This window comes from Blastocatellia bacterium, assembly GCA_025054955.1.
GTDB lineage: Bacteria > Acidobacteriota > Blastocatellia > HR10 > J050 > JANWZE01.
On record JANWZE010000062.1, the window covers coordinates 1 to 104,672 of the forward strand.

The window sequence follows — 104,672 nt, forward strand, 5'->3', positions numbered from 1 at the left end:
CCTCGATCACGCTCTGCCCGCGACAGTTCAAAGTATGGACCTTTGCCTGTACTTTTACCCTTTCCCCGCCAGTCAATATTGAGGACGGCCAAGCCAGCCCGAGCTAACTCAATCTCCAACTCATGATAGGCATGACGATCACTCAACCCTGAGTGAAGCAGGATCACCGCTGGCTTCTTCCCAGTTTCCCTCTCCGGTAAACGAAAATTCCCAAAGATAGTCCAACCATCCTGCGTTTGAAACGAAACCTCGCGGAGTTGCCCGGTCATCAGCAGCAAATTTGAGATCCAGTCTCCTATTTTTTCATGGAGTGGCTGCTGGTTGGGAAATTTCTGCCGATACATGCTAAACATCCATGTGCCAACACCCAATCCATCGTATATCTCAATGGTAGTGCTGGCGCTATTAGACAGAAAGTACGCATCGGTCATGTCCGCGAAGCCGCGTTTATCTTCACTGCTCACCGTTAAAAAGAGGGGGAGTTTGGGGCTAGCCGCAATGTGCTGTTTGGCTACCTCACTCAGGCGACCTGAGATCAGCGCCATGGCCTGAACACGATTGTCACCAGCCCATCCCCGGACGGCAGCATCGGCACTGTGTTCGACTCCCACCAAACCGACTCGCGATGCGTCAAGCATGGGCTGCTTTTCAATCAACGACATTGCCCCACGGACATCGAGATACATCCGAGATCGCTCCTCATCATTGAATGAATGCTGCTCCTTCATTCCCATACTTTGACCACGACCGCGCAGATCAAGACTGAGCGTGGCGACACCGCGACTCAGAATGACGGGGGCTAATCCAGGGTACTGAGAACGTCCCGGACCGGGATCACGATAGACGCCAAATGATGCGCGATCATGAGCCATGGAAGGCAGTAAGATAACGACCGGAAACTTCTGTTTGCCACTATCCGGTATGCTCAATGTACCATAGATCGTCCAACCGTCTTCCGTTTGAAAACTGATGTCTCGATCCTCAGCAGCAACGGAACTAGACGTTGATACGCACAGCCCCATTAGCAACAACAAGCAGTGTAGTTTTGGTTTCATGCCGACTCGATTTTTCAATGCAGCTCCGTTATAGTATCTACCTTCGCTATGAAATTCTACGAGTATAGCTACCCCTCACGGCGATCCGTTGTCATGAGCCGACACGCCATGGTGGCATCCAGCCAGCCACTGGCCGTCGAGGCTGCGATTCACGTCTTGCGCAACGGAGGGAATGCCATTGACGCGGCCGTGACAGCCACTGCCATGCTTTCTGTCGTTGAGCCGATGTCTACCGGGTTGGGGGGCGACTGTTTCGCCTTAATGTACATTGCTAAAGAACATCGGCTCTTTGCCCTGAACGGGAGTGGCCGAGCGCCAAGCTATGCCTCGGCTGACGATTTGATCAGACAAGGCTTGACTCACATTCCGGCCGAGAGTCCTCATAGTGTGACCGTGCCTGGTGCCCTTCACGGTCTTGTACAGTGTTTAGAACGATTCGGCACAATCACATTGGACCAAGTCCTTGCTCCCGCCATCGAGTGTGCCGAAAGCGGCTTCCCCGTATCCGAACTAGCAGCACAGCAGTGGAGCCGTGCTGCTTGCAAACTCTCACGCCATGCAGAATCGGCACGGGTTTATCTGCCACATGGCCGGGCACCACGCCCCGGCGAAGTCTTTCGCAATCCTGAGCTGGCTCATACACTCAGGCGCATCGCACACCATGGGATCACTGCGTTTTATCAAGGGGATATCGGTCATGCGATTGCTGCCTCGGTTCAGCATCTGGGAGGGTCACTAACGTTAAACGACCTTCAAGCGCATCGCTCAGATTGGGTTGAGCCAATCACCACATGCTATCGTGGACATGATGTAGTCGAATTACCACCAAACACTCAGGGACTGTTAGCTCTGATGGCCTTGAATATCGTTGAAGGCTTTCCCCTCACTCAGATGGGACATCATTCCGTTGACTATCTTCACAGCCTGATTGAGGCAATGAAACTCGCCTTGACTGACGCACAGACATATATTGCTGATCCAGATGAGCCATTGCCGCTAAGCAAACTTATCTCCAAATCCTATGCACAAACGCGACGCACCCAGATCCACCCGACACAGCCGCTGATTCCTGCAACGCTCCCACCTTACTCTGGCGATACCGCCTACGTCGCTGTCGTGGATGAACAACGAAATGTTGTCTCCATGATCAGCAGTGTGTACAAGCTCTTTGGCGCTGGCATCACTGTGCCGGGAACAGGTCTAGTACTACAAAATCGTGGCGCTTGTTTTACGCTTGAGCCCAATCACCCAAATCGCTTGGGCCCAGGCAAGCGACCTTATCACACAATCATCCCCGCCATGATGCTACGCAAGGGTCGCCCATGGGCCTGCTTTGGCATCGTCGGCGGCATGATGCAGGCCCAAGCCCATCTTCAGGTTATCTCCAACCTTGTAGACTTCGACATGAACCCGCAAGCAGCCCTGGACGCACCACGTTTTCGGATTCTTGAATCCGGTCAACTTGCTCTGGAAAAGGGCATCACAGCAGATGTGCAAAAACAACTCGCCGCCAGGGGACATCGGTTGACACCAAATGCGGCTGAAGAAGGATTCGGCGGCGGCCAACTCATTATCATCTCTAACGATGTCCTGCTTGGCGCTTCCGATCCCCGCAAGGACGGGTGCGCTATCGGATACTAACTGCTAGCACAACACAATCAACAAGTCAGGCAACTGAGGCGCTAGAAACCAAAATGTCTTGCTGGCGATCGCCTGCTTCATTTGCTTCATCCTCTTCCTATCTGGTGCGTCACTCTGCCCAAACGGTCAAAGGCGTGACGTGGAAATACTCGCCATCCTTGACGCCTTTGTCCCAACCCCGCACGCGCGGCGCCGGCCCCTCCCACCGAATATCAGCCAGATAACCATGAATGAAATTCTTCTTCCCCTCAATCAGTTCAGGTGGAGGTAGGGTGAAATGCTCATAGAACGCGCTGAAGTGATAATGTGTATTTGGCTTCAGCTCCAGTGGCAGCGGCAATCCGTATTGAGAACCTTTATAGGGAGCTTTGCCATCCCATGGGTGAAAGTAAATCTCGGTAATCGTGAGTGAGCGTTTGTCGTCAATATTCCAAATTTCTATTTCGCTGCCAGCACCGATGAGCGATTCGCCCGGCTTATCATGATGTCCAGCTTTTGAACCAAAACCGCGCATGTGCATAAATGGCACTTTGATACGTTTCGGCCCGCTCACTAACTTACTGGCTGGCACAGCCTCAGATGACCTAACCATGAAACTGATGGCGCTGGTGATGAACACACCGAACAGAAAACTCAGACTGACACGAATCCGGGTTTTGTTCATTGCTGTTTTCTCCTTCCCCTTTCCTCACCCTTTCATGATTGATGTGAGGCTATGGTACATCGCCGCGTGTGATAGGAATTTTCGCCGTTAAAATATCTTCAACACTAAACAAGATCAAACTCTTAAGGAATGCTACCACTGCTTGCTTATCCCGATGACGCAGTTGGGCAAACTTCTTTCTCGACTGAATCGCCCCGCCGCCGTGACGCATAATGGCTTCCTGAAGCGTACGCGCGCTACCATCGTGCAAAAAAGCTGTATAGCTTCCGACGCCCCACAATGGTCGTGTCAGAAAGACGCTCCTAGCTATTCCCTCCTCATCGCTTACATCCGCCATGTGTGGTCCCATCTCATGTCGCTTCAAGTCGGAATAGAGAGGCACGACAAACGGCTGCCGGCGAGGGACAGCGAGCGGCATCGGTCGTTGGCGATCCGGATCCACGTAGCCATCGTCAATGAGATCAAACAAGAAGCGACGTTCCGCCTCAAAGCGATTCGTTTGTTCGTTCCAGAAGACGGTCAGGTGCTCGATACGCGGGTCCTGCCGCACGCGCATTTCTGGACGGTGGCACTCTGTGCAGTTGATGGCATGAAAGATGCGCTCTCCACGGCGAACCTCGGCGGTGATCGGCCCACGACCGGGAATTGGATAATTCACCAACATGTTCTCTAATAGCGATAGACCGCCCTGTGTCAACTCATCAGCGACGCCGTCACCATCAGGATCAAGTCCCACTGATACAAGATCATCACACCGCCCATCGCCGTTTCTGTCACCGTTGGGACATTGAAACCGATCTTGCGCTTGAAGCCCTAGATGGAGCCAAGCAGCACGACTGGCAAATGCACGGATATGCGATTCGACGCCTTTGCGTCCAAACGGCCGAACAATCAAGTCAGGGTTGACACTCCCGCCCATGCGAACGCCAAGCCCCGTGTCGTAACGAACGCCATTGGCCGTCACGAGCGGCCGTGATGTGGCTTTCGCTAACGCTAGGTCTTCGCTGGCTTCAGCCGCTAACTGTTCAATCAAACCGGCACCAAACAAATCCGGCGTTCGAATCCTGTTGCCGGCCGTAAATGTATCCCGAGTCTTGGGACCGAAACCAGCCGAATTCCTAGGAACACTGTGGCAGGTTGCACAACTGCTGGCTTCGAACTTAGACCAGGGTGGAGACCAAGTCGCGCTCGGATTTGGCAAATCACAGGGGATGCCGTTACACCCGCTATTTGTTCTCTCGGCAAAATCTTGATGGAACAAAAAGCGTCCAAGTTGAATGGCTTGACGAGCAAAAACGGCGCGATGAATTAGATATTGAGCCGTATGGGGAGTCGTCGGTGTTCCCTCAACCATTCGCGCGAGATCAGGATCTCCAAAGCTCAACTGTGGAGCTGCCTCTGTACATGTCAGTATGAGCAGTATACCAAGCGCAAAAATAACCTGAGCGATCACCGTCCGAGTACGACTAACTGCCAGCATACTCAACGAAACTTCACCGAGACCGTTTTTAACCGTGTAAAAAACTGCATAGCCACCTGCCCTTGCTCGCGAAATGTGTCAGTGCTTGATTTCTTCACGCCGCCGAAGGGTGCGTTGATGGCCACGCCAGTCGTTGGCTGATTGACTTTCACCATCCCAGCGTTGATCATCTGGGCGAAGCGTTGTGCCCGATTCAGATCACGTGTGCAAATGGAGGCTGAAAGTCCGTACTCAACATCATTGGCCACATGGATTGCTTCATCAAAATCGCTCACCTCAAGAATGCTCAGCACCGGGCCGAAAATTTCTTCCTGAGCAATCCTCATGTGCGGTCGCACGCGGCCGAAGATCGTTGGTTCAATGAAGTAACCTCGATCGAAACCGTCACCGTCGAGCTTCCTGCCGCCGTGTAACAGTTCAGCCCCCTCTTGCTTGCCGAGCTCAACATAACTGAGAATTGTTTTCTCTTGATAGCTGTCAGCAACTGGGCCGACTTTTACACCTTCTTGCAACCCATTGCCAATCACCAATTGTTTGGTAGCACGAACAAGTTTCTCCACGTACTGTTCCAGTACGGCACGAACCACAATGGCCCGACTGGTTGCTGTGCATGACTGCCCTGTCATGCCGAATGCGCCTTGAACAGTGCAAGCCACAGCTAAATCCATGTCGGCGTCTTCAAGCACGACAATCGGATTTTTCCCACCCATCTCGAGTTGTGTACGACAAGTCGTCGCGACCCGATGTTGGATCTGATCACCCACGTCCCAGGAGCCGGTGAAAGTCACGGCGCTGACGTGCGGGTTGCTGATCAATTCAGGTCCAATCGCCGATGCCGGCCCCGTCAACACGTTGAATACGCCGTTGGGGCATCCGGCCTCCACAAGAACCTCGCCAATCTTAATGCCCATCAACGGGGTAAGAGAGGCCGGTTTGAACACAACCGTGTTACCGGCAACTAACGCCGGGGCGATTTTCCGAGTAGGGATTGTAACGGGAAAGTTCCAGGGTGTAATCACAGATATGACGCCCAGTGGTTCCCTCACCGTGTACAGAAACACGCCTGGCTCGTCTGATGGGAGTGTGTCTCCACTGATCAGATAGGCCTGGTTAGCGTAGAACCGCCAGTTGGCCACGGCTCGTTTGATTTCAAACGTGCTCTCTGCCAATGTCTTGCCTTCCTCACGCGTCAACAATTCGGCCCATTCAGCAGCGTGAGATTCCATTAATTCGGCCACGAGATACAGTAGTTCGGCTCGTTTGGACGGCGGAGTAGCAGCCCACGCCGGTTGCGCAGCCCGGGCTGCTTCGATGGCCTCTCGCGCCTCGTCGGACGTCGCTTGCTGAAAATATCCGAGAACTTCCGCTGTATCGGCGGGATTGATGCTGGCGAAAGTCGCACCACGTGACGATGTGACCCAACGGCCATCAATCAGATTGCTATAAATCTTTGCCAATCCAGACGGCATATCGTTCACTTTCCTAACGTTCATTTGCGAAACAATCACTTCCCGTCCAAAAGGTGCCGGGTGAACAATCCCACTGCCAACCAAGGCAACTTTCCTTAAGCGTCAGCCGCGGATACCAGCCGGGCAGCAAAATCGCTTCAGCAAGACCTCGTGTATGGAGACGTGACTGGTGCATCAGAATCCTACAACGACGGAATCTTGCAAACGTCGTATCGCTTTGATCAAACTCATCACCACAAGGTGACCTGTTTTCGGATTGCCCGGATACGGACGATTCTTCAATTCAAGCTTGATCTCGCCGAAATCACCGCGAGCCTGAAGCTCAAATGTGTTGTGTTCGACTGCCGGGTCAGCGTAAATTCTGACTCTCGTCTGATCCAGCCCAACACCGGCTAAGCTCAAAGCGGCGGCGACATTGACATTTTGAGGATACGAGGCAGCAGCTTCTCGTGCCGTCCCTTCAAAAAAACAGACCGGTTCTATTGCAGCGCGCAATGCAGCTTCTTCAGCCTGCGTTCCTTTCCAGGCAACGGGTGGTTTGCGAACGACCAGTGTCACTTCTTTGAGCGCCCCGATTGCAGCCGACGAGATGGCATCCAGTCCACCGAGCGCGCCCGAAGGGATCATCAGCCGACGCCCGCTCTGGGCAGCCGCCCGTTTCACGCAGGAGAGAAGTTCATCGTCCACAAAGGCGCCAACACTAACCATTAAAAAATCGCGTCCACTCCTCAATGTGCGCTCAGCATATTGACGCACGGCTGCATGTCCCGCCGCCTCGATTATCACGTCCAAGCTCGCAGCAAAGAATTGGTCGGCGCTTGTTGTGATTCGACCAGCAACCAACCCAACATCCATTGAGCTGATTTTGTTCAGATCACGAACTAACACACAGCCTAACTCAACTTGCCCAGCACGACCAGCGTGGATGGCTTGGGCGATTGCGCGACCGATTGTCCCGAATCCAATCAAACCGATATTCATCACGGCCCAGGAAATCAAAGAACTGTCAAAAACACAGATGTGACGGAAAATGCAAAGAGCGCATCGGCTCTCACTTCTTCTGTCACATCTGTGCTGCGGTGAGTTTGCAACTAAGCGATGACAGCAGCTTCAGCAATCTGGTGGTCAAGATCAGCCGGAATGCCACCACTGACGCCGACAGCGCCAATCACACATCCATTCTCGATGATCGGCACGGCCCCTTTGCCAACGAGAAATCGCCCTGGACCCAACCCAACAACGCTCATTGCAAACCATGGCCTTGCTTTCCATCGCTCTTCGAGTTCGGCTGTTGTGGCGCGGAATGCCGCGGCTGTAGCTGCTTTGGCTTGCGCGATTTCCGGTGTCACCCACAACGCATTGTCCATACGCAGCGCTCCGACGAGATGCCCAGCAGCATCAACGACAACAATCGCAGCTTCCACATTCAGTTCTTTGGCTTTGGCCTTTCCTTGTCTCAAGCACTGCTCGACTCGCTCAAGTGTTAGTTCACTTGCCATGCTTCCTCTCCCAACATGAACCATAATTACTAGCTTCGACTTTTTTCAGAGAGGCAATGGATATGAGCCAGTAGCCACAACCACTGACAGATCCACATCTCTCTTAACGATTTGGCGTATCGTCCTCTTTGCCGTAAACAGCATACCAATAAATCCCGTTCATGTGGTTCCAACGCTTCTGCGCAGCCGTTCGCACCCCTTCGATAGCCGCACGTTGCAGTTCATGTGTATTACAATACTTTTCAGTCATCTGAAATCCACGCGCACTATGAATCTCATCAGCAGCGACGTGGCCACGGAAGAATCGGATGGCTGGATCGTCTGGCTTCCAACCGTAATTATTATGGAGGCTAGGGATGATGCGCGGGTATATGTGTGGAGGTTGCGACTCAAGGCCGATCATCAAACTAGCGCATGAAACTTGCCAAGGATTCTGATAGACAAACCGCCATCCCCAATCGGTCAATGCTTGTGTCCAAGGCAGCACCTTAGCATTGATCACTTCATGGCGTGTGACGCCACATGCCTCGGCATAATCAATCAACATCTCCAGGTGACGGTCCGCCGGGTCTTCCTCTTCCTTGAGATTCTCAAGGATACTGTCTTTCACATCCTTTTCGGGACAAAGCGCCCAGATGAACGCGAGCCAGTTCAAATACTGGGTGACGAAATGATAGTGCATGACCACATAAACAGCTGTCTGCTTTTTGGTCAGTTTCCCCTCTGCCCACAAATCAATGAATGGGTGATCCTTGCTATGCCATTCGTCACGTGCCGCTTTCAGTTGATTCAAAAATGCATCTGCGTTTGACATATATGCTCCTCAGAATTAGTTTGATTTCAATTTTTCAATCACCTTCTTAGGATTGGCTTGATTTCAATTTTTCAATCACTTTTCGCACCATCTCATAATCAGTTGGATCGTCATGTTTGAACTCAAGATCGCGATAGCGCACGATGCCTTGGCCATCAATCACGTAGATGGTTCGCTTGTTGTAGCCTAATGGTGGCCCCATATAACTAGCATAAGCCTTAGCAACAGTGTGATCGTGATCCGAGAGCAGAGGAAACGTCAAGCCATGATGCTTGGCCCATTCATGATGAGAGAACACATAGTCACCACTGATACCCAAAATCACAGCGCCCAGTTTGTCCAAATCACGGAATGAATCGCGGAGAGTGCATACCTCCGTTGTACAACCCGGAGACCAATCGGCAGGATAAAAGGCCAGTACGACAATCTTACCACGATACTGTGAAAGGCTGATGCCTTTTTGCGGGTCGTATACAATCGTTTCATGTGTGGCGTATGGAAGCCGGAAGTCAGGCGCTTTCTCGCCGACGTTGGGCCCACCGTCGCTTCCCCAAACAACACTCACACCAGCAAGTCCTAGGCACGTCGCTAACAAAATCAAATGACTCACTCCCTTTGTGATCATGGTTATTCTCCTCATTGAAATTCTAGAGCGTGGTTCCTCCTCGGATGCTGCTCGATTACCGGCTTGTTCAGCACCCTGCTGCGGCTCGTTTGTCACATCAGCAACAGTTGTGACTTCACTAAATCTGCCGTTTTGACTTAACTCCTCTAGGGTCCCTTCATAGGGAACTGAGCGATATAAGCTCCACCATGTAAACATCTGCCACCTCCGGTGTATTGTTACAAAATCCTCTAAGGGTTTAACGAATCACTCATCACAGATGAGTGCCAGTTCGAACGAGAATTTAACAGGATATAAGTCGTCCCCGATAATGTGCGCTGCCCTTGAGGCGATTTCTACAATCGCTTGAACGACTTCAAAATAGCATTGTACTGCTCTTGAGTATAATAGCCCTTAATTGACGGATCGGCCTCATAAGCGGGAATCCACTCTTCCCGCAGTAGCTCATCGGGATTTCCATACTTGGCTGCGATGCGCCGAATCTCCGCATCATCGAGCGCCATCAGATGGCCATTGTCAACAATCTTTTGACCATTGACGGTGACCGTAGGAAATGGGAGAAATACATCATGATGCCAGGTCGGGAGCCCCTCCTTCACTCCATCCAATCCCGACCACCCTTTGCCAAAGCCGATGTGGATGAAACCGGATCGCTTAATCTCACACCACCAGTAGTTGTATGAGCCTTGCTCAACGAAATAAGTCGGCGTGAAATAATCGGGTCGAATCACCTTGGGGCACGTGCCGATGTAAACTCCCTCAAGCCAAGCGACACCTCGACCGTGAGGAAAGCCGTAATCAACATCTTTGTAGGCTCCAAGGCCACGACGCCATTCTTCAGCAATGGGGTCGTTACCTTCCACCTTCACGATCTGTCCACCCTCAATGTGTAGTTTCATCGGCGAGATCGGCCCCGATGGTAGTGACGTCGTCACAATCAGACCACGTCCGTCCGGTTTACGAGAGAGGCCGGGCGCGATTTTATTGTGGTGAAACATATATTCAACACGACGTGTGAGGGAAATCTCGATTCGGTTCAAATCATAAGCAAAACTCTTCCTCACCCACTCACGATCCACGTCCTGCGTGAACGTTAGGTCTGTGCCGAGCGGATCTGTAATACGAATCACTTTGGGGCCGTCATCTACATCCGTTTGATCATAGAGCTTCCGCTGGAGCGCCACATCGAGTTCAGCCGGGAAAGTTGTCCATTTGGTGAAGGCCAACTGTTCACGTGTGTAGATATTGCCTGGCAGGCCGATCCGGCCACGATTCCATTTTGTCTCGACTGTCTGTCGCCGAATGCCGTGATTGATATTAATAGGTGTGAGGACGAGTGTGACATCCGCTTTCATAATCGCATGCTCGAGCCATGTTGGCCACCAACTGGTCGGCTCAGACCCCATCGGTCCGACTTCAGGTGGCTCTCGATGCGGCGTCAGATCGAGGGTCACAACGTCAACGATGGCGCCACGCTCTCTCGCTGCTTTTGCCCAAGCCTCGGTAATAAGCGGGTCGCCTACCCTTGAATCATCCAGAATGAGTACCTGCTCTCCCTGTTTGAGCTGTGTGGCGTGTTCTAGGTAATAGCGCGTGCCCGGCAAAAGCTGTTCAACAGAGGTGACTTTGTATTTGTCGGGAATGTTTGGCCGGCCTACGCTCACGGGAAAGTAGGAGAGAATCTTGTTTTCCTTCCCCTGCTCGTGTCGGTCGGACGCACGAGCAATGAACAAACAGGCCCCTATGAGTATGATCGAGAGCATCCGATTCATGGTTTGTTGACTCCAGCGAACGTGTTTTTGACCACTAGCCCACTTTTCATCACAAACTGCACCTGTTCGAGAACAGTGATGTCGTCAAGTGGATTCCCACTAACAGCGATGAGATCAGCCAGTTTACCAGCCTCGACCGTCCCAATCTCATGAGATAAGCGCAGCATCTCGGCGGCCACCGCTGTGGCCGACATCATCGCCTGAGCCGGCGTCATCCCCCACCGGACCATCACGGCAAATTGTCGCGCATTCCATCCTTGAGGAATGATGCCCGTGTCTGTCCCAAAAGCAATCTTAACGCCGCCCTGCACCGCCTTGCTAAAACTTTGCCGTTTTCTCTCGTGCAAGTGACGGGCTTTTTCCATGGCATGAGGTGGTTGTTTATTCTTCTCGCCTTCGATCAACGTATATTCCGACGTGAAAATGGTCGGCACAAGATAAGCACCTGTTTGCTTGAACAGGGCGATAGCTTCATCATCAAGAACGCTGCCATGCTCGATAGACCTAACACCAGCTCGTAGGGCTGATTTTGTGCCGGCAACGCCGTGTGAATGCGCGGCTACGTCCCGACCAAAACGGCGTGCTTCGTCAACCGCTGCCTTGATCTCTTCAAATGAAAATTGTTCTAAATCTGGATCGTCACCCGCTGAATAGATGCCGCCCGTGGCAGAGATTTTGATCCAATCAGCGCCCCACTTGACCTCTTTGCGTACGGCTTTCCGGACCTCATCAACCCCGTCAACAATTTCACCAAACGGTGGGATATTCAATTCCGGCGCGCCACTATTGAAATCGGCATGCCCACCGGTAATCGAAAGCAGATGACCAGCGGCCAGAATCCGTGGCCCGATAAACCGACCCGCTTTGATTGCATCCCTGACAGCCAAGTGTGCATAAAAAGGATCCATGTCGCCTGGGTCGCGAATAGTGGTGAAACCGGCATTCAGGCATTTCTGTGCATGGAATAATCCTTCAAGGGCATTGCGCGCCGATGAACGTTTCAGGTAATCATCCTGCGTATATCCGATTTCAGGAATGATGTGACAGTGAACGTCAATCAATCCGGGCAACACCGTTGCACCGCGCAGATCAATCAGTGCTGCGTGCCGCGGTACCACCAGTTCATTGTTTTTGCTCACGGCTTCGATTCGTTCACCACGCACCACGACGGCCATGCCCTGTTGAGTGTGAAGCGACCGGCCATCCCAGAGCCTGCCGCATCGAATCACAACAACTTGTTCCGGCTGGGCGGCCAGAACGAATTGGCCAATGACAAGCAGGACGAGGCAGCCGACCAAGATGCCAGGAATGAGGTAATGTCGTTTGAATCTCATGACATGCACTCTTTCACCCAGTGAACAATTCGTTGTTCGAGCTCCTTATCAACTTCAAAGAGTTGATAACCAACTGCTCCACCATCATAAACAATGATCTGACTTCGCTTGTCTTTCATCAGCTCGTAAAGATCCAGCATGGCGTTCGTCACCGGCCCAAGCCCGCGACTTCCGATAAACAATACGGGGAACGTTGCCTGCACAATCGCTTCTCGCTCCTGACCTGTAGGGATGTAGCCTGACAACATCACTAAGGCACGAACTCGTTCATCCCCCAACGCCGCTGTCATGGCGAACTTTGCCCCCAGATAGGTACCAAGGATCGCCAACTTTGTCGCATCAACATCGGGTTGTGCGGCTAACACATGAAGAGCAGCTTTAGCATCTAGGTAAGCGCGATCACGATCTTCCCGCGATAGTTTGAAGTAATTACCTTTGTCTCGGCTCTTGCCACGACCCCGCCAATCAATATTGAGCACGGCAATGCCACACTGAGCGAACAATCGTTCTAGCCGATGGAAAATGTAGCGATCACTCCAACCAGAGTGAAGCAGGACGATACCCGGCGCACGCTCACCCGGTTTGAGATTTTCAGGAACTCGCAAGTTGCCGTAAATCGTCCAATCGTCTTCTGTCTTGAATGAGATTTCCTTCATACGTCCGAGCGACTTGAGTCGGGCGACAAGCCAATCACTAATGATATTTTCAATCGGTTTCTGATCGCCTGGGTCTCGCGGCACAAGTTGGATTTTATCCGTATCCACCCCCTGTTTGGCCAGAAAGCCGACGCCTATTGCATCTGGATAATGATAACGCCAGACGGTGAACATCGTCGTACCGACACCCATGTCTTGATAAACCCGAATGACGCTGTCCGGATGCTTCGACGCCGCCGCAGTCGCTGACATATCAGCAAAGCCATGCTGATCGTCTTGACTCACAACGCACAGAATTGGAACGTGCTGTCGTTCAGCCAATCGCTGGCGGGCTTGTTCGCTCAATCTGCCGGAGATGAATGCAAGCGCGATCACACGAGGATCACCTTCAGAACCCCATACGGCCCATTCGCTACCGACTTCTTCAGCCACGATAGCCAACCGCGAGGCGTCCACTTCAGGTTGTGATGCGAGAACATTCAAGGCAGCTTTGACATCAAGATAGATCCTGGATCGTTGCTCGACTGTAAACGAATGATACTCAACATCAGCAACGCTCTGACCACGGCCGCGCCAATCAATTCGCAATACAGCCACTGCTTGCGATGATAGTATCTGTCCTAGGCCTGGATAGACGAATGATGCAAACGCATCACGATCATGAGCCGCGCCATGAAGCAGCAACGCAGCCGGGACAGGACGGTCCGAACAAGCCTGCTCCGGCAGATGGAGCGTGCCATAAATCGTGACACCGTCCTCTGTTTGAAAGTGTATCTCTCTCTCGACATCAGCCATAGACATCTCATTTCTTGAAATGATTGGCCACGATGCGCTGAGCCGCTAGCACGGCAATCGTAGCAATTGGACCGACAGCATCACCTGACGCGGAGCGCGGCAACACACTGGCGTCACAGATGAAAAGGTTACTCACATCGTGTGATTCAAATTGAGAATTGACTACCGATGAACGGGCATCGGAACCCGCCCGGCATGTGCTCACGCCATGGGCAATATGATAGATAGGAGACATGTCAACGCCGACGATGCTCTTGGCACCCATTTTGTGTAACACCTCGCGCGCCATCTCGCCACCTTCGCGCAAGCGACGCTCGATAGATGCACTGCCTTCGTACTCCATCTGTGCAGTGCGCAAATTGATTCGCCCGCGATAGCCTTCGGGCTTCTTCAGCACAACCAGGAGCCCCCCCACGTGCATCCGGCCCTTCTTCATGAATTCTTTGTGCGCCTGGCCGAAATCCGGGGCAAACGGACTGAAGGCTAAGGTCCATGGCTCATGAATGCCAACCATCCCGCTGTCTTTCACTCGCAGCCGGCTGTATCCGTTCGGACCAGCATCGTCCAGAAAGAAAAACCCGGCCGGTGCAGCGCCGCGCGAGCCATCCTTGATCGGTTCATCAAAGTATGCGCTCACCACAATGGCCGCGTGAATATCCAAATGCCTTCCGATATTCGGATTCTCAGCTATGCAGTTCGTCCCTAAGTCTTCTTTTGATCCATATCCTGATCTCAAAAGCAACAGGGGAGTACCAATAACGCCAGCGCTCACAATCACGTACTGAGCGTGTAGCCTTGTAGACCGGCCAGCTTGCCGGATCACAACCCCCGTTGCCGTAGGCCGGGCCCTCTTTTTTTCGATTACAACGCGCTCGACCAGGGCATTAGGTATGATCTCGACACCATACTGCTCAGCTAGTGGAATATAGGTTGTCAGCGCGGTCATTTTGCTGTCATACCGACAGAAGTACCCGCCCTCACAAAAGCCGCAATACAGGCAGTTGCGTCGCGCGACGAGCGCCGGATGAACTTGGCGGCCAAGCGCGCGCGCCGCCTCACGAAAAAGCAGACTTCCCTTGCTCAGCACAATGTCGGGTTCAGCATGAATGTTGTACATCTGCTTGACTTCTGCCGCAGCCTCACGGCACTGTTCCTCTGTCCAGTCGGTTCCTTCCGCGACCCAATGCATATAGTCAACATCATAAGGTAAGTAGACACTCGCGCCATAGTGCATTGTTGTGCCCCCGACCATCTTCACCATGCCCCACGGCCAAAGACGATCTGAGGCGTCATCACTGAACACGTTAGTGATCAATTGTCGTCGTCGTGGATGGCCGTAGCCCGGTCGCGGCTCGCCTTTCCAGTATGGCCCTGCCTCAATCAACGCAATATGGAGCCGGTCTCCATTTCGGCTGTTGACACCTTTCTCAGCGATGCGCGCTGCCAGGATGCTGCCGGCTACGCCGGAACCTACAATGACGACATCGTAATGATTTCGTCTCGGTTTCATTTGAGATGAGGCTCCACCTCCTTTGATCTCACTGATCCCAGGTGATCGGCTTGAAATGAGCGCGACGGGCTTCTTCTTCCTCCCAGCTTAATGGTCCCTCGAAGCCGGCGATGTCCCACCCAGTTACCAACTCTTTTGTGTTTGGATTAGTGATCTGATGCAAATCACTAGGTTTGAGGATCGGCACGCCATGCCGGTCCCGCGGAATCACGTTTTCCGGATAATTTTGATAAAAGACCATAAACACTCGCGTGCGCGTTCGGCGATAGACGCGCTGCAACGTTCTCAACTGCGCTGTATCAGCGAATTGAGTGCCATCAATGATCAGTCGAAGATACTCAGCGCGCTGGGACTCAGTGAGTTGAAGGAACGTCCGACCATCAAAGAATGCGCCGCATCCTCTATCAAAGACTCCGAGGTCAGCATCAGAAATCGCCTCCAACCCTTTCATCACTTCCATCGTGATTTTGTAGGGCTCAAGGCTTCTATAACCGGGATCTCCGGGGCTTGTTGGAATCAAGGTGTCACCCAGCGCCGCAAAGATTGCATGACGATCTATGACTGGCTTAGCAGCCTGGTTACGGCCAGGCGCCAGCTCCGGCGTCACCGCTGTTACCAGGAGAGAACTGACAGCAGACTGCTTCAAAAACGCCCGACGCGAAATCTTTTTCTTCTTCGACATGATGCGTTACAGGTCTCCAAGCAGCTCCATCATTTTTGGATAGGTGAAGTGAATCGCTGGCCACATCACAACCGTTGATGCCATGCCTGAAGACCGAATCACAGCCGCTACTCGGTATGCTGATTCGACACTGGGAACATCGAGAACATCCATGAAATCGTAAGGACCAAGCAGGGCTAAATGGTGAGTGACATTCACTTCGGGACAAGCAGCTTTGTACTGAGCGCCAACTTGGCGGCCAATCTCTTCCATCGTTTTGAAATTCTTGGCCAGTTCCGGTGACATCTTGATCAGCATGACGAACGTAACCATGGTGTCCCCCTAAGTGATTTCTCTGGTTAATTCCAGCAGTTTGGCATATGGCAGTGCCGTCCACGTTTCGACTTCCGAGGCAAACCCTGACGAGAGAATGACCGAGGCCATCTTGAACACTGTTTCTTCATTCGGCGCCTCCAGAATATCCATGAAGTCATACGGACCAAGCAACGCCAAGTGAGCGGTGACATTGACCTCAGGGCACGCAGCCCGATATTTCGCGCCAACCTGCCGGCCAATCTCTTCCATCGTTTTGAAATTCTTGGCCAATTGTGGCGACATTTTAATCAGCATGACAAACGTAGCCATCTGTACCTCCTTGATTACTCGTTAACAATATCAATGACAACTTCGTCTTCAACATACGGCTTATACTGTTCATGCAACCGCATACTCTGTGGACTTTTGGCATATGCCGCCTTGGCTTCAAGGTTGATGAAATCAATGGAAATGCCATATTGATATTTCGTCCAACGACTCGTCTGCCTGCCAACCACAATGTTCGCTGCGCCCTTAATAGTCGGTAATGTCGCTTTGGTGTCAACCAGTATTTTCTCAACCATTTCCTGTGATACATCCGGCTTGAAGTTAAACGCCACGGTATGGCGCAGGATGCCTTTGGGCACCCGTCTACGTTCAGCATGAACGGCAAGCACGATGCCGACCAGACAGAGCAATATCGAACAAAGTAATATCGTTCGTTTCATATCAAGCTCCTTGTCGGTAGAACGAAAGATAAAAAACATGAAGAGCGGCACCTCGTCTCCCTTTCACTCTTCTGTCTTATGATTCTCGATGGGAATTCGGGCAAGTGGAGTCTCATTCCTGCCAACGAATTTTCTTAAAGAAATTGCGACGACGCTCCTCTTCTTCCCAAGTTAACGGTCCTGCATAACCGGCTAAATCCCAGCCTGTTGGAATCTCAGGCGTGTTCGGATTGGTGATCTGATGGGTATCCCCTGGCTTCAACAAAGGCACACCCATCGCATCGAATGGCCAACGATCCTGTGGAAAGTTTTGATAGTACGTCACGAAAACAGCCTCTCGTGTATTCGTGTACACAGTCATGAGCTTTTCATGGAGTGACTTGTCAGTGAAACCAGTCGCCGTGATAATGCGATGCAGGTACTGCGCGCGATCTATCTCAGACAACTCCGTGAATTTCTTTCCGAATAGCGGCACGCTTGCCTCATTAAACAGCTTCAATCCCTCATCTGTCACATTCTCTATTCGTCGTTCAACCTCAGCAGTAATACAATACCATTCCAAATCCTTGTACCCGGGGTCGCCGGGTGCTGAAGGGATCAAGGTGTCGCCAATAGCGAACAGAATGGCTCGACGATCTATCGTTGGCTCTTCGTCTTGTTGTGTGTTCCCTATTGCGGCCGAGATGAATGCGGATTCTGGCGCATCTTGCAGCGCCGAGTGAGCGCCCGTTGCAGCAGTTGACTTCAGCACTGTTAGACCGGCGACTGTAGCCGTTCCGGCACTGGCGCTATGCTTAATGAACTCACGTCGTGAGACCCCTTTACGGCACGTCTGCTTCTTTTTCGCCTTCTTGTTCATCGTGCTCTGCCTTTGCTTATAAATCAAACTTCGGTTTCAGCCAACTAACAATCATTGGCTGGATTTCCTCATTGAGGTCAAAGATTTGATAGCCGACCGCCCCGCCCGGATACTCGACGAGATGGCCGCCGCGGTCCCGATTGAGACGATAATAGTCACGGAATGCATCAGCGATAGGGGGCAATCCTTGACTAGACACAAACAGGATTGGGAACTGTGCCCTGGCAACATCTTCGCGATCCGGCAATCCGCCGAGTGCCACAAATGATTTCACTCGATCATCCATGACGGCTGCATCCAATCCATACTTAGCGCCGATAGATGTGCCGATGATGGCAAGTTGACGACCATTGACACCTTTCTGCGATCCGAGAAAGTCCATGGCCGCCCGAACATCTAGGTAGGTTTTCGCTCGCTCTTCGAGCGACAAATAGAAATAGGTTCCTTTACCGATACTTTTGCCTCTACCACGAAAATCCAGATTGAGCACAGCAAAACCCGCGTCAGCCAGCAGTCGCTCAAGGTGATCAAACACGTGCCGATCAGTGAGGTATGAATGTATCAGGATCGCACCCGGCGCACCGCTAGCGCGACTCTGCGCCGGCTGGCGAAACGTTGCATAGATTGTCCAACCATCCTGTGTTTGAAATGACACTTCTCGCGCGAGCCGTTGCAGCTTAGGAACAAACCACTCAGCAACATGCCATTCGAGCTGTTTCTCGCCGGCTCGCGTCGCCGCCCACATGATAAACATTGAATTACCGATGCCGAGATTCTGGTAAATCCACACATCACTCCCTGGATTACGTGAGAGTTTGTAGACATCGGTCATGTCAATGAACCCGGCCCTGTCTTCTTTAGTCACTAGACATAGCACCGGTAGATCATCGCGGGATGGGATGAGCTCTTTCGTTTTTTCACTCAGCCGCCCGGACAGCAGCACAATGGCTCGCACGCGTGAATCTTTTATCGCCGCGCGAACGGCCGCATCAGCACTGGCACCTTCTGCGACAATGCCGATGTGATCGGCAATTACCTGCGGCTGACGACTGAGAAAGTCAATGGCGCCACTTACATCTAAAGCAACACGTTCACGTTGCTCGTTGGTGAACGTATGGTACTCCTGTGGTTCAGCGCTCTTGCCCCGCCCGCGAATGTCAATGCGCAATGTGATTGTTTTGCCGAGCGCCGTCCGCAGGTTTTCTTGAGCATATCGCTCTACCCCGATTTGATGCCGTCCCAGATAAATATCACGATCATGAGCCGGAGAGTGAACCAACACCACAGCCGGGACCTTGTCACTCCCAGCGACCATCACCGGCACGCTCAATGTCCCGTGAATGACCCAGCCATCTTCTGCTTTGAATGAAATCTCTGTTTCGTGGAATCTCGTTTCCAAGCCAGTTCCCTGTGTTGTTGAGGCTAACACGAACGTATTCACCAACAAGATTACAGCCCATACACCACCTACAATGCTCTGCATGACGTCCTCATCCCAATAATGATTCACTGTCTTTCTATCATGGCGTTTACCGTTTTGATTCAACGGAAGCAAAGTGCTGAGCCAGATAGCTGACCATCACTTCACATTCAGCAACGGTCAATTGTGCCCCGCGAGCGACCATATCGTGAACTGTATGCCTCCAACCTTCAACTGTTTTTCTCTGATCTGTGACGTAGCCTAGATTGTGACATTGAACGCATGCCGTTACAACAAGCTGCTTACCTTCGCCATCAGGTAATGACTGTGAGACTCGTGCTACGGCGTTTTGCTGCATACCAACTTGATTGGTCGGAACTGCCACATTGGATGAGTGAGGGCCGAAGTTTTCGGCAAGGTAGGCGACGAGTCGGGGCACTTCTTCCGGCCTCAACTTGGCGCCAAGCCGTATCATATCTTTGACGCTACTGTGCCAGCCTGATTCATCTTTGCGATTGTGTGTTATCCGGTCCATTGGATGACACTGTATGCAGGCTCTGAGAATGATGGCCTTCGCCTCACCTTCCGGTAATTCCTGCCGAGCGGGTGCGCCGTGATAAACGTTCACCGCCGTTCCAGAGCCTGTGGATTCAGTCACCAACCTTGCGTTACGACCAAAATAGCGTGACAAGTAATCAACAATCAGGGGAATTTCCTCTGCCTGCACTTGCGCTCCGCGAGCGACCATGTCATGCACCGTATGTTTCCACTCAGTAGGCGTTTTGCGTTGAAGCGCAATTAAATTCAAAGTATGACACTGTACACATGTACCCAGAATGAGCCCCTTACCTTCGCCGTCGGGGAGCTCAACTCCTTGAGGACTTTCTACCATTTGGGCATGCAGGACGCTGGCAACGCACACCAGGCACAAGAATAGGGCCACAACTTGCCTTCTTCTTTGAAAAGGTTGCATTCGTCTTTCCCTCAAACCCGTCGCGAACGCCGCTCGGCAACAGAGTAGCGTGGAAACCAAGTTGATTCCGAACCGATCCCCGTGCGCTCGATGATTACGTCCAACAGATACGGCCGGCCGTCGCGTGTCGCGCGAATAGCTCGATTCAACGCCGCTTGAATACTATCAGGATCGCTGACTACCTCACCAGCGATTCCGAATCCGGCTGCCAGCTTGGCGAAATCCACATCAGGCTGACCAAGATAGCAGGCCATATCTTTGCCAGTTTGCCCCTGTTTGCTCATCTTACCCAAAATGCGTTGACGCGGTTCATTGTAACTGCGATTGTTGAAGACAACCGTGATGACCGGCACCTCATATCGAGCCATCGTCCACAGCGCTTCAACCTGGCCAAACAAGAATGCTCCGTCGCCAACAAACGAGACAACTTGACGATTCGGTTGGGCAAACTTGGCACCGATCGAAAGTCCTACCCCCCAACCAAGCGCCTGCTGAATGGTGCGCCCGATGCGCAGACGTCCATTCCGACTGGTTCTGATATAACTGTATGCCTTTGTCTTCTCCGTACTCAACTCATCAACGATAATGGCATCAGGATCAAGGGCACGATCCAGCTCAATAGCCAGCCGAGGCCAGGATATCGGCTTGTTGGTCCAATTTGCTCTTGCCACGGCATCGAGTGATTCGCGCATGGATTGATTAAATGCGCGGATTTCCTCCACACGTGGCTTGGCAATCGAGGCGAGACGTTCAGTAGTAGCCATGCTCCGAATAGCGGCAATCAAATCCAAGATGAACGACCTGGGGTCGGCCAAAACCGGCAGCGTTGCTGGCTGGGCTTTGTTAATTTCACCCGGTTCGGTCGTAACATGAATCGTTTTGGCCATGCCCACTCGTGGCATGAACCCACCGAAAACAAGCACTAAGTCTACGCTTGACGGAAATCGCACAGTCGGCGCAACATCAGCATTGATATAGAGGGGATGATCAGTCGGAAAACAATCTGTCCATGAATCAATCACCACGCGCATAGCAGGGATACCAAGCAATTCCGCCAGCTCGATCGCAGCCGATTGCGCACCGCTCACCCATGCCTCATCGCCGACATACAGACACGGACTTTTGGCCTCTAACAACATCCTGGCCGCTGCTTCGACGGCTCCCGGTGGCGCTTTGATGACAGTCGGCACTTTGAATTTTTCCTGTGGAATGATCACCGCCGTCGTCTCACCTGCCAGAATATCTTCAGGATAGTTGATAGATACGGGTCCGCCGGGCGCAGTCATGGCTACACGGATCGCACGTCGTGTAATGTCGGGGAGCACGTCAGTCGTCGGCACGTGCCAATGCCACTTCGATGTTGAATTGACTGCTCCGAGCAAACTCCTACCGCCATAGATCCCTTCGCGCTCCTCATACCTTGATGGCACCATGTCGGTTGCCACCATCACCGGCAATCGTGCTGTCATGGCGTTATACATATTTGACGAAGCGTGCGGTGCGCCGGCCACTGAGCAGGCAACCACACCAAGCTTTCCCGACGCCATCGTATAACCCGAGGCAATCGCCACCGCCTGCCCCTCTTCGACTGACAGAATAGGGTGAATATCGGTGCGGTCAATGAATGCATCATAGACAGTTCTCAAATGTGAAGAATTGCCAATGATGACAAATTCTGTGCCCGCCGCAGCCCATTGCTCGACCAGTACATCTGCCCCAGTTCCTTTCACAGTCTTATAGCCAATTGTCCCGTCTGTCCTCAGCGGTGCTCCCGCGACAACGAATGGGTTCAACGACTCTAACACGCTTTCAGCCGCAACGGTGCTGAATCCAGCCGCCACCATCTTTCTCAAAAAGCCGCGTCGCGATAGGTTGTGATTGAGAAATTCTGTGACCAGTTCGCGCATAGGAACTCTCCATTATAAAAGACAACTATACCAACACATACGTACCAAGTAGCGGGCGCACTTTCTGTCCTGCTTAATTCTCCCTGCGACCGTCCTCCTTGATCTCTTCAGTGGCATCAGTGCAGCCTCTGCATCTTTCTGGGTAACCCCACCACTCGTTCTTATCTGCTGATTATCGAAAACGGCTCGCTTTGAAACAAGCTGTCATGGTTGATGGGTCACGGCTGATCGCCGGCCACGCATGGTCAATTGCCTCTCCAGCCAATTCGGCCGCATGATGGTTGGCTTGGGGGTTGGAATAGAATAATCAGAATGATAGGTCATATCAACTAGCTCTCCATCTTTGATCACCATCGCGATGCGCTGCGTATGACGAATATCATCAAGCGGATTGGCATGAAGGATAACGAGGTCGGCTAACTTACCGGGCGTGATGGTGCCCAGTGTTTTTCCTTGTCCCATGAACTGCGCATTCTCTTTGGTTGCCATTGAAATGACCTTAAGCGGCGAGAATCCTGCATCAACGAGCATCGCCATCTCCCGATGAAGGCTCAGGCCCGGAATTGACAAAAATGTGTCCGACCCAGCCAGCACTTTGCCTCCGGCTCGATGGTGCTGCCGGAGAAGCTCTTGAACCTTGTTGCTGGCGGTCTCTAGCTGTGCCAGATCATCTGCATTCTTTGCCCGGAAGATGAACGACGATCTCCAGACTTGACGCACCTGTTCAGGTACGTAAGCCAGAGCAGGATTGCTTGCGTATTCAGCATCCTGGCGAGCAAAATCGTCACGACGGGGTGATGCAATGCGCCACCAATTCGACATGGTAGGAATCAGCGCGACGTTTCTGGCAGCCAGAAACTTCACCAACTCGACAGCCTTAGCTGAATCAATACGCGCATAGTTCTTTAACTCCCAGATGGCTTTTTCTAAATCATCCTTACCTGGATACTCTGGGATCGGTCCGGTAGCAGTAGCCTCCACGACTCCACTGGCATGCTCCAACCCATCAATCCCAGCGAGCGCCGCCTGGCGAGCGTCGAGATGGCCAATATGGCCAGTCACATGCATCCCCAGCTTGTGAGCCTCTTCTGTGATGGCCCGTAACAAATCGAAAGTAATCTTCTCTCTCACTTTCACGGCCGTTGCGCCGCGCTGATGTTGAAGTCGGACTGCCCGCCTGGCCATGTCGGGCGTCTGGACGGCTATATGTGAATCCCGAACCGGCGGCGGTGCATCAATCCCATATCCAACATACAGAATGCGAGGACCGCGCATGCGTCCCCGTTCAACATCCCGGCTCACACTGGAAATCCACTCGATAGGATTGCCAACATCTTTGACTGTCGTCACGCCATGAACCAAAAACAACTCCCCCATCCAATCAAAGTAATGCACGTGCAGATCAATGAAGCCTGGTAATAAGAACTTGCCGGAAACATCGAACACGCGCGCCGTCCCAGGGATGTTGACCTCATGTTGCCGCCCAACTTGAGCGATCTTTCTTCCTTTGATGACGACGGTATGCTGAAGCGGAGGGCCGCCGTGGCCATCAATGACCGTGCCACCAACCAACGCGATGATTGGTTCCGATAGCACTGGCGCTGGTGCCAGACCTGGGCAGATAGTCAGAGCAGCGAGGGCCAATGACACAATATACGAACGAACCTGCATCTGCACCTCCCTGCTGGCGGACCGATCACCGCGTTTTCTTTGTGAAGTGTCGGGCGATAATTCGGTCAGAAGCAAAAATAGAAACAATACCGACAGTCAAAAACAATCCCAGCGTTGGCGAGCGCGGAATCGAGCCGGCGTCAACGATGAATAATCCTTCCACGTCGTGCGATTCGAAATGTGAGTTAATAACAGAATTCTTTGGATCAGCTCCAGCTCGACATCCACCAACGAGCCATTTAAACGTCAGGCCGCCACTAGGAATAATTGGCTCGGCAATGATTTTCTTGGCTCCCATCTTCTGGAGAACCGTTTTAGCCAGCTCCTGCCCGGCAGCAAATTTTTTATAGACCTCCGGATGAATCTCATGATAGATCCGCTCTTGCTTACCGGTTTCCTTGCTGTGCTTAATGACCTCCTCGCCGAAGATTTGCACACGGCTGTATCGGTCAATTCTTCCGCGTGGCGCGGCACGCGGCAATTTCATATCTACGGCCAGGCGGGCGACGTGAAACAGCGGGTCGCGGGCCTTGAGCGAGGCGGCTGATGGTGTAGCCCACGGATTGCAAATCTGGCGCATGTACTCCTTGTGTTCCCAACCAAACGCTGGCGTCAATCGAATGACGTCACTAAACGCTTGACCATATGGCGGCGCAAACGGCGAAAGTGCCAGCCGTTCAGGAAATCCATTCCAAAAACTGTAAAACGGTGGCGCCGCATATCCGTTGAGCAGCACAATACGATCCTCACCGATGCGCGTCTGAAAGTGCAGTAGCGGATCAACACCCCACCCCCCATCCATGCCGCCGACCCGTTCGGAGAAAAGGCCAATCACCCCGATCTGCCCACCTTCTCCATAATGTCCGTCAACGTTACGACCAACGTTGGGGTTTTCAACGATCAGGCCACGGCCACAATCCTCCTTTGAACCATATCCCGATGCAAACAGCAGTGGGGGCGTTTCCAAATCTCCGCAACTGACAATGACTTTCTTGGCCAGGATCGTGATCTCTTTGGCCTGATTCCAATCAACGAAATCATCTCCAGGGTAAACCTCATCCGGCAAATCCAGTTTCCTGATGATCACGCCACGCGCCACGGCTTTGCCGCCGCTTCGCTCAATAATGATTTTCTGGGCACGTGCGTTGGGGATAATGTCTACACCATTTCGTTCGGCAATGGGAGCATGCGTAATGAGCGTTGTCGCCTTGGAATCGTATTTGCAAATTTGACGCTCGGCACAATGTCCACAAAAGATGCAGTTTTTCACTGCCCGCGAATGTCCCGGCCTCACCTCATATCCCATGCTCTCAGCCGCCCGTTTGAACAACTCACTCGCCCGACGATTGGACAACGTCTGCTCGGGAGGAAACTCAACATTGAAGACATGTCGCGCTTCCTCCACCGCCGATTTCATATTCTCTTTACTCCAATCCGTGCCGGTTTCTTCTTGCCACTCATCATAGTCTTCATCGAACGGAAACCAGGCGCCGCTGCCAAAGATAAGCGAGCTACCGCCCACGCCCCGCCCTCGTCCTTGGGCGGTGACAAAGTGGCTACCGAATTTAATATCTCGCGGCATGTTTGTGAATACCTGCCGGCGCAACGGAATACCATAACCCGGTTTGGGCGCGCCCCGTAGATAAGCGCCTGCCTCAACCATTGCGATCTTCAACCGCTGGCCGGTTTCAGGATTGACGCCCTTCTCGGAAATTTTTGCTGCCAAAATGCAACCGGCTGTTCCACCGCCAACGATGACCAGGTCATAGGTTCTCACATCAGCCATAATTCTATTCCATAATCTTTTTGACAGCGCCCTCAATTACTGTTCCCTTGAAGAAGTCACGATTCATTCCAGCCAAAAATGAGACAGGATTGGTGAAAACGAAGTCGCGAAAATCTTCCTCAGTAATGAGACGTTTTTCGACTAATTCATAAGCCTCTTCAACCACCTCGGCCATATCCGGCACATCCCAATGGGAAATATCCGAACTGAAGATGGCGTTGAGCCGCGCACCAAATGGATTGATTTTGTCATTAAACGCCCAGGCATTCATTGGATCATCGGCTTCGCAGCCGAAGTAGAAGTTAGTGACGAACAGATCACGAATATCCTCTGCCTCCTCAATCTGACAGAGTGACCATTCATCCAGGTTCTCTGGTTCAGGCCCCATCTCCATAACGCCCGCGCCCGCGCCCAGTTTCAGTGGGTCTCGACCAAGTCGGTCCAGCTTTTCAACCATGTGCCCGCCATAACGCTGAAATAGATCAAAGTAGAGCTGCCGGTCCAGGTTGGCCGGATTTACAGCCTCTAGAGCCCGAATATTCCTCTTCTCCCAGTGTCCGACCAGGTCCGCATACAAACGGCAGGCCCAACCAACGCCGCCTTCCAAGAAACCGAACTTCATCGTTGGAAACCGTCTCGTCACGCCCCCTATGAACAATGACTTGCATACCGCTTCACCGGCCGTGGCGAAATTGCCGATGTGATTGTACACGTATGTCGAAATGGAACTATGCCCGCCCCAACCGGTTGCTCCCGAATGGAACCCTACGGGGATACCGAGCTCGACACACTTGGACCACACTGGATCATAATCATACTCGCTATCGAGGCCGTATGTATCCACCCAAAAGACCCAGCGAGCGGCTTCGGGCGCCTCTCGCACAGCAGCAGGGATGGGGCGACGCACATAGCTTTGCATGAAGGCGATCTTCAGTCTCAAGACATTCACCACGTACTCAAGTTCTTCGATCGCTTCTTGTGGCGTGTATGTGGGAATAATTGCAGCAGCGGTGATACGATCCGAATAGTCTCGATACAGGTCAGCATAGTACGTGTTATAGGCGCGACACACTGCGCGGCGCACCTCTTCATCTTTCGGCGTGGTCGCCGTCATCCCAACGGAAGGAAACAGGATGGCAAAGTCAATGCCAAACTCATCAAGCCGCTCATACAGCAGTTTGGGCAAAGTAGCAGTGGCGCGATCCAGTGTGTTTTTTGTCGGCGCCCCCCACCAAGGCGCGCGGGGAACTCGGCGCTCACGTCGCTCCTCCAGAGTGAACTGCCCACCACCGAACAATCGGCTGCCAGCAACTGCTGAGAGATACCTATCTACGACTTTTGCGCCACCGACCTGCTTGATGTAATCTAATACATCCGGTTCAAACTCGATCATGTGTCCATCACTATCAATTACCGGATGTCCCAACCGAGCACGAACGGCCGCCGATTTCGAGGTGTGAGAATGACTCATATACCCTCCATGTGAGGTCATCAAACTCCTATATGCTCGAGACGTGCTCTGGAATCCAGAATCCACCACAAGGACGCCAAGGGGGCTAATACCAAATGCCGAGTGAAGATCAGACATTCCCGCTCAGTCAGTTTAGCTCCCGCCATGCTGTTTGACTCCATGAATTATGAACGAGGTCTTTAAGAAAAACAGGCCGGGCGTGGCTGGCCACAATCATCAGCGCAGACGATATTGACTCTCATTCCAGTGTCCACTTATGTGCGTCTCTCTTCGCTCTTGCCGCCTCTATGGAGTCTGTTCAAATCGTTTCTCATGCCGGACAGATGATTCAACTTCGTCCAGCAGTATTCTTAAATCTGCCTTGCTGAGGAAATATCCGTTCACAAAGACGCCGGCAACGCGTTGTGTGTAGCCAATATTCTCTAACGGATTGGCTTCCAGCAAGACCATATCAGCGATCTTGCCTGCTTCAATCGTGCCGAACACTTCAAGCTTACCTAAATACTGCGCCGGGTTTCGAGTCGCTGCTTGCAACGCTGCCATCGGCGATAGTCCGGCCTTGACCAAGAGGGTTAGCTCTTCATGCAAACTAAAGCCGGGAACCACATATAGCGTAGCCGTATCCGTTCCGGCCAATATGCCAACGCCCGCGCGATGCATCGCTCCGACAAGCTCAAGCTGTTTATCAAACAACCTCTCAGGCTTTTTCAGATATTCTGTGGGCAAGGAGGAGAGCAGACCGGTCCTCTGCTTCTCCCACGCCTCCCGCTTTTCCGACGAGAGATATTTCCCACCGCGCGGGAGCTGAAAGTCCTCAGGTGAAGATAGATTTCGCCAGCCGACGAGCGTCGGCACTTGCCACGTCCCGTTTTTCACCAAGCGAGCGAAAAGGGCCGTTGCTTTCTTTCTATCATAACTGTTCAAAGAGCGCATCTGAGCCTGAAGCTCGGCCCGAACAAATGCTGCAAACCCATCTCGATTGATCAATGCAATCGCTTGATCGCGCAATGCCGATTCGTTAACTGAACATGCAGCAAACATTCCAAAGAGATGTTCTATGCTCTTTTGTCCAACGTCAGACGCTTCAACGACACTCACCTGAAACGGCACATGACCGGCGAACAGCAACCCTTGTTGTCTGGCTTCCTCGGCCAGCGCCAAATAGGCATCGCGGGGGAGCATAGAATATACCTTGATGAAATCGGCGCCACTTCGCTTGAGCGTGTTGACGGCGCGTCGGGCTTCATCGCCAGTCCCTACGTTGAGCGAGTAAGGTCGTCCAATCTGTTTTGGGCCGTCCACATGAATGCCCGCCATGAGAATGCGCGGCCCGATCCGTATCCTGTCAGCAATCTCTCTGCGCCATCGTTGAAGTTGTTGGAACTCATCAGGAGAGCCTCCCATGTCACGCACGCCGGTGACCCCATTGGCGATAAGCAATGATAGATAGGTTTTGTCGCTAATGTGAGCGTGCATATCCCAGAGGCCAGGAATGAGAAATTTTTCTCGCCCATCAATCACATGCGCTCCGTCGGGAATGTTGATCTGTTTCGACGGGCTAAGTTGACTGATCCGTTCATTAACAATAACCACGGTCATGTCAGGTTTCGGCGCGGCACCGGTGGCGTCAATCACCGTCACATGCGTCACAGCAATGATTCTCGGCCTATCAGTTACCTGTTCATTGGACAGCAACACAATCGGCAGCAGCAAATACCAGAGCAATGTCCTAATCATGTTCACGGCACCTTACAATGAATCAATACAACTGGCCAACTGCCTTTCTAACCACAATGGACGTGTGAGCTTTGGTTCAGGCGTTGCAATGGAATAGTCAGCGTGATAGCTTCGATCTACAATCTGCCCATCCTTGATGACCAGGTCAATCTGCCGAATGTGGTCAATTTTCTCCAGCGGATCGGCACTGACAACAACAATATCAGCCAACTTACCCGGTTCAATCGTACCAAGTTCGTCAGCTTTCCCAAGAAAGGCTGCGTTGTCCCGTGTCGCCATCAACAGTGTCTGCATGGGCGTAAATCCAGCATCAACCAGCACGATCAACTCGCGCAGCAAACTCACGCCGGGGACAGAGTAGATCGTATCAGAACCGGCCAACACTTTTCCGCCAGCATGGTAATGGCGCTGCAATACGACCAGTAGTTTCTCAAAGCCCGAACAGACTTGCGCGAGATCATCGGCGTTCTGCACCTCAAAGATCAATGGATGCGTGAGAAACTCACGGGTCATTGGTGGAATATAAGCCAGTGCTGGGTTGTCAGCATAGATGGCATCTTCAGAAGCAAACTCCTTTCGCCGCTCCATCGCCATTCGCCACCAATTTGCCATCGTAGGAATCAACGCCACGTCTTCTCTCACTAGCAACTCGATCAGTTTGTCAACGCGGTCAAGATTGATGAGCGAAAATGCTTTCAGCTCATCAATGAATTGTTGGAGATCACTCAACCCCGGTTCGCTGCGTCGCGTCCGCACAGCCGTTGCGTCAACCACGCCAGTAGCATGCTCAAGCCCGTCAATACCCGCCAGTGCGGCAGCATAAGCATCCGTATGGGCAATGTGACCAGTAACGCGAATGCCAAGTTCGTGTGCGCGTTCACACACAGCTTGTAACAACCCGGGGGTGATTTTCTCACGGACCTTGATGGCTGCTGCACCTCGCTCGTACAAAAGCTCTACGGCTTTCTTGGCTGCCTCAGGGCTTTGCAATCCAACATGGTGTTCTCGAAATGGGGGCGGTGCATCCAGGCCATTGCCCACATAATAGATGCGCGGGCCGCGAACTTTTCCTTCATTCACGTCGGCGCTGATGGACGAAATCCATTCAACGTCATTCCCCATGTCTTTCACGGTTGTCACACCGTGAGACAAAAAGAGCTCTCCCATCCAACCCTGGTAGTGAACGTGAATGTCAATCAATCCAGGTAATATGAATTTGCCTGTTGCATCAACACGCTGAACCTCGCTGTTGATGGGGACACAGTGACGAGGCCCGACAGCCACGATGCGATTCCCCTCAACCACAACCACACCGTCTTGCAGCGGTTCGCCTCCACAACCGTCAATAATCGTTCCGCCGACGAGAGCGAAGCCCTGTTCAGACCGGGACACAACCTCCTCCAGACGTTTTCTTTGCCTTCCGATTCAACTGCTCATCCAACCAGACTGCGATCATATCCTCAAGTGGTTGCTCGTCAGGGTATTCAAACCGCCACGCGCTGAACATCGTCGTGCCGAAACCAAGTCCTTCAAATACCTTCAAGCGACTTTTGCTGTTGCGTGATGCGAGGTATAGTTCTGTCATGTCTCTTAACCCAAGGCGATCCTCCTTGCTGACCAGACAAAAAACCGGCGCCCTGACATTCTGCATCACTTTCTTAGCTGACTCACCAAGCCGGCCGGAAATGAATACATATGCTATAAGGCGCCGGTCCCTGGCGCTGGCCAATGCCGCGGCATGAGCGTTGTCCTGCTCAGCCACAATGGCTAGCCGCTCCGCATCTACACCTTGCTGGCAGGCAAGAAACTCGATGGCGGCCTCAATATCAAGAGTGACTCGCTTTTTCTCCTCCGGAGCCAATGAATCGAACACCTGCGGCTCACGACTCGCGCCACGACCCCGCAGATCAATCCTCAACACGGCTATATGATACTTGCTGAGTGAATGGGGCAGACCGCTTGAGGTCAGTTGACCATACGCATCCGCTTCATGCTTTGAGCCATGAACTAATACAACGCCCGCCACCGGCGTCACACGTTCGGGAACATACAGCATACCTACGATGCGCCAGCCATCTGTCGTTTGAAACATGATCTGACGCTCGCCCGTCATCACCCCAATCCTTGTTTGAGCCATTGGACAATCGTTGGTTCTAATTGAGGGTGCAGTTCGAAGAGTTGATACCCAATCGCCCCGCCATCATAAATCAGTAGCCGCGCCAACTTGTCCGTTGTCGCTTCATACAATTCATGCATCGCTTTGGTGACGACACGATGGCCTCGGCATGAGACGTACATCACATGCACGTGCCCCCCTGTCAGCAGCTTCCGCTCCGCCTCGCTGATTGGCACGTAGCCTGTCAGCAGCGCCAACGCCTTGACGCGTGAGTCTCCAATGGAGCAACGAACGGCATGCTCGGCGCCGTGAACGATTCCGACCAATCCAATGCGCTGTGCGTCAACGACGTCCTGAGAGGCAAGATAGTTGATCGCTGCTCTGGCATCCAACCAACCATTGGCGCGCTCCTCTTGAGATAGATCAAAATAGCGGCCCTTATTCACGCTCTTGCCTCGGCCGCGCCAATCAATATTGAGCACGGCAAGGCCGGCCCTGACCAGTAGCCGCTCCAAGTTAGCGAAAACATACCGATCGCTGCGACCAGAATGAAGCAGGACTATGCCGGGTACCTTCTTTGCTGAAGGATCAGGCAGTAGCAGATTGCCGAAAATCCTCCAACCATCTTCCGACAGAAACGACACTTCGCGGGCGCGACCGACTGAAATGAGCTCGTTACGAATCCAATTAGCAATGAACTGAGCGAGTGGTTCGCGTTCAGGAAATTGTTCAGACCACGCTTCAATCATTGCCAGGCCACGACCAAGCCCTTCAAACACCCGAATATCCGAATTCGACCGGTCTGACTCGAGGTAAACAGTCGTCATGTCTCGCAATGCGTTCCTATCTTCGCTACTGACCAAACACAGAACCGCATTATTTCGCCATTCGACCAATGTCTCCACAGCTTTTTTGTTCAACCGTCCTGACAACAACACAAACGACCGCACGCAGGATTCGGTGCGAGCGCCGAGTACGGCAGCGCTGGCTGCATCCGTTTCTACCAACACGGCCACCCGATGACTGTTTTCGCCGCATTTCCTGGAGAGAAAACGAATCGAAGAGCTCACCGCTTCAGCCGTGCGGTCGGACAGGCGAACGCGCAGCGTCGCCAATCCAGCAGCACACAGAGCTGAGAGCAATTGATCGTGTCCACCCGTTGGCTGACGATCTGACAAAAACACAACCACACCGCCGACAGGCGTGGCGTCAGGCAATAACAGCCTTTTCCTACCCAGACTCATGACTGAAAATGAGGAATGATCTCTTGGCCAAATCGCGCGATACATTTGAGTACCTCTTGATGACTCGGTCCTTGCGGATGTCGTAGCAAGAGGATTAACGTCTCGCAGCCAATCTCCGTGCGATAGCGCTCGATCTGCCCAACCACGTCATCGGGTGTACCAGCAATCAATCGGTCAGGCCCAATTCTCTCAAACGTCCAATCTGCTTCACCTCCTGCCAACATAAGATCCTTGAACAATCCCATCTTGGCATAAGGCTGGAAGAAGGCTCTGACACGAGGCCACCACTGTTCAGCAATGTCGCTACGGTTGTCACCTATCCACGCGCTGCGTGCCAGTAGCACTTCCGATTTCCTGCTGTGCTCGGCGGCCGTCTGCCGATAGAGGTTAGCCCACTCCTTGATAGTGGCGAGACTCTGCAAATTATCTGTCGGCCAACCGTCACCGAGGCGCCCCGCACGCAACAGGCCGGGTTTGGAGAGTGCGCCGATCCAGATTGGCGGCCCTCCGCGTTGAACGGGCCGTGGCGAAATGCGCACATTATCGAGCGTGAAATACTCCCCGCCATAGGAAAACGATTCGTTCGCCCATGCCTGTCGAATGATCTGGACACTCTCTTCAAATCGCCTGACAATGCCCTCTCTGGGAATGCCAAATGCTGATCGGTCTCTCTGTCCCAGGCCGACGCCGAGTGCGAATCGCCCATGTGAAATATTGTCAACGACTGCGCCCATCTCTGCCACGTGCAGGGGATGCCACATGGGAAGTTGCATCACATCAGAAGCCACAACCATTCGGCTTGTGCGTGCAGCAAGAGCAGCGCAAAATGTGAGCGCCGACGGTAAACAGCCATCCAGACTGTGATGATGCTCGCCCACCACAGCTAACTCGAACCCAGCTTGCTCGGCCGCCTCTGCTTCACGAAATGCCTCATCATAGATGCGAGCAATATCGTCTCCGCGCGGCGGGTCTTGTGTGTTTAGGACAATGCCAAATCTCATTCACCCCACCTCAACCGTCTTGACGACGCGAATCTGACGGGGCGCAGTTCGCCAAATCAACCACACCGACGTTACCATTGCCAGAGCGGCCATCACGAAACTCAACTTATATCCCTGCGTGATGTCAAAAAACAATCCGCTCAACCAACCACCCACGCCGCCAACGGTCCATCCACCGAGCATGATGATGCCAAGAATGGAACCGAAATGTTTACCTTCAAATAAATCGGCAACCGATGCCATTAACGACGGCAAGCACATGCCTCCAGCCAACCCAAATGCCACAGCGTAGCTGTATACCAGAACGGGGTTCACAAACAAGCTGCAGAGGCTCAACAATACCAGGCTGACCAAATAGGCGGTGACAGCGAGTGTTAGCGTCACCTCTCGCCCGATGCGATCAGATAAGATGCCGCCCCAAACTCGGCCCAGCATGTTGATCAGCCCTTGCACACTCATGACGGAGGCAGCCATCACCGTTCCGTAGCCGTGATCAACCAGATAGGCAACCAACTGCACCGATGTCAAGAAAAGTCCCATCGCATAGGAAGCCAACACACTCATCATAAGCCAGAACCGAGAGGTCTTCACGGCTGTCGCAACCGTCCACTCAGTGGATGCCCATGTCTGATCAAGAACGACCACCTCACGTCTGCGCGTCTGACTCCATATTCCTCCGATGGCTGATTTCTTCTGAACGACGTCGGACGCTGACTTTTCCCGCCAGGGCCATGGAAGACGTTCATCCTTGACTGACAACCCGATGTCCTCTGGTCGAGAGTGAAGCAATAGCAATGCCAACGTCGTAGGCATAAGTAATATAATCAGGCCGAGCGCGAAATAGGCCCAGCGCCAGCCAACCCGATCAATCGTGAATTGAAGTACCGGCAACAGGACCTGTCCGATGCTTTGTCCGACACCGACGAGGCCAATGGCTGTACCACGATGCCGCTCAAACCATTTTGACACAAGTGAGGTCAGTGGGGTGAAGTACAGCATTGAGCTGCCAACGGCTGCAAGCACGCCGAAGGCAACATAGAAATGCCAGATGGCGCTGCATTGGCTCATCCAAACAAAACCAATTGCCGTCAACGCCGCACCCAGTGGCATGATGATTCGTGGGCCGTATCGGTCCATTAATCCACCAGCAAACGGCGACGCAAGGCCGCTCAGCACCATGTGGATCGTCATTGCGGTTGCCGTATCCGCACGGTTCCACTTGAATTCCTCCAGCACTGATACATACAAGAGTGAAAAGCCATCAAGCACAATGGAAATCGGCGCTAGGATGATGACACACACTAGCACCACAACCCAGCCGTAGTAGATGCGATCACACCGAGAGGATACCTGAACACCGATTATATGGCCACCTGTCTCCATTCCCGGCATGACAGCGGAACTATGAACCGACCAAAACAGTCCGAACAATCCGGACTTGGCTGGGCCGTGCTTTCCAGATCAAGACGCCTGAGGCAATCATCACCGCTCCAGCAACGATGAACATAGCCTCATAAGACTTTGTCACATCATACAGGTATCCACCACCCCATACACCAAGTGCCCCGCCAGCAAATCCACCGATCATCAAAACGCCAATGATCGAGCCTAGATTTCTACCCTGAAAAATATCGCCGGCGGCAGCCATGAGCACCGGCAACGTCATTCCTGATCCAACACCGTAGAAGATCGAAAATACGTAGACGAGAAACGGGCTGACGAGTAGGCCACAAATATACAACAACACGAGGCAAATAACCGATGAGGCAACACTCAATGTGAGCGTTTTCTCGCGCCCGATATGATCCGACATCAATCCGCCCAAGAACCGGCCGAAAATGTTAATCAATCCCTGCAATCCAATCACCGAGGCCGCCAAAATCGAACTATATCCCTTGTCGGTTAAATAGGCGGCTAACTGCACAGCCATCATCATAAAACCAGTGGCAAACAGAGCCATCAAGATCGTCAATGTCCAAAACCGGCTCGTTTGAACCGCCTTCGCAACCGTCCAATCTATGCCGGCCCAATCTGGATCAACAACAATCACTTCACGCTTGCGTGCTGTTCTGGTATGGGAAGCTATGGCATCACCTGGATGAGCGTTGTGCCACGGCAACCGCTCGTCAACCAGCGTGAGTCCTCGATCCTCAGGCCTGCGCTCCAGAAACAACACAATCAATGTCGTAGGAACGAACAGCAACAGCGCGCCAATGAGCAGATAGGTTTGCCGCCAGCCAATGTGATCAATAGCATACTGTAAGATTGGCATGCAGACTTGCCCAACGCCTTGACCGGCTGTCACAATGCCAATGGCTAAGCCTCGATGGCGGATAAACCACTTCGACACGATGGCCGTGAGCGGAACGATATGGATCAATGCAGAGCCGGCAGAAGCCAATACGCCGTAGGCCAGATAAAATTCCCATTGCGCTTCTATCTGACTCAACCAGAGCAAGGCGACCGCTGTACTGACCGTACCGATGGACATAACCCACTTGGGTTTGTACCGATCAAACAGCCAGCCGGAAACCGGTCCGGCTAAGCCAGTTACCACCATAAAAATAGCTAGCGCCAGCGCAGTGTCAGCACGGCTCCACTTGAGGTCATTTAACAAAGCCACGTAGAAGATGGAGAACGAGGCTAGCAACGGAGCTGCTAGTGTCATGACCACGAGACAGACCAATACAATGACCCAACCATAATAGAATCGGCCAGAGGGCTGCGAGGTCTGTGCAGTCATGCGTTGATCAGGTGGCTGTGTTGTTCGCACAGTTTGTCCAGCGGCTTATCATTTGTCCGCGACCAAGTAAGGCTTGACCTGTTCTAGCAAGGTCTTATCAAAACCGGCCAGTCGCGCTAGTTGCTCGACCGACGTAAAACGTCGCTTGGATTGACGAGCCTCAACAATGGCATGGGCCATCTGGGAGCTAATGCCCGGCACACGAGCCAAAGCCTCGACCGAAGCTGTGTTGATATTGAGCGGCAATCGGTCAATAGGATTTTCTTCGCCAAAATGGCGGGCAAGATAGCCAACCAGCAGTGGCACATCCTGCGGATCAACTGGCGCACCATACATCGTCACCATGTTCTGAACCGTTTGGCTCCAACTCAAGCTCGTTTTCCTCTGGGTCGCAATCTGTCGGAAATCATGACAGCCCGAACATGACATGACAACCTCGGTTCGGCCATCACCTTCCGGTAGGAATACGCTCCAGTCAGGCTTCTGACCGACAGCGTGTTGGATCACCGCACGTCTATCCGACTCAATGACACCAAGTGCAATCCCCACAAACAACAATGAGATAAGAACCAGTATCGCTACTTTTGAGGCAACCATATAGACGTCCCACTTACTTATAATATTTTTTGCTCCGTTCAATCTCTGTGCCGTACACTCGGCGATGCTCTTGTTTCATGTACGACTCTGGATCGTTGGCATAGTCCTTCCAGTAATCCCCGGTCGTGTTGATCCCCGGAATCGCCGGTATCCAATCCTCACGCAGCAGCTCGTCGGGGTTCCCATATTTGGCTGCCACCTGACGAACACGAGGGTCATCCAACGCTGTCAGCCGCCCTTTGTCTATGATGTTTACCTCCCGACCATCCTTTAAGTAGCAGGTGTAGGTAGGAAAGTACAAATGCACATGAAAATGATAAAATGGAAGCTCTCGTTTCAACGCCCACACTAAATCCAACATCTGCCCGATTCCAATATGAATGATGCCTGATCGGTCGCGTTCGGCGATGAATGTTGGTCGTGCCGTGGCTGATTCAAACACGTTGAACGGCCGGATTACTTTCGGATGAGTGCCAATAGCAGCCTCAACGAAATAATCAATACCTGGCTGGGGATAGTGTGGGAATTTGACGTTCTTATTTCTTTCAATAAACTGCCGCCACAGATCACCAAATTCCCCGCCCCCTTCAATCTTGGTGACTTTGTTGTTCTTCAAATAAATCTTCAGATGAGGGTAGGGCCCCAAATGGTCACTTGTCCCAGCGACAACGCCTGAGAGGTCCGACTTCGGCAACACGATGCCCAGCGGATAGCCAGCGATGTGTCCTGAAATGATCGGATCATTCAATGCTCCATGATGATAGTGGTGCGTTCCGAACCCTTCGGTTGGAGGCTGCAGGTAACCCGGGAAATTCCCATCCATAATTTGCCAATATTCATCGAACCAGGTAAAGCTCACGTCCGTGCCTTCAGGATCAGTGATACGCACGCGTGCAGTCTTCCGTAGAATCTCCCATGTAACTCGATCAACCATTTCGATGATTTCTTCGGGATACATCACCGCCGGACTGGCTAACTGCTCCCGCGTCGGCCAATCCATGGAAAAGCTGTAGGATTTGCGAGTGCAATTATTGTTGGCCCAAAACGTCTGACCGATGACCTTATCATACCCGCCTTTTGTCGCGATATCCTCGACCCAGGCTGGGCCACCCAGAATCCACGGTCCCGGTTTTGTATTGACAATGTACCGCATGAGCTCTTCGGTGCGATACATGCGTCGTTGGCCCTGGAATTGAAGTACGTCAACCTGGCAGTGCATTTCGTCTCTCAACACCCGCATGAATGCTTGGAAAACAAGCGGATCAACATCACTATCGGTCACAAATAGGACTTTTTCTCCTCCCTTCAATCCATAACCCGGTCGTTGGTCACCGGTGTACGGCATAGGACGTTGCACGACGTGGCGCACATAGGGCAGCAACTGCTCAACCGTTGTGATATCTGGAATCTTTTGGTACCGAGGCGCCGGATAGTCGAGCGCAGGGAGCGCTGGTGCCGCCTGTGAAAATGGCCCGCCTGAGACTAAACAAGCCAATAGTATCAACGCAAACCCCACACCGACTGATAAAACATGATGGGTTTTCATAGCCTTTCTCCTCCGCTACAGCGACATTGAATCACCCTGAACACTTCTGACCAAACGGACTCGGCTAGGCCGCGCCTTCCAAACGAGCATTGCGGAGATAACCATGGTGAGCGCAGCTACCAAGAAATTCATTTGATAGGTACCTGTCCTGTCGTACAGGTAACCCCCGAGCCATGTACCGACCGCCCCACCAAGGAATCCACCGAGCAGAATGACGCCCAAAATTGCGCCGAAATGCTTACCGTCAAACAGGTCGGATGACGACGTAATCAGAGCAGGTAACGCCATGCCGTAGCCCAATCCATAAAAGATAGCGAACACATAAACCAACACCGCACTGATGAGAGTACCACTAAGGGCAAGCACTATAACGCAAGTGACGAACATGATGATGCTCAACGTCAACGTTTTCTCCCGCCCAATCCGATCGCATAGCACGCCACCGAAGAATTTGCCGCCCATATTGATGAAACCTTGAAATCCCATAATGGAGGCCGCCAACATGGAGCTGTATCCTGCATCGGTGAGATAGGCAACTAATTGAACTGAAATAATGAAGAAACCAGCAGCGAACATCGCCATCATCAGCGTTAGCGCCCAAAAGCGAAATGTCTTGATCGCCTTGAACACCGTCCAATCCGTTTCAACCCATTCTTGATCGAGAATGACTACTTCATTCTTGCGGATGAATCCGCGCTTGCGCCCAATTACTTGCCCTTCCTCTTCAACGACGATGCTGACAGGCTGTCGCTTTCGTCGGGGCTGCATCTCAGCCTCAGCCGACAGGCCGCGGTCTTCTGGAGAGTTATGTAGAAAACCGATTATCAAGACAGTTGGCACCACGAGGATTAACGAGCCAAGCACGATATATGAATTTCGCCAACCAATCTCGTTGATTAGATATTGAAGCAACGGCAGCAGCACGAGCTGGCCCGCACCTGAACCGGCTGAGAGCAAGCCAATTGCTGTGCCACGGTGTATCATAAACCAATTGGAGACGATCCTGGTTAATGGTGTAATGTGAATCAGTGCACTGCCAAGAGCGGCGACAACGCCAAACGCCACATAAAAGTGCCATAAAGCGGACGCCTGACTCAGCCACAACAGGGCACCCCCCATGACGAGGGCGCCTATCGGCATGACCCGACGCGCTTGATAGCGATCGATCAACGCGCCAGCACCAGGGCCGGCCAATCCACTCACGATCAGGTGGATGGCCATCGCAACGGCCGTGCTACCGCGAGTCCACTGGAATTCGTTCAACACCGGAACATAAAACATTGCGAATGAGGCTAGCAATGGAGCGTTGAGAGCTAGCACAATAAAACACACTGCAACGACGATCCAGCCGTAGTATACTCCGCCGGCTGATTGAACGGCTTCGCCAGCAACTTGCAAATGACGTTCTTCGCTTGGTCGCATCGCTTCAGCTAGTTCTTCTATGTGTCGTCTATCACAACCGCATCTGAACGGGTCTCCGCCCAATCAGCGCAGAGCGTCCAACGGCAAGCTGTACATCTCAAGATTGTAAACGGCGCCTTGTGAGTCTGGGCCTCCGCACTTGTAATCGAATCCATGTGTGACGTACAACCGATTACCAGCCTGAGCGTAATACACTCGCTTCAATGGCTGAGGACCAAACCCGGTGGGCACTCGCGTCCATTTACCTGAAGGATTGGCGACGTTAAGTCGCCACACCTCATTTGTTGGGTTTTGTTGTTCGCTGGCCTGATCAGTCAGGCAGCCTCCGCCATGAACGTCACCCAGGCCGATAAGAAAAGTATTGCCGATCACGGCACATGCCCCATGAGTTCGTCCGGAGATATTTGTGTTCTCTTCCGAAACAAGCACAGTGAATGTATTGGTCGGGATGTTGTACTTCCAAGTATCATTCCTCTGAATGGTATAGGTCTCCCGATAGTTACCACCGAAAATGTAAACATCATCCCCTGATTCGCTCAACTGAAATCGAAAGATGTAGCGTTTCGACGGCGACGCCGGATCATTATCCTTCTTCAGTTGTTTCCATGTGTTCGTCAGCAGATTAAATGACCACAAATCATTGTGCGCCTGGAATGACTGATCGTATCCACCAAAAGCATACAGCATGTCGTCTTTGATGACGATCTCCATGCCCAATCGCGGACCGGGTCCTTGATTGGCATAGCGGATTTCTGCCAGCGTATTAGTCTTCGGATCATACTCCCACATGTCGCCATAGACATGTGCGGGAGCCAAGTTCACCGCGTAAAACGTTCCGCCAAAGAAAATGGCCGTGCCTTTCCGAGCGTACGTTGCAGCACCAAGAAAAGCCCTTCCACCGGGCACACCGCCTGTCCGAGAAATAGGCTGTTTTTTCTCCCAACGATTCGATTTCAAGTCAAGTGTATAAATGTCGTTGAAGTAGATATGCTCGCATTTGGTTTTCTCAAAGCACTCGTAGAAGCCGCCGAACATTACCAACATGTCGCCAATCGCCACCATTTTGCCGGCGCCACGCGCTGATGGCTTCTCTCCGGTGGTTCGCACAAGTTGCCAATCAACCCGGTTGGATTCATCGGCCACAGGGAATGAGGCGTGCTCATGGATGATTACCCAACGACCTTTGCGCCTTTCAGCCACCATTGTCCAACGGCCCTGCGTCGTCCTCTTGACTCCATCATAGCCTTCCCGTTCAACATGGAATTGTGCCGCCAGCCAGCCGGTACGGCCTGTTCCGCCCGCGCGAACATCACTGATTGTCATTTTGACCTTAGCCACATTTTTGACAAATGCATCAATTACTCGATCCACATCACTCCGCGTATACGACATCTCCCGTTCCCAGAAAAAAATGGTGTTCGGCTCGGTTGCATAATGACGTTTGATCGCCGCAGCATCGAGACGCTCATAGGCATCGAGGACCTGCCGGGCGAACACTTGCATGCTCTTACTAACCGACTCTCCACCAACAACCGACCACGGTGATAATCCCGTTACAAGAAACACCAGGAAGGCAGAAACAAGATTGCCAATTCTTTTCTTCATCTGCGTTCTCCTCCTGATTGAACTCTCTCTTCAACAACAATCTCGACGCCCTGACTCTCGCTGCGCTGTACGTGACATGTACGCAGCCGTCTGACGCTACTCGGCCTGGCTTGCCACATCATCCATGCCGCAACAGCGAAGGCAACAGCCGACATTATGAAACTGACCTGATAACTCTCCGTCAAATCTCGTAATAGCCCGCCAACACTAGACCCTATCGCCGCACCAACCAGCCCGACAAAGGTTAGACAGCCCACGATGGACCCGAATCTCGGCCCATGAAATATGTCTCCATAGGCCGCAATCATCACTGGCATGCTCAAACCATATCCCGTGCTAAACAAGAACACAGCCACAAAAAACAGCCATGCAGATGGGTCAGCCTGACTCATGCTCAACGTATACAATCCCACGAGAATCAATCCTACACTCATCGCCATCGTGCGTTCTCGCCCTAGATAATCTGACACCATACCGCCGACAAATTTGGACCATCCCTTGTGTAATCCACTCGTGCCAAGAACCAGCGCAATGAGCAGGGAACGCCTTTGAAATTCAGGGCGTTCTTGCGTCAACACAAACAGTTGGGGTGAAACCAAAAAGAATCCCAACGCGAAGGCGAATGTTGTCAACGCCAATGCCCAGAACCGAAACGTTCTTGCAGCATGACGAAGTGTCCATTCGGTAGCAGCCCATTCCCGGTCAACAACAATCACCTGGCGGCCCACCGATTGCTGCTGGCTTGATTCTTGGCCATAGGGCAAGAGACCAATGTCTGACGGCCTATGATACTGAAACAACATAATCAGGAGCGCTGGAATCAGTGCAATAACCGGTGCCAACACGAGGTAAGTGGCGCGCCAGCCAATTGTGAGAATCAACCACTGAGTCACCGGCGTGAGCCACAACTGTCCTAGCCCCGTGCCCGCCAGAACAATGCCAGTGGCCGTGCCACGATGTTTCAAAAACCAGTTTGCAACGACGACAGTGTTGGGAACCGATTGTATCATCGCCATACCAACAGCGGCGACAATACCAAATGTGATGTACAACTGCCACAAGCGTTCTACTTGACTGGTCAAGATGAGCCCACTCCCAAGGATCAGCGCCCCAGCAGGCATGACTCGTCTGGTGCCGAAACGATCAAGTAGCCAGCCAACTGCTGGTGAAATGGCCCCATTCAAAAATTGATGTAGGCCAAAGACGCCTGAGATACCAGCATGACTCCATTGGAATTGCTGCTTGAATGCTTGATAGAAAAGTTGAAAAGTTGTCCCTACAGGTGAAACCAGACTCACCGTTGTAAAGGAAACGACCACAACGATCCAGCCATAATAGAATGTTCGTTTCAACAGCAATCTCTCATCGCGACCAGGTGTCACCATTATCCGTCGAATGGAACACACCGCCTGCCGTACCGGCAAACAGATCACCTGAAGGACTCACCACCAACTTAAAGACCGTCAAATTATCCAACCCCTTATTGATCGGCCACCACGTCTGGCCATTATCGCTGGAGCGATATACACCTGAATCGGTGCCGAGAAAGATGTGCCCTTTGGCATTGATCGCGATGTTGCCGATTTTGGCATTCCTCACGCCCGTATTCAACTCCACCCAGCTTTCACCATTGTCAACTGAACGAAATACCCGACATCCGCGCGCGCCGGCAAAAATATGCCCACGAGCATTCACGGCCAATCCATAAACAGTGATCGCCGGCATACCACGATTGACCAACGTCCAGGTTCGGCCATTGTTGGTCGAGCGGAAGACGCCACCGAACTTGCCTCCGTTCTCAAACTTTTCTGTTCCGGCGAACACATGGCCTCGCGCATTAACCAACAAGCTGTGAACAGTCGGATGTGTCAGACCAACATTGATTGGTATCCACGATGCTCCATTATCGGTAGAGCGACATACGCCACCATCTTTGGTCCCGACAAACAGATGACCTAATGTATTTCTGGCGAATGTATACACAACAGAGCTGGACAGGCCTTGATTTGCTGGTTTCCATGTTTCGCCGCCATCGGTAGAACGAAGAACGCCTTCATAAGTCCCCGCCAACACGACCTTTTTGTCGCTGATGAACAAGGAGAATACCATCGGGTTGGACAGCCCCATCTCAATCGGCGTCCACGTCTTGCCTTCATCGTTTGAGCGCACCACGCCGCCGCCAGTGCCGGCAAACAAATGGCCGGCCGAATGGATGGCCAAGGCGTAGACTTGCGCAACCGTCAAACCGGTATGTACAGACGCCCACAAATTGCCTTCATTGGTTGAGCGCCAGAGGCCTTCATAGCTTCCAGCTAGTAGCGAGCCGGCTGCCGTTGTGGTCAAGCAAAATACACGAGGCGTCGCCATACCTTGGTGTATCGGCGCCCATGTTTTTCCTTGATCGGTCGAGCGAAAGACACCGCTACCAGTGCCGGCATAGATGTGCCCCACCACACTAACGGCCAGCGAGTAGATATATAAATCTGTCAAGCCTGCATTGACTGGCTCCCATTGCTCTCCCGTCTCACTCGAACGCCATACACCCAACTGATGCGTTCCGGCTAATACCCGTCCAGAGGGCGTCACCACCAACGCATAGACAGCTACCTTCGACAACCGGTCATCAACTGATGCCCATGTCCGGCCATTGTCGGTCGAGCGAAACACACCACCGCCAGCGAGCCGCGAAGTAAAATCCTTACACGTCCCAGCAAACAACTCGCCAGCGGCATTGACTTTAATCGAGAAGACAATTTTGTTTGTCAAACCTGTATTGACCGGCTGCCAGCTTAATCCACCATCGGCCGAGCGGAAAATGCCGCTTCCATGCGTCCCGGCAAACAAGTGGCCAGTCGCATTGGCGGCGAGGCTGAACACTGCGACACGTTCTATCCCACCATGAGCTGGCATCCAACTGTCCCCATCGCTTGTCAATCGGTAGACACCATAGCCGTTCGTGCCCACATACAGATGTCCTGAAGGAGCCACTAGAAGCGCATGGACACTGAGCGTCGGTAAACCTGTATTGACCGGCTGCCACGTTATTCCGTCATCGGTTGAACGAATAACTCCGCTAGCATAAGTCCCGGCAAAAACGTGGCCAGCCGAATTGACTGTCAATGCAAAAAACTTTGGCGGCCCTGGCAACGGCCTGACATCCTGCCTAGCCAACCCTGTGGATGAAACATGAGGGCCAGCAGTCAACAGACAGATCATAGTTCCACCGAGCATGATAGAAAGAAACCGCAATGACTTGGTCATCAACGAGCCTCCTCCGAGGATGGATCACAGGCGTCCCGCCTATGATCCATCCTGATCGTTTCTGGGCGTCGCCACCGACGACATGAACAACGCCTCGCTCGAATACACTGGCTCAGTTTACTGAGGCGCTCAACCCAAGGAACCGAGCCCCGTTGCTCAGGATTTTCGTCTTCGACTCCTCCGTCAAATCGCTTCGCTCACGTACCCACCGGACAGCATTGGGAAATTTGCTATCTGTGTGTGGATAATCCGAACCGAACAAAATGAAATCATCACCAATGGCCTGAACAACCGCCGGCAACATGCGTTCGTCAGGCTCAGTCGAGACGAAGCAACTGCCGCTTTGGAAATACTCAATCGGCTCCCGCTTCATTAACGGTACCTCAGCAGCGCGTCGTTCATAATGTTCGTGCATACGATCAAGCCAATATGGCACCCAACTGCATCCGGCTTCCAGGAATGCAAACCGGAGTTTCGGAAACAGTTCGATCACACCACCGCAGATGATGCAAGCCAACGCGATCATCTGCTCGAATGGATGCCCAACCAAGTGCGACATGAAGTGGGTGTCAAACCGCTCCGTGCCAGCCGCATTCAAATACGCGCCATTTCCCCAATGGATGCCGATTGGAATGTTGAGCTTTTGAGCCTCTTCGTAAATCGGATAAAAATCTGGGTGATCGAGATTCTTCCCATTGACGTTTGGCGGCATCGCAATACCAACATGCCCCAGTTCCTGGATGGCCCTCCGCACCTCCTGAACCGACGCTGGAATATCTTGCAATGGTAGCGCTGCCATCGCCTTGAGCCGTTGCCGATTCACGCTGCAAAAGTCAGCGTAATAGTCATTGCAAGCGCGGCTCATGGCCACAGCAAAATCCTTGTCCGGCAGCGCGCTCAAACCCAACCCCATACTGCCAAAGATGACCTGAACATGAATCCCTTCCAGATCCAGGTCGCCAATCCGCGCAAGCGGGTCTTGCGCGCCAGGTTGAACGCCTCCCATCTTCGGTCCTTCGACTTTTTTGTGTGCCTGTTTCAATCGCGGCTCAGGGTACAGCCGCCCTTCCATGATGATCCGCGTCAACCCGTAGGTGTCCTTGACGATGATCGGCCGGCGTGAGCGATAAGGTTCTTCGAGGAACTTCTCGAACACTTCCACTGGCTCGTTAATGTGGGTATCGCTATCAACTATCATGATCTCTTTTCCTCCTTTTCAAGTTGCTTCAATTGCTTTCGGCGAGTAGACGTTCCAGATAAAGCGGCCGGACCAGCTGCGGCCGTGACGGCGGCAACGCATAGTCGGGCTGGAAACGAATTTCTATTAGCTGTCCACCCTGAAACACCTTCTCGATCTCTCGTAAATGTCTTATGTTATCGAGCGGATTGGCTCTGACGACGAGCATATCGGCAATTTGACCGGGCTCAATCGAGCCGAGGTCACGACGGTTCAAAAACCGTGCGGCAGAATGAGTGGCCGCCCGCAACGCGTGGTATGGTTCCAATCCGGCGGCCACCAGACTTTCAAGTTCTCGGTGGAGCGTGATGCCCGGCACGCCATTGAGGTTGTCTGAGCCGGCTAGCACCAAGCCACCGGCCCGGTGGAATTCCCGCACGAAACGCTCCAGCCGCCGGTAGCCTTTCCGCATCATATCCATCTCCGCGCCGCGAAATGCTTCAAGGATTTTCTGCTCAACAGGCGCCTCAATCCAATGCCGCCGCACCGACTCAGGGACATACGCGAGCGATGGATCGCGGGCATATTTGCTGTCTTCCTGACGCGCGAGCTCGGTATCCAACAAAATACGCCGGCGCACAGCCAGCGTGGGGATGAGCGCTACACGCTTTTCAACAAGCTTTTTGATGAGCGCCGTTTCCTTGGCCTTATCCATCTGTGAAAAACCGCGCAGATCTTCGAGGAAAACGGCCAAGCCCTTGGCATCTGTCTTGACCTGTCCAGGCATTTTGGACGCCGCTCGCGCCACGCCGGTCGCGTGTTCAAGGCCGTCTAAACCGGATTGCGCGGCTTCCATCGCATCCGTTTTGCCAAGATGGCCCGTCACGGGAAGGTCGAGCGCATGAGCGGCCTTCGTTATCTCAGCTAGTTGGTCAGGCGTCACTTTGTGCCGGACCTTGATCGCCGTCACGCCCAACTGATGAAGCAATCGGACCGCCCGCTCAATATCCGATGAATTGGCTATGCCGATATGATGATCACCTTCAGGCGGCGAGGCATCTAGATTGTTGCCGACAAAGAAAAGACGCGGCCCGCGCAACTGACCCGCGACCTGCATTCGACTCAATGCGGAAATCCACTCGACAGGATTACCGAGATCTTTCACGCTGGTGATGCCGTGCGCCAAAAACAACTCGCCCTGCCACTCCCGATAATGCGTGTGCATGTCAATGAGTCCGGGCACGACATACATGCCGGCGGCTTCCACCACTTGCGCATCACGCGGCCATTTCACTTTTCCTGCGCGACCGACCGTTTTGATCCTGTCCCCCTCAATGACGACTACGCCGCCTCGAATAGGAGCTCGCCCCGTGCCATCAATCACCGTCGCGCCCGTGATGACTGTGACCTGAGGTCCGGTCGCAGCCGTCGTGAGCGTCAACACCAGCAGCGTGACGAAACACGCACACAGAGCGGCAGAGGCCATCGCTTTCTGCCGATTCATTCCTTCGCGGTTATGGTGCATCGGTGTGGCTATTCCCTAGCTCCGGACGTGCTGGCAAATTCGTAGAGCACATCGCTTTTGACGATTTCCATCAACGCTTCGGCTTCCCGTTGAATATCCCGCCCCGGAAATTTCTCTTCGCAGATTTTCAACAACTCTGGAATGAGGTTGTCAAACGTCGCGAAGCCTTTCGCCTTCACGATGAGGATGTGCGAATATCCGACATTTGTCCCGAAATAAACCGGATGCTCGTAAGCTGTCCAGCTTTCAATCACACCGGCTTTGACTGCCTCCTCCCACATCGGTTTAAAAACCTGGATGGCAAACTTTCGATACTCGCGATCCCTGCCCGGTTTGGCCTGAACGAACGCGATGTGGTACAGGGGGCGGCTCTTCTCCTCAAAACCGACGCCTCGCTGAGCCTGAGATGGAATGAGTCCGCCGAAAATCAAGATGGTCACAAACGTTCCGAGTAGCTGTCTCATGTCGCTCCTCCTCCTAGAATTTCGTTTCATTCAATCGCTCTTTGAACCACTGTACAAGCGTGGAGCCGAGCGTCACGTCAACCTCAAACAACGAGTAGCCTAACATGCCACCCGGATAGACGAGGATTTTGTTTCGACCGTTTCGGGCAACGAACTCCACAAATGCTTTCGACGACGCGCCGAACGCATCGCCGGTGACGAGTAGGACAGGTTGCTTAATGGCCGCTGCGATTTCGCAGTCACCAGCCAACTCATGCGGCTTCACCACCGGCGTGAGCATGGCGATGGCTTTCACCTGCGGAATCTCTCGAGCTGCGCTCAAAGCGAGCTTGGCGCCGAATGCTGTACCGAGAATGCCGATGCGTTCCCGATCAATGCCTGGCTGGGAAAGCAAAAATTTATATCCCTCCAGAACGTCGTTCAATGCCTCAGACATGGTCTCGACGGACATATCCAACAAAGTTCCACGATTCGTACTCTGACCGATGCCACGCCAGTCCAAATTCAGCACAGCTATACCCTGTTTGACAAATGCGCGTTCAAGGTTGTAGTAGCTCATGCGGTCGGAAAGCGCTGTCGGCAACAGGATGACACCAGGGACAAGTTGATCGGTACTAGTTCGATCCGGTAATCCCAGATGAGCATAAAGAATCCAACCATCCTGCGTCTGAAGCATGACCTCGCCAATCGGCTCAGGGCGCCGCAGTGCATTGACAAGCCAGGCCCCGGCCCTAAAATCAATCGCTTGTTCGAGCGGTTGATTGGGATATTTGTTGCGCCACAGACTGCCCATCGCCAGACCGACGCCGAGTCCATCCTGAACCCAGATTTCGCTTGTCGAGGACGCCATCAGACGGTGCGCTCCGAGCAAACTGTCGAGGCTCGGCTTGTCTTCGCGACTAACGATGAACAACACGGATTTGTCCGAGTAAGCAGTCATAAGGGCTAATGCTTGTTCACTGAGACGGCCTGAAATGATGACAAAGGCTTTCACGCGCGCATCTCCAGCCGCTTCAATGATAGCTGGATCAGCGCTGAATCCTTCAGCCGCCACACCGATCTGCATCGCATTGACCTCCGGCTGTGCGGCTAGAAAATCAATGGCGGCTCTTACATCCAACCTCACCCGTTCGCGCTGCGCCGGCGAGAAAGCAGCAAAGGGAATTTGCCTCTTACTTTTCCCGCACCCGCGCCAATCAATTCGCAGCGTAACGAGTGACTCTTGAACCTTCACCCAACCAGGATATACAGCCCAAACAATCTGCGTGTGCGTAGCACCGTGTAATAACAAGGCCGCCGGCCGCTTTTCTTCATGCCGCAAATTAACCGGGATCGTCAGCGTACCATAGATCGTCCAATCGTCTTCGGTCTTGAATGAGATTTCTTTCTGTATAGCCTGAGGCGCTTGAATTATTTCTATAGACGAGTTCTGCGCAGACACCGGAGGTCCACCAGCAGTTGCGAGCCATACAAACATGAGGAAGGAGTAATAACTAAGCCCCATATATCCACCATACTATTCTAGGGTTGATTCACCCAGCGCCACTGATTGTGTTGCCGTCCGTTGTTTCGCCTGAGATTCAGGTATAACCAAGAAATAGAAAATGGCGAATGCCACGACTGCCATGGCAGCCGCGACCAGAAAGGGCAATGCCCAGTTACCGGTGGCTCTGTAAATATACCCGGCTGTTGATGGACCGAACATGCCACCGAAATTTCCTGCGCATGTCATCACTCCGGAAATCGCCCCAACCAGCTTGGGATCGAGCTCCAGCGGAACACCCCAGTAGCCACCGGTGGCGAGATTAATAATGCATAGGTAGGCAGCAAAACAGGCGACCGACACGCTGCCTGATGGCACCAGCACAGCAGCAACCAAAAACGGCACGCCCAGGATGATACACATTGCCGGTCCTTTGATGCGGGCAATGTGTGGCTGAAAACCTCGCCGCAACAGTTGATCTGATAGCACGCCACCACTCACCAAACCGATAAAGCTGGCCGCCGTCGGAATCATGCCGATCCAACTCATTTGCTGTAATGTGAACCCACGGCCTTTGACCAGATATGTCGGCAGCCACAACATGATCATCCACACACCAAACACGAGACACATGTACGATAACGACAGCATGAGCACGGGGCGCGACCTGAGGATGCCCCATGGAGAAACCATTTCGGTTGTACGACGTGGGATGACATGCTCCTGAATCATTTTCAACTCAGCCTGACTGATGCGCGGGTGCTCGGTCGGATGATTGGTGGCCATCAGTAACCAAGCAACCATCCATACCACACCGATGGCTGCATTAACGTAAAACACCATCGGCCAGGAAAACGCCTGCACCATCCAGATGGTGAACGGATAGGCAATAGCTTGCCCCAAATATGAACCGGAGAGACTGATTGTTTGTGCCCGGCTGTACTCGTGCCGAGGAATCCAACGAGCATTGAACGAAGCATAGGCCGGGAAGCTCACTGACTCGAATGCGCCAACCAAAAAACGAATGACTAACATCAACCCAAAGGCCATCGCGCCAAGCGGAGTGAGCGCAGTAAACAGCGAAAAAAACAGGCAGGACAATGCAATTACTTTCTTGGCATTCCAACGGTCAGCGATCAAACCGCCAGGAAACTGAAACAGCGTGTAGCCGGCGAGAAAAGCTGAGAAAATCAGACCAAACTTCGCCTCATCCCAACCGAGCGCCGGCATCATGACCGGTGCAGCAACGGAGATGTTCACCCGATCAGCAAAGTTAATCATTGCACCGATGGTGAGCAATCCAACCAATCGGTACCGCACAGGCCATTTCGGTTTGTGGGGATTTGGTTCGGTCATACAATAGGTCAATAAATCAGTGGAGCTGCGACCTTTCCTCCCGCCTCTTGCTTGCTACATCTTACCTCTGGCTTCCCTCTTCAATTGCTGTTCAAGCCACACAGGCCGCTCTAGTTGGGGCCTGGGAATCGGCATGGCGTAATCCGGGTTATAGCTCGTATCAACCTCCTTCCCATTTTTGATCACCAATTCAACCTGCTGAATATTTTTAATATCGTCCAGCGGATTGCTTTTCACGATAATCAGGTCGGCGAACTTGCCGGCCGCAATGGTCCCCAATTCCTTCTCTTTTCGCAAAAACTCCGCATTACCTTGCGTCGTCATTCGGATGACCTCTCCCGGCGATAGTCCCAACTCAACCATCATTTCCATCTCTCGATGCAAACTCCGCCCCGGCACCATGACACTGGTTGAACTGCCCACGAGTAGCTTCCCACCAGCGTCATGGAATTGTTTCAAGAACCGGCTCATATTCCGATAGGCGCGGCGGAACCGGTCTCGTTCCTCCGGGCTTTTGGGCTCAAACAGCACGGAGGTTCGCCATAACTTTCTCACTTCGTCCGGCACGTAGCGCAGGTTTTCATTTCTGGCGAACATTGCATCTTCCTGCGCATACGCTTGGCGGTGGTCGGAAGCTATTCGGAAGTACGTCACCAGCGTCGGCTGAATGGCTACTTTTTTTTCAACCAGCAATCTGATCAGCCGGGCGAAATTCTCCGGTTTCATTTCAGCCATCTCATTGAGGTCGTCATAATAGCCGGTGAGCTCGTTCTCTGGTTCTCGGTCCTGAATAAACTCGGCGTTTGGCCCGGTCGAACGCGCCACGCCGGTGGAGTGTTCAAGCGCATCAATGCCGGCCAACGCCGCCTGTATGGCTCCCAGACGACGTATGTGACCTGTAACGCGCAAGCCGAGTTTGTGAGCTTCATCAGCGACGACGCGCAATAACTCCAGGGTAATCTGCTGATGAACTTTGATTGCAATGGCGCCGTTTTCTTTCAGCAGGCGAACTGCACGGCGGGCCATCTGCGGACTCTCCAAACCAATATGATGATCTCTCAGGGCTGGAGGCGCTGTCAGACTATTGCCGGTATAGAACAGCCGCGGCCCTCTGACCAAACCCTCATCCAAAGCGGCACTCAACGCTTTCAACCATTCCACCGGATTGCCAGTGTCTTTGACTGTGGTCACGCCGTGCGCCAACGTTAATTCACCGTGCCATGCATCATAATGCACGTGCCCATCAATGAGTCCAGGCAGAATGAATTTGCCATCCGCCCGAATGACGCGGGCGGCCTTCGGATATGCGATGCTCCCCTTTCTGCCCACTGCCGCAATTTTGTTTCTGTGTACTACCACGACGGCGTTCTCCATGACGGGGCCGCCCGTGCCATCAATCAACGTGCCGCCTTCGATAACGATGGGATGCGGCCGATCTCCGCCAGTCTCTACCTGCTGAAAACTAAGAATTAGCGTGAGACTGACAAATGAGACTATGCCCTGTGAGGTTCTCATCCAATTTTATTCCTCGCACAAATCGGTGATCTGCGATTGCGCGATGAGGTGAACGTACTTGTTATGTGTACCGCGATGGCCTTCATCCTGACGATATCGCTTCAAAGCCGCTTCATCGTCGAAATCCATCGAGATGCCATATTGAAAGGCGGCGTTCTGATTGATCTGCGGGCCAGCTACCACATGGCGGACGCCTTCGATCTGCGTAATGTTGGCTTTGACCTCGCGAATAATTTGTTGAATCTGAGCCGGCGATGTATTGGGTTTGAAATTAAGCAAAATCGTACGGCGTATCTTTTTACTGCCGGCTGAGGTTGTTGCCGTCGTCGCCCAACTTCCGAGCAACGCGCCAATCAACACGGCTACAACGACGAATGCAAGAGACAGTTTTTGTTGCGTCATGGATCTCCTCAGATATTGAACTAACTGGGCTTGGTCACCCGCGAACTGTGAAAGTGAATGAGCGTCCACCGGCCATTCTTCCTGACGAACACATCAGTTTGCTTGCCTTCATACGCGTACAGCTTGCCGCCTTCGGCTTCCCCAGTTTCGATGAAGTGATACGTCACTACCGCCGCATCGCCAACGATCTGCACGCGCGGTTGAACCTTGTACAGACCCGTGGCAGTCGAGTATTTGTAGAACGTCTTCAATCCATCTTCAACCGTTTTGCGGTCGTCGAGGCGATATGGATTGGAAGCGTGGAATGCGCTCAATTCTTCATCAACGCTCCGAAAAAAGGCCGCCATGTCCTTGTTTAGGTAGGCAGAGGTCATGCGACTCTCAATGTCCAAAAGCTCTTTCTCGGGGCGGTTTTGACTCACCGTGCCCACTTGTTCGACGGCCAGCCCTAGCACAAACAGCAACATTGAAACGAGCGAACGTGTGATTTTTTTCATCAGATTCTCCTTGCTCACATTGTTATGCAGGCCATCCATCGCGCTGATGAAGGTGACTGAGGAACTCACGCCGTGTCCGCGGGCCATGGGTACTGAAACTCGGTTGAGGGTTTTCCATGTAGGCTATTTTGGTCTTCTCTACCTGGTCACGGCGAATTCTCTTCAGTATCTTTTTCGGATCAATGCCGTAAGGAACGGTCGCATTCAGACCGAAGACCTTAGCTTTGATTTCCTTGGTCAGTGCCGGGTAGCCGTATCGTTCTTGAAACTCCTGCGAAATCTGGAACGCCCGGAACGCCTGAATCTGATCCTGCGGCGAGCCGAACCAGATCGAATCCGTTCCCCATAAGACTCTGTCCTCACCGACAAACCTGAGCAGCTTGCCGATGACGTGAGCGGCCGCCGCCGGATTCTTCATCACCTGACGCCAGGTGCTTCCAAGTTCGGCATAAACATTGGCATTGGGGGGAATTCCGTGATCGTGGAGCGATTTGATGAGTGCGTCAATGCCTTTGGCCGTGTTGGGGTCATACGGACCTTCTGGTACTGACGGCTCAAACCCTGAATGGTAGACAATAAAAGTGACGTCCGGGAACATTTTGGCAACTGCGCCGATGTCGCGAGGGCTAGCGTAATCAAATGTGAAGCCAGGCAAAGAGAGCCCCTTATGAGCGCAAATGATCTTGACGCCAAGTTCACGGGCCTTCTCAATGAAGGGTATACCGATGGTCGGATCGTCCAGCCACCATCCTGTTTTCTTATCGGGACCCCACGGCGTATAGACTTTCCACGCCTTGATCTTCCATTGTTCGACCAGTCGTTGCATGGCCTCCAGTTGCGCCTTCTTCGGCTCGAGATTGGGCAGCGCCAGACCGTGAATCTGCAAGCGCGGTGAGCCATCTAACTTTTCGACGACAGCACGGGTGGCATCAGCTTCTTCAGTTGTCAGCGGCACATCAGCGAACACGGGCGGCACAGCACTTAAGACAGCCATCGCCGTATCACTATCGAGGAAAAGTTCCTTGATATAATGATCACGGGTCAGACAGTTGGCTGGGTCCGATTCGCCACATTTGGTTTGTCCAAAATAACTCATAAAATCAACAAACTCCTGATTCCGCTTGAGCCATTCACCACTAGGCCTGATGTGGTGTGTCTGGACATCAAAGATGAACTCATCCCCGGCCACCACAGTCGCCGCTGCTTCCGGGTCAAGCGCCATGTCCGGACTGACATCGAAGAATCCGCCGGTATTGCCCCGATGCGCAAATACCTGGTTCATGCAGAGCATCGTGGTCGCCACGCCGCATGCACTCATCAAAAACCGTCGTCGCGACCAGCCAAGCCGCCGCGCATTGGTTTCGGCTTGCTCCATTGCCAAGGACTTCACCAACTGGACGTCAGGGTGAAGGGGCACAGGATGGTACTCACCATTGGAAGTGGCGTCGAGTTTAAGAGGCAACCTCGGTTCTGGTTCAAACCGCGATTTTCGGGGCATAGGTTCCTCACCAGATGAACTTGAAGCCAAATTGAAGCTGACGCGAACTGGTTGTCGTGCGTGTCAGTTGTCCAAAGCTCGCGGGGACGATACCGTTGCCATTGGCATCCACGCCGCTGAAAACAAGGCGACTGGCTGAATCCAGAGGTCCGAAATTCGTATGGTTGAACAGATTGAAGGCTTCAAACCGAAACTCTGTATTCAACCGCTCAGTAATCGGTGTCCGCTTGATCACCGAAAAGTCGAACACATGGAGGTCGGGGCCTTCAAAGATGTTCCGACCAGCGCTTCCATAAAAACCGGCAGGCTGAAGCTGGAAGATCGAGGGATCAATATACCGCGAGGGATTCCCAGTGACCGCGCTTGCTGGGTTGCGGCCCGGCGCCAGATTGGGGCGTTGAGACTGCACATTATCAATCCCACTTCGTGCCCGGTCGAACCCAATGGCCGGACCAAACGGAAACCCGGATCGCATATTGAGAATACCGCCAAGGGACCACCCTTTGGCCAATACGCCCGCGGCGCCCGACCGATTCTTGCCCAGCGGCACATCCCAAAGGAAATTGGCAACGAAGTTGTGTCGCACATCAAAATCGGACAACCCGCGATCGCCACGTGAATTAAATGGATCTTGCATATCGGCGCCAAGCTGCGCGTTGGTGAAGGTGGAATCAATCGAAGAGTTTGTGTCAATAGACTTGGAATAGGTGTAGGCAAAATGGAACTGCAAGCCAGAGGACAGTCGTCGCGTCGCCGTCAGTTGGAGCCCGTGATAATAGGCGTCTCCATTAAACCCGAGGAGCTGAATGGCACCGTAAGCCGGATTCAACCGTGCGGCCTGGATGTTCGAAATCTGCGGATAAAACCGTTGACCGTTGACAAACTGGAAGTCACGCCGGATGTTGGTGCTGTTTCCCGTTTGTAGGTTCACACCGCGCGAACCAATGTAGCCAGCCGTGACGACGAAGTCTTGACCGAGTCCACGTTGTACGTTGAGGCTCCACTGGTAGACGGTGGATTGCTCGGCCTTGAACTGGGTCAACCACAACAAGCCAGGGACAGGAATCGGATTGTTCCCAAATACGGCAAAACAACTTGGAAAGCACGGAGCACCCGTTTGAAAATTGATCCCCGGTATCACCCGGAAACTGGAAAACGGCGGGACGCTGGAAATCTGGAAGCGATACCGCATAGGGAACAATTCCGAATAGAAAATCCCCGCGCCCGCACGGACCGACCAGTTGCCATTACCGGTCGGATCCCAGGCAAACCCGATGCGCGGCCCGAAGTTCCCCCGCGACGGGTTATCAATGTAGGGATCGCCCACCACGGGCGTGGCATCGGTGAAATTGCGGAAATTGGAGACCCGGCCATTGGCTTCCGTCGGCGTGCTGATCGTCTCATAGCGTAATCCCAGATTCAATGTCAGGTTGCGCCGCACCTTCCAGTCATCCTGGACATAGAGGGCAAACAGGGATTGACGGATAGCCCGATAGAAATCCGTTCCCGGTGTTGGGATATAGAGAACCTGAGGGCGCGCCGTCAGAAACAGGTTGAGCCCGCCGCCATACACGTAAACGCCATCCGGCACGAGCGCTGAGTTCGCATTGAGCTGGTAGCGGCGGAGCAACCCGCCGATCTTCAGATTATGCCCTCCGCGGGTGTATAGAAATTGATCGCTGACCTCATACGTGTTGAGGACAAAATTGCGCCCGGCCGTCAGGGCCGGTCGAAGCTCAGTGAACCCGGCCAGCGAGAATGCGCCCATCGGGTGGCCAGGCAGAAACCCCAGGTCCGGACTAACTGGCACGTTAAACGGGAAGTCGCTCACAAACGCCGACCGGTTGAAGCCAAATCGAGCGTTGTTGATCGCGCGCGATGTGATCAACCAATTCCCTTCGAGGGTCATGTACTGATTCCGATTGGTGAGAACCTGATTCTGAATGACGGCGGCCACCTTGGTCAGTTCGGAATCGTCAAACGTGTAGCGACCGAACATACTGAGTTTCTCTGTCAACTGATGGTCCAGTCGAATCGTGAGGAAATCCTCGTTGGTGACTTCATTGAAGTCCTTGCGAAAGATCCCCGTGTCTCCAGAGATGGGTCCATTTGGCATCGGATACAGGGCCAGATACGGCAGCACGTTGGGATGCACCATCACCTGACCGGTGGTGAGATTTCCCATACGGGCGGCTGGGCTCGGAACGTTGAAGATGGTCGACGTGCCTTCGCCCCGCCGCAATCCCTCAAAGCTGCCAAAGAAGAAGGTTCGATCTTTGACGATGGGTCCCCCCAGACTGCCTCCAAATTGATTCCGCTTGAACGGGAGTTTTTGGGCGTTGAAGAAATTGCGCGCATCCAGTGCGCTATTGCGATGGAAGATGAAGGCTGTGCCGTGAAGGTCGTTTCCGCCGCTTTTAGTCACAGCATTGATGATGGCCCCGCCGCCCTGGCCAAACTCGGCTGAGTAATTTGACGTGAGCACTTCAAACTCTCGGAGCGCATCCACGCCGAGGAACCCGCCGCTGAGGCCCCCCGGTGAGTAGCCAAACGCATCCACCGTTTCCGTGCCATCGAGATAATAGGTATTGAAATCCAACCGGCCGCCATTGACCGACAGTCGCGTCGCGCCGGGCCCAACCTCATCCTGACCGAACGTGATGGTGCTCGTGCTGATGACGCCGTTTTGCAGCGTCGCCAGTTGATACACGTCGCGACCATTCAACGGCAACTGCTCAATTTGCCGCTCATTAACCAGCCAGCGGACCGCTGAATTGGTTGTCTCCAGTAGCGGCGCGTCACCTTGCACCAGGACGGTCTCCTGAATCGAGCCAACCGCGAGCGAGAAATCAACCACGGCTTCGCGCCCCACTGTCAGCTCAATCCCACTGCGCACCTCCTGCTTGAATCCATCGCGCTCGGCTTTGATCTCATACAAGCCGGGCGACAGTTCCGCCAGACGATAGCGACCTGCTTCATCCGTGTTCGTCTCCCGCGAAATGCCTGTTCCCTTGTTCGTGGCCGAAATCCTGACATTGACCACGACTGCGCCACCCTGATCAGTGACTGTCCCTGACACCGTTGCCTTGGTGCTTTGAGCAAACGCGACAGTGGTCGATGACGCCATCGGCATTGAGATGACTACGACTATCACGGCCAGTCGCGCCCAAAACTTGATCTTAACCCAAAACTTGATCTTAAGTTGACTCATACGTTTAGCCTCCCTGAGTGGTGCTTGCCTTCGTTGAAAAGGATTCATAATGCCAATTCTAGGCAAATCCATCAATCACTCTGGTCAATCGGCGACAGCCTGATCTGAATTGAAAATCTGTCTGGCAATAATTAACCGTTGAATCTCAGACGTGCCCTCGTAGATTTGAATGCCTTTAGCGTCGCGCATCAGTTTTTCGACTGGATAGTCTTTCATGTATCCATATCCGCCAAATATCTGCACGACCTCAGTTGTAATCTGCATGCATGTGTCAGCGGCGAACGCCTTGGCAATCGCTGCTTGTCGTGTATTCTGCTGACCATGATCAGCGATCCAGGCCGCTTGCCATGTCAGCAACCGTGCTGCCTCAATCTGAATGGCCATATCAGCCACCTTAAAACTGATGGCCTGATGCCGAGCGATCGGCCGACCGAAGGTTTTCCGTTGTTGTGCATAGGCGATAGCGTGTTCCATTGCCCGCCGTGACACGCCCACTGCGGTCGAAGCGACAACGGGTCGCGACCGATCAAACACTTGCATGGCGATCTTGAATGCGCTGCCTTCGTGACCGAGCAGGTTATCTTTAGAGACGACCACATCTTCAAAGATAATCTGCGCACAGTCCGATGCCCGTTGGCCCATTTTGTCCTCCTTCTTGGTCACGCAGACGCCCTTGGTTTCGCGTTCGACGATGAATGCGCTCAGACCATTATATTTCTTCTCCCGATCTGTGCTGACAAAAACGATATAAAAGTGCGCATAGGAACCATTCGAGATGAAGTTTTTGGTCCCGTTCAACACATACTCATTCCCAACTCGCCTAGCAGTTGACTGGATAGAAGCAACGTCGGAGCCGGCAGCCGGCTCTGTAACAGCGTATGAAGCAATCTGACGATCCGACGTCATTCGTCCCAGATACTCTTTCTTTTGCTTTTCTGTGCCAGCCACAATGATAGGGATTGCTGCAACAGCATTCATCCCCAACGCACCGGCAATCCCCGGGCATCCCCATGTCAGCTCCTCATTGATGATGCATTCATCCAGTATCCCCAGTCCTGGACCACCATAAGCGTGCGGAATATTGAGATTGATGAGTCCGACATCAAATGCCGCGTGGAAGACTGGCCATGGAAACTCCGCTGTCTGGTCATAGTAGCGCGCGACCGGCGCGATCTCTCGCTCAGCAAACTCATGTGAGAGTTTTTGCAAAGCTCGTTGCTCGTCACTCAGGGAGAAATCAATCATCAGACACCTCCAACACTGAATAACCAATATGCGAGGAATGATTCCTGAAGGATGGTAGGTTGAGACCACCAGGAATTGCTACGTTGCACCCCAATTCACCATTTCACTCATGAGCCTCAAATAAATCTTCGTAGGGAATACCTGTCCTCGCGGAGTGTTCCACCAGCCGAGCTTGCTCCTGCCTGGCTTGCTGATTGACCGATTGTTTGGCATGTCGAGCCGCTGAGCGGCTGGCAAATTTGCTGAAATTGAGTGATGGAGCTGACAAAATTCGTTCAACCTGCCCACCGCACTGCACACATCCGCTAGGTGAACCAGACTTCATCGCTTGAAGGACTTCAAAAATATGACCACAACGCTGACATTCATACTCATAAATCGGCATAATATCACTCCTAACCAACGCTCACACCTCGGTGGATAAAATGGCTGTCGCATGGGTTGACATGATTCCACCTTCGGCATGAATCAACACAGTTCGTGCATTCGCCACCTGCCGCGCGCCGCATTGCCCGCGCAGTTGTAACACAGCCTCAACGAGTAAGAGTAGCGCACCAGGATTGCCCGGATGCGCATAGGCGAGCAATCCCCCATTGGTATTGACCGGCAGCCGGCCGCCTAGTTGTGTCTGGCCAGCCTCGACAAATGCTCCACCCTCGCCTCGCTCACAAAACCCTAGGTCTTCAAGAAACATAATCACGGTTGGCGTAAATGGATCGTACAACATGGCGCAATCCATATCTACAGGTCGGCGATCAGCCATCTCATATGCCTGCGCCCCAGATTCGACAGCAGCTGTCCTCGCCAGATCAATAGCCTGACTGACGTGCTCGTGCTGATGTGCTTCACCGAGACCAAGGATGTAAATGGGCTTGGATTTCAAATCTCGGGCCCGCTCTACACTGGTTAGCACCAGTGCAGCACCACCATCTGAGACCAATGCGCACTCCAGTACGTGCAGCGGATCAGCGATCAGCTTGGAGTTCAGCACGTCATCCAGCGTGATCAGTTGTCGCATCTGCGCGCCCGGATGCAGAAATGCGTGCTTGCGGGCAACAACAGCTACTTGCGCATATTGCTCTGGGCGTGTTCCAGAAGCATGACGATGAGCCTGAGCAACCAAGGCATAGAGAGCCGGAACAAATGTCCCATAGGGAATTTCAAACTGCGGATGCCCCGCATTGGCAGCCATCAACTCGATCATCTTTTCACGAGAGAAGGCGCTCAACCAGTTATCCGCCGCTGCCACCAGTACCGACTGACACAAGCCCGCAACGATGAGGCTCACAGCCTGTTGAATCGCTGCAATCATCGTACCTCCGCCTGTTCCTAGCGTTAGGCAGTAATGTGGGTTGATGCCCATATATTCAGCTATCCACTCAGCATGATAATAATGCGGCTGTGACCATGAATTGGCAGTGATCATGCCATCAATCTGCTTGTTTGTAAGACCAGCATCGTCAAGGGCCAGTCGGCAGGCCTTGGCATACATCTGTGTCGCCGTCAGGTGCGGAACACAACCGACCTCGGTTTGTCCAACCCCAACAATGGCAACCCTGCCACGAAGAAAGCTCACGTCTCCGTTACCTCTTCAGCACGATACCCGCTTTTTCACGATCCCACGTTGCTGCATTGAGCGCGTCAGCACGGAGCTTGTATTTCTCAATCCGCTGTGAAGGATTCTTCGGCAAAGCCTCTCTGAACTCCACATAACGAGGGACCATGAAATACGCCATGCGGGATTCACAATAACGGACCACTTCTTCGTGCGTCATTGACAGGCCCGGCCTAAGCACAATCACGATTTTCACATCATCCTCTCCCAGCTCTGAGGGAACGGCAATGGCTGCCGATTCGAGCACCGCTGGGTGTTGATTGACGACCCGCTCAATTTCAAAAGCTGGGATATTCTCGCCACGACGCCGAATCGCATCTTTCTTCCGACCGACGTAATACAAAAAACCGTCCTCATCGAAGTAGCCGAGGTCGCCTGTGTGAAACCATAAGTTACGAAACGCTTCAAGCGTGGCTTCAGGCATTTTGTAATACCCGGACATCATCGTATACGGTTGGCGTGGACGCACGACGATCTCGCCTGTTTGTCTGGGGGCCAGTGGTATATCATCATCGTCAACAATCTGGACTTCATAGTCCTCAATTGGCTTGCCACAACACCCAGGGCGACGAGGCTCATAGAGTTTTGGCGGAATAATCAAACACTCAGTCATGCCGAACGTTTCATAAATCACCCGCAGCCCAAACCGGCGTTCAAACCCTTCCAGATCACCAGGCGGCGGAACAATCACGGCTAACCTGACCCGATTTTCTCGATCCCTCGCAGATGGCGGGTTCTTCATCAAGATATTCCCGACTGCGCCCATCCCGAGGAAAATCGTCGCTTGCGAAGCAATGATCTCATCCCAAAACGTACTAGCACTGAATCGCTGATATAGAGCAACCTGTGCGCCGGCGTAGAGCGCCGACATAATCGAGCCAATTTGCGCATTGATGTGAAACAGTGGCATGCATGTGTAGGAAATGTCCTCTTCGGTATACCCAATGCTGTTAGCTACCATCTGGGCATAGAAGTAGTAAAAGTGGTTGGTCATCACTACGCCTTTTGACAATCCAGTCGTGCCACCTGTATAGAGGATCATGACTGGATCCGTGTGGCGTACCTCAACGATCGGTTTTTCAGCTGAAGATGCTCGCAGGGCATCCAGCGGGAGCCAATCCAGGTGAGACAAACCTGAATCGCGCTCAAACGCATGGCCGGCATGAACAACTAACAGGCGCAGGCGAGTCAGGTGAGCGGCAATCTCATTGACAGTCGAAATATAGAGATCATCGAGAACTAATATCTCAGCATCAGAATTGTTGATGATATGCACCAACCCTTCGCCTTTATAAGCCGTATTAATCGGCACGGTCACAACGCCAAGTTTGGCTGCTCCCAATAGCAAGTAGAGATATTCTGGGCTGTTCTGCAACATGAGGGCCAGCTTTTTCCCCTTCTCCAAGCCCAATGCCCGGAGGCCGTTGGCATAACGATTTGCCTCCTCATCCAGGCCTTGATAGGTGATACTCTGCTCACCTTTGAAGTTCAGAAACAGCCGCTCGCCATACGTGGCAGCACGATCTTCGAGCAACCGACTAAGTAAACGATCCTGGACTGCATGCTCCATAGCCTTCAGGCTCAAAACCGCTTTCCGGTAACGTACGTTCGATAGAGTCCATCATGCCAGAGCTGATAGGCATCAATCGCCTCAGTCGCCGCCTTCCACATGGACTCCATTTTGTCAGGTTTACCGTAGTTCCGCATTAGCATCTCGATGCTCTCACCATGATCAATGTCAGCGATAATGTGCATGTCGTAGTAGAAGGTTTCCGTCATGCCATAGTTCTTGACCAGCCCATCACGTATGGCCGTAAAGTAGCGTGGGCTTTGTGTCTCCAACCCGAAGCCAAGACAGACCATCGCCTCTTGCCAAGGTCTGTCACGCGCATAATATTCCATGACTCGCATGAACGCATTGGTCTCCGGCAACAGTGTCGCATAATAAAGCGCATGGCGGTCTGCTCCAAACGATTTCTCCGCCATATCCAATAACAAGTCAACGTGGTCAGCCGGATTACGAAACTCGCCGTACAGATTATCGAGTAATACGTTTTTGGCTTGGCGGTGCTCAAGATCAACAGGGATGTTCCCGAGCAACCATGGTAACCAGGCTTTTCCGCCTCGTTCAACATACACACAAAATTGGCCGAGATAGCCAATGATGCCTTCGCGGCTGATCGTCCCATTGACGATGGACTGAGTAAATGGATGATCGGCAACATGCCGCTCGTCGCGATAGGCTCTCAGTTTCACAATCAGTTCTTCAGCATCGGCACACTCCCATGGTTTCTTAGTTGATTGTGCATCTTCTCTCATAATCACATCTCCTTAAAAAATTGGCTCCTTGACTTGATATTGTAGCACCCCTAGAATGGCGTGCCTGTGGAAAGCGAATCCCTATCGGCGCTACGATACGCCGGAACAATCCGTCAAAAATGGCTCTGTTTGCTTTGCGTTTCACTGGGAACGTTCATCGCGTATCTTGATTCGAGCATTGTGAATATCGCGCTGCCCACATTGGCCAGGTACTTTCAGGCTAACATCCCTGACGTTGAGTGGGTCGTCACAGCGTATCTGCTGATGATCACTGGACTCACTGTCGTCTTCGGTCGAGTCGCGGATATGTACGGTCGCAAAAAAGTCTACATAGCCGGCTTTATCATCTTCACCATTGGGTCGGCTCTGTGCAGCACCGCACCATCCCTTTGGTTGCTCGTCGCATCTCGCTGTATTCAAGGTATCGGTGGGGCAGCATTACTGGCCAACGGCATTGCTCTCCTGACCGAGTCCTTTCCTCTGGTAGAACGGGGCAAAGCGCTCGGTCTCAACGCCTCCACACTGGCATTGGCTGGCATCTCCGGTCCGTTGCTTGGTGGATTCCTGACCGAGCACATTGGCTGGCCAGCGATTTTTTACGTCAACATTCCTATCGGCATTATTGCCATATTCCTATCAGCTAGATTCTTGCCAGCATCCACAACATCTCCACAAACCGAACCGTTCGACTGGCCAGGCTCGATTACCCTCGTCGCTGGCCTTAGTTGCTTTCTTCTCCTATCTAACAGCCTATCCAGGCATGAAGGCCGAAGCGTTATGATAATCGGCTTGTTGATCACGGCACTGGCTTTTGCTCTCATGTTTCTGTTGATCGAAGTGCGCAACAAACATCCACTGCTAGACCTGAGGCTCTTTCAACGTCGCGCTTTCAGCGTTGCGGCGGCCAGTTGTTTTCTCAGCTTTTGGGCCATGTCAGCAGTCATTTTTCTGGTTCCGTTTTACCTTGATCGTGTTCTCGGTTACAGCCCGACGCAAATAGGCCAGATCCTAGCTCCAGTGCCGCTGGTTCTGCTTGGAGCCGCTCCGCTGGGTGGCTATCTCGCTGACAGATTTGGAGCACGGCCAGTGTGCCTCATCGGCGCCACTATCAACTGCCTTGGACTCCTGTCGCTTAGCACCCTCGACGCCAGCATGACAAGGTTCGATGTGATGCTTCGTCTAATCCCATTTGGCTTAGGCACCGGACTCTTCCAACCGCCGAATAACAGCAAAATGGTGGGAGCTGTCCCCAGCCATCGTCTCGGTGTTGCATCGGGCCTCATCGGAGCGATGAAAAATCTTGGCTCCATGAGCGGCGTGGCCACCATCAGCTTGATTTTTACCTTCGCCCAGCTCACGGCGTTGCAACACCTGTCAACCTCTGGGGAATCATCGCTTATGTTGGAACGACAAGCATTCGTTTCGGCTCTCCAGTGTACATTCCTGATCGCTACCGCCATTGGATCATTGGTAATTCTGTCTTCAGCAATCAAGGACGAAAAATAGATTACCGGGTGAAACCTAACGCCTAAGCCCAAACGCCAACAGCTTATTCCCGGGCAAATATTGCCCAGCACCGGTGCCAATGAACACCATCGCATGAGCAATGGCTGGGCCAGCAGCGATCGGTTGATACGCAGATGACTCCCAAAGCAACTGGCCATCGCTTGCGCGCCACGCTCTCAACTTACCATCAGTCAAACCTAAGTAAACCACGCCGTTTGCCACTGACATCGGGCCGAACTGAAATGCCGGACACGTGTGCATCCAGACAATGTCTCCAGTGACGGCTTCCAATGCCGCAATCACACAGTTTCGGTCTTGATGATTATTCGATGCAAAAAACACCAGTCCATCGGCTGTAGCCGTCGGTCCCGTTTCTGGCCCCGACGTCGGCACCGATTCTGTGCCGCCAGGTGGTATCGCCGGAGTTAACTGAACGCGCCATAATCGCCTTCGCGTTACTTGATCCCAAGCACGAATACCATCTTTCCCGCCAACCACAATCAACCGCTGTTGTCGGCGCCCGCGCACCACTGTGAGTAGCATCGGCGGACAGTTCAGATCAAGATTTCTCAAATCAGGAGGGATAACCTGATCAGCCCAGCGTAGCTTCCCAGTATCGGCATCAAGCGCGATTAGGCTGCAACTGTGTCGAAGCCGGCCCGGTCGCACCCGGAATGGGCTTCCTGTCGCTACATAAACTGTTCGCGTGCGAATGTCCAGCGATGGAGCAGCAAACACAGCCCCGCCAGCAACATCCTCAGCAACCGTGAAAAAATTCCACAGTAGCCGCCCTGTCGTAGAATCAAGGCAAACAACGCGACCACGTGATTGGTGTTCACGACCACAGGAGATGCCAGCATAGAGCCGTCTGCCGTGAACCAGCGGCGGAGCCCAAAAATACTCGCCGGTATTGTCTGGGTCACCAACGACGGTTTCCCACAGCGGTTGACCCCTGGTGAGGTCTAAGGCAATGACCCGATCCGAGGCGATATACACAGCATTGCTGTCAATCGCTGGCGAAGCAAAAATACCGAGCCGGCGATCAGGTGCATACTGGCGCGTGCCGGCCTCCCAGACCCATAGGAGCTTGCCTGAATAGCGATCCAACGCATAGACGCGACCATCCCAGCTACCTATCACAACATGGCTGCCAACGACCGCCGGTGTCGCCGTAACTCCAGAGCCTGCCTCAAACTCCCAACGCAGATGCAGATGTGTTACCTTGTCTACTCCAAGTTCATGTTCCATCCGATTGTGTCGTGTCTGGTGAAGGTCGTAACCATGCGATGGCCAGTCGCTTGATGGTACTCGTCCCCTTAGTAGTGACGAGGGCACCAACACACGAGCTGCTGCTGTAGCGGAAGAAACGATGAACAACCGACGAGAAACGGCGCGCTTAATTGACACCGGCCTCATGGTTGCACTGCAATTAAAAATTAATCCTCAAGGCGAACTGAAGTTGTCGCGACGTTGTTGTTGTGCTGAAGATTTTACCTGCACTAGGAGGCCTCATTGCCGCCCCACTGGCAGTACGGCCAAGAATAATCTCAACTTCATCTGGCCCAGGTAACGTGAAGTTCGGATGATTCAGCACATTGAACGCTTCAAATCGGAACTCTACGTTAGTTTGCTCGCCGATGTATGTCCGCTTTACCAACGATAAATCGAACGAGTGAAGATCCGGACCATCCAACACATTCCGACCAACAGTGCCGTACCTTCCTTCTGGAGGCAAAACGAATGCGTTTGGATTGAACCATTGTTCAGGACGGCCCAAAATCACATTGCTCGGATTAAATCCGGGCGCCCAGTCAGGCCGTTGGACGAAATCTGTGTTGGCGTCGTTGGCATTATTGAACGTCATGATAGGGTGGAATGGTGAGCCCGATTGTGCAGTTACAATGCCATTGAGTTGCCAGCCGGCGAGGAAGAAATCAACCACACGGCGACCACCCGTCGCCCCTGCTTGCTTTTTGTAGGGTAACTCATAGACAAAGTTCAGCGAGAAGATATGCGGAATATCAAATGCCGAACGCCCTTTGTCTCCACGCAGGTTGTATGGGTCCTGTGCTAATTGCCCAGCCTCATACTGGAAAATGCCCACGGAATCCGAAGCCGTGTCGAGCGACTTGGACCATGTGTAAGCAATCTGGAATTGCACCCCTTGGGTGAACCGGCGAGCCAGGTTAAACTGAAAACCATGATAGTATGAGTCGCCGCTCCATTGTATCTGGCGAACTGACCCCAGGTTCGGGTTGACGCGTGGGTTTTGAATGATTCGCCCCATCGCATCGCGATTGACCGGATAGAGTTTGCCGCGAGCATCAACTGTGAAGTTCTGAGCAATGTTACGCTGGTTGTTGGTTGACAAATTAATACCGCGGGATCCGACATAGGCCACCGTAGCAGTGATGCCAGCAATCAAGTCTCGCTGCAAGTTGAGGTTCCATTGTTGAACGTAAGCTGGGTCTGGTTCAAACTCAATCGACTGCAACCCGAAGACAGCGCCCAGATTGCGAATGGTACTGAACGCGCCGCGAACCGAGGTCAATCCGGTAGATGGGAACGACAGTCCAATGACAAAGAATGGTGGCTGGTTCGACATCTCAAAGCGATACTCAGCAGGCACCGGATGCGCGTAGAAAATGCCATAACCGCCACGCAGACTGGTCTTCCCATTACCCATGACGTCCCAAGCAAAACCTACGCGTGGGGCAAAATCTTTCAACGAGGGGTTCTTGAAAAACGGCGCTCCCACAGTTGGCGTGCGGTCGGTGAGCACATTGCGCAAATTGGCCAATTTTTTATTAGCTTCTGTTGGGCTGGTGATGAATTCGTACCGAAGACCTAAATTGAACGTGAGATTGCGGCGCGCCCGCCAGTCATCCTGAAAGTACAGGGCATACAGTGAGGTGCGAATGCCACGATATGCATCTGCCGGTGGAATCGGAGCAGCAAACAGTTGAGGTCGGTCAGTCAAGAACAACTCATACGTACCGAAAATAAATCCACCAAATGCGGCATTCGTCGAGAGCGCGTTGAACTGCGTGCGACGCCCCAGAAACCCGAACTTGATACCATGTTTGCCGCGCACATAGCTCATCTGGTTGTTCAACTCGAAATTGTTCATGATGAGGAATCGCGGAACCAGCGTCCGATCTGAAAGGGGAGACAATCCGCCCAGATTGCGGAAAAATCCCAGCCCAGTGGCACCTGGCACGAAGAACAGCTCTTGCGGTATCGGATTGATGTCAACATCATCACCAAACACCTTTGAACGATTGTACGAAAACCGAAGACTGTTGACCAAGCTCGGTGAGAATACATGATTATCGCCGATGGTCACATACTGGTTGCGTGCTTCCAAAAATGAATTCTGGATCAAAAGGCGCGGATCAGAACGATCGGAATCGTCAAAGGTGTAGCGGACAAAGAAACTGTTGCGGGGAGAGAAATTGTGATCGCCTCGAATTTGAAAATAATCACCACGCGTTTTGCCAGAACCACTGCGAATATAAACCGCCTGACCCCCACCCAAATCTGGACCATTCGGTCGCGGATAGAGCGCTAGATATGGCAGGATGTCTGGATCAACCCTAGCGCCTCCCGGCGTCACCAGCGTATCTCGCACCTGATTTGACGGCACGACAAATCGTTGTGTTCGGGCAAGTCGCTCACGAAGCCCTTCATACGCACCGAAGATGAACGTCCGATCTTTGATGATGGGCGCTCCGATGCTGCCGCCGAATTGGTTGCGCTTGAATCCGGGTGGCTCACCTACATCGAAGAAGTTACGAGCATCCAGCGCTGAGTTGCGCAAGTACTCGAAGACAGTTCCATGGATACTATTGGTTCCCGACTTACTTACCACGTTAATGATGCCGCCTCCAGCACCACCATATTCAGCACTGTAGTTGTTCGTCAAGAGCTGGAACTCTTGCATGGCATCAACACCGACAAACGCTCCCGTCACGCCACCGGGTGTTGTGTTCTGCGCTTCGTTCACAGATGTGCCATCTAAAAGGAAGTTGTTGTAGTTCAACCGTCCACCATTAATGGACATTTTGACTGCGCCTGTGCCTGAGTCAATCTGAGGTTCCAGCAGCGATCCGACTGGATTGGCGACCCCGATCTGCAACGTCGCTAGTTGAAAAAGATCACGACCGTTTAACGGTAGTTCCCTAATCGTTCGACCATCAACAAGCGCCGAAATCTCCGATGTCGTGGTGCTGACCATCGGTACATCCCCTTGAACAACCATCTCGTCAGTAATGGCACCGACGCGAAGGTTGAAGTTGACAACAGCATCACGGCCTACGGTGAGGATGACACCCTTTCGGATCTCTTTACTAAATCCCAATTGCTCAACTTCGACCTCATACTCGCCGAGCGGCAACTCGGAGACCAAAAACCGTCCCTCAACATCGGTCATCACCGACCAACTTCGATTCGTCCCCACATTTCGTGCTGTCACTTTCGCTCCGGATATCGCCGCGCCAGCCTGATCGTTGACCACACCTAATACCCTTGCTGTCGTTGTTTGAGCAACCACCGAGAATGACATACAGAGGACACAGAGAAGAACCGACAACCTGTCGAAAAACACGTGCATACCTTTACTGAATATGCTTCCCCTTATGCTCATTATCACCTCCATGGGTCTATTGATTTCCCTATACTAATGAGGGCAGGGTAAGATTTAGAATCACGGTGTCATAGCCACTCGAAATCCGGTGCTGGCATAACGAATTAACGGATAATTCCAGTGCCTCGCAGCACATGGCAAACGCCTGGGCCCGCCCCACCAAGAACCACCGCGCAACACTCGGCGCTCACCTGTATCCGGTCCCTTAGGGTTAACCTCAGGAGACCACTGATAGTAGTGCTCATCATATCTATCCTGGCACCACTCCCAGGCATTGCCTGCCATATCGTATAGCCCGTAGCCATTGGGCAGGAAACTTCCCACCGGCGACGTGTACAGAAAACCATCTCGCTTCCGAATACGGTCATTGTCTGACTCGGATCCGACATTGGCACGATAGCACCCGCCGGCATCCACCGCTTCATCTCCCCAAGGATACATTCTCCCTTCAAGACCGCCGCGTGCGGCCTTCTCCCATTCGGCCTCTGTGGGCAGCCGATACTTCTTTCCTGTCACCTTGCTCAGCCACTGACAATAGGCCACAGCATCATTCCAGTTGACAGCAACCACTGGATGATTTGGCTTCAATCGAAACTCAGCTTCGCCGTTCTGAATTGCATCGGGATACCATTCGGCACCGGGATACACATAGCCGGTCGCGTCACAAAAGGCTTTGTATTGAGCGTTTGTCACTTCGAACTTGCCAATATAATATTCATCCAGATAGACGCGGTGCACGGGTTTTTCGGCCTCGCCAAGAAGGTCGCTTCCCATCAAAAAATAACCAGCCGGGATGCGCACCATCTCCGGCTCCAGTTGACTGATGGGCCGGGCCGCCTCCATTCCACCCTGTGACCAGGCTGGCAACGTCGCGTTATTACACCCTATGCAAACAAGGGATAAAAAAAAGATGCCCTTCCAAATCACACAGCCTCCGATGATGACACGCCAGCCCGAGTCGGTAACGCGACTGACACACCACTTCGCAGCCGTCGCACGACATCATAATTGCATGCGATAAAAAACAGATTCAGGAAAACGCCACTTAACGCTCCTTCAATATCCTCGCCAACAATTCGTCTAACTCCGATAATGTAGCCAACAATTAACGCAACCTGAATGTAACCAGCAAGCACCCAGTCAATGGCGCCCCGCTTACGTTTCAAAAGAAACACTAGATACACTATGCACACAGTAGAAATGTAGAGGTGACCAGGGGCAATGTATGGTTCAAACCATTGGCGTTCTTGATAGTCTAGCTCTTCAATAATCATCGTTTTTAATCCCACTCCAAACGATGTCATTGTCAGCCAGCTCACACCATAGTAAATACTCAACCACCAACGGCGCCGCCTGTGATTCATCTGGCTCAAGACAGGATCACGGTACAGGCGGGGATATACAGACAGAAACAGGATCGTGCCGAGGACACTGTTCACCGGAAGATGAATATAAAAACTGAAAAAACCAACGCGGTGTAGCCATCCCACCACGGGCTCAAAATAGGTAGCGAACTCCCATGTATAATGGTATTCCATCGAGCGACGCTTATATTATCAAATGTGACTGACTAATCGGTCGGAATATTAGATAAAAAGAAGAAGTCACCCCAAACCCTCTCAAAGCGACAATGAGGTAGTTGGTACTTGTCGACGTGATGTCTTCCCCTTTCCATTTCGTGCTCCACGCAATGCTGCGCGTCTAGTTTTTTTTTGTTCCCTACCGTCCACGCCAGGAAGCACACCTATGCCCCGTAAAACAAATTGAACCAACGCTTCGCCATAGCTCTCCTTCGTGACACCTTTGAGATTCCAACGCTTCAGAGCCCAAGCCGAACACATGATGGGCAGGAGATTTTCAATGACCCTTATGTTCGGAACGCGGAATACACCGCACTGCACACCTCGCTCTAATACGTCAGCGAAGAGACGAATATATCCTCGCTCTTTCTCAAACACTTCAGCCAGAAACCCAGAATCTTTCATCACGCGAGATTCCTGATAAAGCAACACTATCGCATCCTGATATTCGTCAGTATGATCCATGGCTGCCTTGATCATCGCTTTGATCTGCTCAATTGGCTCATCCGTGCTTCTAGCAGCCGCTTCTAACCTGGTGCGTAGCTCATCAAGGACGCTGTCGTAAATCAGGAACAAAATGTCGTTTTTGCTTTCCACGTAATCATAAATAGAACCATATGCCAGCCCAGCCAATTGAGTCACCTGCCGCAAATTGGTCTCGTGAAATCCATTCTTGGTAAACGCCCGAAGCGCAGCTTTATAGATCTGGTAGCGTCGTTTTTTGACGAGCGCTTCGTCTTTGACACTCGTCTTGACCAGTGGTCTTTTCTTCATATAAACGAATGATTAATTCCCAGAGTAATTTGACCCTGAGTTGGGCCAATTGGACCCAGCTGTGGTAAGTAAGAACTGTGGCAGTTCCGGTAAGCTCCCTCTCTGATGCCCTGAGGGCTCGGCAAGCTGCCGCCATCCCAATCTAAGACCGGGGATGAATCAGACACTGTTCCACTACATCGAGCCAATACTGACTACGCCTTTCCGCCTACGAGTCTCTACGACGTCTCGTTAACACTGAAAGGCAACAACCGGCTTATCAGGGTTGCTAGATTGACATGAAGCATGAGCTCGGATAAACACTGACCGTAACAATACAAACCAAATCATCCCTTCTACAACCTAACAAACCCTCACCTAAATTTTCTTACCCGCCAACGGTATCAGTAAAAAGCCGGCATATTAGTATCAGAATCGGCTCTCGATGTCAATCAATTTTCGCGCTCGCCCCTAGTTCATTCGAGCGGTCGGAAGCGTCCTTGACGACTTCAAATTCATAGTAGATCTCCTTGCCACGTATGATGAAGCTCAAATAATGCTCCCAAAACCGCCGCAAGAACCGCATCCAGGGGAATCGTTGATCAAGATTGATGAGGAATTGAATGCCGAGCAATTTCCAGAGATTTAACAGCGACACGTGAATCCGTCGCGGAACTAATCGTACCTGCGTGTAAAAAGGAAATGGCGCCTCCGGATCGGTAAAACAACGAAAAGAGAAGCTGTTCAGATGAGTCCGATGGGTTGGGTCTGTAGCCCAATCCGGATTTGTATAATGAGGGGCAAGAAACTTAATCACGCCGCCGGGCTTCGTGATCCGGTGAATCTCACTGACCACATCCAACAAACAATCTACATGCTCGATCACATGCCGACCAATGACCTCATCAAATGAGTTATCGAGGTAAGGGTACGGAACACAGTTCAAATCATAGATCACATCGGCAGCCGTGCGCGGATTGATGTCCATGCCAATGGCGCCCGGCGTCTTATGCGCTCCGCAGCCGATATCCAGAATCCTCACCTCAGACCTCACAAATGCAATGAGCCGATGTTTTCCCCCTGAGTAACGTGACAGCCGATGTCCAGCATCCTCACCTCAGACCTCACAAGTTCAGACACGGGACTGCGACCGTCTCATTCAACCATAACCAACCATAAATGAGCCGGTGCCTGAAGACTATCGCTGCCGCGTCAGCGGCGAGCCGACAAAGGCTTGCCTGCGCCGATGGACAAATGGTGGAAAGCGGCGCTCCCCGGATAGGTGGCGGCCGCGCCAAGGTCCTGCTCAATTCGCAGCAACTGATTGTATTTGGCGATGCGGTCAGTCCGGCTCAGCGAGCCGGTTTTAATTTGGCCGGCATTGGTCGCCACCGCCAAGTCAGCAATGAATGGGTCTTCAGTTTCGCCAGACCGATGGGAAATAATCGTTGTATAACCGTGCGTCTTGGCCAGCTCAATGGTTTGCAGCGTTTCCGTCAGCGTACCGATTTGATTCACCTTGATCAGAATCGAATTGGCAATGTGTTGTTGAATGCCTCGCCGGAGGAACTTCACATTGGTGACGAACAAATCATCACCAACCAGTTGCAGGCGGCTACCCAACGTGACGGTCAGGTGCGACCACCCATCCCAATCACTTTCAGCCATGCCGTCTTCAAGTGAGATGATCGGATATTGCCGCACCCAGTTGCCCCAGAACTCAACCATTTGGTCTGATGTTCGTTGCGATTGATCCGATTTAGCAAAAATGTATCGTCTCTTGGTCTTGTGATAAAACTCGCTTGCCGCTGGGTCCAATGCCAGCGCGATCTGCGTGCCAGCCTTGTAGCCGGCCTGCGTGATCGCTTCGAGAATAAGCTCGACCGCCTCTTCATTGGACTTTAAATTCGGAGCGAAGCCGCCTTCGTCGCCAACGCTGGTTTGATGCCCACGACTCTTAAGCACACTCTTGAGTTGATGAAAGACCTCCGCGCCCCAGCGTAACGCTTCAGAAAAGCTCGGCGCGCCAACTGGAACGATCATGAATTCTTGAATGTCCACACTATTATCAGCATGCGCGCCGCCATTGAGGATGTTCATCATGGGAACGGGCAACACACACGCATTGGGTCCACCCAAATAACGGTAGAGCGGTATCTGTAAGGCATTGGCCGCCGCGCGCGCTGTGGCCAATGAGACCGCCAGTATCGCATTCGCGCCCAACCTCTTCTTGTTCGGCGTGCCGTCCAATTCAATCAACAACCGATCCACACCAAGCTGATCGAGTGCATTCATGCCGATCAGCTTGGGAGCAAGAATTTTGTTCACATTACTGACCGCCTTGAGAACGCCTTTGCCACGATACCGCTTCTTATCTTCATCACGAAGCTCCACGGCCTCGTTCTCTCCCGTCGAAGCGCCCGAGGGAACGGCGGCCGTGCCGACCACGCCGTTTTTGAGATAAACGTCAGCTTCAACCGTGGGATTTCCCCGTGAATCCAGAATTTCTCTAGCAACAACTCGCTCAATGTCTGCTGTCATTCCACACTCCTTGTCGGTCCTCAATCAGCCCGCAAACAAGCCACGCCACATCTGACGATGCATCGTTGGCTTGTTTCGCGGGCTGCCTGCTCATGGTTGTTTGGATGATGGTGGACCACTGAGCCGCACAGCGACTCGATAAGTGAAGCCAGGCCCACCACGACTAGCCAGATCACGCAACCGAATCAGGTACTGCCCGGCACGCGGAATCGTCACTTGCAAAAACGAATCGCTCGATTCGCCGAAGTCGTCATTCTCGGCCAGCACGCTCCCGGCCAGATTGAATAACGTTACCAATGTATCGGCTGCCGACGCATCCACCAGTGATTGCGCATCCACATCAACTGTCAACGTCTGCCCTGCCCCAGCGCTGAAGATGAGAAAATCTTGATCGCCGGTTTTGTCGAACGCGCCGCTGACAAGGACATCGGGCGTGATCGGCATGGCGGTTTCTGGGGTATCGTTCGGTTCCACTTCAGCAACCGAACGTGCCGTCCGCAGGATGACGAGCATTTGATAGGGTGGCCTTAGATTCATCGGCGTCGTCGCCGTATCTCGAACGCGCACGAAATAACGCCCGTCTCGCGGCACGAGCAATGAGAGATAGGAATCAAACGAGCCGGCAAAATCATCATTCTCCGCCAGCGTGTTTCCTGCGCTGTCAAGCAGGGTGACAACGGTGTTGGCTGACGAAGGCGGCATCAGCGACCGGGCGTTAATATCAATGGTCAAGGCCTGGCCGCCGCGAGCGGTGAACGAATAAAAATCCACGTCACGACTGGAGCCAATCTCAGCCGTCACCAGAGCGTCAGGCGTGATCGGCGTGGCTTGATTCAGACGATCATTCGGCTCGACTTCTCTGACCGCAGTCAAGATCAATCCATCGCCCATCACCGTTACGGGAATGGCAACGACATTATTGGCCTCATCACTCTCAGCCGCTGCGTTCCCTCCATCAACGGCTAAGATCACAAACTGAGGTCCTGCCGTCGCTGTCGTCGGGATCAACACAGGCACAGCCAGTAATGTTGCTCCTTCGGCCGGCATTAGGCTCATGGTCGGGATTCTTTTTAACGTCGGGTCACCGGCTTCGAGCTTGCTATCACTCGAAAGCCGAATCTCATGAACAGTCATGCCGGCTGCTGCTGTCCCTCGGTTCCGCAGAGTAAAACTGAGCGCAGCCACCTCACCTGGCCGGACAACCGGCGGATCAATGCCAACCGTTTCGACAACCAGATCAGGCTGCCCGGCCATCAACCGCGTATCTACCACCGCTCGACGGCTGGTCAGTTGATTGAAGTAGGGTTCAAATTCGCGGCGAAACCGATCCAGTTTGTTCACCTCGCTCATCGCCGGCGAAGAGCCTTCAGGGATCACCAACACATAAGCTTGGCGTAAACGTGTCGGCGCGCTGCCAAACGCCGGCACGCGCGGCCCATTGAGCGCAATGATCTGCTCAAGTGAGATGTCCGCGCGAACGCCCCTCACCGTCACGCCGACTTCTGGTAAGTTATTCCGCGTCCTTCCATCGGGATCATTGGCCTGGCTGACGAAAAAGATGGACTTCACATCGGCAGGCGGACGCAATCCCATCGCATATTCATCCAGCACGCCATACCGCGACGTCGCATCCACAGATGTGAACGTGCCATCTCCGTTCTCCTGCCACTGATTTCCGTACATCAACGAGGCATCACTATTGAAGAAAAAACTCCAATGCGTGAAATCAAGTGTGAGCAGATTGAACGCTGGATTTCCGTTGTTCTCATACAAGTAGTAGGATAACCAACGATGAGCTGTTTCATGACCGATGGCATCCAACGGCGTGATCGTCGCGCCGATGACCTGATCAGGATTATTCGGATAAAAATTCAGTCGGTTCATGTTGATAAAACTTTGCAGCCGACCCCCACTGCCATACGCCTGAGGCCCGCCAAGGAACTCACCAACCGACTGACCGATCCCCGTAATGTCATTGCGAACGAGCCGATGATAAGCGAGCGCTCCTGCGACGCCGGTCATGTTCGTGCGAAAACCACCTGATGTGAACACGACGAGCTGATCGTAATGATCTCCGCGCGTCTCATAGAATTTGCGTGCTACAGCCTGAATATCCAGGCCGCGGCCCGGGAAGAATTCCAGCACAGCCCGATTGTCAACCGTCTGAGGCAAATCGCGACTGAAATTCACCATCAATGGACTGGCTCGTGAACTACCCGGCGATAATCCGACCAGCCCGCCGAGCGCCGATACAACTGTGCCGTAATTAAATCGAATCCGACCATCAGAAAACAAGACGATCTGAATAGTGCTGGAGTCGGCTAGCACTGAAGGGACGCTCGCCACACGAACATTACTCCAGGTCACAACCAGACGACTCGGGTCTGTCGCCGCTTTGATATGCACACTGCCCTGAACAGAAGGATTGAAGTCCGTCCACAGCCCGGCAATGCGCGGCTGCCCCAGGCGAAATTGCGCGAATGTACCGACTGCTGACGCATCAGCCGTTGGGTCGGCCCGCTCGAATGTTATATTCCCGTTAGCATTCACAAACAGCGTGTGACGTGCTGTCCCATAGAACGAGAACGGAAATGGGAGCGATTGCGACGCCGAACCGTTGTCAGTCAGCGTCACAGCCGTCCCCAGCTCAGACTCAAACTGCGCTGCCAGTGAAATGATCGCATAACCAGACTGCGCAGTCGGTATGAACTCAATTGTGCGACCTTGCAGGTCAAAATTTTGATTGAGCGTGCCGTCATCTTCGATCACAGCAATCTCGCCAATGTCCGTGTTGACAGTCGCGCCAGCGCGCAGTGGCGTCGGCATCGGCTTCCAATAAGGCCCGCTGTCAACTTGCTGCCCTTCGTCTTTAATGTGGATCACGCCACCGTCATACGTTACAGCGAGCTGTAACAGATCAGCGTTGACAAGCTCCAATTTGGTGAAGAGATGATTGCTGGGCAAATTGGCAATCGCTATCCAGTGTTCACCATCGGTCGTTTTGTACAACTTGTTTTCGACCAGATGAGAGTGAACCGGATAACCGAGCACGGCATAGACGACGCCGCTTTCTGTCGGATGATGCAGCAATAGAGGCTGATATGTTCGATGAGAGAACAATCCGGGCAAGCCGTCTGAGATGGGTTTCCAGGACGTTCCTCCATCGGTTGTTTTGTAAATACCGTTGACTTCTGTTGAGGCGTAGGCGACGTCTGGGTTTGTTGGATCAACGGCCAGATGTCGGACCGGCGTCACTGGCGCGATGCCGAGCGATTTGGGCAAGCCTTGATTGATGGATGTATAGTTTTGGCCTCCGTCATCGCTGCGAAACAGGCCGTATTGCGCCGTTGCCAGATAGAGCACACGTGGATTACTGGGCGCCACAGAACGGGTCAACACGCCAGCTTGCGAGGGCAAGCCCAGAGTGACATCGGTCTGACGGTTTGGTTGAGCGAATGGAGCGTCAGCGGCTCCTTGGTGCACGAGAACTTCTGTTTGCTGACCGGGCACAGCAAAGGAAGTTGGGATGATCGAAAGCGCTAACACGAGCAGCACACCGAGCACGACCGGCAAAATCGAACGCACACCGTTGACTGGCCGACCACGAACAACATCTAGAATCATCGTGTTCCTCCTTTGCTAAAATTTTGGCCGGACTATTCAACCACAGGTTGCCGCAGATTTCAATCATGAGCAAAAGAGTTGAGGGTTGGTCGGTCAACTGTTCTTCATCACAAAAGCGATGTGATCATCGGTACGGGTAGCGAGCGAAGAACGCCCCACATCGGGCTCCTACGGACTTGATAGCCGGCTCCATTCTTTACGGACTCGATATGAAGAGTTCTTTGGGGGATTGTTCACTAAACAAAAAGGAGGACCCTCCGGGGTTGGAGAGTCCTCCTTTCGAGGAGGTTTGAAATGGTGGGTTTCAGTTTAGAAGTCCATGTCACCACCGCCTGCAGGAGCCGGCGCGGCAGCTTTCTTCTTCTCCGGCACTTCGGAGACTAACGCTTCGGTCGTCAACATCAGCCCGGCAATGGAGGCCGCATTCTGGAGTGCCGTCCGACTGACTTTAGCCGGATCAATCACGCCATCATTGACCAGGTCGCTATATTGTCCAGTGGCCGCATTGTAACCAAAGTTCGGGTCTTTGCTGTTGCGAACTTTTTCGACCACAATGGAGCCTTCTTCGCCAGCGTTCTGGGCAATCATGCGCAACGGCTCCTCCAGCGCCCGACGAACGATATTGACGCCTGTCTGTTCATCAGGGTCTTCAAGGGTGAATTTCTCTAACGCCTTCAACGCACGAATATAGGTGACGCCGCCGCCGGGAACGATGCCTTCTTCAATGGCTGCGCGCGTTGCGTGCATGGCGTCTTCCACGCGAGCCTTCTTCTCTTTCAGCTCGGTTTCCGTGGCCGCGCCAACTTTGATCACCGCCACGCCGCCGACCAGTTTGGCCAGCCGCTCTTGCAGTTTCTCGCGGTCATAGTCTGACGTGGTCTCTTCAATCTGATTGCGAATTTGACGAACGCGGGCCTCGATCTCAACCGGCTTGCCGGCCCCTTCAACGATCGTCGTGTTGTCCTTATCCACGACAACCTTCTTGGCCCGACCGAGGTCTTCCAATCGCACGTTCTCTAACTTGATGCCGAGGTCTTCGGTGAAGCACTTGCCGCCCGTCAAAATAGCAATGTCTTGCAGCATCGCTTTGCGCCGATCACCAAAGCCTGGCGCTTTGACCGCACAAACATGGAGTGTGCCGCGCAACCGGTTCACTACTAGCGTAGCCAAGGCTTCGCCTTCCACATCTTCAGCCACAATCAAGAGAGACTTGCCCGACTTGGCGACTTGCTCCAACACCGGCAGCAGGTCTTTCATCGAGCTGATCTTCTTCTCATGCAGCAAAATGTAGCAGTCTTCCAACACGCACTCCATTCGTTCAGGATCGGTCACAAAGTACGGAGACAGGTAGCCACGATCAAACTGCATCCCTTCGACCACCTCGAGCTCCGTCTGCATGGTCTTGGACTCTTCCACCGTGATCACGCCATCCTTGCCGACCTTATCCATCGCTTCAGCAATCAGGTTGCCGATGGTGGTATCGCCATTGGCGGAAATCGTGCCGACATGAGCAATCGCATCGCCTTTGACCGGCTTAGCTTGTTTCTTGATGTTGTCCACAACTTGCTCAACGGCCTTGTCAATTCCGCGTTTGAGGGCCATCGGGTTCATACCGGCTGCGACTGCCTTGACCCCCTCACGGAAAATGGCCTGAGCCAACACGGTCGCCGTCGTCGTCCCATCCCCAGCCACATCGGATGTCTTGGAAGCCACCTCGCGCACCATCTGCGCACCCATGTTTTCCAGCTTATCTTCCAATTCGATTTCCTTGGCCACCGTCACCCCATCTTTGGTGATGGTCGGTGAACCGAACTTCTTTTCTAACACAACGTTGCGGCCTTTGGGACCCAACGTGACCTTGACGGCTTCGGCCAATTTATTCACACCTCGCAAAATAGCCTGACGAGACTCTTCACCGTGTACAATCACTTTTGCTGTCATAATGCCTTTGACCTCCTTGTGAATTACTTGCCAGCCTTCTTGGCTTTTTCAACACCCTCGATAACGCCCAGGACCTCGTCCTCGCGCAGGATCAAGAACTCTTCATCTTCAATCTTCACTTCCGTGCCTGAATACTTGCCAAACAGCACTCGATCACCCACTTGAACGTCCAAACTCAGCCGTGTGCCGTTATCCAGAATTTTCCCATTGCCAACGGCCACGACTTCTCCCTGTTGGGGTTTCTCTTTGGCTGTATCAGGAATAATGATCCCGCCTCGGACTTCCTCCTCGGGTTCCAGTCGCTTGACAACAATTCGATCATGTAATGGTCTGATATTAACTGCCATAACTCAACCTCCTTAAAGAAATTTTAGATTTAAGTCCGGTAAAGATTCATAAATTTGAATAAGGCGGCATTATAATTTTTGAGTGAGTGATTGTCAAGGTGCTCAAAGATTCCTCCAACCTCCAGCCATCATTAAGATACTTTTCGGAATAGCTCGATAGAAACATTCCAGGAAATCATAGATTACCTTGAATTTTTTTCAACAAACCACCATACTAAGCATGAAAATGACTAACTGCTTTGATCTATCCATTATTATCCCGGCCTACAATGAGGCTGACCGAATCGGGCATAGTTTGGAGCAAATCTGCTTATATTTGGATAGGCAACCGTGGTCTGTTCAAGTGATTGTTGTCAATGATGGCTCGTCCGATGACACGATCCAAGTTGTTGAGCAATCGCGTCATCTTCTAATGACTGAGCAGAGGCGGCTTGAATTAGTCTCCAACAGCGTGAATCGTGGTAAAGGATATTGTGTCAAGACAGGGGCCATGCGGGCTGAGGGGGGGATCATTGTTTTGACGGATGCTGATCTGTCAGCCCCGATTGACCAGCTTGCAGACTTAGTTATACCGATTCATCAAGGTCAGTATGACGTGGTCATCGGATCGCGGGCTATTGATCGGAGGCTCATCCAGCAGCGCCAACCCTTCTGGCGTGAGTATGCCGGACGGCTTTTCAATATCCTGATGCGCTTGATCACCGGCCTGCCGTTCAAAGATACGCAATGTGGATTTAAGGCATTCCGAGGCGACCTGATCAGACCGATCTTTCAACGACAACGGCTGGACGGGTTTGCATTTGATGTCGAAGTTCTCTACTTAGCCTGGAAAGCAGGACTCCGCATCAAGGAAATCCCCGTCGTGTGGAATCATGTTGAAGGCAGCCGGGTCCATATCTTCAGGGACTCCTTCAAAATGCTGATGGATTTAGTCAAGGTAAAAATCCACGACTGGCACGGCGATTATCACTCACCTACCACTTAGCTTCACCCCAAGAAATTTGAAACTAGCGTGTTGCGGAACGCCTTCGGCGATTAGTATTCACCTGGCACCTAGCTTTACCCCAGGTGACGAGCCTGCTAAAATACAGCCAGCGCCGATAGCCAAACCATAAAGACACATATTTGCTATCGGCAACCGCGCAGATTTGTTGAACGCAAAGGAGGAGGCAGGCATGATTACCTGCAACGGGAGTCAGAGGCAAACAACGCTCTTATTGTGGATCATCGCTGGTAGCATCATACTGATGCAACAGGTCGTCCCTTCAAGCACAGTGATAGGGATAACCAATCCAACACATCTGACCCGACGAGTCATGCAGCCGGCGGCCAATTCTGCCCAACCCTCACCAGCTTCCTTAACGTGGACGATCAAAGCCGAGCGGGATGTAAGCGCCGACATCGGTATACCGGGCGCACACGAGGTCAAATTGGTTCGCGGCAATGGCGGCAACGACCCGCGTGGTCACCTACCCATGCGGATACGCTTCGTCCTGGACGACGACCGTGTGTCAGAGTTCCAGATGGAGCCCTTTGATATATTCACACCTGACGCCCGATTGATCGGCATGACTGAGCGAGGAGCGATTCCTGTAACTCGGCCCACTGTCCATCTGTATCAGGGCCGTGCTGTTGATGGCAGCGGTGGGACGCTGTTTCTCTCGGTCACCGGCGACGAGTATTATGCCATCATTCGCCACCGGGGTCAGACGTTGAGCATTCAACCATCAGGCAAGGCCGATGGACGTTGTTTGGTGATCCCCGAGGGAGTCGTGCCGCCATCGGGTGCTATGGCGTGTTCGGTGGTAGGACCGCCAGTCGCGTGGGCTGATGGCGCCGATCCCTCCAACGCCGATCAACCGCTCAGTCAGGTTTCCGGCACACGACTAGAAGCTGACGTCATGGTAGATGTAGCCTATGGGTTGTTCACCGATTTCGGCAGCGATGCAACGCGAACAGCCAATTACGTGGCTACATTATGGGGCGCCGTTTCACACATCTACGAGCGCGACATCAACATACAAATTCGCATCAGCACGCTTGTGATTTGGATGACGCCGCAGGGTCAGTTCAGCGCTCCCACAATCCAAGCGATTCACGACAATTATGCGAGCTACGTCAGAGGCAACCGCTCCAACATATCAAGGGACGCAGCTCATCTGTTAGGTTACTGGCGCGGCCTTGGCGGTTATGCGATTCGAGAAGGACTCTGTTCTGACTTGCGTGGCATCGCTGTCAGTAGCATACATGGCATCTACCGGTTTCCTGTAGACGTGCCGGCGACTCCTTATATCTGGGATGTGGATGTCGTTGCGCATGAGCTTGGTCATGTATTCGGCAGTCCGCACACGAACTGTTACAACCCACCGATTGACCGCTGCATAGGTAATGAGGCGGGCTGCTATCAAGGGCCTGTCAGTCAAAGCCCTCGTACTATCATGAGTAACTGCAATAACGATAAAGGCGACGCCAGGCTGGAGTTTCACCCAACAGTTGCTCGATTCATTCGCGAGAGAGTGGAAAACAATCCAGGGCGGTGCCTCAGCGCGCTGCCGTTCATGTCGCTGCGCTATCCTACCGGTGGGGAAACCTGGTACATTGACTCGACTCAAACCATCCAGTGGAATGGCGCCTCTGGCCAAGGCGTCGTCACGATTGACGTCTCATGGGATGGTGGGCAGACGTTTCAAACCATCACTGCCAATGCTCCGAATCGAGGCATGTTTGAATGGACTGTGAGCGGCCCGCCAACTCAGCAAGCCATGATCAAACTCAGCAGTCGCACCGATCCTGATGCCTTCAGCCGCCTGTTTACGATTGCGCTTCCACCCACCGAGTTTGATGGTTTTGCTCAGCTTTCGCCACTGGTTTTGAATGGCCACGCAATCGAAACGAACGTTCCACCCGTAGTCTTCAACGGTAAAACTGTGCTGCGACTGACTGACAACGGCAACCAAGCAGCAAGCGCCTTTTTAAGTTCAGCCATTCCGCTGGTATCACCCGATGGCGGCGCTCTCTCACTGAGCACTCACTTTCAGTTTCAAATCAGCAATGCGCGCGGCGCGAGCGATACGGATGGGCCCGGAGGTGATGGGCTTGGATTTGCGATCGTGGCAAATCCAACGAGCCTCGGCGGGATCGGGGCAGGATTCATCAATATCACTCCGAGCGTGATTATTGAATTTGACACGTGGCGCTCGCCCAATGAATCGTCAGGCAATCATGTCGGGCTTAATATCAACGGAGCAGCCGCAACCAACGTCTTCTGCCTGACGCCGTCATGCCACGTCAATACACGGTTCAACAACGGCTCAATCTGGTACGTATGGATTGATTACCACGGCAGCAGCGGGATGCTGGAAGTCAGGCTATCGCCTTCCTCGACACGTCCGACTGAAGCGTTTTTGTCGCGTCAGCTTGATCTTCGCGCCATCTTGAGGCAATCGCGCGTTTACATCGGATTTGTTGCTGGGACTGGCCAGGCTGCGCAGGATCATGACATCCGATTTTGGAGCTACACAGTCAGGCCACAGTGACGCGTGGTGCATGGCGCGTCTATTCGCTGAGCAGCTTCAGAAATTGATCTTCGGTCAGCAGGCGAATTCCTAAAGCCTGCGCTTTTTCCAGTTTCGATCCGGCCTCTTCGCCGACGATGACATAATCGGTCTTTTTGCTGACAGAGGAAGTGACGCGTCCGCCCAGTTGTTCGATTCGACGCGCTGCCTCATCGCGGGTCATTGTCTGCAAGCGTCCTGTCAAAACAAATTGCTTGCCGCTGAACTTCCCTGCTCGCGGTACGAGTTTTCGCTCTTCTTGCATACGCACGCCGGCAGCCTGCAGTCGCTTTAGCATCTGTTGATTCCGTGGTTCGTCGAACCAATCTCGGATAGATTGTGCCACGACAGGACCGATGTCAGTGATCGCCTGCAACTCTTCGAGTGATGCCTTCTGCAAATTTTCGATTGAACCGAAATGCTCGGCCAGCACTTGTGCAGTTCTTTCGCCAACATGACGAATACCGAGCGCAAAGATGACACGCGATAGTTCGCGCGTTTTGCTCGCCTCAATTTGAGCGAGTAGATTACTCGCCGACTTGATTCCCATGCGCTCTAGTGGGACGAGGTCTTCCAGTCGCAAGCGGTACAAATCAGCAAGGCTGGTTACAAGCTTACGATCCACCAGTTGCTCAATCAAAGCCTCGCCCAAGCCTTCAATATCCATTGCTCGGCGATGTGCGAAGAATGCCAGCGACGCCTTCAACCTCGCGGGACATTCTGCTGACAGACACCGACGGATCGCCTCGCCTTCAGGCCGCACGACAGAACTACCACAAACGGGGCAACGGTCTGGCATGACAAAGGGTTTTTCCCGACCGCTTCGTTTGCTTTCAATCACTTTGACGACCTTGGGAATCACATCACCGCTTCGTTCGACCAAGACCCAATCACCCACCATCAGTCTGAGCCGAGCGATTTCATCCTCATTATGTAAAGTCGAGCGCGAAACCGTGACGCCTCCGATTTCAACCGGTTCTAAAACGGCCACCGGCGTTAAAGCGCCGGTGCGTCCAACCTGAACGATGATGTCTTTGACCCGCGTTGTCGCCTGTCGAGCCGGAAACTTATAGGCCATAGCCCAACGCGGGGCTTTGGCTGTCGCGCCTAATTCATCCTGCAGTGTTGTCTCGTCAACTTTGACGACCGTCCCATCAACTTCGTACCCCAGCTCATCACGCTGCTGGCGAAACTGCTCATAGTGCTCGATGACTTCGTCAATGGAGCGGCAACGGCGACTGGCAGGATTGACCTTGAAGCCTGCCTCTTTGAGCCACTGCAACGATTCCCAATGCGTGGCAAATGGATGCTCATTGTTGAGCCACAGCTCATAGCAAAACAGATCAAGCCGCCGTTGAGCCACAAGCTGTGGGTCCAGGAGCTTCAATGTCCCCGCTGCCGCATTGCGCGGATTGGCGAATAATGGCTCGCCAGCATCGGCTCGCTCTTGATTCAGTTTCAAAAATATGTGCGTCGGCAAGTAGACTTCTGCGCGAACTTCGATGAAGAGTTCATTTCCAGCGGCAAACAGTGGACCGCCGCGAGCTGCTTCTCTTTTTTTCTCCAACACGTTTAGTGCGGCTGTCGGAATTCGCAACGGCAGCGAGCGGATGGTCCGGGCATTGCTCGTCACCACTTCACCACGCACGCCGTCGCCCCGCGTGACGGCGCGTATCAGCACGCCATTGGTGTAGTGCAAGGCCAAGCTCACGCCATCAATTTTCAACTCGGCGACATAATGGAAGCGACGACCGCCAGCCACTTGACGCACACGCCGATCAAAGGCTCGAATATCGGCCTCGTTGTAGCTGTTATCGAGCGAGCGCATCGGTCGCGCATGAACGTAGGTATCAAATCCTTCGACCGGTTGACCGGAAACCCGCTGTGTCGGGCTATCAGGCGTGATCAATTCCGGATGTGCCTGCTCCAGCTCGCGCAATCGGCGCATCAAGCGATCGTACTCGGCATCGGATATCTCAGGATCAGCCAGCACGTAGTAGCGATAATCATGATGCCGAATTTCCTCGCGCAGTCGCTCAACTTCTTTGGCAACCTGGTCGGGACGTGGGCTCACGAGATGACTTCCTCTCGAACGGTGAGGGAACGGATTCGCTCCTCATCAATCTGATGACCGAGGCCGGGTTCCATCGGCGCTTCGATTGTGCCCTGCGGTGTGACTTGAACATCCGGCACGATAATGTCTTGTTGCCAGTACCGCTTGCTTGCTGAGACATCCCCGGGCAATGTAAAGCCTGGCAGTGTTGACAGCGCGATGTTGTGCAATCGTCCGATGCCCGATTCTAACATGCCGCCGCACCACACGGGAATGTGTCGCTGGGCGCACTCCTGCTGAATTTGGCGAGCTTCGGCGTAACCGCCGACGCGCCCAAGTTTGATGTTGATAATGCGACAAGCGCCGATGTCCAGAGCGTGCTGCGCCTGTTCAAACGTGCAGACTGATTCATCCAGACAAATGGGCGTGTTGAGTTGCCGTTGCAATGCTGCATGATCAATCAGATCGTCGTGGGCTAGTGGCTGTTCAATCATCATCAGATTGAACTGATCCAACGACGCCAGCAGAGAGGCATCGTCCAGCCGATAGGCCGCATTGGCATCCACCATCAATGGAATATCTGGAAATTGCTGGCGCACGGCGCGGACCATCTGGACATCCTGGCCGGGTTTGATTTTCAGCTTAATGCGTCGGTAGCCAGCGTTGATTTCCCGTTCAATTCGATCGAGCAACTGCGGGATGGAAGGCTGAAGTCCGATGGAGACGCCGCACTCGATTTGACGTCGTTGACCACCCAAGTAGCGCCATAGCGGCTGGCCTTGTTTTCGGGCTTCCAGTTCCCAGCACGCTGTTTCGACTGCCGCTTTCGCCATCTGATTGCCGCGAATGCGCCGAAGGCGATCTCTGACCTGTGCAGGATGTTCCAACGGCTGCCCTACCAACATCGGACCAACAAAGCGGGTCAAGATGATCCAGGCGGTATCAATCGTCTCGTGGTTGTAAAACGGCTCCTCTGGAGCTGTGCATTCACCCCATCCATCAGCGCCCTGGTCATCCCACAGATGGACAAGCAAAATCCTTCGCTGCGTGGTCCGTCCGAAACTCGTCTCGAACGGCGCCAGCAAAGGCATGCAAATTTCCCGCAGCTCGATGCGATCAATCTTCACGGTTCTTGGGGAAAAAGTAAGTAGCGAAAGATCGCTCCATCACTGGCGCGCTCAAAGCCACCGACATAAAATCCTTGAGCAAAATAGCGTGAGAATTGTTCTCGGACGCGAAGCTGCCACTCACGTGCGACGCCGCTATCGCGTGTTTTGAGCTCATTGATATTCGCCGGAATCTCTACCGTGGCCACAGGCGAGCCACGCTCCCAACGAGCGCCCACCAGATGCTCGCGCACACGATCAGAGGTTAGCCACCACTCGGCCAGTAACCGGTCTGTATCGAGGCCACGGTGTAAATGACTACTGACGTCAGACCCATAGCAATTGACTTTATACTGCCGTGCCACCGCGCCTAGCCGATTGATGTTGAAATGGGCATTGGCGGCCTGTAGCGGATCGAACGTCCACACAATCAGGTTGTAGCCTCGTTGTAAGGCCACTTCTCGTTGAAACAGTTTGAGGCGGCGCCCCACCCCTCGATTCTGATACTCAGGTAGCACCGCCAGCATATCCGAGTGAAAACAAAGCGACTCTTGATGCCGAGCTAAAAACGCGCTGGCAAAGCCGATCATGCGATCACCAGGCGCAAAGGCGCCAAGCACCAATCCGCCGGTGTGTTGAGCAACAACAAAGATGTGTACTGGGACTGTATCCAAATCAGAGAATCGCCAAACGGCTTGTTGAAGCCTGACGCATTGCCGGAAGTCGTCATGCGATTCACAGGGGCGAATGATGATCTCAGGCATAGTCGTTGATGAACTCCGCTCTGACCTGACCGGATTGGCTTTGATCATCAGCCATCCAAGGCCAGGCTTCTCTGTTTACCTAACCGTCTCCCAATAATGAAATCACGTATTGAATCGGCGTGCCCAATCCAATGGAGAGTGGCCTGGCATCAAGGTCGTCTTTGATCTCTGCTGTCACAATGCCGATGGCCTTTCCGTCACGATTGAAGATCGGGCTGCCGCTGAATCCCGTCTGAACGGGCGTATCGAGCTGGATCAAGCCATTCGTTACCTTACTCACCGATGTGCGCTTCATCGTTGTCGTGGCCTTTTCCTGGTGTGTTGTATTCAACAAATCAGAACCGAACGGGAACCCGATGAATGCCACTTCATCACCCTGACGTACCATGTCGAGCCGTGGCTCCATGCCTTCGATCAGGGGCATTACCGGCGGCGGCTGGATACTCAACAAGGCAACATCCCATTCTTTCGAACCACGATAGAAGGTCGCTGGCAGAGCCTCTTTCGCCGGCTGGTCAGCGAAGATCACTCTCAGTGAACGCGTCTGAGGCTGCGTTCGAGACCCCTGGAGCGATTCATCAAATTCCCAAGGTCGAACAATATGGTAGTTGGTCGCAATGTAGCCGCGAGCGTCGAAGGCAAACCCAGTTCCCTCGCTGCGCCCTTCTGAGACAACCACTCCCTCTTGATCAACCAGCGCAAAATCCAGTTGAATCAGCACAACAGCCGACTGATTGCGGCGCGCAATCATGGCAAACCGCTGAGCGCTATCAACGGGCAGCATCTCCGCGCTCGGCCTCAATACGGAGAAGTAGATCAACGTGCCAACAGCGCCCAGTGTGATTATGGCTAACACCATAACAAGGCGCCGCCACGTGGATGAAGACTTTTTCACGGCTGAATCAATGGCCAGTTGCATCGTTTGCAGTCCGATGCGAGGTTGAGAGCTGGGTAGCGCCTGGCTCAATGGCTCGATCATGAGCTTGGCCGAAGGCGAAATGGTAGTTCCTTTTGTCCACGGCTTTTGCAGTTGATAGGCATCTTGTTTCGGTTTCAGCTCAAACAACAACTGCGGTCCTTTTCGTCCCAACTGAATGATGTGGCCGTCACGCAACGTGGCGCGTTCAACCCGGCTTCCATTCACATAAGTTCCATTGGTGCTCTGGAGGTCTTGAATGATGAACTGCTCGCCATCCAATAGGATTTCGCCGTGATGCGCCGAGGTGCGCAAATCCTGGGCGGTGAAGACCACATCGTTGTCCAGCGCCCGGCCGAGGCGAATACGTTCTTGATCCAACACCTCACGCTGGCCGGCCTGTCCGCCAGACAGGTGCGTTAAGACAACAACCATGTCTGACCCTTTGATTTGCACCTAGATACCTCCCAGGGTGACGAGCCATACATTCTATGCGCCGACAACCAGATTGCAAGTCCTAGTGAGAAAGCAGTGGTCAATGGGCAGTGGTCAGCGAGCACTCGACCAGGAGTCTCCATCTGTCATTTCGCGCAGATCGTCAATGGCGAAATGCCCTTCATCCGGCTCCGCCGCATGCGTCCGAATCCAGGCCTCTAGCTCGGGCTCGCAGCCGCAGCGAGCGGCCAGACCCTCATGCGACCGGCAAGCGCCTTAATTGCTGCCGAGCTTAGCCTCGGGCAGGCCCGACATCGCCTTTAACTCGATGGTCGCTGTGCCAAAACTTCCAGCGACCATCGCCTTCACCGGCAAACGGTGCGCATCCTGCGTGAACCAGATGTACATCTCGCCAGAGCGACGAATGATCTTGTCTTCGCCCATCACCAGCGGTTGCACTTTCACCGTGTCGAACAAACCCAGATCAGTCTTCAATTGTTCGTGCGCGACAACGTGAATCTGAACGTCGTACGTCTTGCCCGAATCGCTCACCGGCACTTCAATCGTCTGCCCAACACTCATCGGCAACGTGCGCACATAATAAATCGCTGAAAGAACATCCTGGACCCATCGTTGAGTCGGCGCCTGCTTCACCGATGGCGCTTGATCTGGCTTTGACAAATTCCGCTCAATGACGACAACCAAACCATCCGAGCGATTGAAAATCGCCAATTCAAGCTCTCTTTTGCCATTGTGATTGAACTGCTTTCGTGTGCGATGAACACCAAAATCAGCAGGCTCGACAAACGATTCAAAGCTGTCTCTCACATCAATGCCGAACACCTTGGTCCAAAATCCTTCTGAAACAGCCTCCGCTCTGATGTGATATTTGCCTACAAGCGGCTGTTCCGTTGAGCGGCCAAAAGTGAACGTCAACCGGCCGATTTTTCCCGATACGAGCAACTTGGTAAATCGAGCTTCATAGCGCAGCGTCTCGCCTTCGGCGAACGGCAGATTGAGTGGCGCAGGTGGGGTTCCGGTTGCCGTGACCTGCTCCGGTCTGCTAGCCGCTTGCCCGACAGCAGCCTTCCAGGCCAACACAACCAACACGAGCCCCAACAAGAGCAACAGGCGATACTCACGATGGCTTTTGAGCATAGCAAAATCGTATCGCCCAGATGCCGCCGGATAGGGCCGCCATCGAGGCCAGAACCATGGGACAGCTTGTTCATAAGCAGGAAACTCGCGCGGGAACAAGCGCCGCAAGTGGGCCGCTTCTTGTGTCATGGCAGATCCATATAGCACCGCAAATAACAGAGCAAACAGCAAACCCAACCACCAACGCCCACATGCCACGACGAGCCCAAGCCCGATTAGAAAATTAGCCAAGTAGAGCGGATTGCGCGTATAGGCATACGGCCCAGCGGTACATAATTCGGTATCTTTTTTCAGGTAGCCGAGCGCCCACAACCTCAGCGCCATGCCCATAACCATCAATCCGCCGCCGACTGCAATCAGCGCCATGGTGGGCGTGGCGTACAGCAGGGCTATAACGCCAAATAGGCTGCTGATGGTGACACGCCACCGGCGCAACGCCGCTGGCCACCTAGCGCGATGGTGTGGCGACGATTTGTGCGAGCCTGTGAGATCCAAATTGACTGACACGAGTGAGTCTCCGTTTAATGGCTTGGCGAACTTCATCCTCAGATACGTTGATGTAATCATCCTCACGCTCACGTCGGTAGTAGGCACGGGCTGATCTGCGCTCTTCTCGCACGATCACATCCTCAGGAGAGAATGGACCATTACGACGAGCGAGCGTCGGGCCAAAAATAGCCACAACCGGCGTGCCACGCGCTGCCGCCAGGTGCATCGGCCCGGTATCTCCTCCAACAAACAATGTGGCGCGATCAGCCAGTGCTGCCAGTTGCTTCAACGTGCAACACAAAGGAATAGCCGATTCCCCACACCGCGCGACCACTTCTTGCGCCAGCGCCTGTTCGTCGGGCGCGTGAGTCACTATTGAGGCAAGCCCGTATGCCTCGTAAAGAAACGTTCCAATGGCGGCATAACCGGCTGGCGACCATCGCTTCCCTTTCCACGCGCCGCCCGGATTGAGGATAGCAAATTCCTTTATGCCATGCGTGCGTAGTCTATTTTCAACCCATTGTCGGTCCTCATCCGGAATGTGCATGGGGAATTCGTATGGCCCTTCGTGCGCGGCTCCCAACCAACGCACCAGTTGCAAATTCTTTTCGATCACATGAACATCATCCGACGCAGGCACTTGATCGGTCAGGAACATCAAGCTGAGCTTTTCCCGCAAACAGGCTGTCTCAAATCCAACGCGTTGCCGCGCGCCGGACAGATACAGCACCAATCCCGATTTGATCAAGCCCTGAAAGTCGAGCCCAATGTCAAACCGATGCGCCCTCATCTGTTGAAAGCACGTCACGACCTCCGACCAAACGCTCGGCGAATGCCACTGACGTCGCCACCGGCCTGTATCCAGCTCGATCAGCCGGTTCAGTAGCGGATTCTGGCGTAGCAGTTGCGCTGATGAACGCTCCACCACCCAGGTGATGTCCGCATCAGGGAACTGACGCCGCAATGCAGCCACTGCTGGCAACGTATGAATAACATCGCCAATTGAACTGAGTTTGACAATCACCAGTTTCATGATTCACGCATGATGAATGCTGCTCTCAGTCGTTCCTTCCATATCAGCGCTCGGCTTGAACCGTGGCTGATTGTAGATGCTCATTCGCTCTGATTGGTAGCCTGTCATTGCAACTTCCTACTAACATCACGCATGGCGTGAGGCCGCCACTGTGGGTTCATCAATTATCCAGCGCAATCCGCGGCACGGTTGACCGTCGCCGCGTCCAAAATAGCAGTCGCCGGTGTGAGTACATCATTGATGGTGATGCGCGTCATGCAACGATGGTCAATTGGGCACTCGCGTAACATACAAGGGGCGCAGCCCACCGGCTGACGAACCACCGTTGCACACTCGGCCAACGGGCGCGTTGCCCAGTACTCAGTTGGGCCAAAAATCACCAGCGTCGGCACACCGATGGCAGCAGCCAAGTGCGCTGGGCCGGTATCATTCGAGATCAACAGATCAGCGTAGCTCATCACTGCGAGTAACTGCCTCAATGTCGTCCGACCTGTCAAAATGGTCGGATGGCGCAACATCTGTTGAGCAATCATCTGAGCCAGCCTGGCTTCTTCCGGAGCGCCGATGATCGCCACATGACTATCGCCTCGACTGAGCAACTGGTCGGCTACAGCAGCGAACCGTTCTGCATGCCACTGCTTGGCGCGGCTATTGGTCGCGCCGGGATTGATCAGAACCAGCTTATAACTTCGGTCTATTCCATGTTCAGCTAACAAGCGCAATCCTTCCCGGCGCAGTTCTGGTCGAACCGGAAGATGCACGTTGGGATTCGCACAATCAACGTCTGTGTAACCGACCATCGCACGCTCCAGTTGAGCGACCAAGTTCAAATAATAGATGACTTGATGGCGAAGGCGAAGCGCAGGATCAACAGGTATCGGGTGGGTTAATAAAAACCCGCGTCCATACGTTTGATAGCCACATCGCAGGGGAACGCGACCAAGCCATGTCACCAACGCGGCGCGGAACGAATTTTGAAAGAGAATGGCCAGATCAAATGCGCCAGCCCTGATGCTCCGAGCCTGCAAACCGATGGAATCACCTTGCGCAGGCAGAACGTCATCAACGAGATCGGTTCCCGTGAATAAGTCATGCAGCGATTGCTTTGTCCACATCGTGATCCGAGCCTGCGCAAAGATACGTCGAACCTCGCGCAGGGCTGGAATTGTCATGACGGCGTCACCGAGCCAGTTTGCTCCACGAATGAGTATGTTCCGCATGGACTGTGGTGACATCATTTCGCAAACAACTCTCTAATTGTGATTGCCAGATGGTAGCATAAGCCCCCTGGATAAGAAACGCGGCCTCCTCGTTTCATAGCCACCTCTGCCACTGATTCATGCTCTCTTGCCTGAGGGTTGCAACTGAGGGTCCAAGAGGTCGGCTGCATGAATTTTCACCAGACATTGCATCCCGCCAGAAAAGACGACACAATTAGCGGCCAACCATGACGCCAGTACCGCTTCAGGAGGAATAATCATGACGAAAGAGACGCTGAGTGTGACCGACAATCGCACGGGGAAAGTCTATGAGATTCCCATCTCACAGGGCACCATTCAAGCAATGGACCTGCGCCAGATTAAGACGTCCGAACGAGACTTCGGATTGATGACGTACGACCTCGGTTACACCAATACGGCATCGTGCAAAAGCGCTATCACCTACATTGATGGTGAAGCAGGAATTCTCTGGTATCGCGGCTATCCGATCGAAGAGTTGGCCGAAAAAAGCACGTTTTTGGAGACAGCCTATCTGATTCTGTACGGTGAGCTGCCAACGAAATCACAACTGGATGAGTGGACCTGGAATATCACCCATCACACGTTTGTCCATGAGAACATCAAAAAATTCATTGATGGGTTCCATTACGACGCCCACCCAATGGGCATCCTGGTCAGCACCGTGGCGGCGCTTTCGACGTTTTATCCTGACTCCAAGGACCTGTTCAATGCCCAGTCCCGACGCAAACAAACCTATCGTTTGATCGCGAAGATGCCGACCATTGCAGCGTTTGCCTATCGCCATAGTCTGGGTATGCCGTATGTCTATCCGGACAACGACCTGTCATACACGGGCAATTTCCTAAACATGCTGTTCAAGACCACTGAACTCAAGTATGTCCCGAATCCGGTGCTGGAGCGAGCCCTCGATATTTTGTTCATCCTGCATGCAGACCACGAGCAGAACTGTAGCACCAGCACGATGCGCATGGTTGGCAGCTCACACGCCGACCCATATTGCTGCACAGCAGCGGCGACGGCTGCCTTGTATGGGCCTCGACACGGTGGCGCCAATGAGCAAGTGCTGCGCATGCTGGAAAAGATCGGCACCAAAGAGAACGTGCCGGCGTTCATCGAAAGCGTCAAACGAGGCGAAGGGCGATTGATGGGATTTGGCCATCGTGTCTACAAAAACTACGATCCACGGGCGCGCATCATCAAACAGATCGCCTATGAGGTCTTTGAGGTCACCGGTAAAAATCCGCTGATTGATCTGGCGTTGGAACTGGAACGCATCGCCCTGGAAGATGAGTACTTCATCAAACGAAAACTTTATCCGAACGTGGATTTTTATTCGGGGATCATCTATCAGGCGATGGGCTTTCCATTGACGATGTTCCCCGTCCTGTTTGCAATACCCAGAACTGTCGGATGGATTGCTCAATGGGAAGAGATGTTGCTGGATCAAGATCAAAAGATCGCGCGGCCGCGTCAAGTCTACATCGGCCCTGGCCTACGACATCACATCCCGATTGAGCAACGAAGCTGACGTTTCGGTCATGGCCTACAACATCACATCCCGATTGAGCAACGGGGTTGAGTTTGACGATGACAGTCTGCTATGATAGCCGCCCTGATGACGGTGGGCTGTTGGCTCAGGTGGTAGAGCGCCTCGTTCACACCGAGGAGGTCAGTGGTTCAAGTCCACTACAGCCCACCATGGTTACGTGGCCGTTCCTGTTGGTTTCGCTGGCACGCGACTCATGAAGACCTACATCAGTCTGTTCGTGCTTGCTGCTGCACTGGCATATCTTCTGACGCCGCTGGTAATTCGCTTTGCAGTGGCGCAAAACCTGCTGGATCAACCTGACAACACCCGTCGCCACCATCCGCGGCCTGTGCCACGACTTGGCGGGATAGCCATCTATATCGCGTTTGTCCTCACATTAGCCTCACTGTTTCTCGTTCACAACATGCTCAGCTTGAGTTTCCAGATGAGGCTGCTGGAAGTGGGCAAGCTGCTGCTGCCGTGCACCATCATCTTGCTGCTGGGCATCTACGATGACATTCGCGGCGCCAATGCGCCGATTAAATTTGGCGTTCAAATTGCGGCTTCGCTCTTGCTGTATGCGTTAGGATTTCGCATCACTGAAATCTGGCAGCCTTTCGGCGGTATCATCTCACTGGGCATGCTTGATCTACCTGTGACGATCCTCTGGCTGGTCGGCATTAGCAATGCGTTCAATCTGATTGACGGACTGGATGGGCTGTCGGCAGGCGCGGCCCTGTTTGCCTTGTTGACTGTTTCCATTGCGGCGCTCATTTATGGACATCCGATGATTGTCATCCTGGCCATATCTTTGGCTGGGGCGACGCTTGGATTCTTACGATACAACTTTGCTCCAGCACGAATCTTCATGGGCGATTCCGGCAGTCTATTTCTTGGATTCACGCTGGCGGCGTTGGCCATTGAAGGCTCACAAAAAAGCGCCGCCGCGGTGGCCGTCGCCATTCCCATTGTCTCGTTTGGCCTGCCCATCGTGGACACATCATGGGCGATCATCCGGCGTTTGTTGAACCGACGACCGATCTTTGATGGCGACCTTGAACACATCCATCACATGATGCTCAAGCGTGGCTTCTCAACGCGACAAGCCATCATGCTGCTTTACGGCGTCTCAGCCGGCTTTGGCTTGATCAGCCTTCTGTTTCTCAATCCTCAAGGAAAGGTCATGGGGCTAGCGCTCTTTGCCATCGGCCTATGCGTCTTCTTTGGCATTCAGCACCTCGGCTATCATGAGGTGCATGAACTCCGCTACGCCTTCGGTCAAGCGATGCGCCGCCGCCGCGTGTTGGCTCGCAATATCCACTTGCGTCGCACAGCCCATGAGCTGAGTCAAGTGAAAGACCTCGATGGTTTGGTTGCGGCTTTGCGCCGCTTGCTCGCCTCCAACGACTTCGATCGCGCTCAATTGCGACTGGCTCACACCCGGTGGCAAACAACCTCCAGCTCAGCTACGACGGACTCATTCGTGCAACTCGAAGACGATGCAATGTGGCTGTGGCATAACCCAGAGACGCCGATGGATGATCTGAGCAATATGTGGATGCTTCAAATTCCGCTCAGCAACGCTGTCAACCAACGCGTCGGCGACATCACCTTCTACCGACACCTGGAGCGCGAACCACTACAACTGGACACATATCACTTCTGCACACTGCTCCAGGAGGAACTCAGTCAAACCTTACTCACACTTCGAGAGAACGGTTCGCTTCCTGAACCGACTCAACACACGCAGGCAAAAGCGACTGGTAATTGATCATGTCTGCGTCCGTGGCGTTCAGTTAGGCCGCGCCACCAGCACGACTCTGATGGAGTGCTTATGGGATCAGGCCGCGCGGCTCGACATGTGGGGCACTGAAACGGGTTGCCGGCACCGTTCTACTGAATCATACCAATAGTCTGGTGAAAGACCATGTTTGATGAAGCGAAGCGCACTTGGTATAGAGCAGTTTGCCGATTCATTTACGCTGCGACGCCCACTCTAAGTAGGTGGACAAACGTTCTAGGAGATTTTGAGGGACGGAACGTTTTGGCGTGCGGTGACGTGTCACCGCTTTCCGGCCAACGCGGCGACACGTCGCAGCACTCCAAAAACGCCACGAACTTTTGTCACGTTACTTAGCAGGCATTAGAGCGGTTTGTGAGTGGGCTTATCCTGAGAGCGCACGCCCAGGACAAACTCATTCACAAACCGCTATGAACAGAGCAATTGACATTGACGCGATGCCGTATTTCTATTCCCAATTTCGATGCCGACTATTTGGGCAGTATCAATCCATGTGCAAACCGCTATAGGCCTCGCTATGCTGTTTGGCTCTGCAAGCGTGCTCATTCCCTCCACAGTTGGCATGGCCTCCGACTTTTGGCGATTGAATCGGCTACTTCCTCAACGAGCATGAAGCGCCACTGGCGACACGCCATCAGAAGGTTCGTCCGATGCTAAAGCGGAATGCCGTGCGTTCTTCACGGAAAATTTGATCCGGTCGAGGGACGACGCGGGCATTGGGGTTATAGGCATAAATCAGGCGAAATGGCACATTGACAACTGGCATCAGCACGCGGAATTCGACGCCGACAGAAGCGCGGTAATTGTCAATACCCTTCCATCCCGATTCGGATTGTGAAAGAAAAATCGTATCGGTTGTTTGTCCCAAGGCGCGAATAAAGACAGACGTATAGCCTTCAGGCAGGATGCCGCCGGGGGTACCCTGTACCAAGCGGGCGAATTCGACTTCCTCCTGGGTTGCCAATCGTCCATCTGGATTGATGACGATGCCGCCGCCGGGAGCGAATGTCACCGTCGTCAACTGATCGGTATCGAAGGCAAGAAACGGGCTGATGGTGCGCAGCAATGGTTCGGAAATGATGCGTTGGTCAGCATAGCGGCGCATATTAAACGTCGAGCCAATATCGGCAAACGCCGCTACGGAGACCGGGCCAGCGATGGGAATTCGGTACTCAGCATTAAATAAAAGCTGCGTATCACCGCCAAGCGGCAGCACGCTCACGTTGGTCAACCGGTTGGTAAACGTGAATGCGCGAATGATTTCATCACGGATGAACGGCCCAGAGGCCGGTGGATCGAACTCGCCGAGCACGGGCAAGGTATTGGTCGTCGTCAGCAAATCAATTTCGCTGCCAGGCACGGCCACGACTTGCGTGGTGGTCAGCCGTTGTTCAATCTGCACGACAGGGGAAATCGAGCGGACATTATAGCCACGGATCGTATCTTCACCACCGAGGAAAAATCGGCTGTAGATTGGCGTGCCGCCAACAAAGGCCAGCGAGTTGCTTTCAAATCGCCGACCAAATGGCAGCAAATGGCCGCCCAGGAACCGAAAGCCAAACACGTGCGGCTGCTGGCGCACCTTCCATGGCATGGCGAAGTAGCGAGTATATTCAAGCGACGGCTGGAACAAATTAACGTCACCGCCCAGGAACCGCCCGCTGAAGCCTAACGACAGCGAGAGGCGTTGCCCGCCCACTGGATCAAGATAGCTGCCCTGGAGCGAGTTATAAAACAATGAAGGCACAATGGTGCTGGTGCGAATGTCAGGCTGACGGAATGTCACCGGAATGTCATTATCGGGATTGTTGTCGGTGTTAACAGGTGGGTCTTTGATCGAGGTTGAATTCCATGAATAGGACAACCCTAATCGCGTCCAGCGACCGAAGCTGGGCCAGCGTTTGGTGATGGTGGTCATCGGCGTGCTGGTGAAGACTTGGAAGCCGGAGCTTTGCTCGGTGAATAACGAATCCTCATCCAGCGCAAACCCGAACAATCCACCTGCCGCTACCGCGCCGAGGCCGCCGCCAAAGAAGTCATAACTGCGGGTGAAGACGCTGAAGCCGGCGGAAATGTTTTTGTCAAAGACATAAGGCTCAGTGAACGAAAACAGGAAGTACTTTTGACGATTGCCGGCGGCGAAACTGAACGAGAGCGACTCGCCATAGCCAAAGAGATTATTGGTTGAATACTCCAGTCCGATGAAACTGCCGCCAATGCCGCTGGCGCCGCCGGTGAATTGAATCTGGTTGCGTCCCTTTTCTTTGACTTTCAAATCAATGTCCAGCAAGCCGGTTCGATCATTCGGCTTGAGTGTGGCGTCGCTTTCTTTGATTTCCTCGAAGAAGCCCAGTTGGTTGAGCTTTTGAATGCTGAATTTCCACAAGGCTTGATCGAAGATTTCACCTTCAGCGACCAGCAGCTCGCGACGCAACACCTTATCGCGCGTGTTGGTGTTGCCGATGAATTCGACAAAGTTCAACGTGTACTGTCGTCCTTCCTCAATGGTGATGGTGAAATCAGCGATTCCTTTGGTCGGATCGTTCGGGTCTTCTTTGAGGTCTTGGCTGGGATTGGCGACCATCTGGATATAGCCGAGGCGACCATACAGGTCTTTGAGACTCTCGTAGACGCCCTTCTGAATGATCGTCGAGCGAACGATATCGCCGGTCTTGATGCCGATGATGGCTTTGATTTGATCATCGCTGAAGACGGTATTGCCTTCGACCTCGATTTTACCAAACCGGAACTGTCGCCCTTCGGAGACCGGCACGACGATCTTCAGTCCATCATCAGGCGGGCAGATAAACGGGATGCGAAAGGGCAGCAAGCGGTCGCGATGGATCATTTCCACTCGGGGTTCTCCAATCTGCGCCTCCAAATACCCGCGATCCTTGAAAGCAAAGAAATCAACTCGTCGCATATCATCCTCGAAAGCTTCAGGATGATAAATATCCCGCGAGGTGAACCGCGTCACCAAGCCGGCTTGTCGGACATTTTTCATCGGCTTGCGAAGTTCATCATCAGTGAAGACGCGGTTGCCTTCAAAGTCAATCTCCAGCACGCGCACACGAGGTCCTTCCTTGATACGGAAGGTCACGCCAACGGCTGCGGCTGACAGCTCTTCGACTTCCAGTTCGACTGTCGCATCAGGATGCCCCTTCTCTGACAGATAATTTTTAATCACACGTCTGGCCACCTGTCCTTTGGCCGGGTCCCACATCTCTTCTTTTGAGACGCCGACGCGCCGTTCACGAAATCGCGTCAGCATATCGCTTTCCGTCACCGATTTAAGTCCCTGGAACTGCAAATCACGAATGATTGGATTTTCCTTCACGCGAAAGATGACGATCTTGCCGCCCTGCTCGCCGTCTTGCACAGCCACTTCGATGTCGCTAAAGAGATTCTGTGCCCAGAGGCTTTTCAGGTCGCGCTCCAGTTGCGCCGGATTATACAAGTCACCTTCGCGCGTCTGAATGTAGTAGAGAATGGTTTCGCGTGGAAAGCGCCGGTTGCCCTCGATTCGCACGCTCTCAACGAGCACTGCAGTTTGCCCGAACACTAACGTTGGCGCTAACAACATGAACAAACCAAGTATTGTTAGTCCAGCCATGATCCCTCGCTGCTGTCTCATAACGGCTTTTACTGTTCTCCACATGCACTGTATCGGGGGCAAACAGGTCAATTTACGGTCAACACTTCATCGTCGGTTTTCTCAACCGCCATCGGGCGGAAGCGTAACTGTCCATTCTCGAGCGAGACTTCGATGATTGAGCCTTCAGCGATCTCCGACTGAATGATGGCCTCCGAGAGCGGGTCCTCAACGTGCCGCTGCAAAGCGCGGCGCAATGGCCTCGCGCCATAGCGCCGGTCGGAACACGTGGTTTCCATGATCCATTGCATCGCCTCATCGGTCAGGTGCACTTCGACTTTGACCTGCTCCAATGTCTTGTTCAGTTGTTTCACCAACAACTTGACAATTTGGAGCAGATCATCATCCGACAGCGGCTCGAAGATAATGATCTCATCCAGGCGGTTGAGAAATTCCGGATTGAATGTTTGGCGGACGGCGGCCAACACTTCATCTTCCATCTTGTTGGCCAGCTCGCGCGCTGAGGGCTGAAAGCCAAGATGTGTCTGCTTGTGAATGTAGCGCGCGCCGATGTTGGAAGTCATGATAATAATCGTGTTTTTGAAATCAACAGTATTGCCGAGACTATCGGTCAGATGGCCATCCTCGAGCACTTGCAACAGCAGATTAAACACGTCAGGATGCGCTTTTTCGATCTCATCCAGGAGCAGGACGCAATAGGGGCTGCGCTTGATGCGTTCGGTCAGTTGTCCTCCTTCTTCATGACCGACATAGCCCGGCGGCGAACCGATCCATTTGGAGACCGAATGCTTTTCCATGAATTCGGACATATCATAGCGAATCATGGCTCGTTCTGAACCGAACAAAAATTCGGCCAAGGAGCGTGCAACCTCCGTCTTGCCGACGCCGGTCGGTCCGAGGAATAAGAAGCTGCCAACAGGACGAGTCGGATTTTTCAATCCAGCTCGCGAACGGCGAATCGCGCGGGCCAATGCCGAAATAGCCCGATCCTGACTGACAATTCGTTGATGTAATTCTTGCTCAATGCGCAGCAGTTTTTGCTTCTCTTCCTCTTTGATGGCCGTTAGCGGAATACCAGTCCAGCGTGAGATCACTTCTTCAATGTCGGCGCGCGTCACAGTCACCGGAGGCTGTTCGGTAAGCGATTCAGGCTCGTCCAAATAATAGCCACCGCGAAAACGCGGCGTCAGCAGTGAGGTTACGGACAGGTCTTCATTGTCCAACTCCGCTGATGAGTGACGAAGCTTGACGCGGGAGCCAGCCTCATCGAGCAAGTCAATGGCTTTATCGGGTAAGTAGCGGTCAGTGATGTAGCGATTTGAATAGTAGACCGACGCGACGATGGCATCATCCGTATAGCGAACTCCATGAAACGATTCGTAGCGGTCTTTCACGCCCTGCAAAATGCGGATGGCTTCAGCTTCTGTCGGGGGCAAGACGCGCACGGCTTGAAAGCGTCGTTCCAGTGAACGGTCTCGCTCGATGGTCTTGCGAAATTCCGCCGGCGTTGTCGCTCCAATGCATTGGATCTCGCCACGGGATAGCGCCGGTTTCAGGATATTAGCGGCATCGAGCGAGCCTTCGGCGCTGCCGGCCCCGACCAGTGTATGAAGCTCGTCAATGAAAACAATGTATTGCGGGTTCTCGATCAGCTCGCGCATGATCGCTTTCAACCGTTCCTCAAACTGTCCGCGATATTTTGTGCCGGCTACCACGAGACTCAAGTCAAGGGCCAGAATCCGCTTCTGTGCCAGGAAGGGCGGCACGTCGCCGGCGACGATGCGCTGGGCGAGTCCTTCAATGATGGCTGTCTTGCCCACGCCTGACTCACCGATCAGGCATGGATTGTTTTTGGTGCGCCGACACAGGATTTGAATGACGCGCTCCAGTTCATTATCGCGTCCCACCAACGGATCGAGCTTGCCCTGCGCGGCGGCTTCGGTCAGGTCACGGCTAAACTCGGCCAGATGCGGCGTCTCTTGTTTTCGCGCGCCGGCATGAACGCGTTCACGACTAGCATGCCGCATCAATTCCTCGCGCACCAAATGCAAGTGCAAGCCTTGATCGCGCAGTAACTCCGCCGCATAGGAATGTTGCTCACGCAGTAATCCAAGCAAGAGATGCTCAGTTCCAATCGTCCGGTGTCCGACACGCTCGGACTCTTCAGCAGCGTAATTCAACACGCGCTTGGATTCACGACTCAACGGCAGGTCTACGCCCGGCGGCAGCTTTTCGCGCGGCACGGCGCGTTTCTCTATTTCACGTCGGATCGTCTCGACAGCGCCATACGTCCGCAGAAACCGATTGGTCAAAATTTTATCTTCACGAATGAGGCCGAGTAGAATGTGTTCGGTTTCAATGGTGGGGGAGCCCAGTTGATTCGCTTCGTAGCGGGCAAAGAAGATGACCCGCCGAGCCTTTTCTGTGTATCGTTCAAACATACCCTGCCACCTTTTCTTTATACACGTGAGCGCTCCTCATATAGTTGACCATCTTCCAACCGCAATACCCGATCACAGTGCGCCGCCAAGCGTTCGTTATGCGTGGCAATGAGTGATGTGAGCGAATTGAGGTGATGAAGCTGCTGCACCAGCGCAAACACTTTCTCGCCAGTGCGACCATCCAGATTGCCGGTCGGCTCATCGGCCAATAACAGTTGCGGGTTCGTCACCAACGCGCGAGCCAATGCCACGCGCTGCTGTTCACCGCCGGAGAGCTCGGCCGGGCGATGTTTCAGTCGGTTCTCCAAGCCCACTCTGGACAATGCGGCACGGGCGCGCTCACCCGCTTCCGGTTTCCTCACTCCTCGTATCAACAACGGCATCATCACATTCTCCAGAGCGGTGAATTCCGGCAGTAAGTGGTGGAATTGAAACATGAAACCCACCACCTGACTCCGAAACCGCGCTAAGTCTACCGTACCTAACTTTGAGATGTCAAACCCATCAAACAGCACGCGGCCTGCCGTCGGACGATCTAATCCGCCAAGCAGATGAAGCAAGGTTGATTTGCCGGCACCCGAAGCGCCAACAATGGCAACCATCTCGCCACGTCGCACAGACAGATTCAGATCATTGAGCACGCTGATGACTGTCCGCCCCATCAGATATTGCTTGCATAACGACTCGGCTTGCAAAAGCGCACCGGCGGCCGGCTGCGGTCGCTCGAGTGCACCAGACGACCGCCGGGAATCGAGCGTCGGGGACGGCGGCTGACTGATGACTGACACGCGACCACCAGCCTCACTCATAGCGCAATCCCTCCGCTGGATTGAGCCGAGCTGCTTGACGAGCTGGATGAATCGTGGCCACAAAACTGATGAACAATGAGAGCAAACCAACAGCCACCGCATCCCTGACGCGCACATGAAACGGAGCGTAAGAGATCGAGAAGATCGTTTCCGGCAACCGGATGAGCTGATACTGATCCGCCACCAGACAGGTCGCGATGCCCACGATCAATCCTAAGCACGTGCCAATCGCTCCCACCATCAACCCCTGCCACATGAAGATGCGCATAATCGAATTTGGCGTCGCTCCCATCGCCATTAAAATAGAGATGTCGCGCGTCTTCTCGACGACCATCATGGTCAACGTGGTAATGATGTTCAGCGCCGCGATGAAGATCATCAATGTCAGCACAATCACCACGACCAACCGCTGAATTTGCAGCGCGGCAAAGACCGGCTTGTTCAGTTCCTGCCAATCAGTCGTCGTGTAGCCCGAACCAACGACGCTTAACACCTGCTGAGCAATTTGCTTGACGTTGTAAATATCGGCCACCTTCATCTGAATCAACGTGGCTTCATCGCCGAGTCCGACCAATTGTTGAGCCGCCGACAATGACGTGTATGCCCAGGTCGAATCGTACTCATAGAGTCCTGAATGGAACACCCCGCCAACCCGAAACTGGCGCTGACGTGGCGTGACGCCAAACGGCGTCAGTCGCCCTTGTGGCGAGATCACCGTCACATAATCACCCAGCTTGACGTTCAGTTCCTTGGCCAAGACTTTCCCTAAAATAATTCCCTCTTGGCCCGGCTCGGTTACGGCCAAGCTCTGAACGTCACCGCTGATAATCGTGTTATACACCTCGTTGGCTTCACGCGACGCCTGCAGGTCAACCCCTTTGACAATCGCGCCCGATTGATAAGCGCCAGCAACAATCACATTAAAGTAGGTCGTGGCGGCTGCCGCCGTCACGCCCGGCACTCGCCGGAGCTGCTCAACCAGCTCTTGATAATCGCTGATCGGTTCGCCATCGCTTCGCAGTAAATTCAGATGAGCCGTGCCACTGAGCAATTTCGTTTGGATGTCTTCGTTAAAGCCAGTCACCAATGCCAGTGCAATCACCAAGACAGCAACGCCAGCGCCAATCCCCAGCACGGCGATGGTCGTGATCACCGCAATCACAGCTTGTTTCCGTTTAGCGCGAAGATAGCGGGAGGCAACGAACGTTTCAAACGCGCCACGCAATGGGCTTTGGCCCACATTGAGTTGGTCAGCGTGCATCATTGCTTCAGCTTCCCCTGTTCATGAATCAAATCCATGCGCCACGATGGCGCACAATCATACACTGCTACACGGGTGGACTCAACCGTTGCTGAGAACATGCCTTACGGCGTTGATGATGACCTCAACGCACAACACATTCCACTGGATTGTTGACGGACGCTCGATCATTTGCTATAAACTGGACGTGATTTTAGTGCGGGAGTGTCAATCCACTCACTAATTGGCGTGAGTTTATTCAACTCAGAACTGTAAGGAGAAAGCAATGACCCAACGGAATCTGAAGTGCCTCCTTCATGGGTATGTGTGTCTGTGTGTGATTGCATCCGTTTTGTTAACAGCGATTCTGTTCTCCACTGTGCCGGTCGCCAACGTGTCTGCTGGCTCAGCGCCCTCAGCACATCGCGCAGTCGGCTCGACCGTTGAACAAACAATCATTCGATCGGACCACACCGATCATCCTCTCATTTATTTGACCGATGGCCGCAGCCGAGCGACACCGCATGTCGGCGCTGAAGGGTTGAGCGACGTTCTGGAACGAGGGCTCGCCCAGCCTGTGACCCTAGCCTCCGGCGACGTCAACGAGGATGGCGTCGCTGATCTGGTCATCGGTTACACAAGCCCCATGGGCGGTCTCATCGCTGTTCATCGAGGCAACGTCCGCTCAATTTATCCTCATACGAGCGCGTCGGTGACGGCTCAGTCGGCCGATGCATGGCCGTTTTTATCTCCAGCATACGTGTATGAAGCAGGCGCGGCGCTTGACTTCATCGGCCTGGGCGACTTTGATGCTGATGGCCATGCAGACATTGTCACGGCGGCGCGAGGCAGTAACATGCTCTCCTTCTT

Annotated in this window: 79 protein-coding genes, 1 tRNA gene and 1 pseudogene; 8 read left to right on the forward strand and 73 right to left on the reverse strand. The window is 53.1% G+C overall.

Annotated features, from left to right (window positions below; translation table 11 throughout):
- The coding region (locus NZ823_08655; GenBank protein MCS6805194.1) for a hypothetical protein at nucleotides 1–1,055 on the reverse strand (1,055 nt) is incomplete at its 3' end.
- A gap of 108 nt (nucleotides 1,056–1,163) precedes the next feature.
- On the opposite strand from NZ823_08655, the gene ggt reads away from it, so the two are divergent.
- Nucleotides 1,164–2,696 (forward strand): gamma-glutamyltransferase, encoded by a 1,533-nt coding sequence (ggt, locus tag NZ823_08660; GenBank protein MCS6805195.1) that lies wholly within the window; start codon nucleotides 1,164–1,166, stop codon nucleotides 2,694–2,696.
- 109 nt (nucleotides 2,697–2,805) lie between these two features.
- On the opposite strand, the gene NZ823_08665 is transcribed toward ggt, so the two are convergent.
- The 50 genes from NZ823_08665 to NZ823_08910 all read right to left on the reverse strand — a co-directional run bounded on the left by NZ823_08665 (nucleotide 2,806) and on the right by NZ823_08910 (nucleotide 62,684).
- Nucleotides 2,806–3,360, reverse strand: a complete 555-nt coding sequence (locus tag NZ823_08665; GenBank protein ID MCS6805196.1) for a hypothetical protein — start codon at nucleotides 3,358–3,360, stop codon at nucleotides 2,806–2,808.
- 49 nt (nucleotides 3,361–3,409) lie between these two features.
- The gene (locus NZ823_08670) at nucleotides 3,410–4,714 is read right to left on the reverse strand and encodes a hypothetical protein (GenBank protein MCS6805197.1); all 1,305 of its coding nucleotides are present in this window, start codon (nucleotides 4,712–4,714) and stop codon (nucleotides 3,410–3,412) included.
- Between the two features lie 128 nt (nucleotides 4,715–4,842).
- Nucleotides 4,843–6,309, reverse strand: coding sequence for an aldehyde dehydrogenase family protein (locus tag NZ823_08675; GenBank protein ID MCS6805198.1), 1,467 nt, complete (start codon nucleotides 6,307–6,309; stop codon nucleotides 4,843–4,845).
- Nucleotides 6,310–6,483: 174 nt separating this feature from the next.
- Nucleotides 6,484–7,290, reverse strand: coding sequence for an aspartate dehydrogenase (locus NZ823_08680; protein MCS6805199.1), 807 nt, complete (start codon nucleotides 7,288–7,290; stop codon nucleotides 6,484–6,486).
- 110 nt (nucleotides 7,291–7,400) lie between these two features.
- On the reverse strand, nucleotides 7,401–7,808 hold the full coding sequence (locus NZ823_08685) for a heme-binding protein (GenBank protein MCS6805200.1): 408 nt from the start codon (nucleotides 7,806–7,808) through the stop codon (nucleotides 7,401–7,403).
- Between the two features lie 103 nt (nucleotides 7,809–7,911).
- Nucleotides 7,912–8,622 carry an iron-containing redox enzyme family protein gene (locus NZ823_08690; protein MCS6805201.1) on the reverse strand — a complete coding sequence of 237 codons (711 nt, stop codon included), beginning with the start codon at nucleotides 8,620–8,622 and terminating at the stop codon, nucleotides 7,912–7,914.
- A 46-nt stretch (nucleotides 8,623–8,668) separates the two neighbouring features.
- The gene (locus tag NZ823_08695) at nucleotides 8,669–9,445 is read right to left on the reverse strand and encodes a peroxiredoxin (protein MCS6805202.1); all 777 of its coding nucleotides are present in this window, start codon (nucleotides 9,443–9,445) and stop codon (nucleotides 8,669–8,671) included.
- 137 nt (nucleotides 9,446–9,582) lie between these two features.
- A complete protein-coding gene (locus NZ823_08700) occupies nucleotides 9,583–11,019 on the reverse strand; it encodes a hypothetical protein (GenBank protein MCS6805203.1) in 1,437 nt (478 codons plus the stop codon).
- Entirely contained in the window at nucleotides 11,016–12,353 is a 1,338-nt protein-coding gene (locus NZ823_08705) for an amidohydrolase family protein (GenBank protein ID MCS6805204.1), read from the reverse strand. Before NZ823_08705 ends, NZ823_08700 begins: the two co-directional genes overlap by 4 nt.
- Complete coding sequence (locus tag NZ823_08710; GenBank protein ID MCS6805205.1) at nucleotides 12,350–13,804, reverse strand: alpha/beta fold hydrolase; 1,455 nt, start codon at nucleotides 13,802–13,804, stop codon at nucleotides 12,350–12,352. The genes NZ823_08705 and NZ823_08710 overlap by 4 nt, the downstream gene beginning before the upstream one ends.
- 7 nt (nucleotides 13,805–13,811) lie before the next feature.
- Nucleotides 13,812–15,314 carry a GMC family oxidoreductase gene (locus NZ823_08715; GenBank protein ID MCS6805206.1) on the reverse strand — a complete coding sequence of 501 codons (1,503 nt, stop codon included), beginning with the start codon at nucleotides 15,312–15,314 and terminating at the stop codon, nucleotides 13,812–13,814.
- A gap of 28 nt (nucleotides 15,315–15,342) precedes the next feature.
- Entirely contained in the window at nucleotides 15,343–15,996 is a 654-nt protein-coding gene (locus NZ823_08720; GenBank protein ID MCS6805207.1) for a hypothetical protein, read from the reverse strand.
- 6 nt (nucleotides 15,997–16,002) lie between these two features.
- Nucleotides 16,003–16,308 (reverse strand): GYD domain-containing protein, encoded by a 306-nt coding sequence (locus tag NZ823_08725; protein ID MCS6805208.1) that lies wholly within the window; start codon nucleotides 16,306–16,308, stop codon nucleotides 16,003–16,005.
- 9 nt (nucleotides 16,309–16,317) lie between these two features.
- Entirely contained in the window at nucleotides 16,318–16,620 is a 303-nt protein-coding gene (locus tag NZ823_08730) for a GYD domain-containing protein (GenBank protein ID MCS6805209.1), read from the reverse strand.
- 14 nt (nucleotides 16,621–16,634) lie between these two features.
- Nucleotides 16,635–17,018: a Dabb family protein gene (locus NZ823_08735; protein ID MCS6805210.1), complete on the reverse strand. Its 384-nt coding sequence runs from the start codon at nucleotides 17,016–17,018 to the stop codon at nucleotides 16,635–16,637.
- Between the two features lie 112 nt (nucleotides 17,019–17,130).
- A complete protein-coding gene (locus NZ823_08740; GenBank protein ID MCS6805211.1) occupies nucleotides 17,131–17,877 on the reverse strand; it encodes a twin-arginine translocation signal domain-containing protein in 747 nt (248 codons plus the stop codon).
- 16 nt (nucleotides 17,878–17,893) lie between these two features.
- Nucleotides 17,894–19,360 (reverse strand): alpha/beta fold hydrolase, encoded by a 1,467-nt coding sequence (locus NZ823_08745; protein MCS6805212.1) that lies wholly within the window; start codon nucleotides 19,358–19,360, stop codon nucleotides 17,894–17,896.
- A 46-nt stretch (nucleotides 19,361–19,406) separates the two neighbouring features.
- Nucleotides 19,407–20,270, reverse strand: a complete 864-nt coding sequence (locus NZ823_08750) for a hypothetical protein (protein ID MCS6805213.1) — start codon at nucleotides 20,268–20,270, stop codon at nucleotides 19,407–19,409.
- An 11-nt stretch (nucleotides 20,271–20,281) separates the two neighbouring features.
- Entirely contained in the window at nucleotides 20,282–22,177 is a 1,896-nt protein-coding gene (locus NZ823_08755; protein ID MCS6805214.1) for a thiamine pyrophosphate-binding protein, read from the reverse strand.
- A 204-nt stretch (nucleotides 22,178–22,381) separates the two neighbouring features.
- On the reverse strand, nucleotides 22,382–23,848 hold the full coding sequence (locus NZ823_08760; protein ID MCS6805215.1) for an amidohydrolase family protein: 1,467 nt from the start codon (nucleotides 23,846–23,848) through the stop codon (nucleotides 22,382–22,384).
- A gap of 25 nt (nucleotides 23,849–23,873) precedes the next feature.
- Nucleotides 23,874–25,634 carry a GMC family oxidoreductase gene (locus NZ823_08765; GenBank protein MCS6805216.1) on the reverse strand — a complete coding sequence of 587 codons (1,761 nt, stop codon included), beginning with the start codon at nucleotides 25,632–25,634 and terminating at the stop codon, nucleotides 23,874–23,876.
- A gap of 4 nt (nucleotides 25,635–25,638) precedes the next feature.
- On the reverse strand, nucleotides 25,639–27,105 hold the full coding sequence (locus NZ823_08770) for an amidohydrolase family protein (protein MCS6805217.1): 1,467 nt from the start codon (nucleotides 27,103–27,105) through the stop codon (nucleotides 25,639–25,641).
- Nucleotides 27,106–27,390: 285 nt separating this feature from the next.
- On the reverse strand, nucleotides 27,391–28,842 hold the full coding sequence (locus NZ823_08775) for an amidohydrolase family protein (protein MCS6805218.1): 1,452 nt from the start codon (nucleotides 28,840–28,842) through the stop codon (nucleotides 27,391–27,393).
- Between the two features lie 12 nt (nucleotides 28,843–28,854).
- On the reverse strand, nucleotides 28,855–30,234 hold the full coding sequence (locus tag NZ823_08780) for an amidohydrolase family protein (protein MCS6805219.1): 1,380 nt from the start codon (nucleotides 30,232–30,234) through the stop codon (nucleotides 28,855–28,857).
- Nucleotides 30,221–30,934 carry a hypothetical protein gene (locus NZ823_08785; protein MCS6805220.1) on the reverse strand — a complete coding sequence of 238 codons (714 nt, stop codon included), beginning with the start codon at nucleotides 30,932–30,934 and terminating at the stop codon, nucleotides 30,221–30,223. The genes NZ823_08780 and NZ823_08785 overlap by 14 nt, the downstream gene beginning before the upstream one ends.
- A 20-nt stretch (nucleotides 30,935–30,954) precedes the next feature.
- Nucleotides 30,955–32,175 carry an alpha/beta hydrolase gene (locus NZ823_08790; GenBank protein MCS6805221.1) on the reverse strand — a complete coding sequence of 407 codons (1,221 nt, stop codon included), beginning with the start codon at nucleotides 32,173–32,175 and terminating at the stop codon, nucleotides 30,955–30,957.
- A 23-nt stretch (nucleotides 32,176–32,198) separates the two neighbouring features.
- Complete coding sequence (locus NZ823_08795) at nucleotides 32,199–33,203, reverse strand: LLM class flavin-dependent oxidoreductase (GenBank protein ID MCS6805222.1); 1,005 nt, start codon at nucleotides 33,201–33,203, stop codon at nucleotides 32,199–32,201.
- A complete protein-coding gene (locus NZ823_08800) occupies nucleotides 33,204–34,595 on the reverse strand; it encodes an MFS transporter (GenBank protein ID MCS6805223.1) in 1,392 nt (463 codons plus the stop codon).
- A 10-nt stretch (nucleotides 34,596–34,605) separates the two neighbouring features.
- Nucleotides 34,606–35,946, reverse strand: coding sequence for an MFS transporter (locus tag NZ823_08805; protein ID MCS6805224.1), 1,341 nt, complete (start codon nucleotides 35,944–35,946; stop codon nucleotides 34,606–34,608).
- A 48-nt stretch (nucleotides 35,947–35,994) separates the two neighbouring features.
- Complete coding sequence (locus NZ823_08810; GenBank protein MCS6805225.1) at nucleotides 35,995–36,543, reverse strand: helix-hairpin-helix domain-containing protein; 549 nt, start codon at nucleotides 36,541–36,543, stop codon at nucleotides 35,995–35,997.
- A 13-nt stretch (nucleotides 36,544–36,556) separates the two neighbouring features.
- Complete coding sequence (locus tag NZ823_08815) at nucleotides 36,557–38,089, reverse strand: hypothetical protein (GenBank protein ID MCS6805226.1); 1,533 nt, start codon at nucleotides 38,087–38,089, stop codon at nucleotides 36,557–36,559.
- Between the two features lie 15 nt (nucleotides 38,090–38,104).
- A complete protein-coding gene (locus NZ823_08820) occupies nucleotides 38,105–39,487 on the reverse strand; it encodes an MFS transporter (protein ID MCS6805227.1) in 1,383 nt (460 codons plus the stop codon).
- Between the two features lie 87 nt (nucleotides 39,488–39,574).
- Nucleotides 39,575–41,116, reverse strand: a complete 1,542-nt coding sequence (locus NZ823_08825; GenBank protein MCS6805228.1) for a nuclear transport factor 2 family protein — start codon at nucleotides 41,114–41,116, stop codon at nucleotides 39,575–39,577.
- Nucleotides 41,113–42,468 (reverse strand): MFS transporter, encoded by a 1,356-nt coding sequence (locus NZ823_08830; protein ID MCS6805229.1) that lies wholly within the window; start codon nucleotides 42,466–42,468, stop codon nucleotides 41,113–41,115. Before NZ823_08830 ends, NZ823_08825 begins: the two co-directional genes overlap by 4 nt.
- Before the next feature lie 10 nt (nucleotides 42,469–42,478).
- Entirely contained in the window at nucleotides 42,479–44,377 is a 1,899-nt protein-coding gene (locus NZ823_08835; protein MCS6805230.1) for a YCF48-related protein, read from the reverse strand.
- Nucleotides 44,378–44,489: 112 nt separating this feature from the next.
- A complete protein-coding gene (locus NZ823_08840) occupies nucleotides 44,490–45,575 on the reverse strand; it encodes an amidohydrolase family protein (GenBank protein MCS6805231.1) in 1,086 nt (361 codons plus the stop codon).
- A 28-nt stretch (nucleotides 45,576–45,603) separates the two neighbouring features.
- Nucleotides 45,604–47,079, reverse strand: a complete 1,476-nt coding sequence (locus NZ823_08845) for an amidohydrolase family protein (GenBank protein ID MCS6805232.1) — start codon at nucleotides 47,077–47,079, stop codon at nucleotides 45,604–45,606.
- 8 nt (nucleotides 47,080–47,087) lie between these two features.
- On the reverse strand, nucleotides 47,088–47,543 hold the full coding sequence (locus tag NZ823_08850; protein MCS6805233.1) for a hypothetical protein: 456 nt from the start codon (nucleotides 47,541–47,543) through the stop codon (nucleotides 47,088–47,090).
- 13 nt (nucleotides 47,544–47,556) lie between these two features.
- Nucleotides 47,557–48,984: a dienelactone hydrolase family protein gene (locus NZ823_08855; GenBank protein MCS6805234.1), complete on the reverse strand. Its 1,428-nt coding sequence runs from the start codon at nucleotides 48,982–48,984 to the stop codon at nucleotides 47,557–47,559.
- A 75-nt stretch (nucleotides 48,985–49,059) separates the two neighbouring features.
- The gene (locus tag NZ823_08860) at nucleotides 49,060–50,382 is read right to left on the reverse strand and encodes an MFS transporter (protein MCS6805235.1); all 1,323 of its coding nucleotides are present in this window, start codon (nucleotides 50,380–50,382) and stop codon (nucleotides 49,060–49,062) included.
- 54 nt (nucleotides 50,383–50,436) lie between these two features.
- The gene (locus NZ823_08865; GenBank protein ID MCS6805236.1) at nucleotides 50,437–51,897 is read right to left on the reverse strand and encodes an amidohydrolase family protein; all 1,461 of its coding nucleotides are present in this window, start codon (nucleotides 51,895–51,897) and stop codon (nucleotides 50,437–50,439) included.
- 6 nt (nucleotides 51,898–51,903) lie between these two features.
- Entirely contained in the window at nucleotides 51,904–52,299 is a 396-nt protein-coding gene (locus NZ823_08870) for a Dabb family protein (protein ID MCS6805237.1), read from the reverse strand.
- A 20-nt stretch (nucleotides 52,300–52,319) separates the two neighbouring features.
- Nucleotides 52,320–52,796, reverse strand: a complete 477-nt coding sequence (locus NZ823_08875; protein ID MCS6805238.1) for a nuclear transport factor 2 family protein — start codon at nucleotides 52,794–52,796, stop codon at nucleotides 52,320–52,322.
- Nucleotides 52,797–52,818: 22 nt separating this feature from the next.
- The gene (locus NZ823_08880) at nucleotides 52,819–54,294 is read right to left on the reverse strand and encodes an amidohydrolase (GenBank protein MCS6805239.1); all 1,476 of its coding nucleotides are present in this window, start codon (nucleotides 54,292–54,294) and stop codon (nucleotides 52,819–52,821) included.
- 7 nt (nucleotides 54,295–54,301) lie between these two features.
- Entirely contained in the window at nucleotides 54,302–57,505 is a 3,204-nt protein-coding gene (locus tag NZ823_08885; GenBank protein MCS6805240.1) for a TonB-dependent receptor, read from the reverse strand.
- A gap of 84 nt (nucleotides 57,506–57,589) precedes the next feature.
- The gene (locus NZ823_08890; protein ID MCS6805241.1) at nucleotides 57,590–58,750 is read right to left on the reverse strand and encodes an acyl-CoA dehydrogenase family protein; all 1,161 of its coding nucleotides are present in this window, start codon (nucleotides 58,748–58,750) and stop codon (nucleotides 57,590–57,592) included.
- Between the two features lie 103 nt (nucleotides 58,751–58,853).
- Complete coding sequence (locus tag NZ823_08895; GenBank protein MCS6805242.1) at nucleotides 58,854–59,135, reverse strand: zinc ribbon domain-containing protein; 282 nt, start codon at nucleotides 59,133–59,135, stop codon at nucleotides 58,854–58,856.
- 21 nt (nucleotides 59,136–59,156) lie between these two features.
- Nucleotides 59,157–60,326, reverse strand: a complete 1,170-nt coding sequence (locus NZ823_08900; protein MCS6805243.1) for a thiolase family protein — start codon at nucleotides 60,324–60,326, stop codon at nucleotides 59,157–59,159.
- A 7-nt stretch (nucleotides 60,327–60,333) separates the two neighbouring features.
- Nucleotides 60,334–61,935 carry an ATP-dependent acyl-CoA ligase gene (locus NZ823_08905; protein ID MCS6805244.1) on the reverse strand — a complete coding sequence of 534 codons (1,602 nt, stop codon included), beginning with the start codon at nucleotides 61,933–61,935 and terminating at the stop codon, nucleotides 60,334–60,336.
- An 11-nt stretch (nucleotides 61,936–61,946) separates the two neighbouring features.
- Nucleotides 61,947–62,684: an iron-containing redox enzyme family protein gene (locus tag NZ823_08910; GenBank protein ID MCS6805245.1), complete on the reverse strand. Its 738-nt coding sequence runs from the start codon at nucleotides 62,682–62,684 to the stop codon at nucleotides 61,947–61,949.
- A 66-nt stretch (nucleotides 62,685–62,750) separates the two neighbouring features.
- On the opposite strand from NZ823_08910, the gene NZ823_08915 reads away from it, so the two are divergent.
- Nucleotides 62,751–64,190 (forward strand): MFS transporter, encoded by a 1,440-nt coding sequence (locus NZ823_08915; protein MCS6805246.1) that lies wholly within the window; start codon nucleotides 62,751–62,753, stop codon nucleotides 64,188–64,190.
- A gap of 15 nt (nucleotides 64,191–64,205) precedes the next feature.
- On the opposite strand, the gene NZ823_08920 is transcribed toward NZ823_08915, so the two are convergent.
- The 10 genes from NZ823_08920 to groES all read right to left on the reverse strand — a co-directional run bounded on the left by NZ823_08920 (nucleotide 64,206) and on the right by groES (nucleotide 79,621).
- Nucleotides 64,206–65,438, reverse strand: a complete 1,233-nt coding sequence (locus NZ823_08920; protein MCS6805247.1) for a PQQ-binding-like beta-propeller repeat protein — start codon at nucleotides 65,436–65,438, stop codon at nucleotides 64,206–64,208.
- Nucleotides 65,439–65,619: 181 nt separating this feature from the next.
- Nucleotides 65,620–68,754 carry a TonB-dependent receptor gene (locus tag NZ823_08925; GenBank protein MCS6805248.1) on the reverse strand — a complete coding sequence of 1,045 codons (3,135 nt, stop codon included), beginning with the start codon at nucleotides 68,752–68,754 and terminating at the stop codon, nucleotides 65,620–65,622.
- Nucleotides 68,755–68,895: 141 nt separating this feature from the next.
- Nucleotides 68,896–69,762: a formylglycine-generating enzyme family protein gene (locus tag NZ823_08930; GenBank protein ID MCS6805249.1), complete on the reverse strand. Its 867-nt coding sequence runs from the start codon at nucleotides 69,760–69,762 to the stop codon at nucleotides 68,896–68,898.
- Nucleotides 69,759–70,199, reverse strand: a complete 441-nt coding sequence (locus NZ823_08935) for a hypothetical protein (GenBank protein ID MCS6805250.1) — start codon at nucleotides 70,197–70,199, stop codon at nucleotides 69,759–69,761. The genes NZ823_08930 and NZ823_08935 overlap by 4 nt, the downstream gene beginning before the upstream one ends.
- A 255-nt stretch (nucleotides 70,200–70,454) precedes the next feature.
- Nucleotides 70,455–71,189, reverse strand: coding sequence for a TetR/AcrR family transcriptional regulator (locus tag NZ823_08940; GenBank protein MCS6805251.1), 735 nt, complete (start codon nucleotides 71,187–71,189; stop codon nucleotides 70,455–70,457).
- A gap of 427 nt (nucleotides 71,190–71,616) precedes the next feature.
- Nucleotides 71,617–72,231 carry a class I SAM-dependent methyltransferase gene (locus NZ823_08945; protein MCS6805252.1) on the reverse strand — a complete coding sequence of 205 codons (615 nt, stop codon included), beginning with the start codon at nucleotides 72,229–72,231 and terminating at the stop codon, nucleotides 71,617–71,619.
- A 149-nt stretch (nucleotides 72,232–72,380) separates the two neighbouring features.
- Nucleotides 72,381–73,709, reverse strand: coding sequence for a phosphopyruvate hydratase (eno, locus tag NZ823_08950; GenBank protein MCS6805253.1), 1,329 nt, complete (start codon nucleotides 73,707–73,709; stop codon nucleotides 72,381–72,383).
- Nucleotides 73,710–73,799: 90 nt separating this feature from the next.
- Entirely contained in the window at nucleotides 73,800–77,333 is a 3,534-nt protein-coding gene (locus tag NZ823_08955) for a pre-peptidase C-terminal domain-containing protein (protein ID MCS6805254.1), read from the reverse strand.
- Nucleotides 77,334–77,642: 309 nt separating this feature from the next.
- Nucleotides 77,643–79,274: a chaperonin GroEL gene (gene groL / locus NZ823_08960; GenBank protein MCS6805255.1), complete on the reverse strand. Its 1,632-nt coding sequence runs from the start codon at nucleotides 79,272–79,274 to the stop codon at nucleotides 77,643–77,645.
- A gap of 23 nt (nucleotides 79,275–79,297) precedes the next feature.
- Entirely contained in the window at nucleotides 79,298–79,621 is a 324-nt protein-coding gene (groES, locus tag NZ823_08965) for a co-chaperone GroES (protein ID MCS6805256.1), read from the reverse strand.
- Between the two features lie 220 nt (nucleotides 79,622–79,841).
- On the opposite strand from groES, the gene NZ823_08970 reads away from it, so the two are divergent.
- Together NZ823_08970 and NZ823_08975 are read left to right on the forward strand one after the other, a co-directional pair.
- The gene (locus tag NZ823_08970; GenBank protein MCS6805257.1) at nucleotides 79,842–80,606 is read left to right on the forward strand and encodes a glycosyltransferase family 2 protein; all 765 of its coding nucleotides are present in this window, start codon (nucleotides 79,842–79,844) and stop codon (nucleotides 80,604–80,606) included.
- A gap of 190 nt (nucleotides 80,607–80,796) precedes the next feature.
- Nucleotides 80,797–83,157, forward strand: coding sequence for a M12 family metallo-peptidase (locus tag NZ823_08975; protein ID MCS6805258.1), 2,361 nt, complete (start codon nucleotides 80,797–80,799; stop codon nucleotides 83,155–83,157).
- A 19-nt stretch (nucleotides 83,158–83,176) separates the two neighbouring features.
- On the opposite strand, the gene ligA is transcribed toward NZ823_08975, so the two are convergent.
- The 8 genes and pseudogenes from ligA to waaF all read right to left on the reverse strand — a co-directional run bounded on the left by ligA (nucleotide 83,177) and on the right by waaF (nucleotide 92,349).
- The gene (ligA, locus tag NZ823_08980) at nucleotides 83,177–85,249 is read right to left on the reverse strand and encodes an NAD-dependent DNA ligase LigA (protein MCS6805259.1); all 2,073 of its coding nucleotides are present in this window, start codon (nucleotides 85,247–85,249) and stop codon (nucleotides 83,177–83,179) included.
- Nucleotides 85,246–86,355 carry an o-succinylbenzoate synthase gene (gene menC / locus NZ823_08985; protein MCS6805260.1) on the reverse strand — a complete coding sequence of 370 codons (1,110 nt, stop codon included), beginning with the start codon at nucleotides 86,353–86,355 and terminating at the stop codon, nucleotides 85,246–85,248. Before menC ends, ligA begins: the two co-directional genes overlap by 4 nt.
- Nucleotides 86,352–87,146 carry a GNAT family N-acetyltransferase gene (locus NZ823_08990; protein MCS6805261.1) on the reverse strand — a complete coding sequence of 265 codons (795 nt, stop codon included), beginning with the start codon at nucleotides 87,144–87,146 and terminating at the stop codon, nucleotides 86,352–86,354. The genes menC and NZ823_08990 overlap by 4 nt, the downstream gene beginning before the upstream one ends.
- A gap of 31 nt (nucleotides 87,147–87,177) precedes the next feature.
- Nucleotides 87,178–87,849 carry a serine protease gene (locus tag NZ823_08995; protein MCS6805262.1) on the reverse strand — a complete coding sequence of 224 codons (672 nt, stop codon included), beginning with the start codon at nucleotides 87,847–87,849 and terminating at the stop codon, nucleotides 87,178–87,180.
- A gap of 333 nt (nucleotides 87,850–88,182) precedes the next feature.
- Nucleotides 88,183–88,449: pseudogene (locus NZ823_09000) on the reverse strand (FHA domain-containing protein).
- A 276-nt stretch (nucleotides 88,450–88,725) separates the two neighbouring features.
- Entirely contained in the window at nucleotides 88,726–90,114 is a 1,389-nt protein-coding gene (locus NZ823_09005) for a DUF3108 domain-containing protein (protein ID MCS6805263.1), read from the reverse strand.
- On the reverse strand, nucleotides 90,056–91,129 hold the full coding sequence (gene waaC / locus NZ823_09010) for a lipopolysaccharide heptosyltransferase I (protein ID MCS6805264.1): 1,074 nt from the start codon (nucleotides 91,127–91,129) through the stop codon (nucleotides 90,056–90,058). The genes NZ823_09005 and waaC overlap by 59 nt, the downstream gene beginning before the upstream one ends.
- Before the next feature lie 164 nt (nucleotides 91,130–91,293).
- Entirely contained in the window at nucleotides 91,294–92,349 is a 1,056-nt protein-coding gene (waaF, locus tag NZ823_09015; GenBank protein MCS6805265.1) for a lipopolysaccharide heptosyltransferase II, read from the reverse strand.
- A 259-nt stretch (nucleotides 92,350–92,608) separates the two neighbouring features.
- Here waaF and NZ823_09020 point away from each other — a divergent pair, with 259 nt between their 5' ends.
- From NZ823_09020 to NZ823_09030, 3 genes are all read left to right on the forward strand, one after another.
- On the forward strand, nucleotides 92,609–93,898 hold the full coding sequence (locus NZ823_09020) for a citrate synthase (protein ID MCS6805266.1): 1,290 nt from the start codon (nucleotides 92,609–92,611) through the stop codon (nucleotides 93,896–93,898).
- 95 nt (nucleotides 93,899–93,993) lie between these two features.
- Nucleotides 93,994–94,069 (forward strand) — tRNA-Val (locus tag NZ823_09025).
- A 43-nt stretch (nucleotides 94,070–94,112) separates the two neighbouring features.
- Nucleotides 94,113–95,669: an undecaprenyl/decaprenyl-phosphate alpha-N-acetylglucosaminyl 1-phosphate transferase gene (locus NZ823_09030; GenBank protein ID MCS6805267.1), complete on the forward strand. Its 1,557-nt coding sequence runs from the start codon at nucleotides 94,113–94,115 to the stop codon at nucleotides 95,667–95,669.
- 664 nt (nucleotides 95,670–96,333) lie between these two features.
- Here the strand turns inward: NZ823_09030 and bamA are convergent.
- From bamA to NZ823_09050, 4 genes are all read right to left on the reverse strand, one after another.
- Nucleotides 96,334–99,312: an outer membrane protein assembly factor BamA gene (gene bamA / locus NZ823_09035; protein ID MCS6805268.1), complete on the reverse strand. Its 2,979-nt coding sequence runs from the start codon at nucleotides 99,310–99,312 to the stop codon at nucleotides 96,334–96,336.
- Nucleotides 99,313–99,380: 68 nt separating this feature from the next.
- Entirely contained in the window at nucleotides 99,381–101,753 is a 2,373-nt protein-coding gene (locus tag NZ823_09040; protein MCS6805269.1) for an ATP-dependent Clp protease ATP-binding subunit, read from the reverse strand.
- Between the two features lie 17 nt (nucleotides 101,754–101,770).
- Nucleotides 101,771–102,415 carry an ABC transporter ATP-binding protein gene (locus NZ823_09045; GenBank protein MCS6805270.1) on the reverse strand — a complete coding sequence of 215 codons (645 nt, stop codon included), beginning with the start codon at nucleotides 102,413–102,415 and terminating at the stop codon, nucleotides 101,771–101,773.
- 139 nt (nucleotides 102,416–102,554) lie between these two features.
- Entirely contained in the window at nucleotides 102,555–103,826 is a 1,272-nt protein-coding gene (locus NZ823_09050) for an ABC transporter permease (GenBank protein MCS6805271.1), read from the reverse strand.
- 262 nt (nucleotides 103,827–104,088) lie between these two features.
- Between NZ823_09050 and NZ823_09055 the strand changes: the two genes are divergently transcribed.
- Nucleotides 104,089–104,672: hypothetical protein (locus NZ823_09055; protein ID MCS6805272.1), on the forward strand; the 584-nt coding region annotated here is incomplete at its 3' end.

Coding starts and splice junctions, on each gene's coding strand:
- ggt (MCS6805195.1), top strand. CDS start 1,164: ATGGTGGCATCCAGCCAGCCACTGGCCGTCGAGGCTGCGATTCACGTC.
- NZ823_08665 (MCS6805196.1), bottom strand. CDS start 3,360: ATGAACAAAACCCGGATTCGTGTCAGTCTGAGTTTTCTGTTCGGTGTG.
- NZ823_08670 (MCS6805197.1), bottom strand. CDS start 4,714: ATGGTTGAGGGAACACCGACGACTCCCCATACGGCTCAATATCTAATT.
- NZ823_08675 (MCS6805198.1), bottom strand. CDS start 6,309: ATGCCGTCTGGATTGGCAAAGATTTATAGCAATCTGATTGATGGCCGT.
- NZ823_08680 (MCS6805199.1), bottom strand. CDS start 7,290: ATGAATATCGGTTTGATTGGATTCGGGACAATCGGTCGCGCAATCGCC.
- NZ823_08685 (MCS6805200.1), bottom strand. CDS start 7,808: ATGGCAAGTGAACTAACACTTGAGCGAGTCGAGCAGTGCTTGAGACAA.
- NZ823_08690 (MCS6805201.1), bottom strand. CDS start 8,622: ATGTCAAACGCAGATGCATTTTTGAATCAACTGAAAGCGGCACGTGAC.
- NZ823_08695 (MCS6805202.1), bottom strand. CDS start 9,445: ATGTTTACATGGTGGAGCTTATATCGCTCAGTTCCCTATGAAGGGACC.
- NZ823_08700 (MCS6805203.1), bottom strand. CDS start 11,019: ATGAATCGGATGCTCTCGATCATACTCATAGGGGCCTGTTTGTTCATT.
- NZ823_08705 (MCS6805204.1), bottom strand. CDS start 12,353: ATGAGATTCAAACGACATTACCTCATTCCTGGCATCTTGGTCGGCTGC.
- NZ823_08710 (MCS6805205.1), bottom strand. CDS start 13,804: ATGGCTGATGTCGAGAGAGAGATACACTTTCAAACAGAGGACGGTGTC.
- NZ823_08715 (MCS6805206.1), bottom strand. CDS start 15,314: ATGAAACCGAGACGAAATCATTACGATGTCGTCATTGTAGGTTCCGGC.
- NZ823_08720 (MCS6805207.1), bottom strand. CDS start 15,996: ATGTCGAAGAAGAAAAAGATTTCGCGTCGGGCGTTTTTGAAGCAGTCT.
- NZ823_08725 (MCS6805208.1), bottom strand. CDS start 16,308: ATGGTTACGTTCGTCATGCTGATCAAGATGTCACCGGAACTGGCCAAG.
- NZ823_08730 (MCS6805209.1), bottom strand. CDS start 16,620: ATGGCTACGTTTGTCATGCTGATTAAAATGTCGCCACAATTGGCCAAG.
- NZ823_08735 (MCS6805210.1), bottom strand. CDS start 17,018: ATGAAACGAACGATATTACTTTGTTCGATATTGCTCTGTCTGGTCGGC.
- NZ823_08740 (MCS6805211.1), bottom strand. CDS start 17,877: ATGAACAAGAAGGCGAAAAAGAAGCAGACGTGCCGTAAAGGGGTCTCA.
- NZ823_08745 (MCS6805212.1), bottom strand. CDS start 19,360: ATGCAGAGCATTGTAGGTGGTGTATGGGCTGTAATCTTGTTGGTGAAT.
- NZ823_08750 (MCS6805213.1), bottom strand. CDS start 20,270: ATGCAACCTTTTCAAAGAAGAAGGCAAGTTGTGGCCCTATTCTTGTGC.
- NZ823_08755 (MCS6805214.1), bottom strand. CDS start 22,177: ATGCGCGAACTGGTCACAGAATTTCTCAATCACAACCTATCGCGACGC.
- NZ823_08760 (MCS6805215.1), bottom strand. CDS start 23,848: ATGCAGGTTCGTTCGTATATTGTGTCATTGGCCCTCGCTGCTCTGACT.
- NZ823_08765 (MCS6805216.1), bottom strand. CDS start 25,634: ATGGCTGATGTGAGAACCTATGACCTGGTCATCGTTGGCGGTGGAACA.
- NZ823_08770 (MCS6805217.1), bottom strand. CDS start 27,105: ATGAGTCATTCTCACACCTCGAAATCGGCGGCCGTTCGTGCTCGGTTG.
- NZ823_08775 (MCS6805218.1), bottom strand. CDS start 28,842: ATGATTAGGACATTGCTCTGGTATTTGCTGCTGCCGATTGTGTTGCTG.
- NZ823_08785 (MCS6805220.1), bottom strand. CDS start 30,934: ATGTTTCAAACGACAGATGGCTGGCGCATCGTAGGTATGCTGTATGTT.
- NZ823_08795 (MCS6805222.1), bottom strand. CDS start 33,203: ATGAGATTTGGCATTGTCCTAAACACACAAGACCCGCCGCGCGGAGAC.
- NZ823_08800 (MCS6805223.1), bottom strand. CDS start 34,595: ATGCCGGGAATGGAGACAGGTGGCCATATAATCGGTGTTCAGGTATCC.
- NZ823_08805 (MCS6805224.1), bottom strand. CDS start 35,946: ATGACTGCACAGACCTCGCAGCCCTCTGGCCGATTCTATTATGGTTGG.
- NZ823_08810 (MCS6805225.1), bottom strand. CDS start 36,543: ATGGTTGCCTCAAAAGTAGCGATACTGGTTCTTATCTCATTGTTGTTT.
- NZ823_08815 (MCS6805226.1), bottom strand. CDS start 38,089: ATGAAAACCCATCATGTTTTATCAGTCGGTGTGGGGTTTGCGTTGATA.
- NZ823_08825 (MCS6805228.1), bottom strand. CDS start 41,116: ATGAAGAAAAGAATTGGCAATCTTGTTTCTGCCTTCCTGGTGTTTCTT.
- NZ823_08835 (MCS6805230.1), bottom strand. CDS start 44,377: ATGACCAAGTCATTGCGGTTTCTTTCTATCATGCTCGGTGGAACTATG.
- NZ823_08840 (MCS6805231.1), bottom strand. CDS start 45,575: ATGATAGTTGATAGCGATACCCACATTAACGAGCCAGTGGAAGTGTTC.
- NZ823_08845 (MCS6805232.1), bottom strand. CDS start 47,079: ATGCACCATAACCGCGAAGGAATGAATCGGCAGAAAGCGATGGCCTCT.
- NZ823_08850 (MCS6805233.1), bottom strand. CDS start 47,543: ATGAGACAGCTACTCGGAACGTTTGTGACCATCTTGATTTTCGGCGGA.
- NZ823_08860 (MCS6805235.1), bottom strand. CDS start 50,382: ATGACCGAACCAAATCCCCACAAACCGAAATGGCCTGTGCGGTACCGA.
- NZ823_08865 (MCS6805236.1), bottom strand. CDS start 51,897: ATGAGAACCTCACAGGGCATAGTCTCATTTGTCAGTCTCACGCTAATT.
- NZ823_08870 (MCS6805237.1), bottom strand. CDS start 52,299: ATGACGCAACAAAAACTGTCTCTTGCATTCGTCGTTGTAGCCGTGTTG.
- NZ823_08875 (MCS6805238.1), bottom strand. CDS start 52,796: ATGAAAAAAATCACACGTTCGCTCGTTTCAATGTTGCTGTTTGTGCTA.
- NZ823_08880 (MCS6805239.1), bottom strand. CDS start 54,294: ATGCCCCGAAAATCGCGGTTTGAACCAGAACCGAGGTTGCCTCTTAAA.
- NZ823_08885 (MCS6805240.1), bottom strand. CDS start 57,505: ATGAGTCAACTTAAGATCAAGTTTTGGGTTAAGATCAAGTTTTGGGCG.
- NZ823_08890 (MCS6805241.1), bottom strand. CDS start 58,750: ATGATTGATTTCTCCCTGAGTGACGAGCAACGAGCTTTGCAAAAACTC.
- NZ823_08895 (MCS6805242.1), bottom strand. CDS start 59,135: ATGCCGATTTATGAGTATGAATGTCAGCGTTGTGGTCATATTTTTGAA.
- NZ823_08905 (MCS6805244.1), bottom strand. CDS start 61,935: ATGGAGCATGCAGTCCAGGATCGTTTACTTAGTCGGTTGCTCGAAGAT.
- NZ823_08910 (MCS6805245.1), bottom strand. CDS start 62,684: ATGAGAGAAGATGCACAATCAACTAAGAAACCATGGGAGTGTGCCGAT.
- NZ823_08920 (MCS6805247.1), bottom strand. CDS start 65,438: ATGGAACATGAACTTGGAGTAGACAAGGTAACACATCTGCATCTGCGT.
- NZ823_08925 (MCS6805248.1), bottom strand. CDS start 68,754: ATGTCATTCTCGGTGGTTGCTCAAACAACGACAGCAAGGGTATTAGGT.
- NZ823_08935 (MCS6805250.1), bottom strand. CDS start 70,199: ATGAATCACAGGCGGCGCCGTTGGTGGTTGAGTATTTACTATGGTGTG.
- NZ823_08940 (MCS6805251.1), bottom strand. CDS start 71,189: ATGAAGAAAAGACCACTGGTCAAGACGAGTGTCAAAGACGAAGCGCTC.
- eno (MCS6805253.1), bottom strand. CDS start 73,709: ATGACAGCAGACATTGAGCGAGTTGTTGCTAGAGAAATTCTGGATTCA.
- NZ823_08955 (MCS6805254.1), bottom strand. CDS start 77,333: ATGATTCTAGATGTTGTTCGTGGTCGGCCAGTCAACGGTGTGCGTTCG.
- groL (MCS6805255.1), bottom strand. CDS start 79,274: ATGACAGCAAAAGTGATTGTACACGGTGAAGAGTCTCGTCAGGCTATT.
- groES (MCS6805256.1), bottom strand. CDS start 79,621: ATGGCAGTTAATATCAGACCATTACATGATCGAATTGTTGTCAAGCGA.
- NZ823_08970 (MCS6805257.1), top strand. CDS start 79,842: ATGAAAATGACTAACTGCTTTGATCTATCCATTATTATCCCGGCCTAC.
- NZ823_08975 (MCS6805258.1), top strand. CDS start 80,797: ATGATTACCTGCAACGGGAGTCAGAGGCAAACAACGCTCTTATTGTGG.
- NZ823_08990 (MCS6805261.1), bottom strand. CDS start 87,146: ATGATCAAAGCCAATCCGGTCAGGTCAGAGCGGAGTTCATCAACGACT.
- NZ823_08995 (MCS6805262.1), bottom strand. CDS start 87,849: ATGATTGCGCGCCGCAATCAGTCGGCTGTTGTGCTGATTCAACTGGAT.
- waaC (MCS6805264.1), bottom strand. CDS start 91,129: ATGAAACTGGTGATTGTCAAACTCAGTTCAATTGGCGATGTTATTCAT.
- waaF (MCS6805265.1), bottom strand. CDS start 92,349: ATGCGGAACATACTCATTCGTGGAGCAAACTGGCTCGGTGACGCCGTC.
- NZ823_09020 (MCS6805266.1), top strand. CDS start 92,609: ATGACGAAAGAGACGCTGAGTGTGACCGACAATCGCACGGGGAAAGTC.
- NZ823_09030 (MCS6805267.1), top strand. CDS start 94,113: ATGAAGACCTACATCAGTCTGTTCGTGCTTGCTGCTGCACTGGCATAT.
- bamA (MCS6805268.1), bottom strand. CDS start 99,312: ATGGCTGGACTAACAATACTTGGTTTGTTCATGTTGTTAGCGCCAACG.
- NZ823_09040 (MCS6805269.1), bottom strand. CDS start 101,753: ATGTTTGAACGATACACAGAAAAGGCTCGGCGGGTCATCTTCTTTGCC.
- NZ823_09045 (MCS6805270.1), bottom strand. CDS start 102,415: ATGGGGCGGACAGTCATCAGCGTGCTCAATGATCTGAATCTGTCTGTG.
- NZ823_09050 (MCS6805271.1), bottom strand. CDS start 103,826: ATGATGCACGCTGACCAACTCAATGTGGGCCAAAGCCCATTGCGTGGC.